Raw genomic sequence first — 103,804 nt, 5'->3', positions numbered from 1 at the left:
CCGTCGTCGCCCAGCCATGCAATGGATTCCGGCAGCTCGGGAATATCGCGGGCGAGGAAACGCGAGCGGGCCAGGATAAGGGCGAGGCGGTGCGCGACGGGCCCGCCGTCGCGCAGGGTGCGCATATACCAGGAGGTATCTCCCATTTTTTCTGAAAGCACCCGGAAGGCGAGGAGGCCGGCATCCGGCTCGGGCCCTTCGGCAAACCACCCGAGCATCACGGGAAGGAGCTGGCGGGCAATGGCCGCACGACGACTATTTCCCTCGGTCAAGGCGCGGATATGGCGTAACGCACCAGCCGGGTCACGGTATCCGATACTGGCGAGGCGGCTGCGGGCGGCTTCGGGGGCGAGCGAAATATCATCAGCGGCTAGCTGCGCAGCGGCGGGAAGGAGGGGCCGGTAGAAAATATCTTGGTGGAGTTCGCGCACCTCCCGGCGTACCTGCGCGAAGGTATCGGTGAGGGCCGCGGCGTCGGGTAGGCCGAGGGAGCGGGCCAGGCGGCGCAGGTCGTCTTCGCGGGTGGGAAGCACGGCGGCCCGGCGCAGCCGCACCAGTTGGGCGCGGTGTTCCAGGCAGCGCAGCCAGCGGTAGTGGTGGTCGAGGCGGGCGGCATCGGGGCGGGAAATATATCCGCCTTCGGAGAGGCGCGCGAGCGCCGTGGTGGTGGTGGCCGAGCGGATGGTGGTGTCCACGCGCCCGTGCACGAGCTGGAGGAGTTGGACGGTGAATTCCACGTCGCGCAGGCCGCCCGCCCCTAATTTGATATGGCGGTCGCGTTGGGCGGTGGGGATATGGGCTTCCACGCGGGCGCGCATGGCTCGGGCGTCGGTGACGAAGTTGTCCCGGGAGGCGGCGTTCCAAACGAGCGGGGCGGTGGCGCGCAGGTAGTTGTTACCGAGTTCGCGGTTGCCGGCGGCCACGCGGGCTTTGAGGAGGGCTTGGAATTCCCAGCTTTGGGCCCAGGTGGCGTAGTAGTCGAGGTGGGAGGCGAGGGTGCGCACCAGGGGGCCGGTTCCACCTTCGGGGCGCAGCGCGGTGTCAATGGTCCACAGGGCGCTTTCGGGGCCGGGTGCGCTGATGTATCCGGCGAGGGTGGTCGCCAGGGCGGTGCCGATCTCCAGGGCTCGTGCTTCGCTGACTCCCGGGCGTGGTTCGGTGATATAGACGACGTCCACATCGGAGGCGTAATTGAGTTCCCCTCCCCCGGTTTTCCCGAGCGCGATAATCGTGAAATCGACGGCGTTGGCATCGGGTACCCGGGTGCGGGCGAGGTGGAGGGCGCCTTCCAGGGTGGCGCAGGCCAGGTTGGAGAGGGTGACGGCCACCTCGGGCAGGCGAGCAGCGGGATCGGGCAGGGTGAGGTCCCAGCCGGCCAGGGTGAGGATGCGGGTGTAGTAGTGGGCCCGCAGCGCGGCAATAGCATCCTGGAGGTCACTGCGGTTCTCGCGCGAATCGCTCCCGGCCTCCGGCCCTGCACCGGTCACAGGACTCGTCCCGGCGCCGGTCACAGTTCCCGTCCCGGTACCTTCCACGGCGCCCGCGAGCCAGGGTGCCAGGGCGGCGCGCATGGCCGCGCGTTCATCCGCCTCGCTCAGCAGGGCGCGTGCTTCGGCTTCTTCGGCGGTCCCGCCTAGTTCCTGGGCGGCTTGGGGGTGGCGGACCAGGTGATCGGCCAGCGCGGTGGAGAGCCCGAGCACGGCGAGCAGGCGTGGCCGGGCCGCGTCGTCGTTCCCTACGCCCTCCCGCCGGTTTAAGCCGAGCCGCGCGCAGGCCGCAAGCGCCCGGTCCGGATCCGCTGCCTGCGCGAAATCCTCCGGCTGCCAGGCACCGGCCTCCAGCTCCGCGGCGGCGCGTTCGGGGGCTGTGAATCCGCAGCGCCGGGCCCGCTGGGCGAGGGTGAGACGTCGCATACCCGCTCCCCGCGGCCCTAGCGATCCGCCCGGAAACGCGCGCGTTCCAGCGGGGTGACCTGGGCGCGGTATTCGGCCCACTCGGCGCGTTTATCACGCAGGAAGTAATCGAAAGCGTCCTCGCCCAGAATCTCCGCAACCAAATCAGAACTTTCCATGAGTTTAAGCGCGCTATCCAGGCTCCCGGGCAGGGATTCGATACCGAGCACGGAGCGTTCCATATCGGTGAGGAGGAGGACATCCGTATCGGCCGGGTCAGAAAGATCGTATTTTCCTTCGATTCCGGCCAGGCCCGCGCCCAGCACGGCCGCAAAAGCCAGGTAGGGATTGGCGGCCGTGTCCAAGGCGCGGTATTCCAGACGCGCGGATTGCGGTTTGGTGGGCTTGTATTCGGGCACCCGCACGAGGGCCGATTGGTTACGCGGCCCCCAGCACACGTAGGGCGGGGCTTCTCCGCCACCCCACAGCCGCTTATAGGAATTAACATGCTGGTTGGTGACGGCGGTGATTTCGCGGGCGTGGCGCATGAGCCCGGCCAGGAAACGCCGCGCCGTGACCGACATCCCGAATTGGCCGCGCGGGTCGTGGAAGGCATTTGTTTCGCCTTCGAAAAGTGAGAAGTGGGTGTGCATGGCCGAGCCGGGCCAGTGCGCCAGGGGTTTGGGCATAAAGGATGCTTCCACCCCGTGGCGCAGTGCCACTTCTTTAATAATGACGCGGGCGGCCATAATGCTATCGGCCATCGTGAGGCAGTCGGCGTAGCGCAGATCCACTTCCTGCTGGCCCGGGCCAATTTCGTGGTGGGAAAATTCCACGCTGATCCCCACATCTTCCAGGGAGAGGATCACATCGCGCCGGAAATTATGGGCCACCGAGCGGGTGACGTAATCGAAATAGGAGGCCGAATCAATCGGGGTGGGTTCTTCATCATCGCTGGCGCCCGGCTGGAAGAGGTAAAACTCCACTTCCGGGTGGGCGTAGGCGGTGAAGCCCAGATCCTCGCAGCGGCGCAGGGTGCGCTGGAGGATAGCCCGCGGGTCGGAGCGGGCCGGTTCGCCTTCGCGGGTGAGGATATCGCAGAACATGAAGGCGGCGTCGTCGCTCCCATCCACGCCACGCAAGACCGCAAAGGTCGAGGCATCCGGGCGCGCAATCATATCCGATTCGTAGACGCGCGTGAGGCCTTGGATGGCCGAGCCGTCGAAGCCAACGCCCTCCGCAAAAGCGTTATCGAGCTCCACGGGAGCTACCGCCACGGATTTGAGGGTGCCGACGATATCGGTGAACCACAGCCGCACGTAGCGGATACCGCGGTCGCTTATGGTGCGAAGGACGTGTTCTTGCTGGTCATCCATGGCGCTTCATCTTTCCGTATTTTTCGGGGAGGGTCCGTTAGTTTCGGCGATTTCGGTTATGCGTTCGGGCGCGGTCCGCTAGTTCCGGGCAATGCCCGTTATGTGTGCGTGCGAGTGGAAACGGGGAGTAATCCGCGCACGAAACGCCGCAGGTGGCGCCGCCGCGCGTGCGGAAGATCGTGGGCGAGCGGGTGGGAACGGAACCGGGTTTCCAGAACGCTCAAGGCTTCGCGCAGCTGGTACCAGTTCGTGATATCTTCTCCGGCCAGGTGCAGCCACGGGAGAGCAGCGCCGACGTCGCGCATATCCCGCGAGTTAATTCTCTCGAGAGAACGAACCCATTCATCGGCACATTCCAGGCCGTAGGCCCAGCCCACATAGGAGGCGAGGACCTCCGCGCTCACCCCGGCGAAACGGGGCGCCGCGGTGAGGAAGCGCCGGAAGCCTTCCACCTGATCGGAGGCCACCACCCCGTTCGGGGTGAGGGAAGAAAAGTTGAGGAGGCCGACGAATCCGCAGAACACCAGCCAGCCGCCCACGATGAGCCAGTACCAGGACAGCTGGAAAGCCAGGGCCCCGATAAAAGCCAAGCCCGTGAGCGCGATGCCCCCGAAGAAAAGCACGGCGGCCAGCGAGCCCACCAATTCGCGCCCGTGGTGGTACCAGCCGCGCCGGGAGACCACTTCCGCTTTGCTATCGCGCGCGATGGCGAGGGCGAGGCGGGTGGAGAATCCCTGTACCCGCAGCACCGGGCGGGAGGCGGCCGGCAGCCCGGCGTTTTCCATCGCGGTGCGATACGAGCGGTCATCAAAGGGTTCGGATTCCCGGAATGCTGCCGATTCGGCGCTTTCCGGGGAGGCCAGGGCGGCCAGGAAGCGTGCCTCAAAAGGTTCGAGGGTGGAGGTATCGGCTTCGGTGAGGGAGATGGTGATCATCTGGCCGCGCAGGGCCGGATCCCGGAAGAAGTCAATGGTGAGGAATCCGCGGGCGGCCAGGTCGAGGAGGGTGGTGATGGCGGCATCGTCCGCGGCGTAGTGGCGGTGCATAAAAGCCCCGAGGGCGGCGGGCATCTCCGGCGGAATAGTGCGTACCGGCGGGCGGGTATGCGGGCGGCGCCGCCGGTAATTATGGCCGGTCACCCCGGCCGGTTCGCGCGGATATACCCCGCGCGGCAGATCGGCATATTCCCGACTGGGGATGAGCGCCAAGCACATAATGACCAGGGCAGTCACCCCGATCCCTAAGGCCAACCAGAATTCCAGTGCGTTCATGGACACCAGCTCAAGCAAGGGTTCCACAGTCACCTCCTCGCACCTAGCGTACCGTGCCAACAGGCCCGCGGTACGTGCGAAGTGCGCGGGGACTCGCACGCGGCACGGTGCGTAACACCGCGCAGCGTCCGCGTTCCATCGCGGGCGCGATGATGCACCGGCGCGCGTGACCTAGTACTCTAAGCCATAGATATCGGGAGGTAATCATGACGGAGTTCTCACCGGCACGAATTCGGGTACAGCACCTGAACGAGATGGTCGCTAACGGAGAGGTGCTCACGGCACTCACCTGCTATGACGCTCTAACAGCGCGGATCTTGGACGCGGCCGGAATCGATATTTTGGTGGTGGGTGATTCCATTGGCAATACCGCCCTGGGATTCTCCTCTACTATCCAGGTCACCCTGGAAGATATTGAACGAGCCACCAGCGCCGTCATGCGCGGCACCACCCGGGCTTTTATTATTGCCGATATGCCCATGGGCACCTACGAAGAAAGCCCCACGCAGGCTATCCGCACCGCTATCCGCCTGGTGCGGGCTGGGGCGGACGCGGTGAAACTGGAAGGCGGGGAAGCTTTCGCCCCCACCGTCGAAGCCCTCACCAAGGCCGGGATTAACGTGGTGGCCCACGTCGGTTACCGCCCCCACGCCGATGCCGCCCTGGGTGGCCCGCGGGTCCAGGGCCGGGATGAAGAAGAAAGCGAGGCCATTATTGATGACGCGGTCTCGCTGGAGAAGGCCGGAGCTATTGCCGTCGTCGTCGAAATGGTACCCGGGAAACTCGGAGCAAAAATTACCGAGATTCTTTCGGTTCCCACCCTCGGAATCGGGGCCGGGTATCGCACCTCCGGGCAGCTGCTGGTCTGGCCGGATATGGCCGGGATGACCGAATGGCAACCCTCCTACGCCAAGCGTTTCGGCGAGGTGGGTGCGGCGCTGAGCAATGCGGTCACCGCTTTCCGCACGGCCGTCAAGGGCCGGGAATTCCCCGATAAGGAGCACAGTTTCTAAGCCACTACAATGGTGGCTATGAGTCTTGCAGCACGTGCGCCGCTCGGTACGGCGCGTCCCGGAAAGATTTCGCCGCGCCGTAAAGTTCCGGCTTCCATTGAACGCCCTGAATATATGTTCCATGACGGGCCGGAAGTGATCACCGCCTCGGACGTGAAAACCGAGGAGACGATTGAGCGGATTCGGGTGGCGGGAACCATTGCCGCGGATGCCATGTACGAGGCCGCCAAAGCGATCCGCCCGGGCGTGAGCACCGATGAGCTGGACCGCATCGCGCACGAATACATGATCGATAACGGGGCCTACCCCTCCTGCCTGGGCTATATGGGTTTCCCCAAGTCGATCTGTACCTCCGTGAACGAGGTTATCTGCCACGGCATCCCCGATGACCAGGTACTACGCGAGGGCGACATTATTAATCTGGATGTCACGGCCTATAAGGACGGCGTGCACGGGGATACCAATGCCACCTTCGGCGTGGGCGAGATCGACGAAGAATCCCGCCTCCTCATCGAACGCACCGCTACAGCCACCCTGCGCGGCATTAAAGCGGCACGCCCCGGGCGCCAGGTCAATGTGATCGGGCGGGTCATCGAGTCTTACACCAAGCGTTTCGATTACGGGGATGTCCGGGATTTCACCGGGCACGGTGTAGGCGAAGCTTTCCATTCCGGCCTTATTATTCCTCATTACGACGCCGCACCTTTGCACGGGGAAACTATCGAAGAGAATATGGTCTTTACGGTCGAGCCCATGGTGACCCTGGGAACTATCGACTATGAGATCTGGGATGATGACTGGACCGTTGTGACCAAGGATCGCGGGCGCACCGCCCAATTCGAGCACACCATCGTGGTGCGGGAAAGCGGACCGGAAATCCTCACGCTGCCCTCCGATCCGAATCTTGGGCTGCGGCTCTAGGCGGGTATACGCTGCGCGGGCCGCGGGGCTGGCTACGGCGCGAGCTGATATACGCGTGGGGGCGGATCCGAAAATCCGCCCCCACTGTCATCTTGGCCTATACGCCGGGTTCTGTACCGCTTGCGCGGCGGCGACCATCCATCTACGTGCGCCATTGCTGACGCACTCTAGCAATCCACCCGTGCCCTAGACGAGGAGCCTGGCGGGGCACTGTCTGATCTTGCTCCCGGTGGGGCTTGCCGTGCCATGCCGGTCACCCGGCACGCGGTGGTCTCTTACACCACCCTTTCACCCTTACCTTGCGGCGGTTTACTTTCTGTTGCGCTTTCCCGCGGGTCACCCCGGGTGGGCGTTACCCACCACCGTCCTCTACGGAGCCCGGACGTTCCTCGAGGCGCATACGCGCCGCGCGGCCGCCCGGCCAACATGACCCGTTTATGCTACCAGCCTGACGGGCGCGCGGGCGCCGCCCTACGGACACGTGGTAGCGGGCCTACGGATGCGCGCGCATCCCTACAGTGAGCGGCGGGCACCCCGGGGTTCCGACCGGGATTCCGACCAGGGTTCTGACCAGGGTTCTGATCGGAGTTCCGGCAGCATCTAAGAATGCCGTTTCTGAATGTATCTCCCCCATCGATTACCACGAGTAATTATGCAATATTGTTTCCTTGCTCACATGCAAAAGTCCGAATACGCGGGAAAGTAAGGCAAGCCGTTCCCACCGCCACAGCAGCGATTGTTAAGTCTTTGAGGATCCCTTGCCCGTAAATATTAAACCTGCTTAGAATCCAGACAACAGGCAAAACAGCGATGTTTCGCGCGTTTTCTCTGTTAGTAGGTAATGGCTGCGGGGGCCGACTTTGCGTGAGGGTCGGCTCCCGCACCTCTCTCCGTAGCACCGTGAACATGCGCCACGGGCTGCGCAACCCCGCGAATACGTGTCACACACCACCGATATCCACCACCGTAGACGCTCACCACATTTATCCAAAGGTCATGTACGAATATACGGCCTGGCTCGTAGACTTTAGCTGTTTTATAAACGCTCAAAAGTTGCAGATTAGCCGCTCCGGGTAGTACTGCACGTCTTCGCGAAGGATCCCCATGACACAGCGCATCTCCCGACTCGCCAGTACTCTTACCGTGACCACCCTCGCCCTCAGCATGGCGGGCACCGTGGCCGCCCATGCCCAACCGACCGCCGGCTCCCCCGCCCCGGGGGCTTCCTTTACCTCCTGCACGGATTCCCCCAAGGCGAAGGCCGCGGTGGATGAAGCAAAGGCCGAACGTGAGGCACTGCTCAAGAAAACGGAAACGGCGCAGCAGGAGCTCGCCGCCGCTCAGGAAGCGGCAACTGCGGCGCAGGCCGCCAAGGATGCGGCCGCCGCGAAGCTGAGTGAGGCGGAGAAGGCCGCCCAGGCCGCCGCGGAGGCACGCGACGGTGCCAAGGCCGCCCTCGATGCTTTCCAGGCGGAAGGCCAGGCCGCGAAAGATGCGCTTCCCGCGGCCCGCACCGCCCTCGAGGAGGCGGAAGGCCGGGTAGGCGCGGCGTCGTCGCAAAAAGACAAGGACAGCGCAGCGGTAACGGAAGCCCAGCGCGTTCTTGAGGAAAAGAACGCGGATCTCGCCGCAAAGAAGCAGGCGGAGAAGGATGCGCGCGCGAAGTTGGAGGCGGCGCAGGCGGCCGAGGCCGCGGGCAATGCCGAACGCGAGAAGCTCGCCGCGCAGCTGCGTGAGGTGACCGAGAAGAAGGAGCAGGCGGATGCGGACCTGGCCGCGGCACAGGCGAAGGAACGCGCGGCGCAGGATACTCGTTTTGAGGTGGTTGCGCGGGAAGCAGAAAAGGTCGCCGCCGCGCAGCGCGGGTACGACGACGCTGTTGCCGCCCTTCCCGCCGCTCAGGCCGCGAAGGAGGAAGCCCAGCAGGCGGCCACCGCAGCCGCTAACGATGTGACCGTCAAGCGTGGGGAGGACGAAGCTGCCCAGGCGAAGGCCCAGGATTCGGAAGCGAAGCTGGCGCAGGCCACGCAGAAACTCGGCGATCTTGAGAACGCCGTGACCGACCTGAAGAACCGCCAGGCCGAGGTGGAAGCCGCGCTGCCCGGGCTCGAGCAGGCGAAGAATGACGCTGAGGCTGCCTACAACGAAGCCCAGGCGGCCGAGGATGAAGCCAGGGATTGGTACGAGGCGGCTGCCGGAGATAAAAAGAATTTCACCAAGGAGGAGGTAGAGCAGTACCGGCAGGAATGGGAGGCAAAGAAGGCCGAAACCGCCCCGAAGAAGGCGGCTTTCACGCAAGCCAATGATGCCTACACCGCCAAGGCCGCGGAAAAGGATCAGCTGGCCACCCAGCTCCCGGCAAAGGAAGCGGAGCGCGATGCCGCGCAGACCGAGAAGACCGGGCTGGAGACGGCTCACGCCGCGAATCAGCAGGCCGCGCAGGACAGCGCTGCGAAGCTGGCCGCAGCGGTGGAGACTGAGGCTGCGAAGCGCGCGGCTCTCACGGAGAAGGACGCGGCGCTTACCGCGGCCCAGCAGCAGGTAGAAACGACGAAGGCTGCCCTCGCCGCGGCTGAAGCGGCGGCCGCAGAAGCGACCCGCCCGGTGGATGAGGCCCTGGCCGCGGCCCAGCGGGAAACCGCCGCGGCGCAGGAGAAAGCCACGCAGCTAGCCGCCGAGCACGCCGCACTTTCCGAGCAGATCATGACCGTGCACGTACCCAAGTGGAATGATCTGCGCCTCAAGCGTGAAGACGCACAGCAGGAGCAGACTCAAGCGGCCGGTGCGCTCGCGGAGGCAGAGGCTGCGAAGGGCGCCGCGGATCAGGAGCTTGAGAAGGCGAAGGCCGCGGCGGAGAAGAGCGCTGCGGCGGTTACGTCCGCTGAAGCTGAGCGTGACGCGGCGAGCCAGAAGGTGAAGGAACTGGAGGCGGCCGGAGCGAAGCTGGACGGTTTGCAGGCCGAATATGACACGTTGGCCGCAGCTGGGGCGCTCGCGGAGGCGGATGCTGCTGCGGCTCGTGAGCAGGATGCGGCCGCTGGCACGGCACTTGCGGACGCGACGGCGAAGGCCGCGGAGGCCGATGCTGCGGTCAAGCGTTCCGCGGATGATCTTGCCGCGCTTGATACGCGTATCGCGGCGCTGCGGACTTTCCTGGACAAGTGCGCCGCTGAGGAAGCGGAGCGGCCGGGCGCGGGCGAACAGCCCGGAGCCCCGGGCGCTCCTGAAACTCCGGCACAACCGGAACAACCGGCTAATCCAGAGCAGCCCGGAACCGGGACCGCGGCACCGAGCACGCCGGCACCGGGAGCTTCGGCGCAGAATCCTTCAGTGCAGGGCGGCAAGCATGCCGATCCTTCTGCACCGGTCGCCCGCGGTCAGCAGTCGGTTGGCAAGCACGCTGCACCCGCGGCGCAGCTGCCGAGCACCGGCGCGGAGAGCAGCGGTATCGCGGGTTCGGCTCTGCTGCTGATGCTCACCGGAGCGGGCGCGGTGGCTTACGCCTCCCGTAAGCGCGCCACGCGCTAAAAATCCGCACAACATAGAGTGCGCATAAGAACACCGTTTTCAGCTGATTTCGTGTTTCTTATGCGCACTCTGTAGCTCTGATGGTTTCGAATGCGCACTTCCTACGTCCCCGCCTGGCGATTGCTCTGGCGGGGACGGGTTGTTTTTCCGAGCTGTACTGCAGCTGTCGTACGTGCGAAGTACAGGCGTGAAAAAGAAAGCCTTCCTAGGCTTCGTCGTAATCAACCGGCACGATAATGCAGTCGTAATCCTCAGAAAGATAAATCTCATCTTCCGCGGTGGCCTTGATTTGCGCCACTTCCACCGGGGAAAGTGTGATTCCCGCCCCGGTAGCACCGTTAGGCGTCATGGTCATAACCGCGTAGCCGCCGGTGGCAACCGAGTGTTCGTACACTTTTTTGAGAGATTCTGCCAGCGGTGCATAGAGTTCCTCACGCTGGGCGCGGATTTTTTCTTGGGAAGCGGTGATGTCCGCGACCACGTCCTCCAGTTCGGAGCGCTGGGCCAGTACTTTTTCTTGGAGTGAATCGATAGCTGCACCCAATTCCCGCACTCGCTCTTCGCCACCTTCAACAGCTTCGAGCGCAGCGAATTCCTTTTCCGACGTTTCTTCCAGGGTGGTGCGCAGCGCCGCCATTTCGTCTTCCAGCACGAGCAGATCGCGGGAGGTCAGTCCGGTGCCGGCATTATATTTTTCTTCTTTGTCCGCTACCTGGCGAGCCAAATCCGCGCTGGTCTTCTCCACACTCGCTAACTCCGCCCGCGCCTGCTCCAACTGCGTCTCCGCCGCGGTTTTTTCCCGCCCGCGCGCGGCAATCGCGTTGAGGAGTTTACCCAAAGAAGCTCGCAGCGGATGCTGGGTATTTTCCCGCTCGAGGCGGTTGAGCTGCGCGTCCAAGTCGGCAACCTGAAGCAGAATAAGTTGATCGGCACGGGGTGCTTTCATCGGGTGGATCTCCTTCGACTCGCACGAAAGGCGCACGGCGCGCCTTCCCCTATTCTATGTGGGAGAACCGGCCCCGCGCAGCGAGCTCACCCACGCAGCGCAATATTCCAAGCATCCGTGGGAATCTCGGAAATATACGTATCCAGCTGCGGGAAGCGTTCGCGCAAACGCTGCTCCATCTCGCCCAGCACCGGCCATTCGCTAGCCCAGTGGGTGGCGCAGATGAGTGCGCAGCCGCCGTCCCAAATATGGTCGGTGGCCGGGTGGTGGCGCAGATCCGCGGTGAGATACGCATCCGCGCCCGCGGCTTTCGCGGCCGCTAATAGCGAATCCCCCGAACCGGAGCAGATGGCTAGCCGCCGCACCACCCGATCCGGATCGCCCGCTCCGAGAACCCCGGCCGGAGTATGCGGCAACACCTCCGCGACCCGCTCGACCAGCTGCCCGAAAGACACGGCCGCGATGCTGCCCACCCCGCCTATTCCGGATTCGGGATCCAGCGGCGCCTCAATCTCCACGTCCAGAAGCCGCGCGAGCGCGGCGGTGGAGGCCACCACGTCCGCATTGGTGTGCGCACTAAAAAGCGCGACCCGCCCGCGCACCAGCTGCGTGATCCACCTTCCCTTGGCGAACGTTCCCGCCACGGTGGAAGTCCCGCGCAAAAAGAGCGGGTGGTGAGTGATGAGGAGGTCAGCCCCGCGTTCGCAGGCTTCTTGCACGGTTGCTTCACACGGGTCGACGGCGAAAGCGACGCTGCGCACCTCGTCGCTGGGCAGGCCGGCCACCAGGCCGACCCGGTCCCAGCTTTCCGCGCATGCGGGTGGGAAGAATTCATCCATGGCCGCGGTGATATCCGCCACTGTATACGTCATGGACTCACCCTACCCTAGGACGCCGTGCGCTCCACGGTGCGCTCCCACTCCTTGTGGAAAATTTCTTCCTCGTGATCGAAAGCGGTGACCACCGATTGCACGTAGAAGTTCTTCGCGTCGCAGCGGATGCGGGTATCGGCTTCCAGGCGGACCTCCCAATCGATATCCGGGCGAGCCAGCCCGATTTTCCATTCGGCTTCGGTGCGGGCCGAAAGCGGGTCATCCCAGGAAATCCAGTAGCGTTCCACGGAATCTTCGTCGTAGTGGAGGCCGTCCGGGTAGACCCGGGTTCCTCCGTAGGCCGGATCTACCTGGATAAACGTCTCTTTCTTCACCACGTCGCGGGCGATGAGGCGTTCGGGGCGGCGCGCCCCGGCAACCCCCGCTTCCGGGTATGTCACGTCCAAACCAACGGGCTGGACCGGCCCGGCGAAACTGACCGCATCGTCGAGGGCATCGCGTTCTCCCCCGGGGCGGATCGGGCGGGCGGGTACCACCAGCGCGGAAGCCCCCAGATCCACCTCCACCCCGGCGTTTTCCCGCACCGGCCAAATCCACGGCCAGTAAGCACTGGAAAGCGCCACCCGCAACGTGTGCCCGGCCGCGAAATGGTAGCCAATACCGGTAAGCGGAATCTCCACATCCACCCACTGCCCCGCGGGCATTTCCACGATCCGCTCGCGCCCCTCGCGAGCGCTCAGATTGAGGTTCCCGCGGGTGATGAGCGTGGAGGCACCGTCCGGGGCCACATCTTCCAGGCGCACATAGATATGCCCGCGCTCCCCGCCGTTGCGCAAGCGCAACAACACCCTGGCATTACCGAGAATCTCGACCGATTCCCCCAGGTAAAAATCGCAGGTCACCGCGCGGCCATCGTCGCCGCGCTGATCGACCGGCAAATCGGCGTCGTTCCCGTACGGGAAGTACCGCCCGGCATCCGAGCCGATGTCTTGCGGCGACTTCACAAGAATCGTGCCGCCACGCACCGCACCCGGCGATACGCTCGCCTGCCCCAATTCAAAACGAAGCGGCTCAATATCCGGGGAGGGCCAGGCACGTTCCGCCACCCAGCGGCCCTCGATTTCCTCGTATACCGAGGCTGGGCGCATGGGGTCGCTGATCCAGGTGCGCAGCAGCGGCTCATCCATTGCGCCGTTATCCACGCCCTTGAGCCACCTATCCCACCAGCGCAGCGTTTCCCCGAGGAAATCAATATGCGGCCCCGGGCGCAGATCGCGATCCGGGTACTGGTGGCTCCACGGCCCGAGCAGCCCGCGCACGTTCTTCCCCAGCGCGGAAAGATTCTCCACCAGGCGCAGCACGGTATCGCGGTACGGATCGAACCAGCCGCCCACCGCGAGCACCGCCGCATCGAGTTTCGAATAATCCTCACACACCGAGCCGTGTTTCCAGTAGGCATCGCGGGTCTGGTGACTCATCCAGGTATCCACGTAGGGCTCCATATTATTGAGGCGCTCTAGCCACATGGACTTCCAGTTTTCCCCCACGGCGCGCGGGTCCGGCGGCCGGGATTCGAAAGCGAGCATGGTGGCTCCCCAGGCGTGCATATCCACCGCGAGCATCGAGCCGCCGAAATAGTGCACGTCATTGTCGTAGCGGTCGTCGGTGGAGCAGGTGGTGACGATCGCCTTGAGGGCTTCCGGCTGGTAGGAGGCGAGCTGGAGCGAATTGAAACCGCCCCAGGAAATCCCGAACATACCCACGCTGCCCGTGCACCACTCCTGCGCGGCAATCCACTCGATGACTTCCAGGCCGTCTTTGTGTTCCTGCGCATCGTATTCATCGCCCGGGATACCCTCGGAATTGCCGTGCCCGCGGATATCGACCCGGATGGAAGCGTAGCCGTGCCCGGCGTAATACGGGTGGCGTTCGTGATCGCGCGGCGCGGTCCAGTCCCCGCTGCGGTAGGGCAGATATTCGAGGATCGCCGGCACTTTTTCTTCCGTGCGCGGCATCCAGGCTTTCATCCACAGCCGGGTGCCGTCCGAGAGCGGAATCCACCCCTCGCGAATCTCAGTCTCGTAGGGAAAATCTGTGATGTACTCCATTGTTCTCCTTCCTAGGCGTCTGTGCTGTGTTGCTTCTGTGCGTGTGCTGCGGTTTTCGTGGGGCGCGTTGAGGAACGACGACGCCGCCAGCTCTACGCGACGACTTTCATACGTGAGCGCATCCACGGAGTAAGCGCCATGAGCAGCACGCCGTAACCGATAACCACCGCTCCCTGCACTCCGAAGTAGGCAGGGATGGAGGCGGCCATATTTTCGTAATCGAAGAATTTCACCACCTGGGCTTGGATTCCCTGGGCGCAGGCCATCGCCGCGAACCACAGGGCCATGGTTTGGGAGGCGAAAGCCCGCGGGGCGAGTTTCGTGGTGGCCGACATCCCCGAGGTTTGCAGCACCAGATCCCCCAGGCCGAGGAAGATATAGCATCCCACCAGCCACAGCGGCATAAGAAGAGCCCCGCGCGGGGTGAGGATGCCCGCGAGCGCCACGATGACGAAGGCGATCCCGCCGAGCACCGCGCCCAGCCCCACTTTTGCGGCCACGTGCGGTTGGCGTTTGCCCATTTTCAGCCAGATCCAGGCGAGCACCGGCCCCATGATGATTTCCACGATGGCGGTGAGGGAAATGTAATAGGAGGAGGGGTAGCTCAGGGAGCCGATGGTGTTATCGGTGGCGTTGAGGGCCACGAGGTTGAGGGTATTTCCGGTTTGGAAATAGAGCAGGTTGTAGAGGATGAGGGCGATGAGCAGCAGCGCGTAAGGGATGAGATTGCGCCGTTCTACCGGGGTGACCTTCGGGGAGCGGTACATCCACAGGAAGAAGAACACCGGCACGATCCAGGTGATCACGGAGATGCCATTGACGACGTCGCTGAGCGTGGCGGAGGAGAAGGTGGCGAAAAGCGTGGCTACCGCGACTACTCCCCCAACCAGTCCCACGAGCATCCAGAAGGAACGGTCCGCCACGAAACTGGCGCGGATGCGATGCGCTTTGGCGCGCCCGGATAGGTTTTTCCCGGTTGCCACGTAGGCGATGAGGCCGAGGATCATTCCCACCGCGGCGGAGGCGAAACCGGCGTGCCAATGCACCCGTTGGCCGAGGAACCCGGCCACCAGCGGCCCGAGGAACGCCCCGATATTAATACCGGCGTAGTAGATGGAGAAGCCGGCATCGCGGCGGCTATCCCCGGGTGCGTAGAGTTCACCCACCATGGTGGAAACGTTGGGTTTGAGGAGCCCGGTTCCCACCACGATGAGGCCCAGGCCCACCCAGGTGAAGAATTCGGTGGGGATACCCATGGCGATATGACCCGCGGCAATAACAATGCCGCCCCAGAGCACCGTGCGGTAGGTGCCGGAAATACGATCCGCAATCCAGGCGCCCGCGATGGAAAGCAGGTAGACGAGGGCACCGTAGGCGGCCACGATGGAGGATCCCACGTCCTCCGCGTAGCCGAGCCCGCCGCTGGCGATGGCATCGGTGAAGTAGAGGACCAGGATGGCCTGGAAGCCCAGGTAGGAGAAACGCTCCCAGAGTTCCAGGCCGAAAAGGGAATACAGGCCGGTGGGTTGGCCCATAAAGGAGCGGGTGGCGCGGGCGCGCCGGTCGCGGCGCAGGGCTTCCTTATGTTCCTTAATGTACTTTTTGGGATTCTCGACGTTATCGGGGACCTGCGCGGCAATCTGCGCGTGGGTGGGGAGGTCCGCGGTGGTGGTATCAGTCTGGTTGCCCTCATGGGGTAGGTCAGTCACGTTGGTACTCCTTGCTATCCGTTTTCCAGGGTAACAAGGGCCTCCGACATAACCGCTATTTGAGTACTTTTTTATCGTTTTCGCCCTACCGCCCACCCGCCGCAAGCCCTGAGCCCATAGGAAAAACTCGAATAGACATGACATCGGTCACATTGATAGGCTGTGGGGCATGACCACATGCGATATTCCCTCAATTCCCCTTGCCGATGGCGGCCAGATTCCCCTGGTTGGAATCGGCTCCCTACTGGCCAAAGGTAACGAGCTCGCCACCACGCTCGGCCAGATCATTGCCGATGGCTACCGCCTTATCGATACCGCCCAGCAGTACGCCAATGAAACGGCCGTTGGGGAAGCGGTGAAACGCTCCGGGGTACCCCGCGCGGAGGTATTCATCACCTCCAAGGTGGCCGGCGGGGAACAGGGGAAGCGCTATACCCGGCGCAGTATTGAGGATTCGCTGCGTCGCCTAGATACCGATTATCTTGACGCTCTCCTCATCCACTGGCCCAATCCTTCCCGTGGCCTGTACGTGGAAACCTGGGAGGAGATGCTCGCGGCGCAGGCGGAGGGCCTGGTGCGCCACGTGGGGGTCTCGAATTTCTTGCCCGAACATCTCACCCGCCTGCATGAGGCCACCGGGGTGTGGCCGGTGCTCAACCAGGTTCAGCTCTCGGTTGCCCTCCCGCGCACCGATCTGCGTGCTTTCCACGAGCGCCACGGTATTGTCACCCAGGCGTGGCGGCCGCTCGGCGGGCCGGAAAAGCTACTGGATCAAATTGTGGTGGCGCGCCTGGCTGCCAAGCACGGGGTGAGTGCCGGGCAGATTGTGCTGCGCTGGTGTGTCCAGCAGGGCATTGTGGCGATTCCGTCGTCGTCCCAACGCGAGCGCTGGCGGGCAAATGCCGATATCTTCAACTTCACCCTGGACGACTCGGATATGCGCGATCTGGCCGCGCTGGACACCGGCGACCTGCACGTCTGGGATGCGCGCACGCACGAGGAGTGGTAACGGAATCTCACGGCGCTCACGGCATAAAGAGTGGGCCCGACCGGATTCGAACCGATGACACCCTGGGTGTAAACCAGGTGCTCTGACCAACTGAGCTACGGGCCCGCGCGCTGCGCACTCGGATGATCCTACCCGATACGCGGCCCGCGCGCACCTTCGCGCCGAAAATACCGGCAGCGCTTCCGTTGCGACTGTCCGCCGGCGCTACCGGCCCGGCCTACCGCACGGCTCTGCGCCGAAAATACCGGCGGAACCCTCCGGCGGCTCTAGTAGCGCAGGCCCTTATTGGTGAGGCGCACGCCCGTCCAGGACTCCCCGAGGGCCACGGATGTGGTTGGTTGCATGCCCGCGGTATCGGCGGCCTCTTCAATATCGTTATGCGGCACCGCATTCGACACTCGCCCGGTGGGCACAAAGAGCCAGCAGATAGCATTTTCGTCGTCGAAATTAGCCTTGATATCCAGGAGCAAATCGGTGAGGTCATCGACGTCTCCGTCGTCCGCGCGCCACCAAGCGATGGCACCGTCCACGATATCGCGCGAATCTTCGTCCACCAGCGCGCTTCCGATAGTTTCTTCGATCTGCGCGCGGACCTGGGCGGCTACGTCGTCGTCGTAGCCAAATTCTTGGATGATGTTCCCTTTCTGGAAACCAAACGAACTCATGGCTTAAGCTCATCTGATCGCCGGCATTTTTTCAAGTTAATCTCAGCCGCGTCGCCCGTGATTTTGGTGATCATTACCGTACGACGACGCGCGCCGCCCGCTCCGCGGGCGCCGCGAAAGCCACCGGCCATGCGCCCCGTCCACCGCTCAGCTTAATTCCGCTCATGCCTGTGCGATGGCTCTCAACAACGCGGTAATATAAGAGTGCATGTGTAAGAGGTACCACAGCCGTTCTGGGACTAAAGCCGCGAACGGGTAGCCTTGACACGTCCCTATGAACTACAACCACTCAAGCAATGGAGGAGATTCCGTGGCTTCACAAGATTCTGATGATCGCATGGTGTCCGGCCAGCTCAGCCAGATCCCGGATGTTGATCCGGAAGAAACCCGCGAATGGCTCGCGTCCGTGGATGATCTGATTGAAACAAATGGTGCGGATCGGGCGCGGTTTATCCTCGCCAGCGTGGATGAGCACGCACGCTCCAAGGGAGTTTCGGTCTCCCCTGATCTCGTCACGCCCTATATCAATACGATTCCGGCGGAAGAAGAACCTCCGTACCCGGGCACCCCGGAAGAAGAGGAACTCGAACACCAATTCCGCAGCTGGACCCGGTGGAATGCGGCCGTGATGGTCACGCGTGCCCAGCGCCCCGGCGTGGGGGTGGGCGGCCATATTTCCTCCTACGCCGCCCAGGCCACCCTTTACGAAGTGGGCTTCAACCACTTCTTCCGCGGCCCTGATGCTCCCGGTGGCGGGGACCAAATCTTCTTCCAAGGCCACTCCTCCCCCGGTAATTACGCCCGCGCCTACCTAGAAGGGCGCCTGACGGAAGCGGATCTGGATTCCTTCCGCCAGGAAGCCTCCCATATTTCCGGCGGGCGCGGCCTGCCCTCCTACCCGCACCCCCACCAGATGCCGGACTTCTGGCAGTTCCCCACCGTGTCCCTCGGGCTGGGCGCCACGAACTCCATCTACCAGGCTTGGTTCAATCGCTACCTGAGCGAACGCGGCATTAAGGACACCTCGGATTCGCACGTATGGGCCTTCCTGGGCGATGGCGAAATGGACGAACCCGAATCGCGCGGTATGCTCCAGCTGGCTGCCTCCCAGAAGCTGGATAACCTCACCTGGGTGGTCAATTGCAACCTCCAGCGCCTGGACGGCCCGGTGCGCGGCAACGGCAATATCGTGCAGGAACTCGAATCCTTCTTTAAGGGCGCGGGCTGGAATGTCATCAAGGTGCTGTGGGGTTCGGGCTGGGATAAGCTCCTGGCCCAGGATAAGGACCACGCCCTCGTAGATCTCATGACCTCCACCCCGGACGGTGACTACCAGGGCTTCAAGGCGAATGACGGCTCCTACGTGCGCAATAACTTCTTCGGGCGCGATCCGCGCACGAAGGCCATGGTGGAAGATTGGTCCGATGATGAGATTTGGGCGCTGCGCCGCGGCGGCCACGATCACCACAAGATCTACGCCGCCTATCGGGCGGCCCTGGCCCATAAGGGCCAGCCCACCGTGATTCTGGCGCAAACGGTCAAGGGTTATGACCTCGGCTCGAACTTCGCCGGGCGTAATGCCACCCACCAGATGAAGAAGCTCAATAGCAACGATCTCAAGCTGCTGCGCGATACCCTGCGTATCCCCATTGATGATTCCCAGCTGGAAGATCCCTATAACGCGCCCTACTACAAGCCGGCTGAAGATCACCCGGCCATGAAGCATATGCGCGAGCGGCGCGAAGCACTCGGCGGCTACCTGCCCCAGCGCCGCACCCACCAGGGTGGGATCGCCCTGCCGGCCGATAAGCCCTTCCAGTCCATGAAGAAGGGCTCGGGCAAGCAGAAGGTGGCCACCACGATGGCTCTGGTTCGCCTGCTCAAGGACATTATGCGCGATAAGGAATTCGGCTTCCGCATGGTGCCGATCGTTCCGGACGAAGCGCGTACTTTCGGCATGGATTCCATGTTCCCCTCGGCCAAGATCTTCAATACCCAGGGCCAGCAGTACACCGCGGTGGACCACGATATGCTGCTTTCCTACAAGGAATCCACCCAGGGCCAGCTGCTCCACACGGGTATTACCGAAGCCGGTTCCCTCTCCGCTTTCGTGGCGGCCGGAACCTCGTATGCCACCCATAACACCCCGATGGTGCCCTTCTACATCTTCTACTCGATGTTCGGGTTCCAGCGCACCGGGGACCAGTTCTGGGCAGCTTACGATCAACTGGCACGCGGTTTCATTATTGGTGGCACCGCCGGGCGCACCACCCTCACGGGTGAAGGCTCCCAGCATATGGACGGGCACTCCCCCGTTCTCGCCTCCACCAACCCGGGCATGATTATTTACGATGCGGCCTACGCCTACGAACTGGGCCATATCTTCAAGGATGGCCTGAAGCGTATGTACGGGGACGGCTCTGACGGGCGTGAGCAGAACGTTATGTACTACCTCACGGTCTATAACGAACCCATCCACCAGCCCGCCGAACCGGAGAATGTGGATGTGGATGGCATTATCCGCGGTATCTACAAGCTCGATGAAGCCGATGGCCAGGGTGGCCCGCGTGTCAATCTGCTTTCCTCGGGCGTGGGGGTGCGCTGGGCCCGCGAAGCCAAGCGCATGCTGCGCGATGACTGGGGCGTGGATGCCACCGTCTATTCGGTGACCTCCTGGTATGAGCTGCGTAAGGATGGTTTGGCCACCAACGAATACAACTACCTCCACCCGGAAGAAGAACCGCGCAAGGCCTATGTGACCGCGAAGCTGGAAGGCGAAGAAGGCCCCTTCATCGCCACCTCCGATTTCGAGCACCAGGTTCAAGATTCCATCCGCGAATGGATCCCGGGTGATTACGAGACGCTCGGCGCCAACGGTATCGGTATTTCCGATACCCGCCCGGCAGCCCGGCGCTACTTCAAGATCGATGATGCCACGATGGTGGTGCGGGCCCTGTATGCGCTGGCCAAGGCCGGCAAGATTGATCGCTCGGTTGTCCGCCAGGCAATCGAGAAGTACGATCTGCATAACCCGGCAGCCGCCGAACCGGTTCCCGATAACGACCCGGAGTAAAGCGGCCCGGCGTCGCCGTAACTAATTGAATAGTGTTTGAGCATCCGTGCTCTCACACGTAGCATAGTGTGGCGGTCCTTCCTCACGCGGCGAGCTATTTCTCGCACGCGAGCTTTCGGACCGCCACACCTATATGGAGGCGAGTGATTGACCGTTTATCGATTGGCGTGGAGGCATCTACGCGACCGCAAATTCCAGCTCTTCGCGATTGCTGTGCTACAGATCGCGCAGGTGCTCCTCGGGCTCACCCTCCCCGCGCTGGGCGCGAACGTTATCGATTACGGCATTTTGGAACGCAATAGCTCCTATATTTGGTCGCGCGGGCTACTCATGGGACTCTTCACTCTCGCGCAAGTACTCTGCGCCATCGGGGCGATCTATTACGGGGCGCTGGTATCCACCCATCTAGGCCGGGAACTGCGCCGCGAAACTTTCGCGCATGTGCAACGCTTCTCCCCCGCGGATCAGCAGCGCTTCGGGGCTTCCACCCTCGTCACCCGTACCACAAACGACGTCAATCAAATCCAAATGGTCACCCTCATGTCCCTCACCATTATGGTGACGGCCCCGATTATGGGAGTGGGCGGGGTGCTCATGGCCATCGGGCAGGACGTCGTGCTCTCCCTCACGCTCCTCGTGATTATTCCGGTACTCACCGCAATTATTCTGGTATGTACCGCGATGCTCGCCACACGCTACGAAACCCTCCAGCGGCGCGTGGATGCGATTAACGATGCGCTACGTTCCCAACTTTCTGGAGTGCGGGTGATTCGAGCCTTCCGCCGCGAGGAGGCGATGGCCGGGGAATTCGAGGTCCATAACCGCAATTTCCGTTCGATTATGCTCCAGATCGGCACGATTTGGTCCGCGTTGCTACCGGCCATGAGTGCGGTCATCGGGCTGGCCTCCGCGCTGATCGTGTGGATTGGCGGGCATCGGATTGCCGGGGGTTCCATGCCGGTGGGAGCGCTGGCCGCTTTTATCACCTACCTCATGATGATTCTGGGTGCGGTCATGATGCTCGGCATGATTATTATGGTGGTTCCGCGCGGGAACGTCTCCGCCGAGCGCGTGATCGAGGTGAACACCACCGTTCCCTCCATCGCGGACGCACCGGATGCGCGGGAGATGCCGCCCGGCCCGGTCACCTTCCGCTTGCGCGATATTTCCCTCACCTACGCGGATGCGGACGAGCCAGCATTGCGCGGCATTTCTTTGTGTTTCCGACCTGGAACGACGACGGCGATTATTGGCGCCTCGGGCTCGGGCAAATCATCGCTGGTCAAAATACTGCCGCGCCTCGTGGATGTGAGCACGGGCCGCTTCACCGTGGAAGGCAGCGCCGGGGCTGGCGCAGATGGCGAGACCGGCGAAACGGAAACGAGCGGTACCGCAGCACGCGGCGCCGGAGCGAGCGAAGTGGATGTGCGCGATATTCGACTCGCTGATTTCCGCCGCCGGGTGGCCCTGGTACCCCAGCGTGCGTTCCTGTTTAGCGGCACGGTAGCCAGTAATGTTGCCGGCTCCACCCGCGATATTGACCAGGAACGGGTGATTAATGCGCTGCACTGCGCCCAGGCCTGGGATTTTGTGCAGGCCGGGGGCGGGCTGGAGATGCCGGTGGAAACCGGGGGAAGCAATCTTTCCGGCGGGCAACGCCAGCGCCTGACCATCGCGCGGGCTCTGTACCGCGCCCTCCCTGATAGCTCCGGGCGAGCCGGTGCTGACCTGGTGGTCTTTGATGATTCTTTCTCCGCCCTCGATTACGCCACCGATGCCCGGGTGCGGGCCAACCTCAAGGAGCGGATCCGGGATGCGGCGGTGGTTATTATCGCCCAACGTATTTCGACCACGCGCAGCGCCGATTGCGTCGTCGTTCTGGATTGCGGCGAGGTGGTGGGCTGCGGGACGCACGCCGAACTCATGGAAACCAATGAGATGTACCGCTCCATTGTGCGTTCCCAGGAGCGCGGGCCGGAAGGTGGTGCGGAACGTGGAACGGAAGCGAACGGTACGGAACGCGGAACGGCGGCAAGCGATACGGAACCAAGCGGCACAGCGACCGCAACGAGTGAGGAGGTGCGGGCATGAGAGGTGCCGGAAATATTGACGAAGCCCGCGATATCCGCGGGGCGCTCCTCACCCTTATTCGCCACTACCTACGCCATTACGTGGGACGCATTGTGGCAGTGCTGCTGCTTTCACTTATCTCCACCGCGGCGGTGGTGGCCGCGCCCTTCCTGCTCGGACAGGGCACCAATGTGGTGGTTGATGGAATCCGCTCCGGCGGCGTGGATTTCCCGGAGCTGGCGCGGGTGCTGAGCCTGGCTGCCGGATGCTATATTCTCTCAGCGCTGCTGCGTTTCTGGTTCGGCTATATTATTCGCCTCATTATTCAGGATCTCGGCTATGAGATGCGGAGGGATTGCCAGCAGAAAATTGATCGGATGCCGCTATCCGTGCTGGACAAACAGCAGCGCGGGGATGTGCTCTCGCGGGTTACGAACGACGTCGATAATGTCACCCAGTCCCTGCTGCAAACCCTTTCCGAAGTGCTCTCCGCGATCTACCAGATTATCGGGATCGTGGCGGTCATGGTCTATCTGTCCTGGTCGGTGGCCCTTGCCTCGCTGGTGGTCATCCCGGTGGGGATTATTGGGATCCTGCTGCTACTGCGCCGCTCCCGCCCCTATTTCCGGGACCAATGGCGGCTCACGGGTGATGTCTCCGCCGTGGTCGAGGAGAGCTTCACCGGGCTGGATGTGGTAGCTGCCTACGGGCTGGAAGATGAATTCCAGGGCCAGTTTGATGCCGCGAATGGCGATCTTTACGACGCTTCCTTCCGCGCCCAGGCCATTGCGCAGATGTCCCAGCCGCTTATGATGCTGGTGCAGAACGGTTCCTTCGCTATCGTCACCCTCCTGGGCAGTATCCAGGCGATGGCCGGCACCATGACGATTGGCGGGCTGCAAGCGATGATGCAATATACTCGCCAGCTGTCCCACCCGCTCCAATCCCTGGCCTCCACCGCGAATCTCATCCAATCCGCGGCGGCCTCCGCGGAGCGAATTTTCGATTACCTCGCCCAGGAGGAGATGGCCCCGGATGCACATTCGAGCTATCGCGAGGTGGTGGCCCCCGAAGCACGGAGCGGCACCATCGAGTTTTCGCACGTGCGTTTTTCCTACGAGCCGGAAACCCCGGTGATCCGCGATCTCTCACTGCGAGTGGAGCCGGGCCATTCGGTGGCGATTGTGGGGCCCACCGGCGCGGGGAAAACCACGCTCGTCAATTTGCTTATGCGTTTTTACGAGGTAGACGGCGGGGCGATTACCGTGGACGGCGCACCCATCGATTCTTTCACCAAGGAATCCCTGCGGGAGCATTTCGGGATGGTCTTGCAAGACACCTGGCTGTTTGACGGCACGGTCTGGGAAAATATCGCTTTCGGGAAGGACGGTGCTACGCGCGACGACGCCATTGCCGCCGCGGCCGCCCTGGGCATTGCTGATCTTCTTGAGACCCTCCCCCACGGTTTTGATACCCATATTGGGGATGAGGGCGAGAATGTTTCCGCCGGGGAGAAACAGCTCATCACCATCGCGCGGGCGTACCTCGCCAATCCCGATGTGCTGATTTTGGATGAGGCCACCAGTTCGGTGGATACCCGCACCGAAGCGCTTATCCAGGATGCCATGGAGCGGCTACGCGAAGGGCGCACCTCCTTCATTATTGCGCACCGGCTCTCCACCGTCCGCAATGCCACCACGATCCTGGTTATGGAAGCTGGGGACGTGGTAGAAAGCGGCACCCATAAGGAATTGCTGGCAGCCGGCGGGGCCTATGCCCGCCTCTACGAAAGCCAGTGGGCCTAAGCTGGCGGCGGTGTGAGCCTATGCTGGCGGTGGTGCGCCAAGCTAACCGCGAGCCTGAGACCTGCGGGCCTAAGCGACCGGGACCGCGAGCTTCTCCTCCGCCGGGATTTCCCGGCCGGCAAGATACCCGGCCATGAGCCGCGCTACCGCGCTGGCGCCCAGGCTGAGCACCCACAGGGCAGCCATAAGAATCAGAATGCTCGGATGCCCGGCATCCTTAATAATGAGGAAGACCAGGAGGATTACTCCGAGGACGGCTGCCGTCACCGGGATGGCCTGCATGGTGGGGCGCAGCCACGCCGGTGCCGAGCGCCGGGGTTGTTCCAGCAATCCAAACCACTGGTAGACTCCCAGGAAATAAACCTGGCCGAGCGCAACCCAGAGCATCCCAAAACAGGTACAGGTCCAGATAGCAAGGCTAAATTCCGGGGCCCATTGTAAGATATCCAAGGCATTGATATAGAGAAGCGGATAGCCAAGAAAACCACCCAGAACCGCGGCTCCCGCCGCGATCTTTCCAGCCTTATACGCGTTCATATAAGATCCCTCCGTTGAGTCATATAATCAACCGCCGCGGTGACGATCTTATTTTTGAGGCTAACGACGCTTCACATGGATATCTACGGCCGCGAACCGTCCTCGTCACATCTTAACCAAACTGTATCCCGTGGTGATGTAACTGTAACCCTTGTTAATATGCCCGTGGCTGGTGTTAATGGGAATGTGACCGCTCCACCCCGGCAAAATCCCACAGGATCTCACCGAGATCGCGGGCAGTTCCCACGTGCCGCCAGGCCAGCTCCCACTCGGAACGCGGGGCGGTCCCCCACTCCACGAGCACCGTGGGAAGGCCATGCTGGCTTGCGCCCTCGACATCGTGAATACGATCCCCCACCATGAGGGCCCGCGAGGTATCGATGCCCTGCGCCCGCAATTCGCGCAGCGCCGCCCCCACCACCTCAGCTTTCCCATACCCGGGTATATCTTCGGGATCCCCGGCAATATAGCGGAAATGCTGCGCCACGCCCTGGTGTTCCAGAATCGCGCGGGCATTCTTTTCGTTTTTCGACGTCGCAATGGCCAGAGGCACCCCGGCCGCGTCCAGTTCCTCCACCAGTTCACGCATCCCCGGGAAAATCGGGGTGTCAAGCATGCGCTGCTCGTAACGCACCCGGTAGCGACGCACCATCTCCACCGGGTCGGCTGCGCCGAGCTTCGTGAAGGTATCGATGAGCGGCGGGCCGATGAACTGCACGAAGAACTCTTCGGGGTGGTCCTCCCCCATTTCTTCGCGCAGGGTAGCCCGGAAAGTTTTTTTGACGATGGCGGCGGAATCGTGGAAAGTTCCGTCCAGATCAATAAGGATGGGGTTCACAGGTTAAGTCCGGCGGTATCGCCTGCTCCTTGTCTCGCAATTTCGTTGGTTACTAGGTCAAGTACGGTGGTGGGGCCGCACCCCACGGGCCCGTTCACCACCACATCCAGGGCATGCCCCAGTTCATCTTCCACAATCCAGCCTTCTTCGAGGGGTTCTTCCGCGCCGGGAAGAATAAGCGTGGAGGAGAGCAGCGGTTCGCCCATCTCCGTGACCACCGCCTGGGTGATGCGATGATCCGGGATGCGCACGCCCACCGTGTGTTTCTTCGGGTTGAGGGTCATGCGCGGCACTTCTTTAGTGCCCTTGAGAATAAAGGTGTAGGGCCCGGGCGTGAGGCTTTTGATGAGCCGAAAATCGGGATTATCCACGATCACAAGCTGCCCGAGCTGCGCGAAATCGTGGCACAGCAGCGTGAAATGGTGTTTATCACCGACCTGCCGGATGGTGCGAATTCGCTCCAGGCCCTCCTTATTGCCCATCTGGCACACAATGGCGTAACCGGAATCAGTGGGCAGCGCCACCACCTCACCGCGCCGCAGCCGATCCACCACTTTGGTGACGAGCCGCGGTTGCGGATCCTCAGGATGAATATCAATGAAGGTAGCCATAGCAACTAGTCTAGTCGAGGCCGCGACAGGAAGAAGCCGCGCAGCCTTACTCCGCCGCGCGCGCAGCCTCGCGCAACTCCGCGAGCTCCGCCGCACTGGCATAGGGCTCCATTTCCCGCAGGTACGCGCGGGCTTCGCTGGTGCGCCCGGCCGCCAGCGCGGTACGTACCAGCGCTTCCCCAGCCTCGAAACTATGGGTGGCCGGGTCCCAATGGGCCAGCCCTAAGGTGAGTGCCTGATCCGGGTGGCCGGCCTCGCGCAAAATCGCCATGGCCCGGGCGAGGATACGCCCGTCCGGATTGCGATCCGTGGCGGTGGTGAGAAGCCGCAGGGCCCGCTCGGGATCGGACTCCACCGCGAGGCGAGCCATATGCAGCTGCGGGTACCAGGAGGCCGGCGAGCTAGAGAGTTCTTCGGCGAGGGCATAAATCGCCAGGTCCGCGGAAAGAATGCTTCCGGTTCCGGTGAGCTCCGCGGTGAGCGGATCCGCGGGCGGGAGTTCACCTTCAGCTTCACGCGCCAGGCCAACGAGCTGCGTGAAAGCCTCGACGTCGTTGGGATCTTCAGCAAGCCGATCACGCAGCGCCTGCGCGGTGGCAGTATCAGCTTCCGGGGCCCGGGTATGCTGGAAGAGTTGCTGCATCAAATCGAGGAATGCCATGATGCGAGCGTACCGAAAATAGGGAGGTCGTGCGATGGAGGTAGCGCAACTCATGTCGCTGGGCGCGGATATTCTGGAGCGCGAAGGCTACCCGGATGCCACCGAAAGTTTCGAGCTGAGCCGCGTGGATAGCGTCACCCGCTGGGCTATTGCGGTCACGCTGGAAGATGCCAGCGGCGTGGTGGTACCCGATAGCGAGATTTGCGCGGCGCGCACCCTCGGGGATCTGGTGCGGCTCAGCTGCCCGGGCACGGACCTGAGCATCACCACCTCTTCTTCTCAGCACGACGACGCAGCTGCGGCCCGCCCCACTCCCGCTGCCACAAGCGCGGATGCCGCGGGACCTAACCCTGAGAAGCAGGAGAAGCCGGATGAAAATGCCCCGCTTTCCGCGGAGGATTTGCGGGCCGCCCTCGGGCTGTAGGGTGCGCAGTAGCGGGTACGCCCCCCGCGGACTTAGCTCACCACGGCCCGGGTTTTAGCCCACGCGGTGCAGCCAACGCACCGGTGCGCCCGCGCCGGCATAGCGGAAGGGTTCGAGCTCATCATCCCAGGCTTGGCCGAGGGCAATATCGAGGAGCCGGCGCATTTCTGCGGCATCGTTCCCCGCGTTTTCCAGCGCGGCCCGCACCCGGTTTTCGGGGATAACCACATTGCCGGTGAGATCTGTTTGGGCGTAGAAAATACCGAGGCCGGGGGTGGCGGACCAGCGGCCTCCTTCGGATACCGGGCTGGCATCTTCGGTGATTTCAAAACGTAAGTGTTCCCAGCCGTTGAGTGCGGAGGCGAGTATGGCGCCAGTTCCCACTTCCCCCGTCCACGAGGCTTCTGCCCGGTTCATATGCGGGGCGGCGGGTTGTTTGGTCCACTCAAAATGCGGTTCGTATCCGAGCACGCTTGTCACCGCCCATTCAACGTGGGGTTGAACGGCCGGCATAACAGAGTGAATGAATATGACGCCGCGAGTGGCGTATTTGTGTGCCATAGCATTCCTCCTGCGCTTGGGTGGCTTTCCCCGTGCTACCCACGCGGAGGGGCTACTAGAGCGATTGTAGCGCAGAAGAGACGCGCAGCTGGCGAATATCGCGCATCGCTTGTTTGCGTACGTCCCGTTCCAGGCGGTCGAGGTAGAGGTGGCCGTCCAGGTGATCGCATTCGTGCTGGATGCAGCGCCCGAGGAGACCCTCCCCCTCCACAATTTTCTTCTTGCCGTCCAGGTCAATACCTTCCGCGCGGGCGTACCAGGCCCGCGTGGTCGGGTAGTAGAGGTCCGGGACGGACAGGCAGCCTTCCTCACCGTCCTGGTATTCATCTTCGGAAAGCGCCACAATCACGGGGTTGAGAATGTAATCGATCTCCCCGTCGATATGCCAGGAGAAAGCGCGCAGGGAGACCCCGATTTGGTTGGCTGCTAGGCCCGCCCGGGCGTCGTCGTTCACGTTTTCAAGCAGGTCTTCTACCAGACGCACAATGCCCGGGGTGATCTCCCGAATCGGATCGCAGGGGGTGCGCAGGACCGGGTCCCCCACCACGCGAATCTCCCGGTATGCCATAGCGAGCTCCTTTGGTAAGATTCTTCACACTTATGTTGCCCCGCGCCGCGAGTGCCGGACAGAGCAGAACGGCGGCAAGCCTACGCTCACCGCCGTTCGTTCGCTCCCGCAGCTGGACTCGAACCAGCAACCGTTCGATTAACAGTCGAATGCTCTGCCATTGAGCTATGCGGGAATTTGCAACAGAAAAGATAATAGTCAATGGCGGGACACGAAGCAACTTCAGAGGTGTGCGCTCTGCCACTCCAGACCGTAAGCGCCGCCCGTCACTATCACAGTCACCGATTCGCCCGCTCCGGTCGAGGGTGCACTCAGGTGCTGGCGCAGGGCGCGACCGGCGAAGAACATGATAATCAGCAGAATGACTCCCACAATCGCGGCGGCGATCATCCGCCGGCGCGCTATGCGCTGAATCTCCTCCGCCTGGGCGGCATCAAGGGGAACGGGTTCTACCTGCGTCTCCGGTTGTTCCGGCTGTTCCGGCAGCTCGAACTTCTCTGGTAGATCCGGTTTCTCGGGTGTTGACATGGGGCTACTCTAGCCCACGCTCTGCCCGGTGAGCATGAACAGCACCATCTTGGTGGGAGCCAGGGCACGCACAGCGTGCGGGAGGCGGGTGGGTAGGTGCACGAGGCCACCCGGGCGCAGGTGCACCGTTCGACCCTCGGTATGCATCTCCACCTCCCCTTCCAGCACCTGGATGAGTACGGGAACTGCGGCGGTATGCTCAGAAAGTTCTTCCCCGGTATCGAAGGAGAAAACCACCACATTCACACCTTCAGCGCGCATCGCGGTGGTGGAAACGGTCGAGGCAGCGGCATAATCCACCGTGGCGCCAAGGTCTTCCAGGTAGGAAAGCTGCGGGGTATTGTCACTCATCGGTCGTCCTTTCAGTTAGAGGTTGTAGCTGATTCAGTAGAGCCGGGGGCCTCAGCAGCGCCAGCAGCACCAGCGGATTCGGTAGCGCTGGCGGATTCGGTGGGCTTGCGAGCCACCATGGCCACGCCGGCCAGGTGGTGGCGGTACTTGCGGAAGAGAGCACGCATGGCCAGCACTCGCGCCCGCAGCTCTTTATCGCGCAGTACATTGCGGATGATCCGTGCTACCCCGCGCAGGCCTTCGTCGGCCAGATTCCGGCGCAGAGACAGCAGTGCCATGGGGGCATCCCCCACCCATTCCACCTCGAAACCGGCATCGGTAAGTACCTGGCGCCATTCGGCCTGGGTGAGCGGGCGTGCGTTGACGCGAATCGTCTGGGCCAGGCCCTTGCGCAGAGTATCGGCAATGGCCGGATCGATGTTATCCGGGGTGAGGCTGAGCTCGTGGATGGCGTAGCGTCCGCCCGGGCGCAGCAGCCGGAAGGCCTCACCCACAATCGCGGCTTTCGAGCTGGCACCTTGCATGGTGAGCATCGCTTCGCCCACGACCACATCGGCACTGGCATCGGGGAGTCCAGATTTCTGCGCGGTGGAATTAACGACGACGCCGCCCACTTTTTCGACGATCCCCTTGACGCGGGTTACCGCATTCTTGTCTTGATCCACTCCGGTGTAGGAGTGAATGGGCTGGGCGATAATGAGTTCCGCGGTTCGGCCCAGGCCGGGGGCGAATTCCACCACGTCTGCGCTGGCCAGCTGGGCGTGCTCGAGCATGGCTTTCGTCAAATGCAAACCGCCGGGGCGCAATACCCGCTTCCCGGCACGGGCGAGCACCCAGTGCCCGGCGGCGGTAGCGGTGGGACGATCAGATTGCGGAAGTGGAGCATTGTCATCAATCATGGATTCACCTTAATCCCGCGAGCATGGTGAGAAAAGAGCACCCCACAACTACTTGATGCGAACCGTGCGACTCATAAAGGCGAATAATTACCACTAGAAATCCACCCATTGTCTTAGCCACCAAATCACCCGATGCTAATAAATACAAAACTGTTGAGGGTAAGCATCTTGAAATACTCACAATACAAATCCTCGTGGCGTACCCCACATCAACTTGGGTAAACACACACCCTTGCCCTAAACGTTTAGGTGGCATAGCTTGACCTCAACGCAACCAATTGGGACAAAGGAGACCCTGATGAAACCGGCAACTCTTAAAGATGTGGCTCGGGCCGCCGGTGTGTCTATTTGGACTGTCTCCAATACGTTTTCCGGCAAAGCCCCCGTAACTCAATCGACCAAAACCCGAGTATTGGAAGCGGCTAAAACGCTCAACTACATCCCCAACCAGACAGCACGCGCCCTGCGCCGCGAAACTCCCGGCCCAATCGTCGTGATGACTGCATCAACATCCAATGCTTACTACGTCGATATGCTTGATGGCGTTCATGAAATGTTGCGCACATCTTCCCATGGAGTACGCACAGCCGATCTTGCTCCTGAAGGCCGATTTGATCAGAAAACTGAAGATTTGGTTGTCACCGAAGCGATCCAATCGCGGGCAGCCGGAGTTATCAGTACTCTTACTTTATCCGTAGACAATCACGAGAAACTTTGCGAGTGGGGAATCCCCATTGTCTATGTCGACTCGCAAGGACCGACTGCGCCGTCCGGTTCGGTATCTGTAACCTCAAATAACGAACAAGCAGCGTATCAAATTGGTGAGCATCTCAACTACCACAGACTCGACACGTGGCTTTTATTGATCTATCCCGAGCGGTGGTCCACAAGGCAAACTCGAATTAAGGGCATGAAAAACGCCGCCAAGAAATTCGGGGCAACTTTCTCGATTCTCGAATGCGCTAATGACTCACAATCGAGCGCAGTTGTGTTAGAGGAGTACCTCAGAAATACGAAGGTAGAGAAGCTCGCGATTATTGCCGGTAACAATCCTCTCCTCCTCGGGACCATGCACGCACTCCAGGCATGTGACCTTCGGGTTCCCGATCAGGTCGCCTTAATCGCCTTTGACGAATTTACCTGGTCAACTTTCGTCAATCCTCCAGTGACGTTGATTGACGAAGATTCTCGCGATATCGGCGCAAAAGCCGCTCTAAAACTTATTCACATCATGCAAGAGCATCCGCAGGGAGCTATCCGTTACCACAACCAGGAGTCTGAGGAGGTGAACGTCAAACTCAGAATTCGTGCCTCCTGCGGCTGCTAAACGAATTAGAAAACCAAATTGGGCCAAACCGGCCTATCTAACCAAAAGGAGATCTCAACGATGAGAACAGCAAAAAAGGCTCTCGCCTTCACGACAAGCATTCTGCTCGCCGCAACTTTCTCGGGTTGCACTTCAGGCGACTCCGCTACAGAAGCGCCGAAACCTGACAAGATCGAGAAAATCGGCTTGATGGTACAGGACATGTCCAATCCCTTCTTCTCCGCCATGGATAAGGGAGCGAAGGAAGCAGCCGAGAAGATTGGCGCAACTCTTAACGTCCAGGACGCCAAACTTGATCTGGCGAATCAGAATACTCAGATTGACACATTCATTCAGCAAGGCGTAGACCTTATCGTTGTTTCCGCTGTTGACGAGTCCGGCCTGCAACCCGCCATCGAACGCGCCCGACAGGCAGGGATCTTCGTTGTAGCTGTTGATACTCCTGCGAAGGGCGCAGATGCCATTGTTATGACCGATGCCGTTCAGGCCGGCGAAATTGCATGTACCTATTTATTCGAGCAGATGGGTGGCAAGGGAAATATTTTGGTTGTTGATGGCACACCTATCCAGACGATCACGGATCGCATTAAGGGCTGCAATCAAGCTATGAAGAATTTCCCCGGCATTAAGGAAGTCGGGCACCAAAACTCGCAAAATGACCGCGCTACCGGCCTCTCTGTCACTACCGACATGCTTACTGCAGCCAGCGATGTCCAGGGCATCTTTGGAATGAATGACCCGTCCGCCCTTGGTGCGACGCTTGCTGTCCAGCAAGCTGGACGTACAAATGAAATTAAGGTGGTAGGAATCGACGCTTCTCCCGAAGGGCTCCAGGAACTCCGAACCGCTGGTTCTCCCTTCGTCGGCACTGCCACCCAAGAGCCCGCAAAGATGGTCGAAAAAGCAATCGAGGTTGGGCAGCAGCTTGCTCGCGGAGAATCACTCACGGAAACCACTATCCTCATCCCCTCGCAAATCATCACCCGGGATGCGGTAGACGAATACCCGGGATGGTAGAAATGACTCTTCTCAAGCTCGAAGGGATCAGGAAAAGATTCGGCGCTACCCAAGCGCTTGGAGGAGTTTCCTTTGATCTGAACGCCGGAGAGATTCATGCCCTCATGGGAGAAAACGGCGCTGGCAAGTCAACGTTGATGAAAATTCTGGCGGGGAACCTGGCTGCCGATAGCGGAAAGATCTTCGTTGACGGTCAGGAAGTCCATATCTCATCTCCTAACGATGCACGTAAACACGGAATCGCAATCATCCACCAAGAGATTAATACCGTCCCAAATCTGACGGTGGCCGAGAACCTCTGCCTCGGCGTCGAACCACTCAGACACGGAATTCTTGACCGTGACAAGATGCGTTCGGATGCACGCGCTAAGTTATCGGCCATTGGAGTGGATATCGATGTCAACAGGCCTCTCGGCTCGTTCTCCATCGGTATGCAGCAGATGGTCGAAATTGCTCGTGCTGCTGCCGAGGACGCCCGCATTCTCGTTCTCGACGAGCCCACTGCCGCGCTTTCCCGAGCTGAAACAGAGGATCTTTTCAGAATTATTCGAGAGCAGCAGCAAAACGGCGTCGGCCTTATCTACATCACTCACCGTATGGAAGAAGTGTGGAAGTTAGCTGATAGGGTGTCCGTTCTTCGGGACGGAACGTCCGTCGGAACGCAGCTTCTAGCCGAATTAACGCCTGACGAAATCGTGCGAATGATGGTCGGTAGAAAAATCGGTGATCTCTACGAACATGCAGACCGTGCATCGGGCGAAGTGGTTCTTGAGGCAAAGGATCTCAAAGCTCCTGGGGTTGATGACGTCTCCTTCAAAGCTCGGGCTGGTCAAATTCTTGGATTTGCAGGATTGGTCGGCGCTGGGCGTTCGGAAACCGTCAGGCTACTTATGGGAGCAGATCCCATGAGTAGCGGCACGTTGCTACTCAAAGGCAAAAGCTATCATCCTAAAAGCCCCAAGGAGGCCCTGGGATCTGGCATTGCCATGGTGCCGGAATCCAGAAAGGAACAAGGTCTGTTCATGGATCACACAACGGCATCGAATATCTCGATTGCCTCTCTGAGCGACTTCACCAAACTCGGCGTGCTCGCGCGGGGCGCAATTCGAAAGAAAGTTCGCCAGATCATGGAAGTGCTCAATATTCGAAAGACCTCCACAAGTCTTCCGGTAAGAGCGCTTTCGGGAGGAAACCAACAAAAAGCACTTCTCGGCCGCACTCTCATGGCAGGTGCCGATCTTTTGATTTTCGATGAACCTACGCGCGGTGTTGACATCGGGGCGAAAAGGGAAATCTACGAGATCATGAATGATCTTGCTAAAGAAGGCAAAACCATCATCATGGTTTCTTCTGACCTCCCTGAAGTCCTGGGAATGTCTGATCGCATCATCGTTATGCGAAAAGGAAAAGTCGTGGGAGAACTCGATGCACGAGATGCCACAGAAGAATCGGTCATGAGCCTCGCGACCGGAGCAACAAAGGAACAAGCATGACTATAGAAGCTGCACCTCGACGGAAAATGAACTTCGCTGCGTGGTGGGATAAGGTTGGGATTCTCGCGGTCCTCGTCCTTCTCGTCGTGATTATGGCGCTCATCGCCCCGAACTTCATGTCGATGAACAATCTCATGAATATCGCCCGTTCGATCTCAATTAACGCGATCATTGCGGCAGGTATGACCTTCGTTATTATTACCGCCGGCATTGATCTCTCTGTCGGATCAATCGTTGCCGTATCGGGTGTAACCGCAGTACTGGCCTGTATCTCCGGTGCTCCAGCCATCATCGGGATAATCGCTGGCATTCTTGCCGGTGCAGTTGCGGGATGGGTAAACGGTGCTCTATCGGCGTATCTAGCCCTAGCGCCCTTTATCGTGACGCTCGGCATGATGACATTCCTCCGCGGCCTCGGATACACGCTGACCGGAGGCCAACCCATCGTGGACAACAAGCTGGCTTTCAGAGATCTTGGAAACGGATACATGGCTGGAATTCCAGTTCCCGTCATTGTAATGATCATTGTGTACATCATCTGCTGGTTCATTCTCGAACGAACGAAGTACGGTAGGCATGTTTACGCAGTCGGTGGTAATCCCGAGGCGGCACGCCTTGCTGGAATCAACGTCAAACGGGTACTTACCTCGGTTTATGTCATTGCAGGCGCGCTTTCAGGGCTTGCAGGAGTCATTTTCGCCGCACGCGTTGTTTCCGCGCAGCCGACCGCTGGTACCGGATACGAACTTGATGCTATCGCCGCGGTTGTTCTAGGTGGAACATCTCTTGCCGGCGGTAAGGGCAAGATCATCGGAACCCTCATCGGTGCGATCATTCTCGGAGTGCTCTCAACCGGCATGATTCTCATGAATGTCCAATTCTTCACCCAGCTACTAATTAAGGGCGTCGTCATTATTCTCGCCGTCGCCATTGACTCCCTCAAACAGAAGAGCACCAAGGCAGGAAAGTAGATGAAGACCCATAAAGTAATCAGTAATATCGAAGGAAAGCGTGCATTCGAGCCGATCTACTTCGATGAACCACAAGTGCTCACAGAATCCTTGTGGCTAGCACGAACCAATACTGGGGAGCAGATCCTTTGCCAACGATTGGCTGATCAGCCGGCTCCACAAGAGGCCACCAGATTTGTCACTACACTCAGTTTTGAGGACGAGGCAAGTTTCACACTGGATGAACCAGTCGAATCCGGAGAAGGAATCACAAAAGGACCCGGTACTGAAGCTGACTCATGGGCCCGCGTTAATACCGGCTACTTCGATATTGATGTGTGCACGGGTACCGCAGAGGGCACTGGTGCCTCAAAGTGGGGGCTCAAACACTTCCGCACCCTTGATGAGGGTATTGACCTCCTCCCCTCTGGAAACAATGCGATTGGTGGATTTTACGGCCCGTTCTTCACTCCTGAAAACGGACTCATCAATCCGCCAGAACACACAAAGGTGAAGATTGAGATCCTTGAAGACGGACCAGTCTTGCTTTCTTTCAGAATGCTAGGTGTGATACCAGACGGGCTCCTACCAGAGCTCCGGGGTAAAAACTTCTCAATCGAGTGGGCTTTCACTTATAGGACGCCTTGGTTCAGCCGGCGTTATCACGTAGATGATTTCCAAACTGTGATCAACGGACGTTCTGTAACTAACAAGATCACCGTTGGGGATGAATTCGAAGCCGGACAAGGAAAACTACTCTTTGATCGGTTTGCGTGCTACGGAGGATCCCGATATCGCAGCGGCGATCCTTATGCTGGGCACCTGGCCGACATGGTAGAGCAGACCATTTCTGACAGCACATTACCTCAGCGCAAGAAACTTGAAGAATTTAAGGCCGCCTTAACCGACGATATTGAGAACGCTCATTGGGATTTGTACTGGCGCCTATTCTCGACTTTCGAAGGGGCTTTAACAGACGAAACAATCCGCGACCGACTGGCAATTGTTCGCGAGAAATCATTTGTTGATGCAGAGCTGCGTGATTGGCGAGTCGATTCTGAACCTATCGACGTCCAGAAAGAGGAGCACGAAACTATCTTCCCCGGAGCTGCCAATAAGACAGTCGAATATGACACATCTACCGGCCGTGCAATGATCTGGTATACCTCGAAGCCATCGGGAGGCTTCCAGATCGTACAGCGCAAGCAGTCGGGATGGGGAAACTGGGGTACCAACCTCGAAAACGAATGCCCGGAGCTCCCTGTGGGTGTCGATATCAAAACGGCATACGGCAAATTCGCATCTAACTGGGAAGATATAGCCGACCAGTTAGCAACTCCTCCGGAAGTGCTTTAGGACCAAAGAATCCCATATGGCGGTTGCCGGATTTCTATATGTCCCAGAGTAGGACAGCACGGTTACCGTCTACAAAGCTGGGTGGCTGGCGCGATCATTCTCGCGCTAGCCACCCAGCTCCCTTTTACCAAGAAACCGATTCCTCCAGGTGTGATTCACGCCGGGAAATTGAGTGGGAGGGTGAGGTCGTATTGTTCTGCGTCATAGAGGTGGTCGGCTAGATCCACGATCTGCCCGGATTCATCGTAAGCGCTACGCCTCACTCGTAAGAGAGGGGCGCCGGATGCCACGTGTAAGAGTTCTGCTTCCGCGGGAGTTGCGCTGCGCGCGCTGATACGTTGGACTCCGCCTCGTAACACAATCCCGTGACTCTTGAAGAAAGCGTAGAGGCCTCCCGATGATATAGCGGTAAGCGAGGGAGCCAGATCGGCTGGGATCCAGTTACGCATAATCCCCATACGGTTTCCCTCCGCCCACCGCAAACGTTCTAAAGCCACGATTTCTTTACCTTCTAGGCAGTGCATATCGGCAGCTAGACCGCTATCGGCAAACACCACCAGATACTGGAGAACGTCCGTGCGCGGTTCACGGCCCGCGGCCCGTAAATCATCGGAAAGGCTTGCTAGGGAAGGATCCCTTTGGAAAACTCGTGGCATCACCCTGGTACCAACACGCGGGCGCCGTGAGAGTTTCCCCTCATCAGTCAGGACTTGTAATGCCCGCCGTAGCGTGGGGCGCGAGACACCCAGCCTGCGTGACATGGACACTTCGTCTTCAAGGAGCTGCCCGGGTAAAAGCGCGCCAGAGTCAATAAGACTCGCTAATGATTGCGTGATTTGCTGATGCAAAGGAGTGGAAGACCGAGAGTCGAAACTAATCCGGGGAGCAACCGGAACATCCAGCTGATCTGCATTCTCTTTTCCACGGGGTGTTGACATTAACGTGACCCTCTCACCCTTATTTGTTCACCTAATTGTAAACATAGCTGATAATCGTATGTTTGGCTAGCGTTTACGGCCTTTTAGCGCTTCAATAGCGGCCTTTATGGTCACCTTCATTCAAGTTTCTCACCCTCCCCTACTTATCCTTTGTATTTACAAGTAGGGGGTCTGGGGTTATTTTGGGAACAAATGAGACACCCCGCTGGTGGGGTGCTGGTTTGGACTCACAAAGGAGTGATAACGAATGGATATACCTCATTGGATTAATGGTGGCCTGTACACGGGCCAGCCGGAGGGAAAGATCGCGGTTGACGACCCGGCTAGTGGCGAGATTCGCGGGTATTTGTTGCAGGCGAGCCGTGAAGATCTTGACTACGCAGTAGGGATTGCGGTTGAAGCTCAAAAGGCTTGGGCTCGTACCTCGTTGGCGAAGCGTACCGAGATTATGTATCGGATGCGTCAGCTCGTCCTTGATCATCAAGACGAGATTGCGAAAGCGATTGTGGCTGAGCATGGTAAGGATTATTCGGATGCTATTGGGGAGATCCAGCGGGGGCGGGAGACCCTTGATTTTGCTTGCGGGATTAATGTTGCCCTGAAAGGTGAAACATCCTCGAATATTTCCACGGGGGTAGATATTCACACGCTGCGCCAGCCTCTTGGTGTTGTTGGCGGGATTTGCCCGTTTAATTTCCCGGTTATGGTGCCTATGTGGATGCACCCGATTGCGATTGCTACCGGTAATGCTTTTATTTTGAAGCCGGCACCGGCCACGCCTTCGGCTTCTCTTGTGATTGCGCGTTTGTATAAGGAAGCTGGTCTGCCTGACGGGATCTTCCAGGTTATTTCCGGGTCGAATGATTTCACGATGGCCATGATTGACCACCCGGATATCAAGGCTGTTTCTTTCGTGGGTTCAACCCCGGTTGCGAAACTGATTCAGGAGCGTGCGGTGCGGGCGGGCAAGCGTGTCCAAGCATTGGGCGGGGCTAATAATCATGCGATTGTTATGCCCGATGCTGATATCAACTTCGCTGGTAAACACCTTTCAGCTGCGGCTTTCGGAGCTGCTGGTGAACGCTGCATGGCATTACCTGTTGCTGTGGCTGTGGGCGGGGTTGGTGACAAACTAGCAAAAGCCGTCAAAGAACACGCTGAGCTTATCCGAGTGGGTTACGGCCTGGACGAAGGCGTGCAGATGGGCCCGGTTATCAACGCTCAGGCTAAAGAACGGATCATTGACGCGATTACTGATGCGGAAAGCAAAGGTGCGAAAGTCATCCTTGATGGGCGTTCTCTCAATGTGAGCGGGCATGAGAACGGGTATTTCCTTGGCCCAACTATTTGCACGCATGTCTCGCGCGATTCCATCCTGTATCGGCAAGAAACTTTCGGACCTGTCCTGGCAATCGTCGAGGTAGACACTTACGAAGAAGCCATCGCTCTTGTTAATTCCTCGCCTTACGGTAACGGAGCAGCGATCTTCACCAACGATGGTGGTCTGGCACGTCGTTTCGAGCTGGAAGTTGAAGCTGGCATGGTTGGTATCAACGTTCCTATCCCCACGCCCGTGGCTTACTACTCGTTTGGTGGATGGAAAGACTCTCTTATGGGCGATACCCATATTCACGGGCCCGAAGGCGTGCGATTCTACACGCGCGCGAAGGCCACAACGGTGCGGTGGCCTTCGGAGGGCACCTATGAAGCAACAATGTCGTTTGAACGCACCGAATAAACCACAGATAAGGAAGTGATGGACATGGTCGTCCATGATGTACTAACAATTGGACGCTGCGGCGTCGATATTTATCCCCTGCAAACCAACTGCACTCTCGAAGAAGTCACAACGTTCGGTAAATTCCTGGGAGGCTCTCCCACCAACGTGGCAGTAGCAGCAGCACGCCTGGGAGAAGACTGTGCCACCCTCACCGGGGTAGGTGATGACCCCTTCGGGCGGTGGGTACGCCTGGAAATGCGCCGACTTGGTGTATCGGATGAATACGTGATCGTTGACAAGACCCTGAACACGCCTGTTACTTTCTGCGAGATTATCCCACCTGAGCATTTCCCGTTCTTCTTCTACCGTGAGCCCTCGGCCCCTGACCTACAGATTAAGGACACGGACCTGGATGAAAACCAGGTGCGCGAGGCTAAACTCTTGTGGGTATCCGGGACCGGCCTGTGTGAGGAACCCTCTTACTCCACCCACATGAGCGCGCTTGACATGCGTGGGCGTAAAGACCACACCGTTTTCGATATGGACTGGCGTCCAATGTTTTGGGAATCGGTTGATCTAGCACGCCAGCGGTATGCGAAAGTCCTCGACTATGCGACAGTCGCGGTGGGTAACGTGGAAGAGTGTGAAATCGCGGTCGGGGAAACCGATCCACACCGGGCCGCAACAGCACTACTGGAACGCGGAGTACAAATCGCTGTAGTCAAGCAAGGCAGTAAGGGCACCCTCGCGAAATCGAGTACGGAAGAATTCTTCATTCCCGCGATGAATACCACCGTGGTTAACGGGGCTGGTGCCGGGGATGCTTTCGGTGGGTCCCTTGTTCACGGACTCTTACAGGGCTGGAGCCTTGAGAAAACGATCCGGTATGCCAACACTGCCGGCGCGATCGTCACCTCGCGTATCGAATGCTCCACCGCTATGCCCACCCAGGATGAAATCGAGCGCGTGCTGGCCGCGAATCACACTGACGCGCTACTCGAGACACCTCAATCAGCAGAAAGCAACCAGTAACCATGGATATTGCCAGGCTTATTGCAGGACGGCGTTGCCCGGGTTCTGCTCACAAAGCCTTGCTCAAACGCGAGCAACCCGCCACCCTGCTACCCAACGGGAAATTCCTTATTATGGCCGCGGATCACCCAGCCCGGGGCGCATTCGCCGCCGGCCCTAATCCGCGTGCTATGGAAGACCGTTTCGATCTACTCCAGCGCCTGTGTGATGCGCTTGCCGTGCCCGGGGTTTCCGGACTGTTAGGAACAGCCGACATTATTGAAGACCTCGCGCTGCTCGGAGTCTTGGACGGCAAATGGGTATACGGGTCGATGAATCGTGCAGGACTGGCCGGCGCGGCCTGGGAACTGGATGACCGTATCACGGGCTATACCGCTAGAGGAGTAGCCAAAGCAGGCCTGCAAGGCGGGAAAATCCTTCTCCGTATTGCCTACGACGAAACAGAAACCGTGAGCACTTTGGAGATGGCCGGGAAAGTAGTCACCGACCTTTCCCGACGCCAACGCATTGCTATGGTCGAACCCTTCATATCACGGCGCGAAGACAAACAGGTAGTCAATGATGTGTCTACCGATGCCGTTACCCGCTCGATAGCAATCGCTTCAGGTTTGGGGAGCAACAGTGCCTACACGGTACTCAAACTCCCCGACACTCCCGACCTGGAACGCTTCGCGAGGGCGACTACCCTACCCATCGTTATCCTCGGCGGGGAAGTCAGCAATGATGCTGCCAAAACCCTCCACAGGTGGGCTCTCCTCTTGGAGATCCCCAACGTGATCGGCCTGGTCATTGGCCGGTCATTGCTCTATCCACAATCGGGCGACGTTCAAGGCGCCGTGGCCAACGCCGCCCAGCTCCTCTCCTAAAGAGGCTCATATATTGAAGGAGCACTCATGACTCTGACAACAGGAGGTCTCCTCGGTGTCGCTCTAGCAGCGATCGCCGTCTTGCTCTTCCTTATTATCGTATTCAAAGTCAACGCTACAGTCGCACTGATTCTGGTATCAGCCCTGACTGCTATTGCTACCGGGGTCCCAGTCAGCGAGCTATTCGATATGCTCTTGACCGGTTTCTCGGGCACCGTTGGCAAACTCGCTCTCATCATCGGGTTCGGAGCAATTATCGGGCGTATGCTTGAACAATCCGGGGGTGCTGAAGTACTCGCCCAAACCCTGCTGCGTTGGTTCGGGGAAAAACGAGCACCTTTAGCACTCTCAGTAGCTTCGCTCTTGTTCGGCTTCCCAATTTTCTTCGACGCCGGACTCATTGTCATGTTCCCGATCATCTTCTCCGTTGCCCGCCGCCTGGGCGGACCAGTACTCTTGTATGCCTTACCGGCAGCTGGAGCGTTCCAGGTCATGCACGGACTCATGCCGCCCCATCCCGGCCCGGTGGCCGCGGCTACCACGATGAACATTAATATCGGGACCGTGCTCCTGGTCGGTCTAATCGTTGCGATTCCCACGTGGTATCTAGCCGGTTACCGCTTCGCGTTGTGGCTCTCGAAGAGGTTCGATGTTCCCATCCCCAACGTTTTGGGATCTAAAGAATCTGGGCGTGAACTACCCGGGAAAGAGCCCGGCTTCGCAACCGTTCTCTTTATTCTCATGCTCCCGATCCTGTTGATTACCGGTAACACGGTGACTAGTACTTTGCAGTCAGCTGGTATCATCCCAGAACACGCGGCGTGGGCAAGCGCCCTGAAATTCTTCGGTGAAACCGCGGTAGCCCTGTTCGTTACCGCTCTGGTTGCATCAATCATTTTGGGTTATGTACGTAAAGTACCCTGGAAGAATATCGACAAGATCAACGACGCTGGGTTCAAGTCCGTGGCAGCGATCGTCATGGTGGCCGGTGCTGGCGGTATGTTCGGGTCCGTGTTACGTGAAACCGGTATTGGTACCGCGCTTGCTAACACGCTAGCTGATCTTGGTATTCCCCTGCTCCTGGCTGCCTACCTTATCTCCCTGGCACTACGAGTCGCACAAGGCTCAGCAACCGTGGCCATCCAGACCACCGCAGCCTTGCTAGCAGCAACTGTGGCGGGGGCCGGACTCAACGACATCCAAACCGCGCTCGTTGTCGTGGCAATGGGAGCAGGATCGTTCTTCGCTTCCCACGTCAACGATTCCGGGTTCTGGCTAGTAGGCGGTTTCCTCCAAGTAGATACGAAAACGAATCTGAAGATGTGGACCACGTTCACCTCGGTCATATCCCTCGTATCCTTCGGTTTCTGCACTCTGGTCTACCTCATCGTCTAGAAAGACTCTCATTCACATAACCACGTGTGCGCACCCGCGGGCTGGATCTACACCCACCACGGGTGCGTACATGTTTAACTTCCTCACGCACACCCTGAATGACATGCTCTCGTGGACGTCAAGCACGAGTTAAATCCGCACGACTAGCGCAATTGTCAAGCGCAAGTTAAAACTGCACGCCCTCAACAAACGGGCAACCTCGCCCGGCGCCCAAGTGCCCCTATCGGTACCACCACTCAACACCCGCCGGTGGTCGGGCTGTTTAGAACGGGTTTTTGAAGCACCGTGGTGAGCATCGTGAAGCGCGATTACCCTAGTTGGTGTTGATCTGACTGGACCTTGCTAAGGCTTGATCGGTCTGGGAGGCGTAGCTGCCACTGTCGGCTTGGCTCTGATTGGCCGTCACCAGCAGTTCCGACGGCATTTATGTGCCTCAAGATCCATATGAGATATTTTCGGTCGTTGCTTACGCTTGCCCCACCAACGTTGGACTATTGGTCGGCGGGCACGCCCGCCGGTGGCGGTGTGTTTTGAGTGGTGGTACCGATAGGGGCACTTAGGCGCCGGGCGAGGTTGCCGTTTGTTGAGGGCGTGCAGATTCAACTTGCGCTAGGCCTGCGGTTCGTGCTCGGCCTGGTGGTCTGGCAGTACTAGAAAGTCTGGCTAACCATTATCGAAAGTGTTTCACGGCCTTCACATCTTGCTTCACGATCTCCACCATGGCGCTTCAAAATACCCGTTCTATACAGGTCGGCGTTACTGCCATCCCACAGGCCAACCACTGGCCGGGCAGCCGTGTCAACAGTAGATGGATATATTGTCGAAGAAGCTACTGGACTCCTCATCTAAAAAGTCAATGAACTCCAAGTCCAAATACACGAAAATCCCACGTAGCTGGCGGAGCTATGACGCGGGACATCACAACAGTGCCCCCGGCAGGACTTGAACCCGCGACCGATGGATTATGAGTCCACTGCTCTAACCTGCTGAGCTACGGGGGCAGCGCGTAAATTCTAACAGCTCCTAATTGGTCTGGGTCCCAATCATCAGGCTCATCTTTCATATCCAAGAAAACAGGTAGAATATGGGGGCGTTCCGGCCTTTAGAGTGCGTCAGACCGGAACGCCCAGCTTTTGAAAAATAGAAACTTGTCGTCTAAATCTATGCGCGTACTTCGCGTAGCAGCGTCGCGATTTTCTCCGAATCCTCCGCGCTCAACGGGACCTGCGGGGCACGCATCAACGGCGAGCACTCCACCCCGCACAAACGCACCCCCTCCTTAATCGCAGCAATGAAAATATCACCGATCTCATACACCGCAGCCAAACGCGTAATCTTCCCCAACTCCGCGGCAGCGCCCGTAACATCCCCGGCCTCATACGCCGCATGCATCGCCGCAAATACCTCAGGAATCAAATTCGTCAGACCAGAGAGCACCCCGGCCCCGCCACACACCCGATTCCCAATGTAATACTCATCAAAACCAGAAAGCACCGCAAAATCCGCACGCACCTTCTTCACCTCACGAATCACCCGCCGCGTATGACTCTGAGTATCCACCGTATCCTTGAGCGCCACAATATTTTCGTGGCGGGCGGCCAGCTCAGCCACCAACTCCGGACTCAAATCCGCACCCGTACGCTCCGGGAAGTTGTAAAGCATCACCGGGAGCTGCGTTGCGCCCGCAACCGCGTCATAAAAATCAAGGGCCCGCCCATACGAATGCCCGAAATAGAAGGGCGGAAGAGCCACCACGCCATCCACACCAGCAACCTCAGCAGCCGCGACATTCTCCAGCACCTCACCCAGCCGCGCCGCGCTCACCCCGGCCAACACCTGGAAACGCCCCGCGGCCTGCTTGACCGCGAACTTCAAGAACTCGGCCTTCTCCTCAGTAGCAAAGGAGAAAAACTCCCCGATCGAGCCGAAGAAGAGCACCCCGTTGAGCCCGGACTCGGCAAGACGATCAATATGGGCGGCCATCGCCGGATAATCAATCGCACCCGAATCGTCGATCAACGTGACCGACGGGCAATACACACCAGAAAACATTCCAACCCCTTCCAGGTTTGGGCAAATAAAAGCTACCCATTTCCATGTCTCACGCATCATTGCGACTTGCTTCGAACGATAACAGGAAGAATGCGAATCCATACCCGCGCAAAACACTAGAAGACAATAAGTTGCCGTAGGAAACATCGCTGACCGGCGCGCTGAATCATTGAACACGCCGGCCAGCGATAGCCCTACGTTAGGACCAATTCAAATTATTGAATTTACACTACAACAGGAAGAGTCCAAGACCCCAAACCAGAACTAGCCCAACAATGGAGATCAAACATGTCATCACTGTCCAGGTCTTAAACATCTCGGGAAGAGTGAACCCAAAGTACTCTTTTACCAGCCAAAGGCCCGCGTCGTTTACGAAGGAGAAAATAAACGACCCAGCACCGATTGCAAGGACAAGAAGACCTGTTTGGATCGGATCATAAGCAAGTGCAGTGGCTGTCGGCTCCAGAATGCCGGCAGTAGTAATGGCCGAAACGGTCGAGGACCCTGTAGCCACACGCACGAACACCGCAATCACCCAAGCGATCAAGATGATCGATATATTTGTGTTTTCTACAAACTTAGTGATCATATCTCCAATGCCGGTATCAATCAGAAGGTTCTTGAAACCGCCACCAGCTCCGAGGATAAATACAATTCCAGCAATGGGACGTAACGATTTCCCGGCTTCATCGTTAAGCTTTTCCCACGGGTACCTTGTCGTAACGAAAAGCGTGAGAGATGCAAATACCAGTGAAATCAGAAGGGCAATCTCGGGATTCCCGATAAACTGCAAAATCTGAGCACCCATTTCCTTGGAATCGTGAAGGTCAGGGCGGACCATCATGATAATCGAAGTGATCAAGAGAAGAATGGCCGGCATGGTGACACAAAGCAAAGACAACCCGAAGGAAGGCTTACGACGGCCTTCAACACCGTCCTCTTTATCCGCCATAGCGAACGTGTCCGGTGCACCGCGCGGCACGATGCGCGTCGAGTACTTCGCGAACAGCGGTCCGCAGATAATAACAAGAGGAATAGCAAGGACAATGCCCATACCCATCGTGATGCCCATGGAACCATTCTCAAAGGTTTGGAGAGCGGCGGTGGGCCCGGGGTGTGGAGGAACGAGTGCCTGCATTGCACAGAGGCCCGCCAGGGCTGGCATCGCGATCATCATAAGGGGCATCTTAGATTTCCGCGTAACCATGATGATCACCGGAGCCATGATGATCAGTCCAACATCGAAGAACAGGGGCAACCCAATAAGAGACCCGATGAGAGCCATTGTCCAAGGGAGCATCTTGCGAGACGACTTCGAAATCAGAACGTCAACTAAAACGCCGGTTGCTCCCGTTACCATCAAAACCGCACCCAGCATTGCACCGATACCGACTAGAATACCGACACTTTTAGTGGTGTCTCCAAAGCCGTCAAGGAAGGCGTGGACGGTGTTCATCAGCCCGAACCCGGACCCAATTCCGGTAATCAGGGCCGCAAGCATAATCGCGAGGAAGGGGTGAACTTTCGCCCAGCTAACCAAAATAATGAGGATGGCAACGCCGGTTACGATACTAATGAGAAGTGCCGCCGGGTTAAGACTTACTTCCGGGATATCGCGAGCGAAAGGTAAAAGTCCCTGGGGTATTGAGCTTTGTAGCTGACTCACACCTACAAGTAAAGCATTCATCTATATTTCCTTTTTCTGACGAGTGCAGCGTCCGCACCGCCGCACGCGGGGAATCCAAATGGATTACCAATAGCAAGCAGCGACAGCTATTTATTTAGCCCGCGTGCGGCAGTGGAACGTGGTTTTCCCGGGAGAATTAGCCTCGGTAGAGGTACTTTTCAGCGGTTTCCTGAGTCATCTCAGCACCGTTGCCGGGAGCCGTTTGCGGCATATAGTTGCCATTCTTGATAACTGTCGGGTGCACAAAGTGTTCATGTTGGTTATCAACGTACTCAATCAACCGGTTCTCCATAGTTCCGGATACCGCGACATAATCAAACATCGCAAAGTGCGCCACAGCTTCGCATAGACCAACGCCGCCAGCGTGCGGACAGACAGGCTTATTAAACTTCTTGGCAAGCAGGTATTCGATGACCAGTTCCTGCGGGCCCGCAACACGGGTTGCATCAATCTGCATGATTCCAAACGCATTCATTTGGAGATACTGCTTGAACATGATCCTGTTCTGCATATGTTCGCCAGTTGCTACAGGAATCGGATTAATAGCGCGTGCAATGGTTGCGTGTCCCACCACATCATCCGGCGAAGTTGGCTCTTCAACCCATGCCAAATCGAAATCATGGAATTCATTAATCCAAGAAATCGCATCAGGGACGTCCCACACCTGGTTAGCATCAACAGCCAGCTTCACATCAGGACCAATAGCTTCGCGAGCCAAGCCAAGACGCCGAATATCGTCTTCGACGCGGCGCCCCACCTTCAGCTTGATAAGCTTGAACCCTTTTTCTTGAGTCTCTTCCTTACACAGCGAGACCATCTTTTCATCTGAGTAGCCTAGCCAACCCGCAGCAGTGGAATACCCGGGGTAGCCATTTTCAAGAAGGTTGGCAATTCTTTCTTGCTTACCACGCTGACCGTCCTTTAGAAACTCAATAGCTTCTTCCGGGCGAAGTGCATCAGAAAGATAACGGAAATCAAGGGTTGCGACCAACTCTTCCGGTTCCATTTCACCCAGCAGGCGCCACAGAGGCTTTCCAGCACGCTTGGCTTTAATATCCCAAAGCGCTGAGAGCAATGCACCGATAGCCATATGCTCCACGCCCTTCTCGGGACCAAGCCACCGCAGTTGGGAATCCCCTACGAGCAGATCCCACGCGAGTCGCATATTGTCGAGCAGCTCTTCAACATTACGCCCGACGAGCGTGTGAGCCATAGAGTTCATTGCCGCGCAAACGACATCATTTCCACGACCAATGGTGAACACAAACCCAACACCGATAATTCCATCATCAGCGTCAGTAGAAATCTCTACATAAGCCGACGAGTAGTCAGGGTCAGGATTCATCGCGTCCGAGCCAGAGAGCGTGTTAGATGTGGGGAATCGAAAATCGTACGTTTTTACGCCGGTAATCTTACTCACGAGTAAACTCCTTTGTTTTAGTTACCCACCGTGGAAGTTCCACGTCATGAACCCTAGTCCCATTTGGGGAACTATCCTAGGACCTTTTGCGACCAAGATTTGCACCCAGTGCGTAAAACTGCACAAATACGCGAGTTTAGAATTTAGGTATGACACACTTCACACATCCTCATAATCTCGCCAAAGCTACAGGAAATAATAATTTCAGAGTCAAAACGAATGCGGGGCGACTCTTCCCCCATGACTTTGAATCGTTTCCGGTTCCTCAAGGCTCCTTACGATGAGGAGGCGCACAAGCAACAGCCAACCATCTACAATTGAGTTCCATAAAATGGAACTGGTGGTCCGTATCAATCTAGAAGAAGGTTCTTCTCTTGAGTACCAAACAGAGCCCGAGCGCAGCCGATAAAACTCTCATTGTTCTTCAGGCAGCACTGCAACACCCCCGTTTTACCGACATCGTTAACGCGACCGGCCTGGCAAAATCTAGTGTGCATCGCCTTCTCCAAACTTTGGTGAAGTACGAGTTCATTGCGGTAAGCCCGGACGGAAACTATTACGCCGGACCGGCTGCTTTGTCACTCGCCGCAACAGCATTCGAAAGAATCGACATCTCTCAACAAACGAAACCCTACATCCAACAACTTGCCCGCGAAGTTGGGTGCCAAGTACACATTGGGGCGAGGAACGGTAAGGATGCCGTTTATGTTGCCATACAAGAAACTGATACCCCGTACCGCATACCATCACGAATTGGGGATCGGCTTCCTCTCCATTCAACTTCAATTGGTAAGTGTTTCCTCGCCGATGAAGAGGATGAGGCCATCATTCGTTACGTGGCAGAGATGCAACTCCCTAAACATACACCCCGAACTATTTCGACAACCGCTGAACTGATAAAAGAAATCGACACAGTTCGTGACCGTGGATTCGCTATTGACGACGAAGAGAATGTGCCCGGAATTCGGTGTGTTGCCGTCCCTATTCGCAACCATCTTGGACGTGTGAACCATGCATTATCAATCACGACTTTAACATTGGAGAAAAGCATGGATGAAGTCATTGCTTTGGTTCCCCAAGTTAAACAAACCGCAGCAAAGATCTCGCGTTCTCTTGGTGCTAAAGAATCCTGAGAATAATCAACAGAGTAGTTGGAGTTAGCTACCCCAGCTCCATCCGTTCCTCGCAGGTGCGACGCTGTGCCTCGAGTTCCATGAGGCGGGCGAAATGCTGCTGGTAGGCGGCGTCCTCCGGGTTGGTGCGCTGAAGCGCAGAGCGTACGTCCTCAATCTGGCGCAGCACACCCAAACGAATGAGCGCGAGGGCAATCCCCCACACGTAGTGCGGGAGGCGCTGCACATCGGTCTCCGGAAGCGGCTCGGCCGCGAGCTGGGAAATCACTCCGGCCAGCTCCGGGCCACCGGCCGCGAGCACCGCCTCCACATAAGCGGCGCTCGCCTGGGGCTCGGCATGTTCTACGTCCATACCTGCGCCGGTCAGCTGCGCGAAGCGCTCGGCGAATACCCGGGTTCCCCCCGCCGCCCGAATCGCCGTATGAATGGCGTGGTGCACCGGATGGGTGAAGGTATGCGGGGGCAGATTGTCCATCTCCGCCCGCGCTGCAAAAGCCGGAAGCTGAAGATAAATCTCCAGTGCGGCCCGCTCCACTTTTTCGGTAGGGTCACGCAACTGCGACACCGGTGGCAAGGTCACCGCCTGGTACGACGGCGCATTCCCCGGCTGCACCGCGACTCCCGCCTGCTGTGTACCACCCACCGCTAGCGCCCCCGGGGCATTCTCACTAGCCGCCTCGAGCACGGCACGCGCCTGGGCCCGCCCCTGACGCCCGGCCTCCGCCACCGCCTGGCGCACCACATGCTCATCCATACCGAGCCAGCCGGCCAGATTCCGGGTGTATTCCCCGCGCAGGACCCGGTCCCGAATTCCGGCCACAATCGGAGCGCTCACTCGCAGCCCGGCACTGCGTCCCTCCGCGGTGGTGAGGGGAAGATCCTCAATAAGAGAACGAATTGCGAATTCAAAGAGGGGCCGCCGCCCGGCGATCACCTCGCGCAGCGCCTCATCGCCGCGCTGGAGCCGCACATCGCAGGGATCTAGATTATCCGGCGCTATCGCCACATAGGTTTGGGTGGCAAAAGCCTGATCTTCCCCGAAGGCGCGCAAAGCAGCCTTCTGGCCGGCGCTATCGCCGTCGAAGGTAAAAATAACTTCCCCGCCGTAAGCCTTCCCGGAGGACAGCACCACCCCGGCGGCCGGATTGGCGCCGTCGCCCAAAAGCCGCCGCACGATTTTCACGTGCTCGGCACCGAAAGCTGTACCACACGTCGCTACCGCCGTTGTGATTCCGGCTAGGTGCGCGGCCATGACGTCCGTATAGCCCTCCACGATCACCACGGAACGCGAGGTCGCGATCTCCTTTTTCGCGAGGTTGAGGCCGTAAAGCACCTGCGATTTCTTGTAGATAGGAGTTTCGGGAGTATTGAGGTATTTCGGGCCGCGGTCATCTTCCCCGAGGCGGCGCGCCCCGAAACCGATAGGTTCGCCCGTAATGGAGAAAATCGGCCACATGAGCCGCCCGCGGAAACGGTCGTAAAGCCCGCGGTTGCCCCGGGTGGCCAGGCCCGCCGTTTCGATTTCCCGGTCGGAAAAGCCGTGGCTGCGCAGGTGCGTATAGAGCGCGTCCCAAGAATCCGGGGCGTAACCGCATTCAAAATGGTCAATGGCCGCCCGCTCAAAGCCGCGTTCAGTTAGCAAAGTGCGGGCCGGTGCCGCGGCCGGAGTATCGAATTGCGCGCGATAGAACTGTAAAGCTACCCGGTGGGCATCGATAAGGCGCCGCTTGGGGGGCTCCCCGGGCTTACGCTCACGCGCGCCCTCATAATGCAGCTCGATTCCAGCGCGCCGCGCCAGCAGCTCGACCGCCTCCACAAAGTCAATACTTTCAGCCCGTTGCACGAAAGCGAAAACGTCGCCGCCTTCCCCGCAGCCGAAGCAATGCCAGCGCCCCAGGTTCGGGCGCACGTGGAAGGACGGAGTTTTCTCATCATGGAAGGGGCACAGGCCTTTGAGAGAGTCCACCCCACCGGGGCGCAGGGCCACGTACTGGGAGGCGACGTCGTCGATCCGCACCGCGGCGCGCACCCGATCGATGTCTTCCCTTTTGATGAGCCCGGCCATGCCGCCTAGTCTAAGCGAGGCCGCGGCGCAGCGCACGTGAGGACCGTGCTGCTCCACGATTCACCACACGTGAGACTGCCGCCACAATCTCAGTGCCGCAGCATTCCGCACAGGTGCGCATGCCACTGCCGCGCCGAAAGATCGGTCAGCGAAGCAACCTGGTCAATCACCAGGCGTAGCCGCGCGTCCTTATCGCTACTGGCCCACGATTCCGCCAGGTGCGGCTCTAATTCGGCCGGGTTATCCAACAGTGCTTCAACCAGGTCAAAAATAATGGCCCGCTGCTCCACGTAATGCGGTTCGTGCTCGCGCGGAGCCATAACATAAGCCACCGCGATCCCTTTCAGGACCGTGATTTCGGCAAAAGTTTCTGGCGGTACGACGACGTTACCGTTGTAGCGCACCAATTTGCCGTGCCCGGACTGCGCCCAGGTTGCCTGACAGACAGCAGAAACAAAACGGCCAATGAGGTCGGAGGTGAGGTCTTTCATGCGGGCAAAATCACGGTAATTACCACCGAAGTGCACCGGCCAGGCTTCTTCGCGCAGCAGGCGGTCAAGAGCATCGGAAAGCTCGCCCGCGCTCGGTTCGCCATACCAGGCCAGGGTATCCTCCACGACTTTCTGGCGTTCGCCCGGATCGGTTAGGCATGAAGGGTCGAAGAATCCGCGGGCGATCGCGTCCTCGACATCGTGGACGCTGTAGGCAATATCATCGGCCAGATCCATGATTTGGGCCTCGACGCAGCGGTTATGCCCGTGCTCGCCGTGAATCCACTCGAAAACATCGGCGTCATCGCGATAGTAATTGAATTTCGGGGTTCCGCCCGGACCTTCGTTATTACCCCAGGGGTATTTGATCACGGCATCCAGGGTGGCACGGGTGAGGTTAAGACCGGCCGGGCGCCCGGTGCGGGTAGTACGTTTGGGCTCGAGGCGAGTGAGAATACGTAGAGTCTGGGCATTGCCTTCGAAACCGCCGATATCCGCGCCAACCTCCGCGAGGGCCCGCTCCCCGTTATGCCCGAAGGGCGGGTGGCCGAGGTCGTGGCACAGGCACGCGGTTTCCACGATATCCGGATCGCATCCGAAGTTACTGGCCAGCGAACGTCCGATTTGAGCCACTTCCAGGGAATGAGTGAGACGGGTGCGCACAAAATCGTCCGATTCAGGCCCGAGCACCTGGGTTTTCGCCCCGAGGCGGCGTAGCGCCGAGGAATGTAGCACCCGCGCGCGGTCGCGTTCAAAATCAGTGCGCGAACGGGATTTGGGTGGTTCGTGCACCCACCGTTCGCGGTCGTCGGGCCCGTACACTTCGGCCGCCCCAAATAAATCCGTCACAGCTAGAGGGTACCAAGCCTGCGGGCGGTGCGGTGGCGGCAAGCGGAGCGGTCGTGACGGGCGGAGCACCGGGCCTGAGGCAAGCACCGCGCCGGGGCTGGTTTAGCCGCCGGAAATATCGAGTTCGGCTTCGTGGATCCGGGCCGCTTGTTCCGGGCTAAGCTCGCGCGAATCGAGCCAGCCGTCGGGCAGATGCGGGCGCTTTTCCCCGCCGGCGCGCCCGCGTTTACCTTCCGCGGCCGCCGGATAAGGCTGATCCAAGTCCAGGGCCTGGAGGCGCTCGTGGAGTTCCTCCAGGGTGGAGACGAGCCCTAAGGAGTGGCGGGTTTCCCCGCCGACCGCAAAGCCTTTGAGATACCAGGTGATGTGCTTGCGCAGCTCTCGCATGGCCTTATTTTCGCTTCCGAAATGTTCCACGGAGAGGCGGGCGTGACGCTCGATCATCGCGGCTACTTCGCGCAGCGTGGGGCGGCGCTGGGCGCTGGCCCCGTGCATGAGGGCAGCCAAATCATAGAAAATCCAGGGCCGGCCCTGGCAGCCGCGCCCGACAGCCACCCCGGCGCAGCCGGTATGGGCGCGCAGCGCGGCGGCATCTGCGGCGTCGAAAACATCACCGTTACCGAATACGGGCAGCTCCGTGGAATCTACGAGCTCCGCAATAAAATCCCAATTCGCGTGGCCGGCGTAATGCTGGGCGGTGGTCCGCGCGTGCAAGGTGAGCCCGGCAATCCCGTAGTCTTCGGAGATGCGGGCCACGTCCCGAAAAGTTTCGTGAGCGGCGTCGATCCCGACCCGGAATTTCACCGTGATCGGTACTGCGTGATCGCGCCCGCGGTTCGCGGCGCTCGCTGCCTCGGTGGCCTGGCGCACCAGGTCCTCGTACAAATCAAGTTTCCACGGCAGTGCCGAGCCCCCGCCTTTGCGGGTGACTTTCGGGGCCGGGCAACCAAAGTTAATATCGATGTGGTCCGCGCGGTTTTCCTCGATGAGGAGCCGCACCGCGGCGGCCACCACCCTGGGTTCTACCCCGTAGAGCTGGATGGAGCGCACCGGATCGCTCGGATCGGGCTGGATCATGGTCATGGTTTCCGGGGTGCGTTCCAGCAGCGCCCGGGAAGTAATCATTTCGCATACCCACAGTCCGGCCGGGGCGTAAGAACCGGGTGCGTGGGCGTCCAGGGCCTGCTCTCCCGTATTACTGAAGGGTGCGCCTGGGGCACCGCTAGAGCCCGTCGCGCACCGGATTCCCGCTTCGGCTTCTTCACGGCAGAGCTGGCGGAAGGGCGGGTTAGTCACCCCGGCCATCGGCGCGAGCATGACCGGCGTAGCCAGAGTCAGATCGCCCAGCTGAATCGCCGGCCATGCGGCATTCTCCGCCATATGCTTCCCTTCGTCCTTTCTGCGTCATGGATGAGGGTACCGCACGACCGGGAGCAAGAGTTATTCCGTGAGCTAAACACCCAGCTATATGACCTGCATCACGGTAGGCTGCAAGAGAGCTCGTCAGAGTTCCCAGGCCGATTGCGTTCTTCCCGCACCGCCCACGCCGCGTGGGGACCAGGCTCTTCCGCCGTGGCTGGGAGGTAGGTGTCACCACTACACGTGAGCAGTTAGCTTCGGCTACCTGGCCTCGGTTCTACATTTTCTATCAGGAAGGCGCACCGCATATGGCCGCGAACAGGAATGTTCAGGATCTTCTGAACGCCACCGCATTTGATTCCCATAACGATAAGCTCGGCGGAGTGAAGGAGGTATTCCTTGACGCTAAAACGGGCCAGCCCTTCTTTGTGGAGGTGGGCTACGGGCTCTTCGGTATCTCCTCCAGCCTCGTTCCGCTGCGCGGTTCGCACCTCGAGGGTGAAGAACTCCACCTGGCGTTCGTCAAGGATGCGATTAAGGATGCCCCTGATGTCGACGTGGAACAGGGCATCACCCCCGAAGAGCAGGACCGCCTGCTCGCCCACTACCACCTTACGGATACGCGCGAGGGCGACCGCTACGCCACTGAGGTTTCGCCGGTCGGTGCTGGTGAGCCCCGCGCTGCCGCTGGCGCGCCGCCGGTCACGGCTAGCGGCGCTGCAGAAAGCACGCCCCGCACTGCGGCCGAGCATCCCGCCCCGGTTACTGCTACCGCTGATAATTCCGTGGTTCATTCTGAAGAGCGCGTCAATGTAGAGGAGGAAACCGTACCCGTTGAACGGGTATCTCTCCATAAGGATGTCGTGCAGGATACCGAAACGGTCTCCGAAGATAAGGCCAAGGAACAGATCGAAGACGAAACGGACCGCTCCACCAAATAGTAGGCTCGTGAGAAACCTGGTCTGCTCGGCAAACAACCAGGCAGGCATGTCAGCCGCGCAGGCACGCGAGCCGCGCAGCGAAGCTAGGAAAAGAGGAAGAATGGCCGAGGTAACCGTCCGCGACATTATGGATGCCACCGCTTATGACCGCTCCGAGGTGGAGATTGGGCCGGTGCGCGAGGTATTCCTCGATGACGCCAGTGGGCAACCCACCTTCGCCCTCATCGGGCGGGGATTATTCAATCTTTGCTCCGCCCTGGTCCCGCTGCGCGGTTCGCGCCTGGTGGAGGGCAAGCTCATCCTCTCGGTTTCCGCAGAAGCGGTGGCCAGTGCTCCGGCCTGGTCGGTGGAGGACGGCCTGACCGAGGACCAACAGCAGCGTATTTACGAACATTTCACCCTCACCGATATTGCCGACGGCAAGGAGCACGCCACTAACGCTTAGGGACCTGATCTCCACGGGGAAGCTGTTCTCCGAGGGGAACCTGCTCTCCACGGGAACCCGGTCGCCAACGTATCGCCTGCTGTTTGGCCGCAGCGGGAACCCACAAGCTAGGCGCTCACCCGATCTCGCGCCGGTGCCACGGGGGCGAGGAGCGCGGCTACCGCCGTCGTCAAAGGAATCGCCAGCACCAAACCAACGGAAGCGGCCAGGGTGCGGGTGATTTCCTCCGCGATCTGCTCCACCTGCATGAGGTCAAGGAAAGACCGCTGGTAAATCGAAGCAAGAATGAGAAGGGGCAGCGAAGCCCCCACGTAGGCAAAAGCCAGCGTGTAAACGGTTGAGGCAATATGGTCGCGCCCAATGGCCATCCCGCGGCGGATGAGGCGGCGGCGCGGCGTGCTCGGCGATTCGGCATGCAACTCCCAGATGGTGGAAACCTGGGTAATAGTGACATCATTGAGGGCACCCAGCCCAGCCAGAATAATGCCCGCCAGCAGCAGGGTACGCATATTGATACCGCCTAGGCTCCAGGAGAGCATCGCGGTTTGTTCCCCGCCCGTACCGCTAAGATTCTGCGCGCCCACCGCCCACACCGCCACCGCCGTGGTGATAAGAAGACCCAGGAAAGTGCCGATAATCGCGGTGGTGGTGCGGATAGAAATACCGTGTGCCAGATAAATCGAAGCGAACATCATCGCAGAAGCACCGGTGAGTACCACCGCGAAAGCATTCCCGCCGGCGGCCAGCGCCGGAATAATAAAGAAGCCGACCACCAGGAGGGATACCCCGAGGCCCGCGAGCGCCGCCAGGCCCTTCCAGCGCGCCACCACCACAATGACCAGCACGTACAGTCCAGCAAGCAAGGCCAGGGGCATCCCGCGCTCAAAATCAACGAAAATATGTGCGGTGCCCGAGGTAACCATGGCAGGGTTGAAACGGGCTTCGATCACATCCCCCACTTCTAACCCGGAGGCCACCACCTCGGCCGGGACGTGCACGGGAACGGATACGCCCTCCACTTCCATCTCCACCGGGGTCTGGCCCTGCGCATCCGTTTCCCCTACCGAGGTAATCGGCCCACTCACCATACTCACACCCGGAGAATTCAGCGGAATGGAGCCCACCGGGGACTCCCCACGCGGCCACAGCACAGCCAAGGCAATAGCGGTGAGAAGCGCGAGCGGAACAACAATAGCGGCAAGCAGGCGCCCGACCTTGCGGCGCACCCGCGCCGGGACCTCGATATCTGAATGATGATGCACGCCTTCAGGCTACCGGCCCACCGCCACGCGTGGGAGAAGCGCGCGTCCGGTCCCACGGGACGTGGCAGAATAGTACGCACGGAACGGTGGGAACCGGTGTTTCCTCCCGGGACTGCCCGTCTTCGTCGTTAGACTATATATATGCATTTCACCACCCTAACTGCCGAGGAATACGCTTCCGCTACCCGCCACAGCTCGCGTCTCTTCCTCGCCCAGCTTCCTGAATACGGTCGGTGGCGCACCGAGCAGGGCGACACCGTAGATTATGTGGGGGTGCGCGAGGGCGAGGAGCTGCGCGGCGTCGCCCTCATTACCTACCAGCCGTGGAAAAAGCTGTTCACCCGCGCCATTATTACCAATGGCCCCACCCTGGATTGGGAGGACGGCGAGCTGGTGGATTTCTTTTTCACGCAGCTCGCCGCGTATCTTGCCACCAAGAAGCGGGTGATTGCGCTGCGCATCACCCCCAATGTCCCCGCCGCTTTCTATGAAGACACCACAAAAATTGCTGGTTCGCCGCTGGGGTCGCGGGCGACCGAGCAGCTACGCGCGGCCGGGTTCCAGCATATTCCCGTGGATCCCCATGACCCGGCCGATATTCATTTTATTTACACGAAAGATATTGCCGGGAAGAGTTTCGAGGAGATCGCTGATTCCCTTACGAAAACGATGCGCCGGCAGGTCAAGCACGTGGGACGCTACGGTGTGGAGGTGCATACCGGCGGGGTTGAGCTATGGCAGACCTTCCATCAGCTTTATGAATCCTCGCGCGAACGCACCGAGATGGCCAAGATCTCGGATTATTCCGCGCAGCTGTATACCGGGATGATGGAAAAGCTGGGCCCTGAGCGCGCTTTCCTCGCGATTGCCTACGCGCATCCAGCTACCTACCTGGAAGAGATCACCGCGAATATCGCCCGCCTCGATGAGCAGATCGCCCAGAATTCCACTGAGCCGCGCACCCGCAAAAAGGAGGGCGCCCTCAAGGAGCTCGGCAGCCAGCGTGCTTCCCTCCTCAAGCAGGAAACCGAGGCCCGCGATTTAGCGCAGCGTTATGGCACTAGTGTGCCTTTTGCCGGAGTTCTGGCTTTCCGCTGGGGCGATGAGCTGGTGCAGCTGCTCCGCGGCTTCAATAAGGATTTCACCACCTATAACCGTGATTACCCGGTCGAATCCACCCTGCTGCGCTGGGCGGCGGCCCACGATATTTCCACCTACAACACCCTCGGGATTTCCGGCATTTTTGACAATTCCGCTCCCGATTACCCGGTGCTCGAATACAAGCGCAAACTCAACGGGAACGTGGAGGAATTCATCGGTACCTTCGCTCTGGCGCTGCGCCCGGAGGCTAAGCTCACGGGAGCGTTGATCTAACCCGTCCGGCACGGTGCTGGGGCATAGTTACGACGACGGGGCTGCGCCGGCGGCGCAGCCCGGCTAGCTGCCGCCAGCTCATGAGCGGCGGCGCAAACGGGCCAAGATCTTAACCACGGGGCGGAAGAGCACGTCGATTTCTTCCATTTTTGCCAGCTTCATACCTCCCACGTACACCAGCACCATAACGCTTCCTCCCACGATGAGGCCCAGGAGTGCCTGAGCCGGTGTCATGGGGCTGAAGACGGGGCCCACCAGGCGGGCCGCCCCGTAGCCGGCCGCGGCCGCCAGGCCGGAAATCCCCAGGAGTTTGAGATGGAAAGAAGTCAGGACTGCGCCGTCGACCCCACCCATCCGCGGGGACAGGTGCCACAGCATCACGATAACCGCAAAAATATTGGCGAGTGAGCCCACAATACCCACCGCCCATACCACGTGCTGGGGCGGGAGTAGCGCGCAGAAAACCGTGAGCACGCAGGAGGCACCCTGGAAAGGCAGGCTAATGAGGAAAGCACCGCGGGTGTCCTCAAAGGCGTAGTAGACGCGGTCGAGTACGCTCACCGCGCCGATCCCGAAAAGCCCGAGGGCCATGGAGGCCACCACTTTCCCGAGGGTGACGGCTTGCTCCGCACTCGAGGTGATAGCGAAGAGGCGGGAGACGGGCACCGCGAAAACCATGAGGCCGATGGCGGCCAAGAACATGATGGTGGAGACGATGCGCAAGGTGCGGGACACGTCGCGGCGCATCCGATCCCGGTCTCCGTCCGCCGCTGCCCGCGAGATACGGGTAAAGACAGCGGTGGCGATGGAAACCACGAAAAGCGAGGTGGGCAGGGAGTAGATAGTGTAGGCGGTATCGTAAGCGAAATTACCCGCCACGTACTCCGAATTCATCCCCATGCGAATGGCCCGGTCGGAGGCCCCGGCGGCAGCATTGGAGATGAGCGCCGTCGGAATAATGGAGGTGACCATCATGAGGAGCATCCACCAGGAAGCCCGGCCGGCCGCCCCCAGCCCGGAATTACGCCACCGGAAATCGAAACGGAAATGGATGCCCAGGCGGCGCAGCGGCCAGATGAGGATGAGGGCTTGGGCGACGATCCCCAGGGTGGAAATACCGCCGAGCCAGCCCACCCGTGAGGCGGTCCAGCGCCCCGCTTCCAGGGCGTCTTCCGGGGTGGCCGAACCAAAAATAGCGAGGATGGCGAGCATCCCGAGAACCGCCACTACGTTATTGAGAGCAGGCGCCCACATATAAGGCCCGAAGTTTTCGCGGGCGTTGAGGATCTGCCCGATCACGGTGTACATGCCGTAGAAGAAAATTTGGGGCAGGCACCAGTAGGCCCAGGCCACCGTGAGCCGATACCAGTCCTCGGACATGGTAGCCGCCATAACTTTGACCACGGCGGGCGCAGCCAGGGTAATAAGCACGGTCACCGCGCCCAGTCCCACAATCGCCACGGTGAGGAGCTTGTTGATAAAAGCTGCGCCTTCTTTCTCCCCCCGTTTGGTAGCCCGCACAATTGCCGGCACCAGCACCGCGTTGACCAGGCCCCCCACAATAATCATGTAAATGAGATTGGGGAGCTTATTGGCGATCCCGAAAGCGTTGCCGGCCGGCGAGGTGAGACCCACCACCGCGCCGAGGAGAATCGGGGAACGCACCAGGCCGAGGATACGCGAAACGAGCGTGCCGAAGAACATAATGATGGAGGCCCGCGCGGCACTCGCGCTTTTCTCACTCACGTTATTCTCGCTCGAGGCGGCGGAAGTATCCGGCTCGGGGCCGGCGGCAGCGGAGGTCGCGGGAGCGTCCGCAGCGGATTCCGCCGTATCCGGGCGGGCATCCGCACCGTGATCAGCCACAAAATGCCGTCCGGTCGGGCGGCGCGGGGGGAAGAAACGCATGCCTTGAGCTTAGCCTTAGAATCCAGATTCGGTGGGATGCGGATAGAAGCGCCGCATCTTCTGAACCGCGCGGATATCGGAAAGCATCCGGAAAACAGTGCGTTTCAGGTGGCGGTCCTTGCTATAGGCAATGGGGTTAACCACCGGGCCCTGCCGGCGCACCCGCCGCACTTCCGCGGCCAGCTGCGGATCGCGCAGGTAGCGGCGCCCCGCCAGCCACGCGGGAATAATCGCGAAAATCCCGGCGCGATTGACCCGCTGGAGTGGTGCGGTTTCCCCGGCGATATCCGCCACCAGGGCACGCGCCAGATTCACCCCGCCCACCTTGAGGTAGTAGTGTCCGCGCCCGGCCCGCGGATTGAGGTCCAACCAGTAGGCCCGGCCGGTACGCGGATCAATTTTCACGTCCATGGAGAAGAAGCCGCGCAGGCCCACCTCGCGCACGATCCGTTCGGCCCGCTCGGTCAGGAACCCCTCCGGATCCGTGAGGATAATCCCGGCATTACCGATAAGCGAAGGCTCATGCAGCCCCAGCAATACCCGCCCCGAGCCAATCGCGCTCAGGTGCCCGCGCGAATCGATATAGCCATTGACAACCCACTGGGTGGTGTCATCCCCCGGAATAAGTTCTTGAGCGATGAGGTCAATATCGACCTGGCGGCCTGCAAGCCTGGCAAATTTCGCACGGGCTGCTGCGGCGTCGTCGAATACCTCCACCTTTTTCAGACCTGTGGCGTAAAGCGAAGTGGGGTTATCGGCGCGCGCGGGTTTGACGACAATGGGGAAGGGCAGCGTGGCGAGCGCCGCATCCCAGGTATCGGGTTGGGAAAGATGTACGACGGCGCGCCGTGGGGCCGCCTCCCCCACCTTTTCGTACACCTGCGCCATCGCCTCTTTCGAATTCGCCAGGTCCACGACCTCCGGTGCGGCGAAAGGGAAGAACCAGTTAGAAGCCAGACGGTGCCGGTTGCGCACAATCACATCCACGCCTTCATCAACATTGACGAGGCAGATGAGGGTCCGGTCCGCGAACTCCACGGCCAAAGAATTGAGCAACGCCACGAATTTTTCTTCGTCCTCCATAATGTGGCGTTCACAGTACCGCACCGAGAGGATAGAGGAATTATTGATATGCCCGCGCGGGTATTCGGCAACGACGAGCGAATTCACCCCGTAAGTCTCGTGGAAAAGCCGCGCAAAACTATAGGCTTCCACCTCATTACCGAAAATCACCGGCAGTGCATCCATACGTGTTCTCCCTCCGTGCCCGGCCGCGGGCACGGTCATTATGCTAGCAGCGCCGCGCTAAAGTAGAAGGCAGCACTCCGCCCACGTGAAAGGACCATCGTGACCGAAGCCGATATCCCCAACATCGAGGTTCGTTTGCCGATTAAACTCGGCCAGTTCGTGAAATTAGCATCGCTGGCCGCTTCGGGCGCCGAAGCCCGCGAACTTATCGAAGCAGGCGATATTAGCGTGAACGGTCGGGTAGAAACCCGACGCGGCAGCGCGCTGCGCGACGGCGATGTGGTTGCCCTTGCCCAGCCGTGCGGCGCGCTGCGCGTACGAGTTACGAGCCTTTAGCAGCCCACCAGTTTCTGGGCTAGGAAACCCTCCACCTTCTCTAGCGGGATACGGACCTGCTCCATGGTGTCACGGTCACGCACCGTCACCGCCTGATCCTCGAGGGTATCGAAGTCCACGGTCACGCAGTACGGGGTGCCAATTTCGTCCTGGCGGCGGTAGCGGCGCCCGACCGCCCCGGCGTCGTCGAAATCAACATTCCACGAGGCCCGCAAGCGCGCGGCAAGATCCGCGGCCAAGGGGGTGAGCTTCTCGTTACGCGAAAGCGGAAGCACCGCGGCCTTGACGGGTGCCAGGCGCGGATCCAGACGCAGCACGGTACGCTTATCTACCCCGCCCTTGGTATTGGGGGCTTCATCTTCCACGTAGGCATCCACGAGGAAAGCCATAAGCGAACGGGTTAGCCCCGCCGAGGGCTCAATCACGTAAGGAACATAGCGTTCCCCACTGGCCTGGTCGAAGTAGGACAGATCCTTACCCGAATGCTTAATATGGGTGGTCAAGTCAAAATCGGTACGGTTGGCGATGCCTTCCAGCTCACCCCAATCCGACCCCTGGAAACCGAATTTGTACTCGATATCCACGGTGCGCTTGGAGTAATGGGAAAGCTTCTCCTTGGGATGTTCGTACAGGCGCAGATGCTCCGGGTTGATCCCCAGGTCCTTGTACCAATCCAGGCGCTGGTCAATCCAGTACTGGTGCCATTCTTCGTCCTCACCGGGTTTGACGAAGAATTCCAGTTCCATCTGCTCGAATTCACGGGTGCGGAAAATGAAGTTTCCGGGGGTAATTTCATTGCGGAACGACTTGCCAATCTGACCGATGCCGAAAGGCGGCTTCTTCCGCGAGGTGGTTTGTACATTCGCGAAGTTGACGAAAATACCCTGCGCGGTTTCCGGGCGCAGGTAGTGCAGACCGGATTCGTCTTCCACCGGGCCGAGGGTGGTTTTCAGCATCATATTAAAATCGCGCGGCTCGGTCCATTGGCCCTTCACCCCGCAATGCGGGCAGCCCAGCTCCGAAGTAGGGATGGAGTCCGGGTCGTCAATATGCTTTTTCGCGGCCTGGGCTTCCTGGAGCTGATCCATACGCAGGCGCTTGTGACAGTTGAGGCATTCGATGAGGGGATCGTTGAACACACCAACGTGCCCGGATGCCACCCACACTTCTCGCGGCAAAATGATGGAGGAGTCAATGCCAACAACGTTATCGCGACTTTGCACCATGTACCGCCACCACTGGCGCTTAATATTTTCTTTTAGCTCGGTTCCCAGCGGGCCGTAATCCCAGGCCGAGCGGGTACCACCATAAATTTCCCCGGCGGGGAAAACGAAACCGCGGCGCTTGGCCAAAGAAATAACGTTATCGAGACGGGAGGGAGCAGGCTTAGCCAACGTTGTTCCTTTCTATTGCGCGCATCCGGATGATGCGTGGCCCGTCTAGTCTACCGCCGCGCCCGTTTCCGCGCGGTCCCGACCCGTGCGGAAAACGAAAAGGAAATATGCGACGACGACGCCCAGCACCACCACTGCGGCAATTCCCCACGGGTTACCGAAAATAGCTGCCCACACCGCTCGCAAGGCGAGCATACCCACCGTGGAGTAGATCGCCGCCCACCCCAGCCAGCCGGGCAGCGCGGCCAAAGTGAAACGCCAGCCGCCCATGCGGGTAAGCCCGGCACCGATGAGGATGACGGTTTGCACGCCGATGGTGAAGAAGCAGAGGGTGACGAGAGGCCAGCCGCGGCGCGCCACCCGCTGCGAGGCCGCGATCACGCGTTCATCGTGCGCCCAAGCCCAGGCGCGGTGGGCGAGGCGATTGCGCGGTTCGCGCTGCCGGGCCACCAAGTAGGCGGCATAGCGCCCCAGCCAGAAGGTGGCACTGGAACGCAAGGAAACAACAAGGAAAAGGAAAAGATAGACGAAGGCAAAGGAACGCCCGGCCAGGAATGAGAAAGAATCCATGCTCAGCGATCCGTTCCTTCCCGGCTCCGGCCGGATGTTTGCGCGGCACAATCGGAACAGAGTCCAATGAGTTCAAGAGTGTGGTCCACATCCGAGAATCCGTTGGCGGTAGCGATGGAACGCACCCAATCTTCGGCACCTTCGAGTGCAATTTCCACGGTTTTCCCGCAGCGCCGGCACATGAGATGGTGGTGGTGTTCTTCGGTTTCGCAATAGCGATAGAGGGTTTCGGTGCCCTCCTGCATGGTGTCGAGAATCCCCTCCTCCGCCATGGCTTGCAAGGTGCGGTACACGGTGGCCAGGCCGATGCGCCGGCCCTCCCGGGAGAGCTTTTCGTGGAGCTCCTGGGCGGAAACAAATTCCGGGATCGTCTCCACCATCTTCGAAATGGCGATCCGCTGGGCAGTTACCCGCGGTTTAGACGCGTTCATGAACCCTCCTGTGGTTGCGCCGTACCAGCGTGGACATGATTGCCACAACTGCGTACCCGGCAATGAGAATCACCGCGATCATAGCCCCGGGAGAGGCAGAAACATAGCGGGTAATGACCAATCCGACAAGTGCGGCCCCGCATCCGAGCCCCATGGCCAAGCGCTGCGTGTGCGCCAGGGAGGAGCACACCAGCTGGGCGGTAGCCACCGGCACGATCATCATGGCCGAGACCAGCAGAATGCCCACTACCCGCATGGACACCGCGACCGTGAGCGCTGCCGTGACCGCGATGAGAATATTAAAAGCCCGCACCGGCAGACCCGAGGCGCGCGCGAAATCTTCGTCGTTCGTGACCGAGAAGAGCGGGCCGCGCAGCCCGATACCCACCGCGAGAATCACCACGGTGAGGGCCACCGTGTACCACACGTCCTGCCCCGTGACCGTGGTAACTGAGCCGAAGAGGTAGTAGTTGAGGTTCGCCGTCGTCCCACCCGCGAGGGAAATGAGCAGCACCCCGCAAGCAATGCCGCCGTAAAACAAAATCGCGAGCGCGGTATCTCCCGAAGTTATCCCCGAGGATCGCACCCATTCGATAATGAGCGCGCCGAGCACCGCGATAATGAGCGCACCGGGCACCGCAAAACGTTCGGGTTGGCCGTGCAACCAGGTGCCGGTCAACCAGCCGAGAGCCACTCCGGTCAGGGCCACGTGGCCGATGCCGTCACCCATGAGGGCCATGCCGCGTTGGACGAGGTAGCTGCCCACCACCGGTGCGGCCAGCCCCACGAGTACCGCTACCAGCAGGGAACGCATCATGAGGGGCGAGGAAAGAATATCTGCGATCATTGCGCCACTCCCCCGTGGACGTAGCCATCAGATACCTGAATATCGCGGCCCACCAGGTGCTCAAGTTCCCCGCGTTCGTGGAGCACCATAACGAGGGTGAGGCCTGCGCCGTGCAAGCGGGTGAGAATATCGGCCAGATCGGCACGGGCGCGTGCATCAATCCCGGCTAAGGGTTCGTCAAGAACCAGCAGATCGGGGCGTCGCACCAGCGCGCGAGCGATCATGACGCGGTGTTGCTGCCCGCCGGAAAAGACCCGCACCGGATCCTGGGCGCGGTTGTCCAAACCCACCGCGGCGAGGGCCTCATAGGCGGCCGCGCGGGCCGCTTTCCCTTTATCCGCAAAGAGGTGACGACCGGACAGCAAACCGGAGCGCACCACTTCCAGCGCGGTGGCAGGCAGATTGCCGGCGTGCACCATCGATTGGGGCACGTAGCCTACCCGGTGCCAGGGCACCCGGCGGGGCCGGGCCGTATCCACCCCGAAAACCTGCGCGGTTCCGGTATGGGGAACGACGCCGAGAAGCCCTTTGACCAGAGTTGATTTGCCCGAGCCATTGGGCCCGAAAATCCCCACCGATTCCCCGGTCGCTATCTCCAGGTGCGCCGAATGGACGATCTCGCGCCCGCCCAGGGTAATGCACAGATCGCGCGCGAAGAGGGCCGGGGAAACCGCAGGCTGCGCCGTTGCCATGCTCGCAACGGGTACCACGCCCGCGCCGGGTACCGGGGACGGACTTACTGGCACTGCAATCCCTCACGCAGATGGGCGAGATTGATATCCATAATGGCCAGATAGCCCGCGCCCTCCGGATCGGATTCCGCGGTGCTCAGCGAGGAGAGGCTCGCCCCGGTTTCCGCGGCGATAGCTTCGGCGGTTTTCGCGGGGCTATTGACTTCCGCGAAGATGGTGCGGGTCCCGGTTTCCGCCATAATGCGTTTCACTTCGGAAATATCGAGCGGGGAGGGGTCCTGATCCGGGTCAATTCCTGAGATTCCCACCTGGACAAGGTTGTAACGGTCCGTGAGGTAACCGAAGGCCGCGTGGGAGGAAACCACCGTGGTGGTAGCGCACTGGGCAAGACCGGTGGAGTAGCGCGAATTGAGATCGGAAAGCTCCTGCTTGAGGCGCGCGAAATTCGCCTCGAAATCAGCGCGGTGTTCCGGGTCCATCGAGGAGAGCGAGGCGGTGATTGCCTCACCCACGTCTCGCATCCGCACCGGATCGAGCCAGAAATGCGGGTCCAGAACACGCCCGGCTTCGGTGGCTTCATCCCCGTGGTTATCAGCCAGACCGCGGTGGTGAACCAGCTTGGCGGCATCGGCCAGATTGACAGCATTATCGCCCCCGATGGTAGAGATCGCCGCATCGAGAGAGGGTTGGAATCCGGCAACGTAGAAGATGACGTCCGTGGCTTCTAGTTCCGCGACCTGCTTCGGGGAGAACTCGTAATCGTGGGGTTCTACATTGGTGGGGGTGGCGGAGGTGACCTCCACGTAGTCCCCGCCGATCTGTTCGGCGAGCCACCGGATTGGGGTGAAAGATGCCGTCACACCAATGCGCGCGGTATCCGCACTCGATGCAGCCGCGGAACTTGCGGCACCGCCCGCGGGCGAGGTGGAGGATGGCTGGCATCCGGCCAGCAGCGCGGTGGTTCCCAGCAGCGCTGTACATCCGAGCAGCGCCGCCATACGAGTCAAAGTTTTCTTCACCCGGCCAGTCTACCCAACGCGCCCGTACCCGCGCCGCAGCTCCCGAGTCCACCGTCTGCGCCGTACCCGGCACCGCAGCGGTCGCGCCAACCCGCGCCGGACGCGCGTAGCCGCGGCACCTGATGCTGCTACGAGACCAAGCAGTTTCGCCCGAGGAGCACCTTGAGATCGGAGAAGAAACGCGCTTCGGGTTTGACGTAGAACTCCTGGCCCACCTGCACCACCGAGGTGCGCCCGGGGCGCTGGATATGGAGCCGCACCGGGGCACTACCCGGGTAGGTGCGCAGCAAGTCGCTCAATTGCCCGAGCAGATCGCGGGTGCAGATACGCTCAGCCAGCTGCACATCCACGGGAGAATCGGGGAGCAAGTCACCGCTGGGGATTTTCATATCTTGGGCGGAAAGCTGAATATTGCCATCCCGATCCGAGACGCGCGCGGTAATAATCGCTACCTGGTCCGGGGCGAGCAGCCCGGCCACGGTCTGGTAGGTGGCCGGGAAGAAGTTAATTTCTGTACTACCCGTCATATCCTCCAGGACAATCGTCGCCCACATCTTCCCGTTTTTCTTGGAGATGCGCGGTTGGACAGCTGTCACAAGTCCGGCCAGGGTCACGGTCCGCCCGTCCGTTGCGGCGTCGTCGTCCAAAAGCCGCACCACCGTGGTATCCGCCGCACGGTCCAAAATATGTTCCATGCCGGACAGTGGATGGTCGGAAACATACAGGCCGAGCATATCGCGCTCAAGATTGAGCTTTTCGCGTTTATCCCATTCGGGAAGCTCGGGGATATCAACCTCCACCCCACCGGCGATTTCGGAACCGCCGAACAAATCAAACTGCCCCACCGCTTCATTTTTCTTCAGGGCGACGACGGCGTCCACCGCCTCGGCGACTTTGGAGAGCAAAGCGCGGCGGGTATAGCCCATGGAATCGAAAGCCCCGGCGCGTACAAGACATTCCACGCTGCGCTTATTGAGGACCTCGAGGGGAACCTTATCGAGGAAGTCTTGGAAGGAAGTGAAAGCGCCCCTCTCTTCGCGGGCGCTAATAATGCCGTCCACGACTTTCGCGCCCACGTTGCGCACCGCGGATAGACCGAAGCGGATCTCCTCCCCCACGGCGGAGAAATTCGCCAGGGATTCGTTCACATCGGGGACCAGCACCTTGATGCCCATACGGCGAGCTTCCCCGAGGTAGACCGCCATTTTGTCTTTATTGTCTTTACGCGAGGTGAGGAGGGCTGCCATGTATTCCACCGGATAGTGGGCTTTCAGGTAAGCCGTCCAGTAGGAAATCACGCCGTAGCAAGCTGAATGGGACTTGTTGAACGCGTAGGACGCGAAAGGTTCCATGGTGCCCCATAGGGTTTTTACCGCGTCCTTGCTGAAGCCCTGGGCCACCATCCCGGCTTCGAAATCGACGTACATCTTATCCATGACGTCTTTTTTCTTCTTGCCCATGGCTTTGCGCAGCGAATCTGCCTGGCCCATGGTGAAGCCGGCGACCGTCCGGGCGATCTGCATGATCTGTTCCTGATAGACGATCAGGCCGTAGGTGGGGGCCAGAATCGGCTCGAGGATCTCCTCCAGCTCGGGATGGATCGCCTCGATTTTCTGCAGACCGTTCTTCCGCAGCGCGTAATTGGTATGGGAATTCATCCCCATGGGGCCGGGGCGATAGAGCGCAGACACCGCGGAAATGTCCTCGAAATTGGTGGGCTTCATCTGCTTGAGCAGAGTGCGCATCCCCGAACCGTCCAGCTGGAAAATACCGAGGGTATCGGCATGTTGGAGCAGCTCAAAGGTGCGCTCATCATCGAGGGGAACATTGTCAATATCGAGCGGATCTTTATTATTCGCCACGATATTTTCCAAGGCGTCTTCAATGGTGGTGAGATTGGACAGTCCCAGGAAGTCCATTTTGAGGATGCCAAGGTCCTCGCATTCGGGATATTCGAATTGGGTGATGACCGCGCCGTCGGCCGGGCGTTTCATCACCGGAATAACATCTGTGAGCGGGACGGAGGACATGAGGATGGCGCAGGCATGCACGCCCCACTGGCGGGTGAGTCCTTCAATACCCTGGGCCAGGTCGAAAACGCGTTTGGCATCCACGTCGGTGGAGACCATATCGCGGAATTCCCCGGCTTCCATATAGCGAGAATTCTTCTCATCGAACACGCCGGAAAGCGGGATGTCCTTGCCCATAACCGAGGGCGGGAGGGCCTTGGTGAGACGTTCACCCATGTCGAAGGGGTAGCCGAGCACCCGGGAGGCATCCTTGAGAGCCTGCTTCGTTTTAATGGTGCCGAAGGTAACCACCTGGGAAACTTTGTCATGCCCGTATTTATCTTCCACGTAGGCGATGACTTCCCCGCGGCGGCGTTCATCGAAGTCCACGTCAATATCGGGCATGGATACGCGTTCCGGGTTGAGGAAACGTTCGAAGAGGAGACCGTGTTCGATGGGATCCAATTCGGTGATATGCAGCGCGTAGGCCACCATGGAGCCGGCCCCGGAACCACGCCCAGGCCCCACCCGGATGCCATTGCGTTTGGCCCAGAGAATGTAATCGGAAACCACGAGGAAGTAGCCGGGGAAGCCCATCTGGACAATAACTTCCACTTCGTAATTGGCACGCTGGCGCACGTGATCGGGAATATGTTCCCCGTAGCGCGAATGCAGGCCGCGTTCCACTTCCTTAATAAACCAGGAAGTGATGTCCTCCCCTTCGGGCACCGGGAAGACCGGCATGTAATTGGCGCCTTCCGCGGCGGTGGTGAAGGAGATATTGCAGCGTTCGGCCACCAAGAGGGTGTTTTCCATCGCCCCGGGCAGATCCCCAAAAAGGCGATACATTTCTTCGGTGGATCGCAGATGGTAGCCGTGCCCATCAAATTTGAAACGGTTGGGATCCTGGAGGGTGGAACCGGAGTTAATGCAGAGCATGGCATCCTGGACGGAATGGTCCTCCGCACGCACATAATGCGAGTCATTGGTGGCCAGTAGCGGCGCATTGATTTTCTTCGCGAGGTCGAGCAGGTCATTGCGAGTGCGCCGCTCGATTTCGTTATCGTGGTCCATGATTTCCACGAAGTAGTTTTCTTTACCGAAGATCTCCTGCATCCGCCCGGCAGCTTCCAGAGCTTCGGCGTGCTGTCCCAGGCGCAGCCTGGTTTGTACCTCCCCGGAGGGGCAGCCTGCGGTGCCGATGAGGCCCTCGTGCAGCTCCTCGAGGAGTTCGAGATCCATGCGGGGCCATTTGCCCATCTGGCCCTCCAGCGAGGCGCGCGAATCAAGCCGGAAGAGGTTATGCATCCCGGTGTTATTGGTGGCAAGCAAAGTCATATGGGTATAGGCCCCGCGCGCGGACACGTCATCGCTGCGCTGTGATTCATCCCCCCATAGCACCCGGTTGCTGGAGTACCGCGAGGTCCCCGGGGTCATATAGGCTTCCACCCCGATAATCGGTTTGATGCCGGCATCCTTGCAGGCCCGGTAAAACTCGTAGGCGCCGAAGCAGTAGCCGTGGTCAGTAATGGCCAACGCACTTTGATTTTGGGCAACGGCCTGCGCCACTAGCGGCTTGATTTTCGCCGCCCCGTCCAGCAGGGAGTATTCGGTATGGGTGTGGAGGTGAACGAAATCTGAGGGAGCGGCCATGGGGCCTAGTCTATCCAGCGCTCACTACCCGCGCCATTTCCCGGTGCCAGATGCGCGCGTCCAGGAAGGGTGCGCGAGCGGTGAGTTCGTAGCCGAGGGCCCGGTAGAAGCCGATTTTGTCCTCTTGGGCATCGAGGACAATTCGCACCTGCCCGGCGTGTCCAAATTCGCGCAGTGCCACCTGGGCCGCGGCCTCGCACAGGAAGCGCCCTATGCCCAGGCCGCGGGCGGAAGGGCGCACGCAGACCCGCCCCAGGTGTACGACGCCCTCCGTGGTTGCGTAAACCCGTGCCGCACCTAATGCTTCACCCGCATTATTTTCGACGACGACGTGGTGGGCACGTTCGTCTATGTCGTCAAGTTCTTCTTCCAGCAGCACGCCCTGCTCCCCGCAGAAGACCTCGATGCGGATAGCGCGGGCCCGTTCCAGGTCTCCCTCGAGCCAGCGCAGCTGCGCCGTCGTCATGAAAAAACTCCCGCGCGCATGCGCTCGAGAGCGGTGGCGAGGTCTTCCGGGTAGGGTGCCTCGAATTCGCGCCAGGTGCCGTCCGGATGTTCGAAGCCGAGGTGAGTGGCGTGCAGCCACTGGCGGGTCAGGCCGAGCGTTTCACTCAGCCCCGGATCGGCCCCGTAGGTAGCATCGCCTACGCAGGGGTGGCCGAGGGCGGACATATGCACCCGAATCTGGTGGGTACGCCCCGTTTCCAGGTGAACCTGGAGGAGGCTGCCTCCGGCCATCGCTTCCAGGGTGTCGTAGTGCGTAATGGAGTGGCGCCCGTCTGAGCGCACTCCCATTTTCCACTGGTGGCGCGGATCGCGCCCGATGGGTGCGTCCACGGTGCCGGAAAGCGGGTCGGGATGCCCCTGAACGAGGGCATGATAGATCTTTTCAGGAACACGATTGCGGAACTCGTCCTTGAGCAGCACGTAGGCACGTTCCGATTTAGCCACCACCATGCACCCGGAGGTTCCCACATCTAGGCGATGCACAATCCCCTTGCGTTCGGCCGGGCCGTAGGCGGAGAGCTGCACCCCGGCGTTCATGAGGGCGCCCAGCACGTCCGGGCCGGTGAAGTTGAGCGAAGGGTGGGCTGCCAGGCCGGCCGGTTTATCCACCACCACCAGATCGGCATCTTCGTAGAGGATGGGGATGGGGATATCTCCCCCGCGCGGGGCAACGGTGCGCGGGGTAGGAATATCGATTTCCAGGATGCTCTGCGCGCGTAGCCGCACTGATTTCGGCACTGGGTTGCCGTCCAAGAGCACATCTCCAGCATCGATCAGGCGCTGCACTTCGGCTCGGGACAAGCCGGTCAGGCGCGCGATAGCGGCATCAATACGTACGTCGGTGAATTCTTCCGTGACCGGATAGGTCCGCCACATGCTAGTCGCCTCGCTCGGAGCCGCCCGGCGCGGGCACAGAATCTGATGGATGCACCGTATCTGCCAACTGGGAGAGCGGAAGCGCAGCGGTATCCGGAGTCGCGCCTGAGTCCGCGGATCCCGCAGCTGCGCCGTCGTTCATCAAGAACGCGACGACGATCATGATCACAGCCCCGGCCACCAGCGCAATATCGGCCACGTTTCCCACGAACCAGTCGAAGTAGGCGATGAAATCGACCACGTGCCCGGCGAAACCGCCCGGTTCGAAGAAAATGCGGTCGATGAGGTTGCCGGCCGCGCCACCCCACATGAGGGCAAGACCGACACCGATCCACCGGTGGCGTACCCGCGCCGCGAGAGCTGGGAAGACCGCAAGCACCACAACAAGCGCGATGACGGTAATAACGCGGGTGGAATTTGCCCCCAGTGAGAATGCTGCACCCGGGTTAAAGACCAGGTGCAGCCCGAGGGCATCCCCCACAATGGCGATGCGCTCCGTTTGGCTGAGGTTAGCGATGGCCCACTGCTTCGTGAGTTGGTCGATGGCCACCACGGCCAGCACCCCCACGAGGATGAGGAACCACGAGGTGCTTCGCCTCACCATACGCACTAGTTACGAGCTTCGGGTTCCTGCGCGCCAGAATCGACGTTGGCGAGCAGCGTCTCCAGGTAGCTGTGCAGGCGCGTGCGGTAATCGCGCTCGAAGTCACGCAGCTCGGAGATCTTGCGCTCCACCAGGCCACGTTCCTGCTCCAGCTGGGCAAGGGTACGGTTGGACTGGGCTTCGGCATCCTCGATGATCTTGGCACTGCGGGTTTCCGCATCCTGGATCTTCTGAGCCTTCTCGGTTTCACCGCGGGCCACGAGTTCTTCGTAGGTCTGCTGTGCCATCTGAAGCACGGCGGCGGCCTGTTCCCCAACGGTGCCGGTGGGCTGAGCGAAGGACGCGGTGGTTGTGGCCTGGTCCGGCGCTGCGGGTTCTTCACCCGAACCGTTCTGGAGTTCGGTCACGCGCGCTTCGGCGACGGTGGCGCGATTCTCCGCTTCCTGGAGCTGCTTCGACAAATCGACGATGGTTTCGTAGATCGCGTCAAGGAATTCGTCGACCTGTACCTCGTCGTAACCGGTCTCCGCGGTTTCCGGGCGCTTAAAGCGGACATCCATGACATCCTGTGCCGTGAGCATTGCCATTTCTCACCTCAAGTAGTGTAACGAAACTGTGTTAAGAGCACGTAGCTGTGTTATGAGCACACGGCTCTCGGATAAAGCCTACCTCATCTGGGCGAACTACGAGACAAAGATACGTAAAATTATCCCATTGAGGATTTGAAGCACGATAAAAACAACGATGAAACCGATGTCAATCGCAATGCCTCCCAGCCGCAAGGGCGGGATGATTTTGCGCACCAGATTGAGAATCGGATCCGTGAGTGCGTAGACGATATTAACGATAACGAGAAGGGCGCCACTGGGGCGCCAATCACGCGCCGCAATAGTCACCAGATCAATAATCACCCGCGCGAGCAGCACCAAAAGATAGATGCTGATGAGGGTGGAAAGAATGATTCCAAGTACTGCCATTAGAACGAATCGCGCGACTCCGGGCGCTGGTTTTCCATGCGAACGGTACGCGGGGTCATGAGCAGGACGTCCGCGGAAATCTTATTGAGATCCCCGTGTAGCCCGAAGCAGATTCCGGTGGCGAAATCGACAATGCGATTGCGTGCAACGTCGTCGGCTTCCGCCAGGTTGATAATGACGGGCAGGCCGTCGCGGAATTGTTCGGCGAAGCCCCGCACCTCGGTGAAGGAACGCGGCTTAGCGGTGATGATGCGGGCGATATCCACGGGCTGTTCCACAGCGTGAATTTCGCTGACGGGGCTTTCCGCTTCGGCCTCGTAATCATCTTCGTAGTAATCGGCGTCGTCCTGGTAATCCAGGTACTCGTCGTCGTTAAGCGTTGCCTTGGAGACAAAACGCTGGAACATTCCCATAGCAGCCAACCCTTCTCGCTGTTCTCGTTTTACGTTAGGCGACGCGCCCGGCCTTGTCAGCACGGCGCGCCGCTGGGGCGTTGCAGTCCACCGCGAGCACGCCGGCGAAGCGGCCGGTGCGCGATGCACGTCGGTAAGAATAAAAATCTGGATCTTCGCGGGTGCACCGAGGACTGACATGGATCTCAGACACACCGACGGCGCGCAGCTGGGCAGTGAGCCCGGCCGCAATATCAAGGGAAGGTGTGCCCCAGGCGGTGCGCCCGGCAGCTTCCGGAACGCGTGCGGCAACGCTGGCCCGGAGTTCCTCAGGTACCTCGTAGCAGCGTCCGCAAATGGACGGGCCCAGGTAGGCGATAAGGCGCTCCGGCCCGAGAGAGCGCGCGGCGGCCGGCCCGATACCAGCCTCCAGCCCGCGTCGACCCACGTGCACCGCAGCTCCGGCGGGGCGATCACGTGCCACCAGGAGCAATGGGAGGCAATCGGCCACCATGACCACCGCTGCAGCACCCATCGGTACCTGTGCGGCGCCCGAGCTAAGCGGGATGTCAATGAGGAGGCCGTCGGTGCCGGGGGCCACGAAGGTACCGGCGGAAGTCAGAACGCCAGCATCTTCAAGGTGGTCCCCGTGCACCTGGTCCATATAGACGGGGCGCTGCCCGATTTGCTCTGCCAGGAGAGCCCGGTTACGCTCCACGGCGGCGGGGTCATCCCCGACGTGGTGGGCCACATTGAGGCCCGCAAAAGGAGCACGGGATACCCCACCGGCACGGGATGTGAATCCCGCCCGGATGCGGCCACCGGGCACGGAGATATCCGCTACCCACTCCACCAGAGCGTTACGAGTCATTGCTGCCTGAGGTTTCCTATACGCTGTGTTTCCCTGAAGTCCCTTGAGTCCCCTTGTACTCCTTTTAGTTTTCCTCGAAAAGGAAGGAGGGGATATCCAGATCGGAACGCTGAGGTTCTTCCACCCGCGGGGGGATAGCACGGTGGGTTCCCGGGCGCTGCGGTGCTGCCTGCGCTTCGGGCTGGGCCGCCGGATAGGCCGGGCTGGCCACCGGGTGGGCCGGGCTGGCCACCGCTTCAACTTCCGGTTCGGGTTCCGCCGGGGCCAGATCTTCGATCGGCTCGACGGTATCGTGACCGGCGGGTACGCCGTCCATCTGCAGCAGGTGATCACGTGCCTCATCAAAGCCCGCGGCGATAACGGTCACGCGCACCTCATCACCGAGGGATTCGTCAATAATCTGACCAACGATAATATTCGCGTTCGGATCCACCGCTTCCTTGACCATCTTGGAAGCGGAGGCGAGCTCCTTCATACCGAAGTCCGCGCCGGCCAGGAAGGAAATAAGCACACCGTGCGCCCCGTCAATGGAGGCTTCCAGCAGCGGGGAGGAGATGGCGCTTTCAGTAGCGCGCACCGCCCGATCTTCCCCGGAGGCCGAGCCGATACCCATGAGCGCGGTACCCGCATCCTTCATAATGGCCTTGACGTCCGCGAAGTCGAGGTTGACCAGGCCCGGAATGGTAATGAGATCCGAAATTCCCTTGACGCCCGAGCGTAGCACCTCATCGGCGAGGTGGTAGGCCTCAATAATGGTGAGGTCTTCTTCGGCGATCTCCAGCAGGCGATCATTGGGGATAACGATGAGAGTATCCACGGCTTGGCGCAGTTCCGCGATACCCATGGAGGCATTATTAGCGCGCTGGGCACCTTCAAATTCAAAGGGACGGGTAACGACGCCGACGGTCAGCGCTCCCAGATCCCGAGCCACCTTGGCAACAACGGGGGCGGCACCGGTGCCGGTTCCCCCGCCTTCACCCGCGGTGACGAACACCATATCCGCACCTTCGAGGGCGCTTTGGATAACTTCCACATTTTCTTCCGCGGCACGCTTACCCACCGAGGGATCCGCACCCGCACCCAGGCCCTTGGACACCTCGCGCCCAATATCAAGTTTGGTTTCCGCTTCGGATTTCACCAGGGACTGTCCGTCGGTATTAACGGCAATAAATTCCACACCGGCAAGTCCGTCTTGAATCATGCGGTCAACAGCGTTGACGCCGCCCCCGCCGACCCCGATGACTTTGATATTGGCGGCGTTATTGACTACGGCCATGAGCTTTCCTCCCGAACCTCAAGTAAAACTTGAGGTTTTTCGTTCCTGACTTCGCGGAAAAGATAGTAGGTGAATGACAACGGTGCAATTCCCCGCGCTGGTGTGTTGCGAAGTGATCTGCGCTACGGTGTGGAAATCCGGTCGAACGGTCCGGTAATCGCGCAGAACGGTGCGGAAATTACGTAGAGCGGTGCGGCGGTGGTCTGCATCGGTGCGATAACCGGTTCAGGATTAATGAACGACGACGGCCGTAGGCTCTGACACGTCGTACACCTGGCCGGGGACGGTGATAACGGTGGCCAGTGCTGCCGCCTTGAGGTCCGAGCGTTGGGCATCGCCCCAGATCACCTTCTGCCCGGAGTTGAGATCGAGTCCTACCCGCCCGCTATCGCTCACCGATACCCCGGCTACCTGAGCGCGCACATCCTCCTTCAGGCTGGAGAGTACATCGAGGGCGATGCGAATACCCGGACCGTCGTTCCCATCCTCGGAGCGGGTGGCCGGCCCAGGTGTGAGGCTTACTCGCGGGAGTTTTGCTTCCACCTCGGGGAGAACCGGGAAACTCACGCCGTCCCGATCCATGGCGGAGCATGATCCTCTGTCCACCAGGCAGGCTACCGGCTCACGTACGGTGAGGGTAACCTCCAGTCCGTGGAAGTAGCTGCGGCGTAGCTGCGCTTCCTTGACGGCTGGGAATTGCTCGCTTAGGTCGGTGGCAAGAGCTTCGGTATCCAGGCGTGGGAGCGGGGTTCCTGACCGTTCAGCGAGGGCTGCGGTGATGTCTTCCGCCGTCACCGCAGTGTTCGCGGGGATACCCGAGACGGTAATATCACTGGCACGCAAGGCCAGCAGCGGGCTGAAGAAAATTACCCAGGCCAGGGCGGCGAACGCGGCAAGTCCCGCACCGGCCACCCCGACGCGCCGCCAGCGCACCCGGCGTTTCTCGGAGGCTTTCTCTTCGAGGCGCTCATCCAGAGAAACCGTGGTGGTACTCGCAAGGTCGGCTAGCGGGGCATCACCGTCGTCGTATATCACCGGAGCGGTGGTAGCGGTGGGAACGTAGGTGATCTCCGCGTGCGGATTAATATCGCGCGCGGAGCGACGCCGGGATGGTTCTTTCACCGCACCGTCCCCTCCCCCAGCGCCGCCAGTATTTCGGGTCCCAGTGCCGTCACGTCGCCGGCCCCCATGGTGAGGAGCAGATCCCCAGGCTTCGCGCTTTTCGCGAGCGCCCGGGCAGCCTCGTGTTTATCGGCAATAAAATGCCCAGCGCTTCCCATGCGGGAAGTAATCATATCGCCCTCGATACCATCGAACGGCGTTTCGCGGGCTCCGTATACGGCGGTGACAATGGCGGTATCGGCCAGCTTGAGGGCGGTGGCGAAACGGTCCGCAAAATTGCGGGTGCGCGAATACAGGTGCGGCTGGAAAAGGACGCGCACGCTCCCCTCCCCGGCCTCGGTGCGGGCGGCGCGCAAGGTAGCCTCCACTTCGGTGGGATGGTGAGCGTAATCATCGAAGAGACGGACTCCCCCGACCTCACCGCGCAGCTCGAAACGCCGCCCCGTCCCCGTAAAAGTCTCCAGACCGCGGGCCATATCGGCCAGGCTCACGCCCAGTTCTAGACCTGCGGCTGCCGCTCCGGCCGCGTTGAGTTCGTTATGGGATCCGGGGACCTGGAGGGAGAGCGGCGCGCGGCTTTCCCCGCACCGTAACGCCCTGTTCTCGAGAGCCACGTGGGCTTCCGCGCCAGGGAGCGGTGCGCCCCGCCCGTAACTAACCACCCGAATACCTTCGTTTACCGCTTGAGCACCCAGGCGGGCTGCACCGGCGTCGTCGCCGCAAACAATGAGGAGCCCGCCGGGGACGATGCAGCGCGCGAATTCCGCGAAGGCCTCTTCAAAAGCTTCCCGGCTACCGTAATGGTCGAGATGATCGGGTTCGACGTTAGTGACCAAGGCGATACGGGGCCGGTAGTTGAGGAAGGAAGCATCGGATTCATCGGCTTCGGCAACGAGGACCTTCCCGGTGCCCAGATGCCCTCCGGAGCCGTGCCCGCGTACGCTCCCGCCGATAGCCCAGGACGGTGCCTGGCCCGCTTCATCCAGTGCCACCGCCAGCATTGCCGACGTGGTGGTTTTTCCGTGTGCGCCGGCCACGGCTACAAAATCGCGGTTCCCGCTCGCGAGGGCGAGGGCTTGGGAACGGTGGATGACGCGGGCACCAAGCTGGCGGGCCCGCGCAAGTTCCGGGTTATCTTCCCGGATGGCGGAGGAGACCGCCACGAGGGTGTCGGCGCTGAGGCGCTCCGGTTCCGTTCCGATCCACAGGGTGATGCCGGAATCCGCCAGGCGCTCCGTGGTAGCCGAGGCGCGGGCGTCGGAGCCGGTCACGGTCCAGCCTTCGGCATGCAGCAGATCGGCGATCACGCTCATGCCTGCCCCGCCGATGCCGATGAGATGGATATGTGTCACCTGAGAACCTCCTCAATAAGATCAGCGAGCCGGGCCGCGCCGTCAGCCGGACAGATAGCGCGCGAGGCCTGGGCCATGCGGGTGCGGGTGGATGCGTCGGTGACGATGTCCAATACGGTGCCCACCGAGTCTGCGGTGAACTGGGCATTGGGGATGAGCAGCGCTCCACCGGCAGCCACAACGTCCGCGGCGTTGCGCGCCTGTTCACCGTTCCCAATGGGGAGCGGAACGAAAACGGCGGGGAGCCCTAAGGCGGATACTTCCGCCACGGTGCCGGCTCCGGCGCGGCACACCACGGTATCGGCCACCGCGTAGGCAAGTTCCATTTCTTCCAGATATTCGAGCACGTGGTAGCTGGGGATGGTAGCGGCGGTGCGCTGGGCCTCGGCGGCTTTGCCTCGCCCGGTGAGGTGAAGTACCTGCACGCCAGCCGCGGCGCAGCGGGAGGCGGCGGCGGTCATCACGTCATTGAGGTGAGCAGCGCCCAGGGAACCCCCGGTGACCACCAGGGTAGGTACCAGCGGGTCTAATCCGAGGCGCGCCGCGGCGGCGGTGCGCGCCTCCGCTCTATCTGCACCGGCAAGGGCAGCGATGGCGGGGCGTAGCGGCAGCCCGACGGTGCGGGTGATGCCGCGCGCGGCGCGCAGCGGCGTGGAGGGGAAGGTGAGGGCGACGGCGGCCGCGCCCCGTGCCCCAAGTTTATTGGCGAGGCCCGGCAGTGCGTTTTGTTCGTGCACCACCACCGGGATGCCGGCGCGGCGCGCAGCGGCGTAGACGGGGGTGGAGGCGAAACCACCGAAGCCGACCGCCAGCTCGGCATCGACACCGGTGAGAATACGGCGTGCTTGGCGTATCGCCCGCGGGAAAGCCACGGGGAAACGTAACGCATCTTTATCGGGACGGCGCGGGAACGGTGCGCGTTCCACGGTAGCAAAATCGAAACCGCTGGCGGGAACAAGGTCTTTTTCCATGCCGGTCGCGGTGCCGACCACGAGGATACTGTGCCCGCGTCCGGCGAGTTCATGAGCGGTGGCCAGTAGCGGATTGACGTGCCCGGCGGTTCCCCCGCCGGCGAGCACTAGTGTCACGAGGTCCTCCTGATAACTGCGCGCACCCTGCCCGCGAGCGAGCTGGAGCGCCGGAATGATTCTTTCACGCCCGGAACCGCCAGGGCTGCCGCCACGCAGACTCCCACCGCCATGAGGCAGGAGATGACGGAGGAGCCGCCCTGGCTCATGAAAGGTAGCGGCACCCCAAAAACGGGCAGCAGGCCGGTGACGACGAACATATTTGCTACGGCCTGTCCGCATAGCCACAGTGCGGCACCCCCGGCAACGAAACGCCCGAAACGGTGCGGGTGGTACATGCAGATGGTGAGGAGAGCATAGCCGATTGTGCCGAGAAGAACGATGACGACGGCGCATCCGAAGAACCCAAGTTCTTCTCCCACCACGGCGAAGATGAAATCGGTATGTGCTTCGGCGAGGTTCCCGGGCCATTTTTCAATTCCGGTACCCAGGCCGGAGCCGCCCGGCCCCCCGGAACCGAAAGCCCAGAGCGCGTAATCGGCCTGGGAGGGTGTTTGCCCGGTGGGAAGGGTGAAGAGGTTCTCGAAGAAGTCCTGGATGCGGGTGATGCGCGAGCGGCTTGAAAAAATAAGAACGACGACGAGGAAGAAACCCAAGGCTCCACTGATAAGGAAATAGCGCCCCGGGAAACCCGCCATCCAGAACATTCCCACTCCAATGAGGAGGAAGATGAGGGCGGTTCCCATATCGCCACCCACGAGCACCGCGCCGATGGCCGCGCCGGTAATGCCAATCGGGATGCTCCAGTCGGAAAGCTGGAAGTGGGCGCCTTGCACCATGCGCCCGAGCACCGCGGCCAGGGCCACCACCATGGCGAGTTTGAGAAATTCCGAGGGTTGGAGCCGGATAGGGCCGAAGGCAATCCAGTTGCGATTGCCGGCAACGGAGGCACCCAGCGGGGTGAGCACGAGGAGCTGCAAAAGTATCCCGAAGCCGAGGGCCAGGCCCCATAGGCGCTGGAAAACAGCGAGGGGAATACGGGCGCAGATCACCGCCAAGATGGTGCCAATAGCAGCGTAAGCCATCTGCAAGTAAGCCGAGCGGAACAGGTTGGGGCCGTCTTCGTATTCGGCTCGCACCGCCCCGGGGGTAATGGCAGAAAACACCATGAGGAGCCCGAGGAGAGTGAGGATCGCAGTGGCTACCACGAGAAGGAGCATGGAACGGTGCATGACATTGCGCACGCGTTCCTCCGGGATACTCGGGGCCTGCGGGTTCTCGATCCGATCACGCATGCCGTGTCCCCGTGGAGCTATCCTGTGCACCGTTGTCTCGCGCCGTTCCCTCCGCTGGGGTACCGTCCCCTGCCAAGGAGCCGCTCTCCGACGAGGCGCCGCCCGCTGGCGGTGCCGGTAGGGCTCGCACGGCCGCGGCGAAACGATCACCGCGATCCGCGTAAGACGTGAATTGATCCATGGAGGCACTGGCGGGGGCAAGCATGACGGTGTCCCCCGCTTGGGCGTAGCGCGAAGCGGCCAGCACCGCACGTGCCATCGGTTCGGAGGCAGCCGGGTCAATATAGGTGACCGGAAGATTTGCTCCGTCCAAAGCCGCGTACCAGGGTTCTTGGTTGATGCCAATAACGACGACGGCGCGCAGCCTGTCCCGCACCTGCGCCACGAGGGATTCAAAGCGGGCACCTTTGGGTTGCCCGCCCACGATCCATACACAGCTACCCTCAGCCAGTGCGGACACGGAAGCGAGTGCGGCATGGGCATTGGTGGCCTTGGAATCATCCACGTAGCGCACCCCGGCCCGTTCGCTCACCGTTTCGATCCGGTGGTGGCCCGGCCGCATATGCTGAAGGCCGGCGCGTACCACCTCCGCGGGAATATCGATGGCACGGGTGAGAGCCACGGCGGCCAGGGAGTCCCAGATAAGGTGGCGCGGAAGCGCCGCGGCGGCAGGAGCCAGCTGGGCGACGTCGTTCAAAGAAGCAATCTCCACGGCGCTACTCCACCGTTGCTTCCCGTACGCACGGTCCACGATAAGGCCGTCCACGATGCCGATCTGGCCGACGGCAGGAATGCCGGTAGCGATGCCGATGGCCCGAGCACCTTCGCACACATCCGCGTTATCGACCATAGTTTGGACAGCGCTATCGCCCACCGGGTACACCGCAGCGGTGCGCACATGCTCGTAAATGCGGGCTTTTGCGGCGGCGTAGGCGGCACGGCTACCGTGCCACTCGAGGTGGTCGTCGGCAATATTGAGGCAGATGCTGGCAGCCGGTTCCATGGTGTGGGTGGTGCGCAGCTGGAAGGAAGATAGCTCCAAAGCAAAGGCCTGCGGAGCATCCGGGCCGGTGGCGCTCACGGCAGTAACGGCGGGATTACCGACGTTCCCGATGGGTTCGCCACCCAGGTGCGCAGCCCGCAAAATATGAGCCGCCATCGTCACCGTGGTGGTCTTCCCATTGGTGCCGGTCACGGCAAGCCACGGGGCGGCGTTCCCGGTGCCGTCGTGCGCGCGCAGGCGCCAAGCAAGTTCGATTTCGGACCACAGCTCAATACCGTTGTCAGCGGCTGCGGAAAAAAGCGGGCCGATTTCGGGAATGGCGGGAGCGGGGATGATGACGTCGGGCCGCCAGGCCAGCACTTTGCGCGCCAGTTCGGCCGGGGTTGGGTCGCTCCCTCCGGTGTCCACCGGGAGTGCGGTGACCGCCCCAAGTTTGGTGATATCTGCGTCCCACACGCTCACACGCGCCTCGGTGAGCTCGGTCAGCGCCCGCGCGCAGGCCCGCCCTGATTTCCCTAAACCGACGACGGCGATACGGCGCCCTGCCAGCTCCGCCGCACCCGGATGTTGCCACTCACTCATCTTTGCATCAACCACTCAGCGTAAAAAATACCCAGGGCGATAAAACCGCACAGGGCTTGGATTACCCAGAAGCGCACCACAACCGTGACTTCGTTCCACCCTTTGAGTTCGAAATGGTGGTGGATCGGTGCCATACGGAATACCCGTTTTCGGGTCATTTTGAAAACACCCACCTGGATAACGTCGGAGATGACTTCCAGGAGATAGAGCCCGCCGATGAGTACGGCGAGGAATTCGGTGTGGGTGTAGATAGACATTCCCGCGAAGACCCCACCCAGGGCGAGGGAGCCGGTATCCCCCATGAAGATCTGGGCCGGCGAGGTATTCCACCAGAGGAATCCGATAAGTGCCCCGACAAGGGCCACCGCGATGATATTGAGATCGCGCGGGTCGCGGATGGGATAGCACCCGGGTGCGGCATCAACGAGAGCGTAGCAAGGGTGGTTGCTTTGCCACATCGTAATAAGAGTGTAAACCCCGAAAGCGATGATGGAGGCACCGGTGGATAGGCCGTCGAGGCCGTCGGTGAGGTTCACGGCATTGGACCAGGCGGTGATGAGGAAATTCGCCCAGATAATGAAGAGGATAATGCCAACGGCAGTGCCGGCAAAGGCGAGACTCAGGCCGGTATCGCGCACGTGGGAAATACGCATTGATGCCGGAGTTCGGTTATTTTCATCCGAGAACATGAGGGAGAGCACCGCGAAGGCGACGCCAACAATCCCCAGGCCAGCGATTTTTGCCCAGGGGGTGAGGCCCAGGCTTTGTTTGCGAGAAATCTTAGTGAAATCATCGGCAAAGCCTACGCCCGCCATACCGATCATGAGTCCGAGGAGGAGGATCCCGGACATACCCGGACTGCGCCCGGCCCCGATATTGCCCACCAGGTAACCGATAACAACCGCCGCCACAATGGCAAGACCGCCCATGGTTGGTGTGCCGCGTTTGACCAGGTGCGAGGTGGGGCCATCCTGGCGGATAAATTGGCCAAATTGTTTGCGCACGAGAAAACGGATGAGAAGCGGGGTCCCGAATAGGGTGACGAGAAGCGAGACCGCAAAAGCGATAATAAGCGCGAGCACTATTCCCCCTTGAGGTGGGTGGCGATGTGCCACACACCCGAACCGTGCGAACCTTTGATGAGGAGTGCCCCATCCTCATTGAGCATATCGGAGAGCGCTGCTTCCGCTTCTTCCCACGCGCCGACGGAGCGGGCGGTGATACCGGCATCACGGGCCGCCGCCGCGAGGGCTGCCATATGAGGACCCACCGCGATAAGAAGGCTCACACCGGCCGTTTCCAGGGCCGGGAGGAGGGCGAGGTGTTCTTCCCGAGATGTCGCGCCGAGTTCAAGCATATCGCCCAGAATCGCGGCTTTGCGCCCATTCCCGAGCTGTCCGAGCGCGGCGATGCCGGCGCGCATAGAATCCGGGTTGGCATTGTAGGAGTCGTCGATAATAAGGGTCGAGCCGCGGCGGAACACATCCATACGGTGAGCGCTGGCCGGCCCATTCGACAGTCCCGCCACGATGGCGGGCAAACTCACCCCGGCAGCGGACGCGGCAGCTGCCGCCGCGAGTGCGTTCATGACTTGGTGTTCCCCCACGAGCCCGAGGCTGACCGTTGGAGCGGACGGTGTAGCGGAGGCGGATGGCGCCGACTGCACGGTCGGGGCGGAGATGGCGGAGGGTGCGAAGCTGGCTGCGCCGTCGTTCATACGGAGCGTGAAACTCGCCCGGCCGTCGCTTCCGAGGGTGATATCGGTTGCCGTCACGTCCGCCGGGTTCACGCGCCCAAAGGTGCGTACCCGACCGCTCGCAACTCGCCCGGCCATGGCGGCAACCCGCGGATCATCGGCGTTGAGGATGGCGATGCCGTCCTCGCGCAGGCCTTCCACAAGTTCTGCTTTGGCGCGCGCCACGTTCTCGATGCCGCCAAATTCGCCCAGGTGCGCGCGGGCCACCACCAGCACCACGGCGATATCCGGGGGTGCGATAGAGGTGAGGTAGGCGAGGTTGCCGATATGGTCGGCGCCCATTTCCGCCACCAGGGTGGCGGTGCTCGCGTCCACACGGAGCACCGTGAGCGGTAAGCCGATTTCGTTATTGAGTGATCCCGGTGGGGCAACCACGTTCCCACGTTCCCGGCATATCGCGGCGAGAAGATCCTTGGTGGTGGTTTTCCCAACGCTCCCGGTTACCGCGATAACCCGCAAGTCGGGGTTGAGGCGGCGGGCCAGTTCAAGATTATGCCGAGCCAGGCGTCCGAGCGCCGCGGGAATATCATCAACCACGATAATGCGCTCAGCTTCAGCGCCGCCGGCGCGGGCGGCCTGGCCATCTTCGGTGAGAATGAGGCTGGCCCCTGCCGCGCGCGCCTGGCCGCTCAGGGTATTCGCGTCCACGCGCGCGCCTTTCACGGCGGCAAATAGCGCACCGGGCGTGATGGCGCGGGTATCGATAACCGCCGCGGTGACCTCGGTATCGCACAAAGGTGCGAGCGCGGCCCCGCCGACGGCGGCGATAACCTCCGCGGAGGACATGGAAATCATTGCGTGTCTTTCTCTTCTTGCGTGTTTTTGTTGAGTACACCGCGGCTAGCGCGCTCAGCGAGCGCCGCCCGCGCTACCTCGCGGTCGTCCAGCGGAATGTTACGCCCCCCGGCCACCGGTTGATAAGTTTCGTGCCCACGCCCGGCGAGCAGCACGGTATCCTCCGCTGCCGCATCACGGATGGCGGTGCGCATGGCGGTGGCGCGATCAGCGATCTCCACGATGCGGGCGGGGCTGTGCGCGCTGCGGGCCCCGTCCAGGAGTGCGGCGCGAATCGGTGCGGGATCTTCTTCGTGCGGATCATCGTCCGTAATGTAGACGACGTCGGCCAGTTCGGCTACCGCCCGCCCCATCTCGGGGCGTTTGTCCACGTCGCGTTCCCCGGCGCTTCCGGTTACAACGATGAGCTCACCGGAGGTAGTCGGGCGCAGCGCGTTCATGGCCAGACGCAGCGCCGCGGTATTATGCGCAAAATCGACGACGACGCGCGGTGCGCTGCCCACTACTTCCATGCGGCCGGGGACTTGTGGGGTGAGCCCGGCACTCACCACCGCGCCAATGGCACCTCGGTCCGCTCCGCTTTCCAGCACCATAGCAACCGCGAGCGCGGTATTGGCAATATTAAAATCTCCGGGCAGGCCGGTGCGCACCGTCATCTCCCAGCCCTCGCTATGGGCCAGGGTGAAGGATGTAACGGGGCCGCGCTCGATATCGCGCACCTGGTATCCGCTCCGGCCATCCAGCTCGGAGAACACCGCGAGGGCCACGGTGGGCACCTCGGTTTCCCCAACCAGGCGCCGGCCCCAATCATCGTCAACGGTGATAACTGCCTTACGCGAACAGGCCGGCGTAAAAAGGCTACGTTTGGCTTGATAGTAGTTTTCCATGGTGTGGTGGTAGTCGAGATGGTCCCGAGTGAGATTGGTAAATCCTGCCACACTGAAGACCACGGGGCTGGTACGGTGCTGGGCCAGCGCGTGGGAGGAAACTTCCATGGATACATCCGTCCCGCCCCGTTCCACCAGGAGGGCGAGCAATGCTTGCAGATCCGCGGGCATGGGCGTGGTCAGATGCGCCGGGGCGCACAGGTCCGCAATTTTTGTTTCCACGGTTCCTACCAGCCCGGTGGTGCGGCCCAGCGCGGTAAGTAGGCCGTCCAGGAGGTACGTCGTCGTCGTTTTACCATTGGTGCCAGTCACCGCGAAACTGCGCAAGCGCTCGGCCGGTTCCCCGTAGACGCGTGCCGCAATGGCGCCCAGGTGGGCGGCCGGGTCCTCCAAAACCATTAATGGAAGATCCAGGCCGGCCTGCGCGAGAAGCGCTGCCCCGGCGGTATCGGTGAGGATGGCGCGGGCGCCCCGTCGCACCGCCTGTCCGGCAAAGCGCGCCCCATGAGCATGGGCGCCGGGCAGCGCGGCGAAGAGTGCACCATCGCGCACCGCGCGCGAATCGGCAGTCACGGAAGTGACGGTGGTGCCGCTACGACCGCTCAGATCCGTATCGTCAGCGTGCGCTTTCCCCGCGGGGGCGCACGCTTCCACACCCGGAATCTCATTGAGCGCCACCGGGCGCACCTGCGGAAGGGGGAATTCGTCACTCACTAGTTGCCTACCTCGGATGAAAACCACGGATATTTGAAAAGCGGAACGGTGCTGGGCGGCACGCCCAGGTGTCGCATCGCGAAAGGTGCGAAGTTCGCGAAAACAGGCACCGCGGTGTCACCACCGTATCCGGCCCCAGCCCCGCCGTAGACCGCTATCGCTACCGCGATCTGCGGGTCTTCGGCAGGGATGGCCGCAATAAAGGTACCCACACGGCGGGTGAGGTTTCCGTTAGCGTCCGGAACCTGAGCGGTGCCGGTTTTACCGGCCACGTTGTAGCCGGGAACTTTGCCGCGCCACCCGGTGGACTGGTTATTGGTAACCGCCTGCATCATATTCATCATGGTGCGCGAGGATTCCTCGCTCATAACACGGTGGCTTTCCCCAGGAACGGTGGGGGTGGTGCGCCCGCTGGCATCGGTAGTGGAGTCCACCACGTGGAGCGGAATATATACTCCCCCGTTGGCGATGGTGGCCCCTATTTGCGCCAGTTGCACGGTGGTAGCCGCCCATCCCTGCCCGAACATGGTGGTGTAGCGATCACGCTGGCCCCACTGCTCCGGCGGGCGCAAAATACCGCCCGATTCGGCCGGTAATTCGATCCCGGTGGGGCTTCCCAGCCCGTAGCTGCGCATATAGTCATAGCGCACGTTATCGTCCACCGTGTCACCAATCTGAACGAGTCCGGTGTTATAGGACTGCGCGAGAATCCCAGCCACCGTCATCCCCTGGGTGGGATGCGGATCATTATCGGAGATGCTTTCGCCATTGGGCATGGTGATGGTATCCGGCACCGTGAATTGGGTGAGGGGGGTGACGGTTCCGGTATCAATGGCCGCGGTGAAGGTGGGGAGCTTTCCTGAAGATCCCGGCTCGACCGGTGCCTGTACGGCACGCGAGCCCCAAGAATCCGGACTCGCTTCCTGGAGACGGGAAGGATCGGGGGCATGGGAATCTGCTAGGGCGAGCACCCGCCCCGTCCCCACTTCAATAACAACGGCGGCGCCCCAATCCGCAGCGTTTGCATCCACCGAAGCATCGAGGGATTCCATGAGGGCGTTTTGCAGATCGCGGTCGATGGTGAGTTTCACGCTCGCGCCGTTAACCGGATCCACGCGCTCGGTTTTTCCGTTCGGTACGACGGCGCCGCCTCCGGCGGTTTGCACCGTCAAGCGCCCATCCGTGCCAGAAAGGGCATCGTTGAACGTGCGCTCAATACCGGCCTGCCCGGTAGGGAGCGGGTTTTCTGCGGTTTCCCCCACGTAGCCGAGGACGTTCCCGGCCACTGAACCATTGGGGTATTCGCGCTTCATAAACTGTTCGGGTTCGATACCCGGAATTCCTAAGGCGTTGATTTTCCGCCATTTCTCAGGGGAAATATCACGGGCGATATACACAAAGGTAGATTTTTTCTCACCCCCTAGGAGGGTGCCTCCCAATTCCGCCCGATCCACGCCGAGCAGAGGTGCGAGCACTTTCGCGGCTTCTGCCGCCCCGGTACCTTCCACGATGAGCTGATCATTAGCGTCTAGGACATAGTCCCCGTTGTCATCGGTTTTGTAGTGCTGGTAAGAACCAATGAGATTCTGGTTGACGCCCACGTTGTAGCGTTCCACAGAAGTCGCCAAAACTGCCCCGTTGGTGTCAACGATATCGCCCCGTTTGGCCTGCAGGGTGTAGGTACGGGTACGGAAAGCATCTGCCGAGGCAGCCAGGGCATCGGCGCGAATAAACTGCAAATCGATGAGCCGCACCCCGAGGATCCCCAGCGCGAAGAAGAAGATGATCGCCATGGTTCGCACGCGCCGTACATGCGGCTGCGCGGCCTTCCAGCGACGGGCTAGTTCCTTCATGCGCTTTTCCTTCGTGTCACTCCCCCGGAATCGGAGCAAGAATCGTAGCGGACCCCAGGTCCATATGCTGAACGTCCGTGGCGGGGACGAGGCCGAGGTCCTGCGCGCGTTCCTTGAGGCCTTGCGGAGTGGAAGCCCCCACCACTTCATCCGTGAGGGTGGACTCCACCGATTGCGCGACCGCCAGTTCCTGCTTAACGGAGCGGATTTCGTACGCCGTGCCTACCATACGCGTATTAAGAGCGAAAACCGTGGCAAACGCGCCGAAGAAAAGCGCCATGCATATGATCACGGTACCGAGAAAGCCACGGTGCGCCGCCGGGGTGGGGATAAGCGTGAGTTCGGGACGCCCCGAGATCACGGGACGGGTACGCGGCGCTGCAACAGCGTGGGGCTGTGCGCTCATAGCTGACCTCCGGGACGGATTTTCTCGGCAGCGCGTAAGCGAACGGACGCGGACCGGGAGTTGCGGGTGATTTCTTCTTCGCTGGCTCGAATCGCTCCTCGGGTGAGGAGTTCCAACCAAGGTTTATGTTCTTCAAGTTCAACGGGCAGTCCCTTGGGTGCCCGAGAGGTGGCCCCGGCGGCAAAAGCCCGTTTCACCAGGCGGTCTTCCAGGGACTGGTACGCTTCGACGACGATGCGCCCACCCACCCGCAAAGCGGCGAGGGCTGCCGGCAAGGCCCGCTCAAGTGTTCCGAGTTCGTCATTCACCGCGATGCGCAAGGCCTGGAAAGTGCGTTTGGCGGGATTTCCCCCGGTGCGTCGCGCCGGGGCGGGGATGGCCGAACGCACGATATCCACCAGTTCGCCGGTACGGAGCAACGGGGCACTGGCGCGCCGTTGCACAACGGTGGTAGCGATACGATGGGCGAATTTTTCTTCCCCGTACTCGCGCAAAATCCGAGTGAGCTCACCTACCGATTCTTCCGCGAGGATATCTGCGGCGGTGCGCCCGACCTGGGCGTTCATACGCATATCAAGCGGAGCATCGTGGGAGTAGGAGAACCCGCGCTCGGTTTCATCCAATTGCAGGGAGGACACTCCCAAGTCCATGAGGATTCCATCCACGGGGCGATTGCCCGCTGCCGCGGCCACGTCGTCGTACGTGGTTTGGACGGGGCGGAACCGCTTCCCGAAGCGGGCCAGGCGCTCCCCCGCCAAAGTAATGGCTGCGGGATCGCGGTCAATTCCGATAACGGTGAGGTTCTCAAAACGCTCGAGGAAGGCTTCGGTGTGCCCGCCCATCCCGAGGGTGCAGTCAATAAGAACAGGGGCGGGAACCTGGAAAGCGGGAGCGAGGAGCTCGATGCAGGTGTCCACGAGCACCGGGGCATGCAGCGCGTTCCCGGCGGCGCGCGGTGCGCCCGAGGTACGTGCTGTCTCCATCCTGTGCCCTTCTTATTGCGGCGCCCGCGATAGTGATCCCCCGCGAGCGATCTGAAGCTGGGGAAGTGCCTCAGAGCTCTCGCGAAAGACCGCCACCGCGATCACGCGATTCCTAGAAGAGGCCGGGGATGACCTCTTCTTCCCTATCGGCGAAAGCCGATTCTTGATCCTCTAGGTAGACCGCCCACGCGGCGCTATCCCAGATTTCGACCCGGTTGCCCGTGCCGATAACCGCGAGGTTGCGATCCAGGCCCGCGTACGTGCGCAACATCGCCGGGATGGTGATTCGTCCCTGTTTATCAGGGACGTCATCCACGGCGCCGGAGAGCAGCACGCGGGTATATGACCGCGCCTCTTTGGATGTCAAGGGGGCTTTAGCCAGGGTTTGCTGCAATTCCACAAAATCCGCGAGCGGAAAAACGTAGATGCAGTGTTCCTGACCGCGCGTCATCACCAGCCCGCCCTGGAGCTGATCACGAAATTTGGCGGGCAGAATGATTCGACCTTTGTCGTCCAATTTGGGCTCATACGTGCCGAGGAACATCTACCGCACCCCCTCTCGTGGCGCTTGCCTCCACTTTACTCCACTTTGCTCCACCAGTTTGCCATGACGAGGGTATGTCGCGCTAGTGATTCCCAGAAAAGCCCGCCATAACAGGGGAAACTGAGTGGAGCGCAGGTGGAGTACGGTGGGGTGTTCAGGGGTGAAGAACGCCCAATTTGTTACGCGAGGCGCTCGGTAAAGCAGAACGTCCGGTAGCACGGGGGCGCACCCAGCTGCGCCGTCGTATCTATAAAAAGAAAACGGTGAGAGGATCGATATCCTCTCACCGTTATGGGTGCCGAGTTTGAGCTACCGGACGAACCGGGCCCGCGCTACCGTAGTTTCTAGTGCTCGCCGCGGCGGCGCTTTTCCCACATTTCTTGTTGGCGCTGCATAAAAGACGATACCCCGCGCGGCCCCGACGCACTCGGGGATCCCGCGCCTCCAGCAGGCACCGCAACTTTCTCAGTATGTACACCCGCGAGCGCATACCATACCGAGGCAAACATGATGATGACGCCGAGCAAACCAAGCCACCACATCTTCGGTGCAGAAATCCCACCGATAAGAATGGCGATGCCCGCAACCAGCCCGAGAATCCCCAGTACGAGATTGCGCACGGACAGCTGCCGACTGATGGCTTCTACTTCCGGCGCAGCGGGCTTCATATTACGCGCGAAGCTGGGATCCTCGTTGGTGAGCTGCGCTTCCAGCTCAGCGAGCATCTTCTTCTCGTAGTCCGATAGGGCCACTGTGCCTCCTTGTTACTGTACTGCTGCCAGTCTACCGTGCCCGGCGCACCACCGTCACGATATGTTGTGTCACGATACACCGTCCCGGAGCCCCGTGCGTCCCCCTGGTGCGGAGCTTCCCGACGCCCCGCCGTCGCGCCCCGTTCCGGCGCCTCCCGCCCCGCCGTCGCGCCCCGTTCCGGCACCTTCTACCCGACCGTCGCGCCCCGTCGTCGGCCGATGCAAGAGGCTTGCCGGGCCGAGCGCCCCGGCGCCGAACCGCGAGCGCACCGCATCCATGGCGCTCTCGGCCTCCCCGCGGCGCGGATCGTCATCGAAAGCGAGCTGCTGGAAACCGCCCTGCTCGCTCAGGTTCTCTACGCGCAAGCCCAGGAGCCGCAAGCCGGCGGCGGTGACCTCCACCCCGTCCAGCAGCTCGCGGGCGCGTTCGTAGATCTCGGCGGCAACCTGGGTGGCTTGCGGCAGTGTTGCCGAGCGGGTAATGGTGGTGAAATCCGGGAAGCGCACCTTAATAGCGACGGTGCGCCCCACCAGGCCTTTTGCACGCAACCGGACTGCGGTGTCATGCGCCTGGAAAAGCAGAATACGGTGGAGTTCGTCCCGGTCAGCCAGGGGGTCGAAAAAGGTTTCTTCACGTCCGATGGATTTTTCCTCACGGCTCGGGGTAACGGGGCGCGGGTCGACGCCGCTGGCCAGCTGGAAGAGGTGATCCCCGGCAGCGGTGCCAAGGAGGCGGCGGAGTTGATCAGGACCGGCTGCGGCGACGTCCCCCACCGTTTCGATCCCGTGCAAACGCAAACGTTCTTCGGTGCGCCCGCCCACACCCCAGAGGGCTCCGGCCGGTAAATCGTGCAAAAAATGGAGGGTAGCCGCGGCGGGAACAAGGAGAAGCCCGTCTGGTTTGGCGTGCGCGGATGCTATTTTAGCCACGTGTTTGGTGGCGGCGATCCCCACGGAGGCAGGTACTCCAACCTCGGTGCGGATACGTGCGCGCAGCTGCTGACCAATATGAACGGGAGGGCCGAAAAGCCGGCGCGCTCCCCCTACGTCTAGAAAAGCTTCATCCACGGAGAGCTGCTCCACCAGCGGGGTGACTTCCCGCAAAATCGCCATGATTTTTTCCGATACCGCGCGGTAAAGTTCCAGGCGCGGGGTGAGCATAATGAGATTCGGGCAACGCCGCCGTGCCTGTCCCACCGGCATCGCGGAATTCACCCCGAAGGCGCGTGCCTCGTAGGAAGCGGCGGCCACAACACCGCGTTCCTGGCCGCCCACCGCGACGGGGCGCCCGCGCAGCTCCGGATGGTCGAGAAGCTCCACGGATACAAAAAAGGCATCCATATCAATATGGAGGATAGGAGTACGCGAATCGTCATCGCCCCAGGAATGGCGGACTGCGCGTGAGCGCGGTGCGCGTGACATAAGCCCTCCGTTTCCTCTCGCTCCATTTTCTCACCCCGTTTCCGTTCGCCCGGTTCCGCCCGCGTATCCTCACGCGCGGTTTCTTTTTCCGAGTTCCCCTCGTTACGGTGCGCTCTCCATTAGGCTGGAGCTGTGAGTGTGCCTACCGAACCCGTGCGAACTGATTATGCCCTCGCCGAACTGGATCGGCGCTCGGATCGCCCTTCCCTCGTGACCCTCTACCTGGACGGGGTGGAATCCTCCGCCTTGGATCTTGACGATCCCACGTATCTAGAATTCGAGTATATGCAACAGTTTAGGTGCATTCTCGAAGCCATGTATCCCAAGCTCCAGCCGCTGCGAGTACTCCACCTGGGGGCAGCCGGATGCGCTTTTCCACGTGCCCTGGATGCGGCTCGGCCCGGCTCACGCCAGCTAGCAGCGGAAATCGATGGCAAACTCGCCACCTACGCACGCGAATGGTTCGATCTGCCCCCGTCCCCGCGTTTGCGTATCCGGGTACAGGATGCGCGCGTCACCCTGGACACCACGGCGGCGCGCTGGGACGTGGTGGTGCGCGATGCTTTTGCTGACCGTGATGTTCCGTCCCATTTGCGTACCGGCGACGCCGCTGCGCGAGTCGCCCAAGTTTTACAACCAGACGGTGTGTATCTCCTCAACTCGGTGGCCTCCACCGGCCTGACCCGCTTCGCGAATGAATCACGGGCTCTCCTCGAGCATTTCGAGCATGTGCTAGCGATTATGGATCCGGCGGTGCTGCGCGGGCGTCGCTTCGGCAATATCGTATTGGCTGCCTCCCAGCGAGAATTCGCTTTCGCGCAGATCGAGCGACTGATTCGCCGCCTCCCACTGCCCGCGCGCATGGTGGGACGGGCGGATTTACGCCGGCGGGCTCGCGGCGCCATCCTCGAGCGGGATGCCGATATCGGCTACTTACCCGCAGGCGCTCCCCTACCTGAAGACTAGTCCGCGGCGTGCCGACCGCGCGGGCGCTGAGGCGCCGGGCCCCCGTCTTCCGGGCCGTGGGCATCCGGCTCGCCTGTCGTACGCGGCTCGGCTTCAGTATGTGCTTCGGCGCCGGACCGGTGCCCGCTACTGGCGTGCTGCCAGGCAGCCCGCATATTTTCCAGGCGTTCCGTCAGTTGCGCCTGCTCGTTATCAGCATGCTCCTTGCGCTTGACCATTGAGGCATCCACTCGGGCGAGGAAGCTTTCCGCCGCACGCCCAATTTCATCGGCACTGGGAACGGTAAGGGTGTGCTGCGGGGCCTGGATAAGCCCCGGATGCCCCTCCGCGCGATCATATTCGGCTTCCAGGGCAGCTACGATTTCCGCGAGCTGCTCATTATGTTCGGTGAGTTGGGCAAGTTGCTCGGATTCTTCGGCGGCACTGGCTTCCAAGTCTCCCAGAGGCAGGCTCAGCCCGGCCGTTTTCGCGAGCATGGAGAGCGCGCTGGCTGCCCCGGCCGCGTAATGGTGCCCGGCAATATACATGGGCACCCGCACCGTCACAGAGAAGGTCGCCACTCCCATCTGCCCGAGACTGTATTCCAAAAAATCAGAGAAGGACGCCGGATACCACACGTCAGCTTCCAGGGCGGGAGCCACCGGATCGGCATTGCGGGTGCGGATGAGCATATCCGGCTGGCGGGTATGGGGTAGTGCCCCGGCCACCGATCCGGCCCGGTAGAGCCGCTTCACTCCCAGCTGCGCGAAAACCGCCATGAGCTCAGAGTTGAGCCCCTGCCAGCAAAAATCTGGTTCGGTACCGAGCAGAAGTAAGAAAGAGGTGCCCTCGATATCTTTGGCGTGGAACAGCCCGAGCGCCGGGATGGCAATGTCTTCCAGCGCACCGTTGAGATAGTGCACCCGCGGGCGCTGCGCCCGATAATCAACCAGCCCGTCCACATTTATATCGGCCACCGGGCTGAGCTCTAGGGTGTAGAGCTGAGAGGCAATGAGTTCTGACACCGAACCAATATCATTGATGGGATCGGTGAGATGAACGACGACGCTTTCACAGCGCTCCCCGCTCGCCCAGGAATCTTCCTGTTCCCCCTCACAGGGGTAAACGAAATAATTCACCGTGATCCTCCTCCCTCTCCAGCTCGCTAGCTTCCCTTCCAGCCTAGACTACCGGCCCGGCCGAGCGCGCCGGGCGCCGTCGTACTTCAATAACGGCAACCTCTACAACGAGACGTAACCGAACACGGTTCCGGTATTCGCCACCGGCTTATCACTGTCGTTCCCGTCACCGCACTATAGCGCGCCCCGGCGTTTTCCGTCATAATTGATTGTTACTTTTTTCCAGGACACCACCCGATTATGTTCGGTCATCAGGAGGAGCTGCTCGTGGTCAACGATCCTCATAGCGCGCGCGAGGACGCAATACGGGAAGAACAGCTTTTCGTGGATACTGCGTACCGTGCCCTTGATCGCCAGCGTGAAGCCTATGCCCAGCGCCTGGCTGCGGTTCGCAGCCAGAGCGGTCAGGAAAGCGCCGGTGAGATGACCGAGCGAGACTCTTTCGCCACCCATTACGAAGATAATCTCACCCGCTTGCGGCGAGTCGAAAACCGGCTGGTTCTCGGCCGGCTCGATACCCGCGAGGGTGAAACGGATCATATCGGGCGGATCGGTTTGAAGGACGAAAGCGGAGAGATCTTGCTCCTGGATTGGCGTGCCCCGCAATCCGAACCGTTTTATCGGGCCACCGCCGCCCATCCGGGAAAGGTGCGGCGGCGCCGCCATATTCAGACCCGCCTGCGCACGGTCACCGGAGTGGAAGATGAGCTTCTTGACTCTTCGCGTGCCTCCTCAGATCTCAATCTGACGGGCGAGGGCGCTCTCATGGCGGCGATGAACGCGGCGCGCGACGGGAAAATGAACGATATCGTCGCGACGATTCAGGCCGAACAGGACAGTATTATTCGCGCCGATTCTAATAATGTGCTGGTGGTCCAAGGCGGGCCGGGCACCGGGAAAACAGCGGTGGCCCTTCATCGCGCTGCCTACCTTCTGTATACCCATCGCGAGCGCCTGGCGCGTTCTGGCGTACTCATTGTGGGTCCCTCGCCAGTCTTTTTGCGCTATATCGATCAGGTGTTACCGTCATTGGGAGAATCTGATGTCGTATCGACGACGATTGCCGGGCTGGTGCCCGGGGTAACGGTAAGCGCCGTCGATACTGCCCCCGCCGCGGAGATTAAAGGCCGCCTGGTATGGCGTACTATCGCCCCGCGGGCGGTGCGCACCCTCCTCGAACGTCCGTTGCGCAAGGCCGTGCGGATGCGCATCAGCGGGGTTGATGTACGCCTAACCCCGCAGGATGTCGAAAACGCGCAACGGCGGGCGCGCCGTACAGGTAAGCGGCATAACGAAGCCCGCGATACTTACGCGAAATACCTCGTAGATGTTTTAGCGCGGCAGGTGGCCGAAGGCCAGGACGTGGAGCTCTCGGAAAACCCGTGGATTATTGCCGATGTGGCAGAGAGCATTGATGCTCGCCGGGAAATCAACCTGCGCTGGATGCCTTCCTCCGCGGTGGCACTGCTGGAGCGCTTGCTCACCAAACCGCATCTTCTTGCCGAGGTGGCGCCCGAGCTCAATGCTGCGGAGCGAGCCGCGTTGCAGCGTCCGGTCGGGCATGGCATGACCATCGCCGATATTGCCCTCATCGATGAATTCGCTGAAGTTCTCGGATCTTTTGCCACCGATGCGGAACGCCACGCCCGGGCGGCACGCGATGCGGCCGAACAAAATCGACTCAGCTATGCCGGAGAAACAATGGAGGCGCTGGGCGTGGGCGGCGGGATCGTGAGTGCAGAGCTGCTGGCCGAACGGATGGGTGGACGCGGGGACGGTACCTCACTAGCCGAGCGTGCCGCCGCGGATCGGACCTGGACCTACGGTCACGTAGTGGTCGATGAAGCCCAGGAGCTCTCCCCCATGCAGTGGGAAATGCTCATTCGGCGTAATCCTTCCCGTTCCATGACGGTGGTCGGTGACCTTGACCAACGCCCGGATGGTTCACCACGAGCCGGCTGGGAGGGGTTGCTGGGCCGCCTAGCTGATCGGGTGCGCGTAGAAGAACTCACGGTGTCCTACCGAACACCGGCCGTTATTTTGGATACTGCCGGGGCGGTGCAGCGCGCGGCCGGGGTCATGGTGCGCCCCGTGCGTGCGGCCCGTACCGAGGGTGGCACCGTGAAGATCGCCGAGCGCTGCGCACCCGGAACTCTTACCACGGGCATTATTAGGGAGACGGCGCAGGTGTGCGAACGCTTGGATGCACGTTACGGGCAGGCCGGTACCCTCGGAGTGATCGTGCCGGAGACTCGAGTAGCTCGGGTAGCGGCCGCTATCGCGACAGCTCCGGAACTGGCCGGATGGACTGTAGACGTCACCGGTCGTGATGTCACGGCCCGGATCCAAGTTCTCACGGCAGTGCAGTCCAAGGGCTTGGAATTTGACGCTGTCGTGCTCGTGGAGCCAAATGAGATTTTGGCCGAGGGACCGGGCAATATTTACGTGGCGATGACGCGCCCCACCCAGCTCCTCCACGTGGTTTCTGAAGGCGCGCTCCCGGCCGGGCTCACCGCGAGCGCCGCCGGTGTTGGTTCCTAAGACCGCGCGCCCCTTGCGCTGCGGTTCAGAGGGCCGTGGGCTTCGGGCTGTCACGTCGCGGCTTCGCGTGCCGTGGTTACGCATACCGTAGTTACGCGTACCGCAGTTCGCAATTATTACCACTATGATTGATTAGTCAATGCTATGAGGCCGCTGTTCGGGTGGGTGAAGGAGTACGAATGACCGTGAAACCTTGGCTGGATATTTATCCGGAGTGGGTGCCTTCCGATATCACGGTGGACGAGGAAACTTTAGAAGAGTCGCTCCTGCGCGCGGCCGCACGCTATCCCAATCGGGTGGCCTTAGATTTCCTCGGGGCAACAACGAGTTACCGTGAACTTGTTGAGCGGTCCTGCCGTGTTGCCACTCTCCTGCGCAGTTTGGGGGTGCAGCGCGGGGATACCGTCGCCGTGGCCTTGCCAAATTGCCCCCAACATATGTATGCCCTGTGGGGTGCGATCCTGACGGGCGCAACCGTCGCGGAGATGAATCCGCTAGCTCCCCAACCAGAATTGCGCCGCCAAATTGCGATGGTTGATGCGCGAGTTGTTATCGCATGGGAGAAGACCATTGCCACGTTGGCACCAGATCCCCACGACCCGCGCCACTATTTCGCGGTGGACCTCTCCCGAGATTTACCGCTGACCTCTCGGATGCTTCTCAAGCTTCCGGTGGCGCAGGCTCGCACCCAGCGTGCTCGCTTGCGCGGGAGTGTTCCGGCTCACGTGGCATCTTTTGATCGGGAGTGGCGGAAAGCGGTTCCTATGGATCTCGCTACCTTCCGTAAACCGCAGGCGGACGACGTGGCGCTGTATATGTTCACCGGGGGTACCACTGGTAAACCGAAAGCGGTAATGCTCACGCACCGGAATTTGGTGTCCAACCGCAAGCAGATCATTGCTTGGGTGCCTTTTGAAGCTGATCATCACGAGGTGATTGCTGGGGTGCTGCCCCTCTTCCATGCATTCGGCTTTACCCTCATGATGATGTGCGGCCTTGATCTGGCTGCGACCGCTATTTTCTTGCCGAATTTCGATATTCAGTCCTTGCTGGCTGCCCAGAAGCGGCGCCCCATCACCGTGCTACCCGGAGTAACACCCATGTTCTCCCGTATTCTTGCCGAGGTGGAAAAGCGGGAATCCGCCGGGGAAAATATTGATCTGTCCTCGATTCGTTTCGGGGTGTCCGGCGCGATGGCGCTGCCGGAGGAGGTGGCGCGCCGCTGGGAAGAACGCACCGGAGGTTTCCTTATTGAGGGGTACGGGATGACGGAATCGTCTCCGGTGGTTTCTGGATCTCCGATGAGCCAGGATCGGCGCCCCTCCACCCTAGGCGTTCCTTTCCCCGGTACCGAGGTACGCATCGCCAATCCCGATAATTTGGCGGAAGATGCCGAGGATGTGGGTGAAATCTTGGTGCGCGGCCCGCAAGTTTTTGCTGGGTACCTGGGTGAAGCAGAGGAAACCGCGCAGGCGCTGTTCGGAGACTGGCTGCGCACCGGTGACTTGGGGCGCTGGGATGGGCCTTTCATCGTTATGGCAGATCGCGCGAAGGAGATGATTAATTCCTCCGGTTTCAATATTTATCCTTCCGAGGTGGAGGATGTCTTGCGAGAAATGCCCGAGATCCGCGACGTGGCAGTTGTGGGGATCCCCGCCGCGGAACGTGGCGAATCCGTGGTAGCAGCTCTCGTTTTAGAGCCGGGGTCCACGGTTGACCTGGCGGCGGTGCGCCGCTGGGCCGAAGGCAAGCTTGCCCATTACGCGATGCCCTCGTCCATTGCTCTTTTTGATGCCCTTCCCACCTCCCAATTAGGGAAGGTAATGCGCCGCTCGGTGCGCGAACAGCTGGATAATTTCGAACTGACGGCCGGGGTGTGGGTGAAAAAAGCCGGCGCAGTTGCCGGAAGCGCCACTGCCGCGGTAGGTGATATGACCCGTGAAACTTTCGAGCGCGTATTGGCCGGGTTGGAGGCCACCTATAATCTGACTGTCGATCAGATTCAAAGCTGGGCCTCCAACGTCACGAAGTCTGCTACGGAAAGTGGCGGTGCGGTACGCCAGTGGGTGGATAAGACTGCCCCCAGCCAGGAAACGATTGCCACTTTCGTGCGTTCTGCCGGGGCTACTTTGGAATCTTTTGCCACCTGGGTAGTACGGTCCAGCCACGACCTAGTTGCAGGTGCCACGCGATCCATGACACCTGCCGTAGGAGATAATGGAACCGGCCGCAATGACCAGACCAATCCTGAGGGAAGCACCGATGGCGCTACTCGCCCAGACACGGAGAACACCGCCGTATCACAAAATAGGGAAAACCCGGAGAACGCTGAAAGTTAGGCCCCTAGCATTGTGTCTCCGCGTGCGGCATAGTTTTCATAACGACGCCGCATAGCACGCTGACCTCCGACGGTGCACAGCATTCACGCAGTTTTCCGCGTATTGCTCCCTCAGGACTGAGGTTTCGAGAAATCCGGCGATTCTGATGCAACCGGAACATCCGGATCCTGGCGGAGATCTGCGATGGCCCGCTCGAAATCGTCAATGGAATCGTAATTTGAGTAGACCGATGCGAACCGAAGGTACGCAACTAGGTCAAGGGCCTTGAGCGGTTCAAGAATGGCGAGGCCTATATCATGCGCATCAATCTGCGAGCTGCCCGAGGAGCGGACTTTCTCTTCCACCTGGGCTCCGAGTAATGCCAGTTGGTCTTCGGTGACCGGACGCCCCTGGCATGCCTTCCCCACCCCGTTAATAATTTTTTGACGTGAGAAAGGTTCGGTAGCACCCGAACGCTTGACGACCACAAGGCTAGCTGTTTCCAGCGTGGAAAAGCGCCGGTGGCAGTTCGGGCATTCACGACGACGGCGAATGGACAGGCCATCATCAGCGGTACGAGAATCAATCACCCGTGAATCAGGGTTGCGACAAAATGGGCAATGCACATTAATCATTCTAAATGGCTCAGCTATAATGCGCCAACCGCATAACTATGGTAGTCCCGTAGGTATCACCCGTACCATCCGGGCGGTCTATGCCCAGCCGGTACCTCAGGACTAATAACCCGGAATCTCAAGCACCTGGCCGGGAACCAGATCATGAGAAGCGAGCCCATTGAGATTGACAATATCCGCCACCCCGGTGGAAATATCCGGAACACCCGGAATGCTGGCGGCAATACTCGCCAAGGTATCCCCGCCTTGCACTGTTACGGTTGCCATTCCTGTTTCCAGGAAAGTGGTCCCTACGATCATGGCAAAACTGGCCAGGAGAAGAGTGACAGCAATGGTCAGCGCAACCCGCACACCCATCCGCACGATTCCATCCAAAGAAGCTGAAGCGGCGCGCGAAGGTACCGACACCTGAGCCGCTACCCGAGTAGTAGATGAGGCTTCCCCTCGAGTAGCTATATGACTAGCGGATCGGGCCGGCGCACCCGCCGCCGATCGCACAACCGGCCGTGGCGCAACGACCACCGGGCGGCGCACCGCACCCAGAGCCGGAGTGTTCCAGCGCCGGCGTGCCCCAGCTACCCGTAGCGCGGTGACCGAAGCTCCCCCGCGAACATCCCCGCGGCGAACTTCTTCCCCGCACGGCTTACTGTGCACGGCCGCGGACTGCTCACCCACTACCCGCAGTTTCGGGTGCCGCCGGCTGGTGTGAGCACGGCTAGTTTCCCGCGTTATCTCCTGGTATGCGACACTCATTTTTCACTCCTCGAACATTCGTTCGCCGAACATCTGTATGTTAGACTAGTACGACAGCAAGGGTTTGTCTAGAACGTTCGTTCGATTCCGTGTGGTTCGGTTACGCTCCGAACCCCGCCGTCGTAGAACTATTCAAACCCGCCCTTACGACAAAAAATTCGGCACGAACGCTCGGGAGTGCATATGGATCATCCTCAGCTCACGGCTCGCCAGGCAGAGATACTGGACGTTGTGATTGACGGAATCGTCACCCACCGTGTCCCGCCAACGGTGCGGGAAATTGGTGAAGAAGTGGGTATGTCCTCCCCTTCTTCAGTGAAATACCAACTCGATGCACTTGAGGAAAAGGGCTACATCTCCCGCAATCCGCGCCGGCCGCGCATGATTGAGCTCACAGACGCCGGGCTCGCCCACGCACGCCGCTCCCGCGGTGATTCCGAGTGGGGAAGCGGGCTACTTCCGGTGGGCGAACCGGACCGAACCAGCTTAGAATCTGACCTCCCGGTAGATATTAGTGAAGCAATTAATGTGCCAGTTGTCGGGAAGATCGCGGCTGGAGCTCCGATTCTGGCTGAAGAGCTCATTGAAGATGTCTTCCCGCTACCGCGCCAATTGACGGGAACTGGTGAGCTTTTCACCCTGAAAGTCCAGGGCGAATCGATGATTGATGCCGCGATTTGCGATGGGGACTGGGTGGTGGTGCGCCGCCAACCCACCGCTGAAAACGGGGAAATCGTTGCCGCCATGATCGACGGCGAGGCCACGGTAAAAGTTCTCCAACGCCGCGATGGCCACGTTACGCTACTTCCTTGTAACCCCGCCTACTCCCCCATTCCCGCTGATGATAGCGAAGTACTCGGGCGCGTCGTTATGGTACTGCGCACCCTCTAGCCAAGCCCGGTTTCGGGTGGCCACCGGAGCGCCACGATTGGTAAACCCGCATACCGAGCAGGGGCGCGTCGTCGTACCACTGCCTGCTGCCCAAGCGGGGTTACCATCCAGGTAAGGCCGCTATTTAACCTGAGCCGCGAGCCGCCCCAGGGCCGCACGCACCACGGCACCGTCGCCCGTTCCCCACATATGCGGAAGGGAGACACGCAAGAACCCACCGTAACGCGCGGTAACAAGCCGCGGATCTAGAATCGCCACCACACCCCGGTCACCCTCACTGCGGATGAGGCGCCCGGCCCCCTGCGCCAGCAATAGAGCAGCATGCGCCGCGGACACTTCCATGAAGCCGTTATATCCGCGCTCGTTAGCCCGGCGTGAACGCGCTTGCACCAGCGCATCGTTGGGGCGCGGGAACGGAATCCGGTCAATGGTCACCAAACGGCACGTCACACCGGGAACATCCACACCCTGCCACAGCGAAAGCGTCCCAAAAAGCGAAGCGTGGGGATCCGCGGCGAAATCTTTGACGAGGGTGGGCAGCTGGTCTTCGCCCTGCGCCAAAATCGGTACATCGAGGTGATCGCGAGCGAAAGCCGCGGCCTCGTTTGCGGCCTTCCGGGAAGTGAAAAGGCACAGCGCCCCGCCCTCCGAAGCCTCGATCAATTCGACGAGTTCACGCAGAGTTTCCTCCCCGTACCCCTCCTTCCCCGGGACGGGTAGGTGGCGCGCAATATAGAGAATGCCCTGCTGATGGTAGGTGAATGGCGATCCGACGTTGATTCCCCGCCACGGTCCCTGGCTCGGATAAGAAAAACCGATCTGACGCGCGGCCAGGTCAAAACGCCCACCGATGGCCAGCGTTGCAGAAGTAAGGATCGCGGGGCGGGCCTCGAAAAGCGTATCCGCCAACGGCGCGGACACATCGAGAGGCGCCGCGCACAGACTCGAACGCCCCTCCAGATCGCGGGAAAGCCACACGACCAAAGCGCCGGCTGCCACCTCCTCACTCACCATGGCGCTTACCATATCGACGCAGGTAGAGAGCCGATGACGTACCACGGCTTTCGTCGCGGCATCTGATTCGGTACTGCCGGGCAAAGCTGCGACGTCGTTCTCCACCAGCTGCAATTCACGCAACAACAGCATGAGAGCGTCCTGCAGGGGCGCGGGAAGGCACGTGAGGCGCCCTTCCTCCAGTTCATCCATAATGGCGACGACGCCGTCACGGGCCCGTTCGATCCCCTCGGCCAAGATTTTTTCGCGGCGCAGCAAGCGCGCCAATCCCGAGATTTCGCCATGCGAGAGCGCAAACGTGAGTTGGCTCGTGACACGGTCGGCAAGATCATGAGCCTCGTCTACAACGAAAGCATCCACGTCGGGGAGTACCGGGGTGCCGGAACTATGCACGCCCAGCATGGCGTGGTTCGTGATAACAATATCCGCCTCGGCGGCTTCGGTGCGCGCCCGCACCGGAAAACACACGTCACGCAGCGGGCACTTCACCCCCACACATTCGGGTTTACTCAAGGACACCTGGCGCCAGGCCCGCTCGGATACCCCGGGGACAAGGTCGTCACGGTCCCCGGTTTCAGTTTCCGCGGCCCATTCACGCAAGCGCTTGACTTCTTCACCGGTTGCGCTCGCGCCATATTCTCCTTCGGCGCGGCTGACAAGCGCATCATCTTCGGGATAACCGCCGTGGACCTTGCGCAAACACACGTAGTTATTCCAGCCTTTGAGCAGGGCAATATGCGGTTCATGACCGGTTACCGCGCTGACGGCCCGCGCCACACGCGGCGCGTCCTGCCCCACGATTTGGCGCTGCAAAGCAAGGGTGGCGGTGGACACGGCCGCACGCTGACCGGTCCGCACCGACCATTCCATGAGCGGGACCAGGTAGCCGATGGATTTCCCAGTTCCCGTCCCGGCTTGAATCAGTACGTGGGAGGAGTCCTCCAGAGCGGTGGCGGTCTCCTCGACCATACGATTCTGTCCCTCGCGGACCGCTCCCCCGAGATCCGCGACCACCAGCTCGAGGATCTCGGTCAGTTCTTTCCTCATGCCCGCATCCTGCTGGACACCTCTGTTTGGATACCCCAGCGGGCGTCGATCTGCCCAGCAATATTGGCGCGTACCCGGGCGTGAATACGAGTGCCGGTTGGCAGATACTCGAGCTCGTCCAAAAGTTCGCCCTCTTCCAGAATCCGCGAGACGAGATCGCCACGCTCGAAAGGAATAATGGCATCAATTTCAATATTGGGGTGGGGCAGTTCTTCTTCGATGCGCGCAAGCAACTCATCGATACCCACCCCGCTATGGGAAGAAACCGCAATAGCGGACGGGTAGCGTGAACGCAGTGCGGTCAGATCTACCGGATCAGCAATATCGGCTTTGGAGAGCACAATAATCTCCGGGATATCACGGGCACCGGGCACATCCACGAGCACGTCATGTACGGCGGTGACCTGGGCGACCGGGTCTGCGTTGGAAGCATCGACCACGTGAAGGAGGACATCTGCCCCGTCCACTTCCTCGAGGGTGGAGCGGAAAGCTTCGACCAGCTGGGTAGGAAGATTACGCACGAATCCCACCGTATCTGAAAGCGTGAATTCGCGCCCTTCCGGGGTAATAGCTTTACGTACAGTCGGGTCGAGAGTGGCGAAGAGGGCATTTTCTACCAGAACATTCGCCCCGGTAAGCCGGTTGAGCAGCGAGGATTTCCCGGCGTTCGTGTAACCAACCACCACCACGGAGGGGATACCGGTACGGCGCCGTTCAGCACGCCGAGTGGAGCGGGCCGGTGCCATCTTTTTGATATCGCGCCGGAGTTTTGCCATGCGTTGGCGGATGCGGCGTCGATCTAATTCCAGCTGAGTTTCACCCGGGCCGCGCGATCCGATTCCTGCACCGCCGGCCACCTGCCCACCGGCCTGACGTGACATCGATTCACCCCAACCGCGCAACCGTGGAAGGAGGTATTCGAGCTGTGCGAGCTCTACCTGAGCTTTGCCCTCCTTCGATTGGGCATGCCGCGCAAAAATGTCGAGGATGAGGGCGGTACGGTCAATAACCTTGACGTTGACGAGATCTTCGAGGGCACGCCGTTGAG

General features: G+C 60.6%; 87 protein-coding genes, 3 tRNA genes and 1 other RNA gene (1 of these 91 only partly in view). 26 read left to right on the top strand and 65 right to left on the bottom strand.

Going from position 1 to position 103,804, the window contains the following annotated elements:
• The 3 genes from AC5RK6_RS04510 to AC5RK6_RS04500 form a co-directional block, all read right to left on the bottom strand.
• A partial coding sequence (locus AC5RK6_RS04510; protein WP_493926367.1) for a bifunctional [glutamine synthetase] adenylyltransferase/[glutamine synthetase]-adenylyl-L-tyrosine phosphorylase occupies nucleotides 1–1,913 on the bottom strand: 1,913 nt, incomplete at its 3' end.
• A 17-nt stretch (nucleotides 1,914–1,930) separates the two neighbouring features.
• A complete protein-coding gene (locus AC5RK6_RS04505) occupies nucleotides 1,931–3,268 on the bottom strand; it encodes a glutamine synthetase family protein (RefSeq protein WP_087070665.1) in 1,338 nt (445 codons plus the stop codon).
• A gap of 98 nt (nucleotides 3,269–3,366) precedes the next feature.
• Complete coding sequence (locus AC5RK6_RS04500; protein WP_026428803.1) at nucleotides 3,367–4,566, bottom strand: DUF2207 family protein; 1,200 nt, start codon at nucleotides 4,564–4,566, stop codon at nucleotides 3,367–3,369.
• Nucleotides 4,567–4,745: 179 nt separating this feature from the next.
• On the opposite strand from AC5RK6_RS04500, the gene panB reads away from it, so the two are divergent.
• Nucleotides 4,746–5,552, top strand: coding sequence for a 3-methyl-2-oxobutanoate hydroxymethyltransferase (gene panB, locus AC5RK6_RS04495; protein ID WP_087070664.1), 807 nt, complete (start codon nucleotides 4,746–4,748; stop codon nucleotides 5,550–5,552).
• Between the two features lie 9 nt (nucleotides 5,553–5,561).
• A complete protein-coding gene (gene map / locus AC5RK6_RS04490; protein ID WP_087070663.1) occupies nucleotides 5,562–6,473 on the top strand; it encodes a type I methionyl aminopeptidase in 912 nt (303 codons plus the stop codon).
• An 84-nt stretch (nucleotides 6,474–6,557) separates the two neighbouring features.
• Here map and rnpB read toward each other — a convergent pair.
• An RNA gene (rnpB, locus tag AC5RK6_RS04485) (RNase P RNA component class A) lies at nucleotides 6,558–6,902 on the bottom strand.
• Nucleotides 6,903–7,577: 675 nt separating this feature from the next.
• Here rnpB and AC5RK6_RS04480 point away from each other — a divergent pair.
• Nucleotides 7,578–10,001 carry a hypothetical protein gene (locus AC5RK6_RS04480; RefSeq protein WP_087070662.1) on the top strand — a complete coding sequence of 808 codons (2,424 nt, stop codon included), beginning with the start codon at nucleotides 7,578–7,580 and terminating at the stop codon, nucleotides 9,999–10,001.
• Between the two features lie 205 nt (nucleotides 10,002–10,206).
• Here the strand turns inward: AC5RK6_RS04480 and AC5RK6_RS04475 are convergent, their stop codons facing one another.
• From AC5RK6_RS04475 to AC5RK6_RS04460, 4 genes are all read right to left on the bottom strand, one after another.
• Entirely contained in the window at nucleotides 10,207–10,947 is a 741-nt protein-coding gene (locus AC5RK6_RS04475; protein ID WP_087070661.1) for a zinc ribbon domain-containing protein, read from the bottom strand.
• 86 nt (nucleotides 10,948–11,033) lie between these two features.
• Nucleotides 11,034–11,819 (bottom strand): Nif3-like dinuclear metal center hexameric protein, encoded by a 786-nt coding sequence (locus AC5RK6_RS04470; protein ID WP_087070660.1) that lies wholly within the window; start codon nucleotides 11,817–11,819, stop codon nucleotides 11,034–11,036.
• Between the two features lie 14 nt (nucleotides 11,820–11,833).
• Complete coding sequence (locus AC5RK6_RS04465; protein WP_101595539.1) at nucleotides 11,834–13,888, bottom strand: CocE/NonD family hydrolase; 2,055 nt, start codon at nucleotides 13,886–13,888, stop codon at nucleotides 11,834–11,836.
• A gap of 92 nt (nucleotides 13,889–13,980) precedes the next feature.
• Nucleotides 13,981–15,597: a peptide MFS transporter gene (locus tag AC5RK6_RS04460; protein WP_234984492.1), complete on the bottom strand. Its 1,617-nt coding sequence runs from the start codon at nucleotides 15,595–15,597 to the stop codon at nucleotides 13,981–13,983.
• Nucleotides 15,598–15,766: 169 nt separating this feature from the next.
• On the opposite strand from AC5RK6_RS04460, the gene AC5RK6_RS04455 reads away from it, so the two are divergent.
• Complete coding sequence (locus AC5RK6_RS04455) at nucleotides 15,767–16,606, top strand: aldo/keto reductase (protein ID WP_087070658.1); 840 nt, start codon at nucleotides 15,767–15,769, stop codon at nucleotides 16,604–16,606.
• A 31-nt stretch (nucleotides 16,607–16,637) separates the two neighbouring features.
• Here AC5RK6_RS04455 and AC5RK6_RS04450 read toward each other — a convergent pair.
• Both AC5RK6_RS04450 and AC5RK6_RS04445 read right to left on the bottom strand, forming a co-directional pair.
• A tRNA-Val gene (locus AC5RK6_RS04450) sits at nucleotides 16,638–16,711 on the bottom strand.
• Nucleotides 16,712–16,872: 161 nt separating this feature from the next.
• Complete coding sequence (locus tag AC5RK6_RS04445) at nucleotides 16,873–17,271, bottom strand: DUF3052 family protein (RefSeq protein ID WP_026428793.1); 399 nt, start codon at nucleotides 17,269–17,271, stop codon at nucleotides 16,873–16,875.
• Between the two features lie 337 nt (nucleotides 17,272–17,608).
• Between AC5RK6_RS04445 and aceE the strand changes: the two genes are divergently transcribed.
• The 3 genes from aceE (at nucleotide 17,609) to AC5RK6_RS04430 (ending at nucleotide 24,219) form a co-directional block, all read left to right on the top strand.
• Nucleotides 17,609–20,344 carry a pyruvate dehydrogenase (acetyl-transferring), homodimeric type gene (gene aceE, locus AC5RK6_RS04440; RefSeq protein WP_435730743.1) on the top strand — a complete coding sequence of 912 codons (2,736 nt, stop codon included), beginning with the start codon at nucleotides 17,609–17,611 and terminating at the stop codon, nucleotides 20,342–20,344.
• Between the two features lie 147 nt (nucleotides 20,345–20,491).
• The gene (locus tag AC5RK6_RS04435) at nucleotides 20,492–22,435 is read left to right on the top strand and encodes an ABC transporter ATP-binding protein (protein ID WP_320757693.1); all 1,944 of its coding nucleotides are present in this window, start codon (nucleotides 20,492–20,494) and stop codon (nucleotides 22,433–22,435) included.
• Nucleotides 22,432–24,219 (top strand): ABC transporter ATP-binding protein, encoded by a 1,788-nt coding sequence (locus AC5RK6_RS04430; protein ID WP_320757692.1) that lies wholly within the window; start codon nucleotides 22,432–22,434, stop codon nucleotides 24,217–24,219. The genes AC5RK6_RS04435 and AC5RK6_RS04430 overlap by 4 nt, the downstream gene beginning before the upstream one ends.
• Nucleotides 24,220–24,288: 69 nt before the next feature.
• Here the strand turns inward: AC5RK6_RS04430 and AC5RK6_RS04425 are convergent, their stop codons facing one another.
• The 4 genes from AC5RK6_RS04425 to AC5RK6_RS04410 all read right to left on the bottom strand — a co-directional run bounded on the left by AC5RK6_RS04425 (nucleotide 24,289) and on the right by AC5RK6_RS04410 (nucleotide 26,866).
• Complete coding sequence (locus tag AC5RK6_RS04425; protein WP_320757691.1) at nucleotides 24,289–24,756, bottom strand: hypothetical protein; 468 nt, start codon at nucleotides 24,754–24,756, stop codon at nucleotides 24,289–24,291.
• 175 nt (nucleotides 24,757–24,931) lie between these two features.
• Entirely contained in the window at nucleotides 24,932–25,594 is a 663-nt protein-coding gene (locus AC5RK6_RS04420) for an HAD hydrolase-like protein (protein ID WP_320757690.1), read from the bottom strand.
• The gene (locus AC5RK6_RS04415) at nucleotides 25,591–26,205 is read right to left on the bottom strand and encodes an L-threonylcarbamoyladenylate synthase (RefSeq protein WP_320757689.1); all 615 of its coding nucleotides are present in this window, start codon (nucleotides 26,203–26,205) and stop codon (nucleotides 25,591–25,593) included. The genes AC5RK6_RS04420 and AC5RK6_RS04415 overlap by 4 nt, the downstream gene beginning before the upstream one ends.
• A gap of 46 nt (nucleotides 26,206–26,251) precedes the next feature.
• On the bottom strand, nucleotides 26,252–26,866 hold the full coding sequence (locus AC5RK6_RS04410) for a hypothetical protein (protein WP_320757688.1): 615 nt from the start codon (nucleotides 26,864–26,866) through the stop codon (nucleotides 26,252–26,254).
• A gap of 34 nt (nucleotides 26,867–26,900) precedes the next feature.
• On the opposite strand from AC5RK6_RS04410, the gene AC5RK6_RS04405 reads away from it, so the two are divergent.
• Complete coding sequence (locus tag AC5RK6_RS04405) at nucleotides 26,901–27,290, top strand: phosphopantetheine-binding protein (protein ID WP_320757687.1); 390 nt, start codon at nucleotides 26,901–26,903, stop codon at nucleotides 27,288–27,290.
• A gap of 54 nt (nucleotides 27,291–27,344) precedes the next feature.
• Here AC5RK6_RS04405 and AC5RK6_RS04400 read toward each other — a convergent pair whose 3' ends face one another.
• The 6 genes from AC5RK6_RS04400 to AC5RK6_RS04375 form a co-directional block, all read right to left on the bottom strand.
• Nucleotides 27,345–27,851 (bottom strand): DUF3145 domain-containing protein, encoded by a 507-nt coding sequence (locus tag AC5RK6_RS04400; protein ID WP_016442598.1) that lies wholly within the window; start codon nucleotides 27,849–27,851, stop codon nucleotides 27,345–27,347.
• A 55-nt stretch (nucleotides 27,852–27,906) separates the two neighbouring features.
• Entirely contained in the window at nucleotides 27,907–28,419 is a 513-nt protein-coding gene (def, locus tag AC5RK6_RS04395; protein ID WP_320757686.1) for a peptide deformylase, read from the bottom strand.
• A gap of 103 nt (nucleotides 28,420–28,522) precedes the next feature.
• A tRNA-Asn gene (locus AC5RK6_RS04390) sits at nucleotides 28,523–28,594 on the bottom strand.
• 47 nt (nucleotides 28,595–28,641) lie between these two features.
• Nucleotides 28,642–28,947, bottom strand: a complete 306-nt coding sequence (locus AC5RK6_RS04385) for a hypothetical protein (protein WP_320757660.1) — start codon at nucleotides 28,945–28,947, stop codon at nucleotides 28,642–28,644.
• Nucleotides 28,948–28,956: 9 nt separating this feature from the next.
• Nucleotides 28,957–29,298, bottom strand: a complete 342-nt coding sequence (locus AC5RK6_RS04380; protein WP_320757659.1) for a cupin domain-containing protein — start codon at nucleotides 29,296–29,298, stop codon at nucleotides 28,957–28,959.
• Between the two features lie 11 nt (nucleotides 29,299–29,309).
• The gene (locus AC5RK6_RS04375) at nucleotides 29,310–30,194 is read right to left on the bottom strand and encodes a methyltransferase domain-containing protein (RefSeq protein ID WP_320757700.1); all 885 of its coding nucleotides are present in this window, start codon (nucleotides 30,192–30,194) and stop codon (nucleotides 29,310–29,312) included.
• 301 nt (nucleotides 30,195–30,495) lie between these two features.
• Here AC5RK6_RS04375 and AC5RK6_RS04370 point away from each other — a divergent pair, with 301 nt between their 5' ends.
• The 5 genes from AC5RK6_RS04370 (at nucleotide 30,496) to AC5RK6_RS04350 (ending at nucleotide 36,340) form a co-directional block, all read left to right on the top strand.
• Nucleotides 30,496–31,524: a LacI family DNA-binding transcriptional regulator gene (locus tag AC5RK6_RS04370; RefSeq protein ID WP_016442593.1), complete on the top strand. Its 1,029-nt coding sequence runs from the start codon at nucleotides 30,496–30,498 to the stop codon at nucleotides 31,522–31,524.
• A gap of 189 nt (nucleotides 31,525–31,713) precedes the next feature.
• A complete protein-coding gene (locus tag AC5RK6_RS04365) occupies nucleotides 31,714–32,541 on the top strand; it encodes an ABC transporter substrate-binding protein (RefSeq protein WP_320757699.1) in 828 nt (275 codons plus the stop codon).
• 2 nt (nucleotides 32,542–32,543) lie between these two features.
• Nucleotides 32,544–34,034, top strand: a complete 1,491-nt coding sequence (locus tag AC5RK6_RS04360) for a sugar ABC transporter ATP-binding protein (protein WP_320757658.1) — start codon at nucleotides 32,544–32,546, stop codon at nucleotides 34,032–34,034.
• The gene (locus tag AC5RK6_RS04355) at nucleotides 34,031–35,005 is read left to right on the top strand and encodes an ABC transporter permease (RefSeq protein WP_016442590.1); all 975 of its coding nucleotides are present in this window, start codon (nucleotides 34,031–34,033) and stop codon (nucleotides 35,003–35,005) included. The genes AC5RK6_RS04360 and AC5RK6_RS04355 overlap by 4 nt, the downstream gene beginning before the upstream one ends.
• Nucleotides 35,006–36,340, top strand: coding sequence for a hypothetical protein (locus AC5RK6_RS04350; protein ID WP_320757657.1), 1,335 nt, complete (start codon nucleotides 35,006–35,008; stop codon nucleotides 36,338–36,340).
• Nucleotides 36,341–36,495: 155 nt separating this feature from the next.
• Here AC5RK6_RS04350 and AC5RK6_RS04345 read toward each other — a convergent pair whose 3' ends face one another.
• Nucleotides 36,496–37,278, bottom strand: coding sequence for a GntR family transcriptional regulator (locus AC5RK6_RS04345; RefSeq protein ID WP_435730730.1), 783 nt, complete (start codon nucleotides 37,276–37,278; stop codon nucleotides 36,496–36,498).
• Between the two features lie 247 nt (nucleotides 37,279–37,525).
• Here AC5RK6_RS04345 and AC5RK6_RS04340 point away from each other — a divergent pair, with 247 nt between their 5' ends.
• Genes AC5RK6_RS04340 through AC5RK6_RS04325 form a run of 4 tightly spaced genes read left to right on the top strand, consistent with a single transcriptional unit; the run spans nucleotide 37,526 to nucleotide 42,291 of the window.
• Nucleotides 37,526–39,016, top strand: a complete 1,491-nt coding sequence (locus AC5RK6_RS04340; protein ID WP_320757655.1) for a CoA-acylating methylmalonate-semialdehyde dehydrogenase — start codon at nucleotides 37,526–37,528, stop codon at nucleotides 39,014–39,016.
• A gap of 24 nt (nucleotides 39,017–39,040) precedes the next feature.
• Nucleotides 39,041–40,030, top strand: a complete 990-nt coding sequence (iolC, locus tag AC5RK6_RS04335) for a 5-dehydro-2-deoxygluconokinase (protein WP_274732662.1) — start codon at nucleotides 39,041–39,043, stop codon at nucleotides 40,028–40,030.
• A gap of 2 nt (nucleotides 40,031–40,032) precedes the next feature.
• Nucleotides 40,033–40,896, top strand: a complete 864-nt coding sequence (locus tag AC5RK6_RS04330) for a Cgl0159 family (beta/alpha)8-fold protein (RefSeq protein ID WP_274736179.1) — start codon at nucleotides 40,033–40,035, stop codon at nucleotides 40,894–40,896.
• Between the two features lie 27 nt (nucleotides 40,897–40,923).
• Nucleotides 40,924–42,291, top strand: coding sequence for a GntP family permease (locus AC5RK6_RS04325; RefSeq protein ID WP_016442584.1), 1,368 nt, complete (start codon nucleotides 40,924–40,926; stop codon nucleotides 42,289–42,291).
• 927 nt (nucleotides 42,292–43,218) lie between these two features.
• Here the strand turns inward: AC5RK6_RS04325 and AC5RK6_RS04320 are convergent.
• The 4 genes from AC5RK6_RS04320 to AC5RK6_RS04305 all read right to left on the bottom strand — a co-directional run bounded on the left by AC5RK6_RS04320 (nucleotide 43,219) and on the right by AC5RK6_RS04305 (nucleotide 47,450).
• Nucleotides 43,219–43,292, bottom strand: a tRNA-Ile gene (locus AC5RK6_RS04320).
• Nucleotides 43,293–43,452: 160 nt separating this feature from the next.
• Nucleotides 43,453–44,403, bottom strand: coding sequence for a dihydrodipicolinate synthase family protein (locus AC5RK6_RS04315; RefSeq protein ID WP_435730731.1), 951 nt, complete (start codon nucleotides 44,401–44,403; stop codon nucleotides 43,453–43,455).
• Between the two features lie 169 nt (nucleotides 44,404–44,572).
• Nucleotides 44,573–46,030 carry a GntP family permease gene (locus AC5RK6_RS04310; RefSeq protein ID WP_016442581.1) on the bottom strand — a complete coding sequence of 486 codons (1,458 nt, stop codon included), beginning with the start codon at nucleotides 46,028–46,030 and terminating at the stop codon, nucleotides 44,573–44,575.
• A 136-nt stretch (nucleotides 46,031–46,166) separates the two neighbouring features.
• A complete protein-coding gene (locus AC5RK6_RS04305; protein WP_016442580.1) occupies nucleotides 46,167–47,450 on the bottom strand; it encodes an enolase C-terminal domain-like protein in 1,284 nt (427 codons plus the stop codon).
• 374 nt (nucleotides 47,451–47,824) lie between these two features.
• Between AC5RK6_RS04305 and AC5RK6_RS04300 the strand changes: the two genes are divergently transcribed.
• On the top strand, nucleotides 47,825–48,583 hold the full coding sequence (locus AC5RK6_RS04300) for an IclR family transcriptional regulator (RefSeq protein WP_016442577.1): 759 nt from the start codon (nucleotides 47,825–47,827) through the stop codon (nucleotides 48,581–48,583).
• Between the two features lie 28 nt (nucleotides 48,584–48,611).
• Here AC5RK6_RS04300 and dnaG read toward each other — a convergent pair whose 3' ends face one another.
• The 3 genes from dnaG to dusB form a co-directional block, all read right to left on the bottom strand.
• Nucleotides 48,612–50,648 carry a DNA primase gene (gene dnaG / locus AC5RK6_RS04295; protein ID WP_320757823.1) on the bottom strand — a complete coding sequence of 679 codons (2,037 nt, stop codon included), beginning with the start codon at nucleotides 50,646–50,648 and terminating at the stop codon, nucleotides 48,612–48,614.
• An 89-nt stretch (nucleotides 50,649–50,737) separates the two neighbouring features.
• Entirely contained in the window at nucleotides 50,738–51,988 is a 1,251-nt protein-coding gene (locus AC5RK6_RS04290) for a deoxyguanosinetriphosphate triphosphohydrolase (protein ID WP_320757824.1), read from the bottom strand.
• 102 nt (nucleotides 51,989–52,090) lie between these two features.
• On the bottom strand, nucleotides 52,091–53,368 hold the full coding sequence (gene dusB / locus AC5RK6_RS04285; RefSeq protein WP_320757825.1) for a tRNA dihydrouridine synthase DusB: 1,278 nt from the start codon (nucleotides 53,366–53,368) through the stop codon (nucleotides 52,091–52,093).
• A 287-nt stretch (nucleotides 53,369–53,655) separates the two neighbouring features.
• Between dusB and AC5RK6_RS04280 the strand changes: the two genes are divergently transcribed.
• Both AC5RK6_RS04280 and AC5RK6_RS04275 read left to right on the top strand, forming a co-directional pair.
• Nucleotides 53,656–54,288 carry a DUF2382 domain-containing protein gene (locus AC5RK6_RS04280; RefSeq protein ID WP_320757826.1) on the top strand — a complete coding sequence of 211 codons (633 nt, stop codon included), beginning with the start codon at nucleotides 53,656–53,658 and terminating at the stop codon, nucleotides 54,286–54,288.
• A 100-nt stretch (nucleotides 54,289–54,388) separates the two neighbouring features.
• Nucleotides 54,389–54,733 carry a PRC-barrel domain-containing protein gene (locus tag AC5RK6_RS04275; protein WP_320757827.1) on the top strand — a complete coding sequence of 115 codons (345 nt, stop codon included), beginning with the start codon at nucleotides 54,389–54,391 and terminating at the stop codon, nucleotides 54,731–54,733.
• Nucleotides 54,734–54,840: 107 nt separating this feature from the next.
• Here the strand turns inward: AC5RK6_RS04275 and AC5RK6_RS04270 are convergent, their stop codons facing one another.
• Entirely contained in the window at nucleotides 54,841–55,995 is a 1,155-nt protein-coding gene (locus AC5RK6_RS04270) for a YibE/F family protein (RefSeq protein ID WP_320757828.1), read from the bottom strand.
• Between the two features lie 141 nt (nucleotides 55,996–56,136).
• On the opposite strand from AC5RK6_RS04270, the gene AC5RK6_RS04265 reads away from it, so the two are divergent.
• On the top strand, nucleotides 56,137–57,369 hold the full coding sequence (locus AC5RK6_RS04265) for a lipid II:glycine glycyltransferase FemX (RefSeq protein ID WP_320757829.1): 1,233 nt from the start codon (nucleotides 56,137–56,139) through the stop codon (nucleotides 57,367–57,369).
• Nucleotides 57,370–57,447: 78 nt separating this feature from the next.
• On the opposite strand, the gene murJ is transcribed toward AC5RK6_RS04265, so the two are convergent.
• A complete protein-coding gene (gene murJ, locus AC5RK6_RS04260) occupies nucleotides 57,448–59,277 on the bottom strand; it encodes a murein biosynthesis integral membrane protein MurJ (RefSeq protein ID WP_435730732.1) in 1,830 nt (609 codons plus the stop codon).
• Between the two features lie 15 nt (nucleotides 59,278–59,292).
• Nucleotides 59,293–60,525, bottom strand: a complete 1,233-nt coding sequence (locus AC5RK6_RS04255; RefSeq protein WP_320757831.1) for a carboxylate--amine ligase — start codon at nucleotides 60,523–60,525, stop codon at nucleotides 59,293–59,295.
• A 99-nt stretch (nucleotides 60,526–60,624) separates the two neighbouring features.
• On the opposite strand from AC5RK6_RS04255, the gene AC5RK6_RS04250 reads away from it, so the two are divergent.
• Nucleotides 60,625–60,861, top strand: a complete 237-nt coding sequence (locus AC5RK6_RS04250; RefSeq protein ID WP_320757832.1) for an RNA-binding S4 domain-containing protein — start codon at nucleotides 60,625–60,627, stop codon at nucleotides 60,859–60,861.
• Here AC5RK6_RS04250 and AC5RK6_RS04245 read toward each other — a convergent pair.
• From AC5RK6_RS04245 to AC5RK6_RS04105, 29 genes are all read right to left on the bottom strand, one after another.
• A complete protein-coding gene (locus AC5RK6_RS04245) occupies nucleotides 60,858–62,255 on the bottom strand; it encodes a glycine--tRNA ligase (RefSeq protein ID WP_320757833.1) in 1,398 nt (465 codons plus the stop codon). The two genes, AC5RK6_RS04250 and AC5RK6_RS04245, sit on opposite strands and share 4 nt — an antisense overlap.
• Nucleotides 62,256–62,300: 45 nt before the next feature.
• Nucleotides 62,301–62,825, bottom strand: coding sequence for a VTT domain-containing protein (locus tag AC5RK6_RS04240; RefSeq protein ID WP_320757834.1), 525 nt, complete (start codon nucleotides 62,823–62,825; stop codon nucleotides 62,301–62,303).
• 2 nt (nucleotides 62,826–62,827) lie between these two features.
• Nucleotides 62,828–63,256, bottom strand: a complete 429-nt coding sequence (locus AC5RK6_RS04235) for a Fur family transcriptional regulator (RefSeq protein WP_284883226.1) — start codon at nucleotides 63,254–63,256, stop codon at nucleotides 62,828–62,830.
• Nucleotides 63,243–64,103, bottom strand: coding sequence for a metal ABC transporter permease (locus tag AC5RK6_RS04230; protein ID WP_320757835.1), 861 nt, complete (start codon nucleotides 64,101–64,103; stop codon nucleotides 63,243–63,245). Before AC5RK6_RS04230 ends, AC5RK6_RS04235 begins: the two co-directional genes overlap by 14 nt.
• Complete coding sequence (locus AC5RK6_RS04225) at nucleotides 64,100–64,849, bottom strand: metal ABC transporter ATP-binding protein (RefSeq protein ID WP_320757836.1); 750 nt, start codon at nucleotides 64,847–64,849, stop codon at nucleotides 64,100–64,102. The genes AC5RK6_RS04230 and AC5RK6_RS04225 overlap by 4 nt, the downstream gene beginning before the upstream one ends.
• Nucleotides 64,840–65,814, bottom strand: coding sequence for a metal ABC transporter substrate-binding protein (locus AC5RK6_RS04220; protein ID WP_320757837.1), 975 nt, complete (start codon nucleotides 65,812–65,814; stop codon nucleotides 64,840–64,842). Before AC5RK6_RS04220 ends, AC5RK6_RS04225 begins: the two co-directional genes overlap by 10 nt.
• Before the next feature lie 128 nt (nucleotides 65,815–65,942).
• Nucleotides 65,943–69,476 (bottom strand): DNA polymerase III subunit alpha, encoded by a 3,534-nt coding sequence (gene dnaE, locus AC5RK6_RS04215; RefSeq protein WP_435730733.1) that lies wholly within the window; start codon nucleotides 69,474–69,476, stop codon nucleotides 65,943–65,945.
• 10 nt (nucleotides 69,477–69,486) lie between these two features.
• Nucleotides 69,487–69,942 (bottom strand): GNAT family N-acetyltransferase, encoded by a 456-nt coding sequence (locus tag AC5RK6_RS04210; RefSeq protein ID WP_320757839.1) that lies wholly within the window; start codon nucleotides 69,940–69,942, stop codon nucleotides 69,487–69,489.
• Nucleotides 69,939–70,859, bottom strand: a complete 921-nt coding sequence (locus AC5RK6_RS04205) for an RluA family pseudouridine synthase (protein WP_320757840.1) — start codon at nucleotides 70,857–70,859, stop codon at nucleotides 69,939–69,941. Before AC5RK6_RS04205 ends, AC5RK6_RS04210 begins: the two co-directional genes overlap by 4 nt.
• 1 nt (nucleotide 70,860) lies before the next feature.
• Entirely contained in the window at nucleotides 70,861–71,463 is a 603-nt protein-coding gene (locus AC5RK6_RS04200) for a signal peptidase II (protein ID WP_320757841.1), read from the bottom strand.
• Between the two features lie 5 nt (nucleotides 71,464–71,468).
• Nucleotides 71,469–72,050 (bottom strand): DivIVA domain-containing protein, encoded by a 582-nt coding sequence (locus AC5RK6_RS04195; RefSeq protein ID WP_016442554.1) that lies wholly within the window; start codon nucleotides 72,048–72,050, stop codon nucleotides 71,469–71,471.
• Between the two features lie 96 nt (nucleotides 72,051–72,146).
• The gene (locus tag AC5RK6_RS04190) at nucleotides 72,147–72,440 is read right to left on the bottom strand and encodes a YggT family protein (RefSeq protein WP_016442553.1); all 294 of its coding nucleotides are present in this window, start codon (nucleotides 72,438–72,440) and stop codon (nucleotides 72,147–72,149) included.
• On the bottom strand, nucleotides 72,440–72,853 hold the full coding sequence (locus tag AC5RK6_RS04185; RefSeq protein WP_016442552.1) for a cell division protein SepF: 414 nt from the start codon (nucleotides 72,851–72,853) through the stop codon (nucleotides 72,440–72,442). The genes AC5RK6_RS04190 and AC5RK6_RS04185 overlap by 1 nt, the downstream gene beginning before the upstream one ends.
• A 34-nt stretch (nucleotides 72,854–72,887) precedes the next feature.
• Nucleotides 72,888–73,703, bottom strand: coding sequence for a purine nucleoside phosphorylase YfiH/LACC1 family protein (locus AC5RK6_RS04180; protein ID WP_320757842.1), 816 nt, complete (start codon nucleotides 73,701–73,703; stop codon nucleotides 72,888–72,890).
• Nucleotides 73,704–73,767: 64 nt separating this feature from the next.
• Nucleotides 73,768–74,979 carry a cell division protein FtsZ gene (gene ftsZ / locus AC5RK6_RS04175; protein WP_320757843.1) on the bottom strand — a complete coding sequence of 404 codons (1,212 nt, stop codon included), beginning with the start codon at nucleotides 74,977–74,979 and terminating at the stop codon, nucleotides 73,768–73,770.
• A gap of 231 nt (nucleotides 74,980–75,210) precedes the next feature.
• A complete protein-coding gene (locus AC5RK6_RS04170; RefSeq protein ID WP_320757844.1) occupies nucleotides 75,211–76,101 on the bottom strand; it encodes a cell division protein FtsQ/DivIB in 891 nt (296 codons plus the stop codon).
• A complete protein-coding gene (gene murC / locus AC5RK6_RS04165; RefSeq protein WP_320757845.1) occupies nucleotides 76,098–77,453 on the bottom strand; it encodes a UDP-N-acetylmuramate--L-alanine ligase in 1,356 nt (451 codons plus the stop codon). Before murC ends, AC5RK6_RS04170 begins: the two co-directional genes overlap by 4 nt.
• On the bottom strand, nucleotides 77,450–78,541 hold the full coding sequence (murG, locus tag AC5RK6_RS04160; protein WP_435730734.1) for an undecaprenyldiphospho-muramoylpentapeptide beta-N-acetylglucosaminyltransferase: 1,092 nt from the start codon (nucleotides 78,539–78,541) through the stop codon (nucleotides 77,450–77,452). Before murG ends, murC begins: the two co-directional genes overlap by 4 nt.
• Nucleotides 78,538–79,776 (bottom strand): FtsW/RodA/SpoVE family cell cycle protein, encoded by a 1,239-nt coding sequence (locus tag AC5RK6_RS04155; protein ID WP_320757847.1) that lies wholly within the window; start codon nucleotides 79,774–79,776, stop codon nucleotides 78,538–78,540. Before AC5RK6_RS04155 ends, murG begins: the two co-directional genes overlap by 4 nt.
• Complete coding sequence (gene murD, locus AC5RK6_RS04150) at nucleotides 79,769–81,361, bottom strand: UDP-N-acetylmuramoyl-L-alanine--D-glutamate ligase (protein WP_435730735.1); 1,593 nt, start codon at nucleotides 81,359–81,361, stop codon at nucleotides 79,769–79,771. The genes AC5RK6_RS04155 and murD overlap by 8 nt, the downstream gene beginning before the upstream one ends.
• The gene (gene mraY, locus AC5RK6_RS04145) at nucleotides 81,358–82,443 is read right to left on the bottom strand and encodes a phospho-N-acetylmuramoyl-pentapeptide-transferase (RefSeq protein ID WP_435730736.1); all 1,086 of its coding nucleotides are present in this window, start codon (nucleotides 82,441–82,443) and stop codon (nucleotides 81,358–81,360) included. The genes murD and mraY overlap by 4 nt, the downstream gene beginning before the upstream one ends.
• Nucleotides 82,443–83,912, bottom strand: coding sequence for a UDP-N-acetylmuramoyl-tripeptide--D-alanyl-D-alanine ligase (locus tag AC5RK6_RS04140; protein ID WP_435730737.1), 1,470 nt, complete (start codon nucleotides 83,910–83,912; stop codon nucleotides 82,443–82,445). Before AC5RK6_RS04140 ends, mraY begins: the two co-directional genes overlap by 1 nt.
• Nucleotides 83,909–85,513, bottom strand: a complete 1,605-nt coding sequence (locus tag AC5RK6_RS04135) for a UDP-N-acetylmuramoyl-L-alanyl-D-glutamate--2,6-diaminopimelate ligase (protein WP_320757851.1) — start codon at nucleotides 85,511–85,513, stop codon at nucleotides 83,909–83,911. Before AC5RK6_RS04135 ends, AC5RK6_RS04140 begins: the two co-directional genes overlap by 4 nt.
• Nucleotides 85,513–87,366: a peptidoglycan D,D-transpeptidase FtsI family protein gene (locus tag AC5RK6_RS04130; RefSeq protein ID WP_320757852.1), complete on the bottom strand. Its 1,854-nt coding sequence runs from the start codon at nucleotides 87,364–87,366 to the stop codon at nucleotides 85,513–85,515. The genes AC5RK6_RS04135 and AC5RK6_RS04130 overlap by 1 nt, the downstream gene beginning before the upstream one ends.
• A gap of 16 nt (nucleotides 87,367–87,382) precedes the next feature.
• Complete coding sequence (gene ftsL / locus AC5RK6_RS04125; protein WP_320757853.1) at nucleotides 87,383–87,772, bottom strand: cell division protein FtsL; 390 nt, start codon at nucleotides 87,770–87,772, stop codon at nucleotides 87,383–87,385.
• A complete protein-coding gene (gene rsmH, locus AC5RK6_RS04120) occupies nucleotides 87,769–88,755 on the bottom strand; it encodes a 16S rRNA (cytosine(1402)-N(4))-methyltransferase RsmH (protein ID WP_016442539.1) in 987 nt (328 codons plus the stop codon). Before rsmH ends, ftsL begins: the two co-directional genes overlap by 4 nt.
• 112 nt (nucleotides 88,756–88,867) lie before the next feature.
• Nucleotides 88,868–89,299 (bottom strand): division/cell wall cluster transcriptional repressor MraZ, encoded by a 432-nt coding sequence (gene mraZ / locus AC5RK6_RS04115; RefSeq protein ID WP_320757854.1) that lies wholly within the window; start codon nucleotides 89,297–89,299, stop codon nucleotides 88,868–88,870.
• Between the two features lie 344 nt (nucleotides 89,300–89,643).
• On the bottom strand, nucleotides 89,644–90,051 hold the full coding sequence (locus AC5RK6_RS04110; protein WP_320757855.1) for a DUF3040 domain-containing protein: 408 nt from the start codon (nucleotides 90,049–90,051) through the stop codon (nucleotides 89,644–89,646).
• Nucleotides 90,052–90,120: 69 nt separating this feature from the next.
• Nucleotides 90,121–91,473, bottom strand: a complete 1,353-nt coding sequence (locus tag AC5RK6_RS04105) for a DNA polymerase IV (RefSeq protein WP_435730738.1) — start codon at nucleotides 91,471–91,473, stop codon at nucleotides 90,121–90,123.
• Nucleotides 91,474–91,605: 132 nt separating this feature from the next.
• Here AC5RK6_RS04105 and AC5RK6_RS04100 point away from each other — a divergent pair, with 132 nt between their 5' ends.
• Nucleotides 91,606–92,439: a spermidine synthase gene (locus AC5RK6_RS04100; protein WP_320758115.1), complete on the top strand. Its 834-nt coding sequence runs from the start codon at nucleotides 91,606–91,608 to the stop codon at nucleotides 92,437–92,439.
• Here the strand turns inward: AC5RK6_RS04100 and AC5RK6_RS04095 are convergent.
• Complete coding sequence (locus tag AC5RK6_RS04095; protein WP_320758116.1) at nucleotides 92,436–93,557, bottom strand: PAC2 family protein; 1,122 nt, start codon at nucleotides 93,555–93,557, stop codon at nucleotides 92,436–92,438. The genes AC5RK6_RS04100 and AC5RK6_RS04095 overlap by 4 nt on opposite strands.
• 240 nt (nucleotides 93,558–93,797) lie before the next feature.
• Here AC5RK6_RS04095 and AC5RK6_RS04090 point away from each other — a divergent pair, with 240 nt between their 5' ends.
• Both AC5RK6_RS04090 and AC5RK6_RS04085 read left to right on the top strand, forming a co-directional pair.
• Nucleotides 93,798–96,098 carry a HelD family protein gene (locus AC5RK6_RS04090; RefSeq protein WP_320758117.1) on the top strand — a complete coding sequence of 767 codons (2,301 nt, stop codon included), beginning with the start codon at nucleotides 93,798–93,800 and terminating at the stop codon, nucleotides 96,096–96,098.
• Nucleotides 96,099–96,277: 179 nt separating this feature from the next.
• Nucleotides 96,278–98,437, top strand: a complete 2,160-nt coding sequence (locus AC5RK6_RS04085) for an AMP-binding protein (RefSeq protein ID WP_320758118.1) — start codon at nucleotides 96,278–96,280, stop codon at nucleotides 98,435–98,437.
• Between the two features lie 110 nt (nucleotides 98,438–98,547).
• Here the strand turns inward: AC5RK6_RS04085 and nrdR are convergent, their stop codons facing one another.
• Nucleotides 98,548–99,051, bottom strand: a complete 504-nt coding sequence (gene nrdR / locus AC5RK6_RS04080; protein WP_016442531.1) for a transcriptional regulator NrdR — start codon at nucleotides 99,049–99,051, stop codon at nucleotides 98,548–98,550.
• A 102-nt stretch (nucleotides 99,052–99,153) separates the two neighbouring features.
• Complete coding sequence (locus AC5RK6_RS04075; protein ID WP_320758119.1) at nucleotides 99,154–99,804, bottom strand: LysM peptidoglycan-binding domain-containing protein; 651 nt, start codon at nucleotides 99,802–99,804, stop codon at nucleotides 99,154–99,156.
• A gap of 183 nt (nucleotides 99,805–99,987) precedes the next feature.
• Between AC5RK6_RS04075 and lexA the strand changes: the two genes are divergently transcribed.
• The gene (gene lexA, locus AC5RK6_RS04070; protein WP_016442529.1) at nucleotides 99,988–100,695 is read left to right on the top strand and encodes a transcriptional repressor LexA; all 708 of its coding nucleotides are present in this window, start codon (nucleotides 99,988–99,990) and stop codon (nucleotides 100,693–100,695) included.
• 120 nt (nucleotides 100,696–100,815) lie between these two features.
• On the opposite strand, the gene AC5RK6_RS04065 is transcribed toward lexA, so the two are convergent.
• Both AC5RK6_RS04065 and hflX read right to left on the bottom strand, forming a co-directional pair.
• Complete coding sequence (locus tag AC5RK6_RS04065) at nucleotides 100,816–102,756, bottom strand: ATP-dependent DNA helicase (protein ID WP_435730739.1); 1,941 nt, start codon at nucleotides 102,754–102,756, stop codon at nucleotides 100,816–100,818.
• Nucleotides 102,753–103,804 carry the 3' portion of a GTPase HflX gene (gene hflX, locus AC5RK6_RS04060; protein ID WP_320758121.1) on the bottom strand. 454 nt of this gene lie beyond the right edge of the window, so 1,052 of the gene's 1,506 nt are visible here — the last part of the coding sequence; its start codon lies off the right edge, out of view; it ends in the stop codon at nucleotides 102,753–102,755. The genes AC5RK6_RS04065 and hflX overlap by 4 nt, the downstream gene beginning before the upstream one ends.

The organism is Actinotignum sp. usb-actsch-213, assembly GCF_059085665.1.
This window is presented reverse-complemented; position numbering and strand designations above follow the sequence as displayed.

Coding starts and splice junctions, on each gene's coding strand:
- AC5RK6_RS04505 (WP_087070665.1), bottom strand. CDS start 3,268: ATGGATGACCAGCAAGAACACGTCCTTCGCACCATAAGCGACCGCGGT.
- panB (WP_087070664.1), top strand. CDS start 4,746: ATGACGGAGTTCTCACCGGCACGAATTCGGGTACAGCACCTGAACGAG.
- map (WP_087070663.1), top strand. CDS start 5,562: ATGGTGGCTATGAGTCTTGCAGCACGTGCGCCGCTCGGTACGGCGCGT.
- AC5RK6_RS04480 (WP_087070662.1), top strand. CDS start 7,578: ATGACACAGCGCATCTCCCGACTCGCCAGTACTCTTACCGTGACCACC.
- AC5RK6_RS04475 (WP_087070661.1), bottom strand. CDS start 10,947: ATGAAAGCACCCCGTGCCGATCAACTTATTCTGCTTCAGGTTGCCGAC.
- AC5RK6_RS04470 (WP_087070660.1), bottom strand. CDS start 11,819: ATGACGTATACAGTGGCGGATATCACCGCGGCCATGGATGAATTCTTC.
- AC5RK6_RS04465 (WP_101595539.1), bottom strand. CDS start 13,888: ATGGAGTACATCACAGATTTTCCCTACGAGACTGAGATTCGCGAGGGG.
- AC5RK6_RS04455 (WP_087070658.1), top strand. CDS start 15,767: ATGACCACATGCGATATTCCCTCAATTCCCCTTGCCGATGGCGGCCAG.
- AC5RK6_RS04445 (WP_026428793.1), bottom strand. CDS start 17,271: ATGAGTTCGTTTGGTTTCCAGAAAGGGAACATCATCCAAGAATTTGGC.
- aceE (WP_435730743.1), top strand. CDS start 17,609: ATGGTGTCCGGCCAGCTCAGCCAGATCCCGGATGTTGATCCGGAAGAA.
- AC5RK6_RS04430 (WP_320757692.1), top strand. CDS start 22,432: ATGAGAGGTGCCGGAAATATTGACGAAGCCCGCGATATCCGCGGGGCG.
- AC5RK6_RS04425 (WP_320757691.1), bottom strand. CDS start 24,756: ATGAACGCGTATAAGGCTGGAAAGATCGCGGCGGGAGCCGCGGTTCTG.
- AC5RK6_RS04415 (WP_320757689.1), bottom strand. CDS start 26,205: ATGGCTACCTTCATTGATATTCATCCTGAGGATCCGCAACCGCGGCTC.
- AC5RK6_RS04410 (WP_320757688.1), bottom strand. CDS start 26,866: ATGGCATTCCTCGATTTGATGCAGCAACTCTTCCAGCATACCCGGGCC.
- AC5RK6_RS04405 (WP_320757687.1), top strand. CDS start 26,901: ATGGAGGTAGCGCAACTCATGTCGCTGGGCGCGGATATTCTGGAGCGC.
- AC5RK6_RS04400 (WP_016442598.1), bottom strand. CDS start 27,851: ATGGCACACAAATACGCCACTCGCGGCGTCATATTCATTCACTCTGTT.
- def (WP_320757686.1), bottom strand. CDS start 28,419: ATGGCATACCGGGAGATTCGCGTGGTGGGGGACCCGGTCCTGCGCACC.
- AC5RK6_RS04385 (WP_320757660.1), bottom strand. CDS start 28,947: ATGTCAACACCCGAGAAACCGGATCTACCAGAGAAGTTCGAGCTGCCG.
- AC5RK6_RS04380 (WP_320757659.1), bottom strand. CDS start 29,298: ATGAGTGACAATACCCCGCAGCTTTCCTACCTGGAAGACCTTGGCGCC.
- AC5RK6_RS04370 (WP_016442593.1), top strand. CDS start 30,496: ATGAAACCGGCAACTCTTAAAGATGTGGCTCGGGCCGCCGGTGTGTCT.
- AC5RK6_RS04365 (WP_320757699.1), top strand. CDS start 31,714: ATGGTACAGGACATGTCCAATCCCTTCTTCTCCGCCATGGATAAGGGA.
- AC5RK6_RS04360 (WP_320757658.1), top strand. CDS start 32,544: ATGACTCTTCTCAAGCTCGAAGGGATCAGGAAAAGATTCGGCGCTACC.
- AC5RK6_RS04355 (WP_016442590.1), top strand. CDS start 34,031: ATGACTATAGAAGCTGCACCTCGACGGAAAATGAACTTCGCTGCGTGG.
- AC5RK6_RS04350 (WP_320757657.1), top strand. CDS start 35,006: ATGAAGACCCATAAAGTAATCAGTAATATCGAAGGAAAGCGTGCATTC.
- AC5RK6_RS04345 (WP_435730730.1), bottom strand. CDS start 37,278: ATGTCAACACCCCGTGGAAAAGAGAATGCAGATCAGCTGGATGTTCCG.
- AC5RK6_RS04340 (WP_320757655.1), top strand. CDS start 37,526: ATGGATATACCTCATTGGATTAATGGTGGCCTGTACACGGGCCAGCCG.
- iolC (WP_274732662.1), top strand. CDS start 39,041: ATGGTCGTCCATGATGTACTAACAATTGGACGCTGCGGCGTCGATATT.
- AC5RK6_RS04330 (WP_274736179.1), top strand. CDS start 40,033: ATGGATATTGCCAGGCTTATTGCAGGACGGCGTTGCCCGGGTTCTGCT.
- AC5RK6_RS04325 (WP_016442584.1), top strand. CDS start 40,924: ATGACTCTGACAACAGGAGGTCTCCTCGGTGTCGCTCTAGCAGCGATC.
- AC5RK6_RS04315 (WP_435730731.1), bottom strand. CDS start 44,403: ATGATGCGTGAGACATGGAAATGGGTAGCTTTTATTTGCCCAAACCTG.
- AC5RK6_RS04310 (WP_016442581.1), bottom strand. CDS start 46,030: ATGAATGCTTTACTTGTAGGTGTGAGTCAGCTACAAAGCTCAATACCC.
- dnaG (WP_320757823.1), bottom strand. CDS start 50,648: ATGGCCGGGCTCATCAAAAGGGAAGACATCGATCGGGTGCGCGCCGCG.
- dusB (WP_320757825.1), bottom strand. CDS start 53,368: ATGGCGGAGAATGCCGCATGGCCGGCGATTCAGCTGGGCGATCTGACT.
- AC5RK6_RS04280 (WP_320757826.1), top strand. CDS start 53,656: ATGGCCGCGAACAGGAATGTTCAGGATCTTCTGAACGCCACCGCATTT.
- AC5RK6_RS04275 (WP_320757827.1), top strand. CDS start 54,389: ATGGCCGAGGTAACCGTCCGCGACATTATGGATGCCACCGCTTATGAC.
- AC5RK6_RS04265 (WP_320757829.1), top strand. CDS start 56,137: ATGCATTTCACCACCCTAACTGCCGAGGAATACGCTTCCGCTACCCGC.
- murJ (WP_435730732.1), bottom strand. CDS start 59,277: ATGCGTTTCTTCCCCCCGCGCCGCCCGACCGGACGGCATTTTGTGGCT.
- AC5RK6_RS04255 (WP_320757831.1), bottom strand. CDS start 60,525: ATGGATGCACTGCCGGTGATTTTCGGTAATGAGGTGGAAGCCTATAGT.
- AC5RK6_RS04240 (WP_320757834.1), bottom strand. CDS start 62,825: ATGGATTCTTTCTCATTCCTGGCCGGGCGTTCCTTTGCCTTCGTCTAT.
- AC5RK6_RS04235 (WP_284883226.1), bottom strand. CDS start 63,256: ATGAACGCGTCTAAACCGCGGGTAACTGCCCAGCGGATCGCCATTTCG.
- AC5RK6_RS04230 (WP_320757835.1), bottom strand. CDS start 64,103: ATGATCGCAGATATTCTTTCCTCGCCCCTCATGATGCGTTCCCTGCTG.
- dnaE (WP_435730733.1), bottom strand. CDS start 69,476: ATGGCCGCTCCCTCAGATTTCGTTCACCTCCACACCCATACCGAATAC.
- AC5RK6_RS04210 (WP_320757839.1), bottom strand. CDS start 69,942: ATGACGACGGCGCAGCTGCGCTGGCTCGAGGGAGACCTGGAACGGGCC.
- AC5RK6_RS04205 (WP_320757840.1), bottom strand. CDS start 70,859: ATGTGGCGGACCTATCCGGTCACGGAAGAATTCACCGACGTACGTATT.
- AC5RK6_RS04200 (WP_320757841.1), bottom strand. CDS start 71,463: ATGGTGAGGCGAAGCACCTCGTGGTTCCTCATCCTCGTGGGGGTGCTG.
- AC5RK6_RS04195 (WP_016442554.1), bottom strand. CDS start 72,050: ATGGCAATGCTCACGGCACAGGATGTCATGGATGTCCGCTTTAAGCGC.
- AC5RK6_RS04190 (WP_016442553.1), bottom strand. CDS start 72,440: ATGGCAGTACTTGGAATCATTCTTTCCACCCTCATCAGCATCTATCTT.
- AC5RK6_RS04185 (WP_016442552.1), bottom strand. CDS start 72,853: ATGGGAATGTTCCAGCGTTTTGTCTCCAAGGCAACGCTTAACGACGAC.
- AC5RK6_RS04180 (WP_320757842.1), bottom strand. CDS start 73,703: ATGACTCGTAACGCTCTGGTGGAGTGGGTAGCGGATATCTCCGTGCCC.
- ftsZ (WP_320757843.1), bottom strand. CDS start 74,979: ATGGCCGTAGTCAATAACGCCGCCAATATCAAAGTCATCGGGGTCGGC.
- AC5RK6_RS04155 (WP_320757847.1), bottom strand. CDS start 79,776: ATGCGTGATCGGATCGAGAACCCGCAGGCCCCGAGTATCCCGGAGGAA.
- murD (WP_435730735.1), bottom strand. CDS start 81,361: ATGAGTGAGTGGCAACATCCGGGTGCGGCGGAGCTGGCAGGGCGCCGT.
- AC5RK6_RS04140 (WP_435730737.1), bottom strand. CDS start 83,912: ATGATTTCCATGTCCTCCGCGGAGGTTATCGCCGCCGTCGGCGGGGCC.
- AC5RK6_RS04130 (WP_320757852.1), bottom strand. CDS start 87,366: ATGAAGGAACTAGCCCGTCGCTGGAAGGCCGCGCAGCCGCATGTACGG.
- ftsL (WP_320757853.1), bottom strand. CDS start 87,772: ATGAGCGCACAGCCCCACGCTGTTGCAGCGCCGCGTACCCGTCCCGTG.
- rsmH (WP_016442539.1), bottom strand. CDS start 88,755: ATGGAGACAGCACGTACCTCGGGCGCACCGCGCGCCGCCGGGAACGCG.
- mraZ (WP_320757854.1), bottom strand. CDS start 89,299: ATGTTCCTCGGCACGTATGAGCCCAAATTGGACGACAAAGGTCGAATC.
- AC5RK6_RS04105 (WP_435730738.1), bottom strand. CDS start 91,473: ATGTCACGCGCACCGCGCTCACGCGCAGTCCGCCATTCCTGGGGCGAT.
- AC5RK6_RS04090 (WP_320758117.1), top strand. CDS start 93,798: ATGTTCGGTCATCAGGAGGAGCTGCTCGTGGTCAACGATCCTCATAGC.
- AC5RK6_RS04085 (WP_320758118.1), top strand. CDS start 96,278: ATGACCGTGAAACCTTGGCTGGATATTTATCCGGAGTGGGTGCCTTCC.
- nrdR (WP_016442531.1), bottom strand. CDS start 99,051: ATGATTAATGTGCATTGCCCATTTTGTCGCAACCCTGATTCACGGGTG.
- AC5RK6_RS04075 (WP_320758119.1), bottom strand. CDS start 99,804: ATGAGTGTCGCATACCAGGAGATAACGCGGGAAACTAGCCGTGCTCAC.
- lexA (WP_016442529.1), top strand. CDS start 99,988: ATGGATCATCCTCAGCTCACGGCTCGCCAGGCAGAGATACTGGACGTT.
- AC5RK6_RS04065 (WP_435730739.1), bottom strand. CDS start 102,756: ATGAGGAAAGAACTGACCGAGATCCTCGAGCTGGTGGTCGCGGATCTC.